Source organism: Streptomyces lasiicapitis (genome assembly GCF_014646335.1).
Classification (GTDB): domain Bacteria; phylum Actinomycetota; class Actinomycetes; order Streptomycetales; family Streptomycetaceae; genus Streptomyces; species Streptomyces lasiicapitis.
Map to the genome: position 1 here is coordinate 1 of NZ_BMNG01000022.1, position 112,982 is coordinate 112,982.

A 112,982-nucleotide genomic window follows, 5' to 3' on the forward strand; every position below is an offset into this window, starting at 1 on the left:
CGGGCTCGCGCTCGCGGCCGTCGCGGCGGCGGACGCGGGCCAGAGCGAGCACGCGGCCGCCCTGGCCCAGCGCGCCGCCCCGCACCTGACCGACCCGGCGCTTCTCGCGCGCCTCGCCCGCGTCCGCGCGAGCGTGGCGCGCGAGCGGGACGAGTTCGACGCGGCCCACAAGGTCCTCGTGGACACGGCGTCGGCGATCGCGGAGCGGGCCCCGGACCGCGCGGCGCTGCTGCTGTACGAGGCGATGACGGCGGCGTGGGTGGCGGGCCACCACCCGTCCATCGCGGACGTGACGGGCCGCGTCGCGGCGCTGGGCCTCGGGACGCCGCCCGGCTCACCCCCGTATCTGCCGGCCGTCGACGGCCTCGCCCGGCTCGCGGCGGGCGACCCGGGCAGGGCGCTGCCGCCGCTGCGGGAGCTGTTCACCTATCTGCGTACCGAGGACCATCGTCTCGGCCTGCGCGAACGCGCGTCCATCGCGGCGTGGTTCGCGCCCCTTGCCGACCTGGAGAACGGCGTGGCGCTCGCCGCCGAGCTGGAGCGCGAGTGCCGTGAGCAGGGCGCGATCGGGCCGCTGCCGCTGGTCCTGCTGCTGCGCGCCCGCGCCCGGATCCTGCTCGGCCGGCACGGCTGCGCGCTGGCGGGGGCGGCCGACGGCGTACGCATCGCCGAGGACAGCGGGCAGCGCCACTACGCGGCCCAGCTGAGCGGCGTCCTCGCGTATCTGGCGGCGCTGACGGGCGACGAGACCCGCGTCAAGGAGCTGGCGGGCACGATCGGCCCCGGGCAGGCCCCGCCCGGCCGGGTGTGGAGCGCGGCGGCCCAGCCCCTGCTCGACCTGACCCTCGGCCGCCACGAGGCGGCGCTGCGCGGCTACCAGGACCTGGCGGCGGGCCCGGCCGCCCACACGACCGTCGCCCTGTACTGCGTCCCCGACCACGTCGAGGCCGCCGTCCGCACCGGAAACGCCGACGGGGTACGGGAGTTGGCCGATCGGTACGCCGACTGGGCCGGGCACACGGGCGCCCCCTGGGCCCGCGCGATCGCGGCCCGCTGCCGCGCGCTGCTCGCGGAGGCGGGGACCGGCGACGACGCCGTGCACGCCGCGTACGAGGAGGCTCTGCGGCTGCACACCGACGACGGGCGGCCCTTCGAACGGGCTCGTACCCGGCTGCTGTTCGGGCAGTGGCTGCGGAGGGCGGGCCGCAGGAGCGAGGCCCGTGCCCCGCTGCGGGCGGCCCTGGAGGCGTTCGAGACGCTGGAGGCGCCGCCGTGGGCGGAGCGGGCCCGCGCCGAGCTGCGGGCGACCGGCGAGAGCCGCACCCGGCAGAGCTCGGGGCAGCTCGCGCTCGACCGGCTCACCCCGCAGGAGCGGCAGGTGGTGCGCCTCGCCGCGGCGGGCCTGACCAACCGGGACATCGGCGCCCAACTGTTCCTGTCGCCGCGGACGGTCGGCTATCACCTGTACAACGCGTACCCGAAGCTGGGTGTGTCCTCCCGCGGCGACCTGGCCCGCCACGGCCTCCAGGCCGAGCAGACCGAGGTGGAGCACGCGACCGGCTGACGGGGAGTCACCCGTGGGCGGGGAGGAGCGGGCGACTCCCGTCAGGGACCTGCCAAAAGCGTCACGCAAGGAAAAGAAGGCAAGGAAGTGAAGGGGGTGGCCCCTGCCCCGGAAAGGGCGGGGGCGGTGAGAACCGCCGTGCGACGGACGCCACAGGCCGAGGCGAGGGGCGCCCGCGCCCGGTCAGTGACTGCCGAAGAGCGAGCGGCGCAACCTGCGCAGCGGCGCGAACAGCGAGACCCGGCGGACCCGGGCACGCCTGCCGCTACCGCGGTCGTGCGCGGCGTCACGCGAGGTGAGCTCGCGCATCAGCAGCGTCGCCTCGGCCGCCTCGCGCTGCGGGACGGCGGGGCCGCCCAGCACCGAGAGATGACGGTCGAGACGCGAACTGCTCGCGCCGCTCCCACAAGTGATCGCAGGGACCCTCGCCCTGCTGCGCACTGTTATCTGTTCCATGTCACTCCCCACCCGTACGAGGGCACCCGGCCCAGGGCAGGTTAACCCTATCGCCCCACCATGACACTCGTGTATCCCGGTCGCAGGATTCACCTTCTCCGCAAGGAGGTTGACGATTACTCTCCGAATCCAACTGATTCCAGGGTGAGTTGGACAATCGGGGAGGTGGTGGGCCGCTCCGAGCCGCCCTCGGGTTCGACGGTGACAGCGAGTGATTTCGCACGTGCGCTGAGATCGTCCGCGACGACCGGCGTTTCCCCGTCGAGAAGGCCGAGCGAGCGGGGCGCCGCCCCGGCGCGCATCACCCAGAGCTGGTGCGCCCTCCCGTCGGGCGGCCCGCCGAGGCCGCTGGGCGTCACCACGGCCTGTTGCCGGGAGCGTGAGGCGACGACGCCGAGGCCGCGCCCGCGGGCGTCCCGCGCGTCGGCCGAGCGGGCGTCCGGCGCGGCCAGGACGTGGGCGATCTCACGTGCGGCGGCCTGCTCCTCGTCGAGGCGGTCATCGGTACGGACCAGGGCGAACGCGAGGATTCCGGCAGCGATGAGGGCGAGCACGGCGGCGGACGCGGCGAGCGCGACGGGCACGGCGGGCACACCGAGAAGGCGACCGCGGCGTGCCGGGGCGGTCCGGCGCTCCCGCGCCCCCGGGTCCGCCACGGGCTCAGGCGCCTCCTGTTCGGTGGCGCGTACGGCGGTCAGGATCCGCTCCCGCAGATCCGGGGGCGCCGGTACGGAGGCGGCGCGCGCCAGGCGCAGAGTGTCGGCGGCGAGCGCCCGCACTTCGTCGGTGCAGCGCGCGCAGGTCTCCAGGTGCCGCTCGAAGCGCCGGGTCTCGTGCGGGTCGAGGGCGTCGAGTGCGTACGGCACGGCGAGCGAGTGCGGGGGGCGGCCGACGCGCAGGCCGAGGCGCAGTTCGAGGGCGGCCTGCCGGATGCGGCCGAGCAGGCCGGTGCCCGTGTCTCTCATGCGGCGGCGCCCAGACAGTCGCGCAGCCGGAGGAGGCCGTCCCGCATGCGGGTCTTGACGGTGCCGAGCGGCAGGGACAGGCGCCGGGCGACCTCGCGGTAGGTGTAGCCGTCGTAGTAGGCGAGCGTCACGGCCTGGTGCTGGAGGTCGGTGAGGCGCTCCAGGCAGCGGCGCACCCACTCGCGCTCCAGGGTGCCCTCGACCTCCTCGGCGACCTGGTCGAACGGGGGTGGTTCGGCGCGCTCGGCGGCGCGCCGCTCGCGTTCGCCGGCGGCGCGGGCGCTGCGTACGCGGTCGACGGCCCTGCGGTGGGCGAGCGTGAGGACCCAGGACAGGGCGGAGCCGCGCGCCGGGTCGTAGCGGGCGGCGGTGCGCCACAGTTCGAGGAGTACCTCCTGGGCGACCTCCTCCGACTGGGCACTGTCGCGCAGGACTCTGCGGACCAGTCCGTACACCGGCCCGGACACCAGTCCGTACAGTTCCTCGAACGCCTTCTGGTCCCCGCGGGCCACCAGCGGCAACAGCTCGTCCGCGTCCACCGTGTCCCCCTCTCCCGCTCCCCCGGGCGCCCAATTCTGGCCGCGCCGGGGATCCGGTGCGAGACCCCGGACCGGATTGGTGCCGAAGCACGGGGCCGTCGGCCCGCCCGGGGGCCGCGCCGGATCCGCTCCGAATTCGCTTCGCATCCGCGCCAATCCGCTCCGGGCCCGGCGCCGAATGGCGTGCGTCAGGCGGACCGCGCGGACGTGCGCGCGGCCGCACCACGACAGTGAGGACGGACGCGATGACCGCAGTCGCAAGGACCCGCGCGAGGCGACGCAACGCCCGTATCGCCGGGCTCGTGTGCGGCGCGCTGGCCGCCGGGGGGCTCGCAGCCGCCGGGACCGGCACGCTTCGACCGGAGGCGGCGCACGCCTCCAGCCACCGGGAGGCCCCGCTGATCTCGGGGCAGCCGCAGTACGACAACACGGACGTGTACGCGTTCGTCAGCCCCGACAGGACCGACACGACGACGATCGTCGCGAACTGGCTGCCGTTCGAGGAGCCGGCGGGCGGCCCGAACTTCTACACGTTCGCGGAGGACGCCAGGTACGACGTGCACATAGACAGCGACGGCGACGCGCAGGGCGACCTGCTGTACCGCTGGACCTTCGACACGCGTACGAAGAACGGCGACACCTTCCTCTACAACACGGGCCCCGTGACGGGCCTCGACGACCCCGACCTCAACGTGACGCAGACGTACGACATCGATCTGCTGCGCCTGAAGGACCAGAAGACCGTGTCGACGACGAAGGTCGCCGACGATCTGCCGGTCGCGCCGTCGCACGTCGGCAAGGCGTCCATGCCGAACTACGGCAAGCTGCGCGACCAGGCCGTGCGCAAGCTGCCGGGCGGCACCACCGCGTTCGCCGGGCAGGCGGACGACCCGTTCTTCCTGGATCTGCGGGTCTTCGACCTGCTGTACGGGGGTGACCTCTCGGAGGTCGGACGGGACACGCTCGCCGGGTACAACGTCAACTCCGTCGCCCTGCAGGTGCCGTCCGCCACGATCCGGCAGTCGGAGAAGCAGCCGACCGTCGGCGTCTGGTCGACGACGCAGCGCAGGAACGCCGCGGGGAAGTGGACGCAGGTCTCCCGGCTCGGGGCACCGCTGGTGAACGAGGTCGTCGTCCCGATGAAGGACAAGGACAAGTTCAACGCCTCGTCGCCGTGGAACGACAAGGACTTCCTGCCGTACGTCACCAAGCCGGAGCTGCCGCGGCTCATCGAGTCGATCTACAAGATCAAGGCGCCGAAGGAGCCCCGCAACGACCTGGCGTCGGTGTTCCTGACCGGTGTGAAGGACCTCAACCAGCCGCCGAACGTGCGGCCCGCGGAGGCGCTGCGCCTCAACACGTCCGTCAAGCCCACCGCGTCGCCGAAACGGCTCGGTGTCCTGGACGGTGACAACGCGGGCTATCCCAACGGCAGGCGGCTCGGCGACGACGTCCTGGACATCTCCCTCCAGGTCGTCCAGGGCGAACTCGTGGGCCAGAAGAACGACTTGGGCGACGCGGTGAACGCCAACGACCGAGAGTTCGGCAAGTCCTTCCCGTACGTGGCGCTGCCCACGTCGGGGTCGCGGGGGCCGCTCGCGGAGAAGGGCGGCGGCTCCGGCAGCGGCTCACGTGACGCGCTCGGCGGCGCGATGCCTGGCAGCACTTCGCAGGGCTCGGGCGACTCCGAGGACACCGTTCTCGTGGCGTCCGCCGCAGCCGGGGGTGCCGGGCTGCTGCTCGTGGCGCTCGGGCTGCTGTGGTGGCGCACGCGGGCCGGGGGCGCGGGGCCGCGCGGGCGTGGTTCCGGGCCGGTGGGGGGCTGACATGGCTCGGCTCTCCGGGCGGCTGCTCGCCGCCGTCGCCCTCGCGGTCGCGCTGACCGCGGGCGCGGTGGTCGCGGGCGGGCTGCGGGAGGAGGGGCGGCCGTCGACGGCGGCCGCCCCGCCCGGCCGGTATCCGGCGCCGCCGGACGCGCTGCGGGCGGGTGACATCGACCGCGGTGTGGTCACGCTGCGGGAGCGGGTGCGGGTACGGCCGCGGGACTTCGCGTCCTGGGCCGCGCTCGGTTCGGCGTACGTCGAGCAGGCGCGCACGCACGCCGACCCGACGCGGTACGCCGAGGCCGAGCGGGCCCTGGACCGGGCGCTCGCGCTGCGGCCCGGCCACGACGGGGCGCTCGCGGGCAAGGGCGCCCTCGCGGCCGCGCGGCACGACTTCCGGGGCGCGCTGCGGTACGCCGACCGCGCCCTGGCCGTGAACCCCTACAGCGAGCGAGCGCTCGCCACGCGGGTCGACGCGCTCGTCGAACTCGGCGCGTACGAAAGGGCGTTGAAGGCCGTCCGCACCGCCGACTCGCGACGGCCCGGCATTCCCGTCTTCACGCGCTACGCCTATGTACGGGAGCTGCGCGGGGACGTCGCCGGGGCGCGGCGGGCCCTTGAGCGCGCGCTGGCCTCCGCCCGTGCGCCCGGGGATGTCGCGTACGTCGCCACGGCGCTCGCCCAACTCGCCTGGCGGCAGGGGGATTACGCGCAGGCGGCCCGGCGGTGCGCCGTCGCGCTGCGGGCCGACCCGGGGTACGTTCCCGCGCTGGAGACGCGGGGGCGGGTGCGGGCCGCTCGGGGCGAGACGGCGGGGGCCATCGCCGATCTGCGGGGTGTCTTCGCGCGGCAGCCGTTGCCCGGGGCGCTGGTGGCGCTCGGTGAACTGTACGAAGTACGCGGGGAGTTGGGGCGGGCCGGTGAGCAGTACCGCCTTGTCGACGCCTGGACCCGGCTCGCCCGCGCCAACGGGGTGAACCCCGACCTGGACACCGCGCTCGCCGCGGCGGACCACGGGGACCGGAAGGCGGCGCTCGCCGCGGCGCGGGCCGAGTGGGAGCGGCGTCGTACCGTGCACACGGCCGACGCCCTTGCCTGGGCCCTGCATGCCGTCGGCCGTGACGAGGAGGCGCTGCCGTTCGCCCGGCGGGCCACGGCCACGGGGTTCCGTGAGGCCGCCTTCTTCCACCACCGCGGGGTGATCGAGCTCCGCGCGGGTTCCGACGCGGGGGCGCGCCGATGGCTCGGCGCCGCTCTCCGGCTCAACCCCGGCTTCTCCCCTACGGGGGCGCGGGATGCGGAGCGGCTGTTGGAGGGGTTGCGATGAGGGTTCTGGTGCGGGTTCTTTCGTGTGTTTCTGCCGGCCGGTGGGTGGGCCGGCGCCGCGGCCCCCGGTCCTGCGTTCGGCGAGGGCTTGTCCTCGGGGGGATCGCGTTGGGTGCCGTTCTCGTGCTGCCCGCCGCTCCCGCCTCCGCCCACCCCCTCGGCAACTTCACCGTGAATCAGCACGACGCGCTCACCCTGGCCCCAGGCCAACTCCGGGTCGACCACGTCGAGGATCTCGCCGAGATTCCGGCCTCGCAGGCCGAGTCGGACATCAAGCGTGCGGGGAAGGAGAGTTGGGCCAGGGAGCGGTGTCGAACGGCCGCCGTGGGTGCGCGGGTCGATGTGGGTGGGCGTGCGGCGCCGCTTAGGGTCCGTGCCGGTCGGGCCGTTGTGCGGCAAGGCCAGGCGGGGCTGCCCACCATCCGCGTGGAGTGTCGGTTCGACGCCCGGGTTCCGGAGCAGGAAGACCTCGCGGTCGGCTATCGCGCCGCCCCGCAGGCCGCGCCCGGCTGGCGTGAGGTCACGGCGCGCGGGGACCGTATGACCCTCACCTCGACCGATGTTCCCGCGACCTCGCCGTCCAAGGCCCTCACCCGCTACCCGAAGGACCTCACCTCCTCCCCGCCCGACACCACGACGGCCTCCCTGCGCGCCGAACCCGGCGGCCCCGCCCTCGCCGAGGACCCGGCACCGCCCGCCTCCGCCCTGCCCCGCGCCGCCACCGACGCCCTCACCGGACTGGTGGCCCGGCACGACCTCACCTGGACGTTCGCCCTCCTTGCCGTCGCCACCGCCGTACTCCTGGGCGCCCTGCACGCCCTCGCCCCCGGTCACGGCAAGACCCTGATGGCCGCCACCGCCGCCGCGCGCGGCAGCGCGACCCTGCGCGACGTGCTGCCGCTCGCCGCGTCCGTGACGGTCACGCACACGCTGGGCGTGGTCGCGCTGGGGCTGCTCGTCGCGGGCGGCTCGGCCGCGGCGCCGTCCGTCGTGGCGTGGCTCGGTGTCGCCAGTGGCCTCCTCGTCACCGGCGCGGGGGCGCTGCTGCTGCGCAGGGCCTGGCGCCGCCGAACCGCGCACGGCCACCACGGCCACGTACACACGGGCGATCACGAACACACGCACGGACACGGACACACCCACGGGCACGCGCACACCCACGAACACCCGCACGGACACAAGCACCCGCACAGCCACACCCACCACCACCCACCGCCCACCCTCCGCGGCACCCTCCTCCTCGGGTTCGCCGGCGGTCTCGTGCCCAGTCCCTCCGCCGTCGTCGTGCTCGTGGGCGCCGCCGCGCTCGGTGAGGCGTGGTTCGGACTGCTGCTCGTGCTGGCTTACGGGGCGGGGCTCGCGCTGACGCTGACAGCGGCCGGGTTCCTCGTCGTGCGGCTCGGGGGCCGGGTCACGGCGGCGGCCGGGCGGCGGCTGCGGGGGCGGCGCCGACTGGCCGGACTCACGCACCGGTTCGCGCCGCTCGGCTCCGCGTGCGTGGTGTTCGCCCTCGGGTGTGGATTGGTGTTCAAGGGGGCTGCAACAGCGCTCGGTTGAGCTACTTTTGTGGAGAATCGCACGCCTGCGAATGGGGGGCTCGTGACCGACGAAGCACGAGTGATCGCGGGGCGCTACCGCCTCCTTGCACCGCTCGGCGAGGGTGGCATGGGCACCGTCTGGCGGGCCCGTGACGACGTCCTGGGCCGCGAGGTCGCCGTGAAGGAGGTCCGCGCGCCCGCGGGCCTCCCGGCGAGCGAGGTCGACCGGCTCTACGCCCGCCTGGAGCGCGAGGCGTGGGCCGCCGCCCGCATCCCGCACCGCAATGTCGTGACGGTGTACGACGTCGCCACGGAGGAGGGCCGCCCCTGGATCGTGATGGAGCTGGTGCGCGGCCTCGCCCTGTCCGACGTCCTGGAGAACGAGGGACCGATGACGCCGCAGCGCGCCGCGCACATCGGCGCCGAGGTCCTGGGCGCCCTGCGCGCCGCCCACGACGCGGGCGTGCTGCACCGCGACGTGAAGCCGGGCAACGTACTCCTGTCGAACGACGGCCGGGTGGTGCTCACCGACTTCGGGATCGCGATGGTGGAGGGCAGTTCGGCGCTCACCATGACCGGCGAGGTCGTCGGATCGCCCGAATTCCTCGCCCCGGAGCGGGCGTTGGGGCGCAGGCCGGGTCCTGAGTCGGATCTGTGGTCCCTCGGCGTGCTGCTGTACGCGGCCGTGGAGGGCGTGTCGCCGTTCCGTCTCGACACCCCGCTGAGCACGCTGCGGGCCGTGGTCGACGAGGAGTTGCCGCCGCCGCACCGCGCGGGTCCGCTGGCCCCGGTCATCGCGGGGCTGCTCCGCAAGGATCCCGCGGAGCGCTCGCTCGCCGCGGACGCGGAGCGCGACCTGCGCCTTGTCGCGGAGGGCCGGACGGCGCGTACGGAGTCGTCGTTCCTGAACCAGCCGACCATGACCGCCCACTCGCAGCCCGCCACCACGCCGCCACCTCCGCCCCCGCCCGCGGGCTTCGCTGCGGGCGCGCCGACCGGCGGCACACCCCAGCCCGGCACGCCCTTCCCCGGCACCACCACGACCGTCGCGTCCCCGGCCCGCTCGCGCCGCGCGACCGCCGTCCTCGTCGCGGGCCTGGCCGCCATGGCCCTGGCCATCGGCGGCGTGACGTACGCCCTGGTGAACGACTCGGGCGACGGAGGCGGCAACGGCGGCAGCACCGGGGACGACAACGCGGGCTCGGGCGGCGACAGCGGCGGGAGCGGCAACGGCGGCTCCACCGGGGGCGGCGGGACCGACGGCGGCACCGGCGACAGCGGGGGCACGAACGGCGGGAGCGACACGGGCGGCGGCAACGGCGGTGGCAACAAGGGCGGTTCGACCAGCGGCGGCGGGACCGGCGGGGGCACCACCACCCCGGTGCAGTCCGTGCGCGTGTCCGTCACCGCCCACCGCGACGCGTACACCGGCCCGTGCCCGGTACCGGCGGCCGAGGCGCCGTCGTTCACGGCGACGTTCACCGTGGGGCGCGTGCCGGTGGACGTGCGCTACCGCTGGGTCACCGCCGAGGGCTCGTCCAGCGACCCGGCCTGGAAGACGCTCTCGTTCCCGTCAGGGGGCGGGAAGACCAAGCAGGTCAATCACGTCGAGGTGCCGTCCTGGACGGACCCCGGCACGCACCGCAACAGCATCCACGTCGAGGTCCGCTCCCCCGCCAACATCACGTCACACGCGGTCGGTTACTCCGTGACGTGCGAGGAGGAGCCCCCGACGACCGGCGGCGCCGACACCGGAGGCGGTGACACGGGCGGCGGCGACACCGGCGGCGGCGAGAGCCCCTCCTCGACCTACGAACCCTGATACTCCGTCAGAACTGTTCCCACGGAAGACACGGAAGACACGGAAGGCTCAGGAGGCCGCCCCGCGGAAGACGGGCAGGTAGCCACCGGACTGTCCCGCGGCGGTCGGGTGGTACGACTCGCCGATGTTGCCCCAGTTCACACTGTGCAGCCACGCGTCGCCGGAGCAGATCTCGTGCCCGGAGAACGTGGACGTGACGTCGCCGAAGGTGAAGCCGTGGTCGGCCGCACGCTTGGCGGTCGCGGTGTTGAGGTGGTCGGCCGCGCCGTTGATCGCGCGCCGCTCGCCCTCGGTCAGACCGGCCAGGCAGCTGCCGCCCAGCTTGTAGAAGCGCGGGTAGCCGAGGACGACCACGCGCGCGGACGGCGCCTTGCCCTTGATCGCGGAGTACACCTTGTCGAGCTGGCCGGGCAGCGTCGAATCCACGTACCCCTTGGCCTGGTTGACGCGCGAGACACAGTTCGACTCGGACTGCAGGACGCAGGTCATCATGACGTCGGAGAAGCCCGCGTCGTTGCCGCCGACGGATACGGACACCAGGCCGGTGCCGGAGTTCAGCGGCCCCAACTGGTTCGCGACGACGTCACCGGTGCGGGCGCCGGAACACGCCGTGAAGCTGAAGCTGGAGGGCGAGTTGGCGGCCGCCCACAGCGCCGGGAAGGCGCGGGTGCTGCGCTTGCAGTTGCCGCTCCCGCCGTCGTAGCTGCCGGCGCCGACGCCGGAGGAGTAGGAGTCGCCGAGGGCCACGTAAGCGGGGGCCGCGGCCCGGTCGTTGCCGGAATCCGCATGCGCCGCCGTGACCCCGGTGAGGGTGCAGGCGGCGGCGAGGAGGAGCGAGGAAGCGTATGCCGTGAATCGGGACAATCTCATGGAACCTCCCTTAGCAGGATTTCTGCCTCGACAGTGGTAGCACGCACCACCCGTCGTCGATAGTGTCCATGTCAATCAATTCTTCAGTAATTCCCTTTCCCGCCCGGAGAGTTCATCGATCGGACCACGGTCCTACAACGAACATCTGCACAGACCCTCCGCATCTTGACGATTGCCGCAGACTGGGCCACATTGAAGCCCGGCATCCGGCGCTTCGGGGGGCAAGTCGCCCATGCAGAGCATCAGCACCAAGTCGGCGTCATCCGGGTCGGGACGGCCCGAGCAGGACCCTGACAGAGCCCCGCGCGCGTTCGCGCCCGCGGACCTGACACCGCTGCTCGCGGGCGTGGGCGTGGCCGCCGGATGCGTGGGGGCGGCCTTCGCGCTCCTTGACCTCACCTCGCCGCTGCGTGCCCCCTTCGTGTTGTTCTTCCTCCTCGCCGCTCCAGGCTTCGCCCTCTCCCACTGGCTGCGAGGTCTCGACGGGTGGAGTCGGGCCGTGGCCTGCGCCAGCGGGGCCCTCGTGCTCGATCTGCTCGTCGCCCAGGCCATGCTGGCCCTGCACGTGTGGTCGATCCGCGGCGGTGTCGCCGCGATCGCCGGGGTCAGCGCGCTCGTCTTCCTGTCGGCACTGGCGCGGCGACTGCGTCACCGCGCCCCGAGTAGACGGACTTGATGACGTGGAGATCACCGTGCACCGCCCCGGCGAACTCACCGCCGCCGACCGGGTGGCGTGGACCGCCATGCAGTCCAAGGCACATCTGAACGGCTCGCCCGACCTCTCCAACCCCTTCCTCGCACCGGAGTTCACGCTCGCCATGGCGCGGGTCCGCAAGAACGTGCGGGTGGCCGTCGCCCGCGAGAAGGGCGAGCCCGCCGCGTACTTCGCGTTCCAGAGATCCAGATCCGGCGTCGGCCGGGCCGTCGGCCTCGGCATCTCCGACTGCCAGGGGGTGGTGCACCGCCCCGGCTTCTCCTGGGACGCGCGCCGGTTCCTGCGCGACTGCGGGCTCGCGATGTGGGAGTTCGACCACCTCGCGGCCGGCCAGGCTCCCTTCGAGAGCGGTGCGTCCGGCTTCTTCCCGTCCCCGGTCATGGATCTCGATCAGGGGTACGAGGCCTACCTCGGTCAACTGCGCGACCGTTCCCCCAAGTTCGTACGCTCCACCTTCGCCAAGGGCCGCCGCCTCGCCCGCGACCACGGCGACATCCGCTACGTGCACGACGAGCGCGACCCCGAGGCGCTGCGCACGCTGATGGGCTGGAAGTCCGCGCAGTACCGCAGGACCGGCCGCAGCGACCGCTTCGCGCACGACTGGATCACCCGGCTCGTGGACCAGCTCTTCCACACCCGCGGCGACAGCTTCGCGGGCGTGCTCTCCGTGCTCTACGCCGGGGGCGCGCCGGTGGCCGCGCACTTCGGTCTGCGCAGCGAGCGCGTGCTCGTGAGCTGGTTCCCGGCGTACGCCCCGGAATTCGCACGCTACTCGCCGGGGCTGCTCCTTCATCTGCGCATGGCCGAGGCGGGCGCCGCCGACGGCATCGCGCATCTCGACCTCGGGCGCGGCCAGAAAAGATACAAGGACTCCCTGAAGACACGGGAACTCACCGTGTCCGAGGGGTGGGTGGCGTTGCGCCACCCGATGGCTCTCGGCCATCGCATGCACCGGGCGCCGGTCCGGGCGCTGCGCAACACCGTCGTAAGCCGACCGGAATTGTTCGGTCCTGCAGATCGCCTGCTCAAACGCCTGGGAAAGATCCGTTCCGAGCACCGGAAAGAGTAGGAAGTGCGCAGGAAACGGCAGGGAACGGCGCTCGGGAGAACGCCGAAGGAACGGCAAGGAACGGCCAGGAGCACCGGCGAACAGCGTAATCGGACACGTTCACCGCGTCCGATGAGAACGGTCAAATATCCGAAAACGTGAGACCCCGTTCCAGGTCTTGCCATACGGTCGCAAGCATCAATACCGTCGTACATCCACCCGCATCGGTCCATCGGCAGTCGGCCTAGGGGAGGGCTCAAGGCCGCGATGGTTCGGGGCGGGGCGCGGTAGGGGGGTGCCCGTGTCCGGTGATCGAATTTCTGCCGGAACACGTGCCGCGCAGTTATGCCAGCTCACTCGGCATGCCCGGAGATCCATTCCGCCATGACCGCAGTGAGAATCCCCCCTTTCGAACCGGACCCACAGCCGGACCGCCCGGGGGCGGGCGGTCCACCGGACGAGAGGGACCAGACTCGTGAGTTCAGTAGTGCGCCAGGTGGGATTGCCCGCCATTCCCAGCCAGCATGAATACCGGCCGGTTTCTTCGCATCTGGCGATTGCGCCACCGGTGAGCGTCGTGATTCCTGCCATGAACGAGGCGGAGAATCTTCCGTACGTGTTCAAGACACTGCCGGAATGGATCCATGAAGTCGTCCTGGTGGACGGAAACTCCACCGACGACACGGTCGCCGTGGCCCGTGAACTGTGGCCGGACGTGAAGGTCGTGCGCCAGCTCGGCAAGGGCAAGGGCGACGCGCTCATCACCGGCTTCGAGGCCTGCACCGGCGACATCATCGTCATGGTCGACGCGGACGGCTCCGCGGACGGCCACGAGATCGTCAGCTATGTCTCCGCCCTTGTCTCCGGCGCGGACTTCGCCAAGGGCTCCCGCTTCGCCAACGGCGGCGGCACCGACGACATGACCTTCATCCGCAAGCTCGGCAACCACGTCCTGTGCTCCGTCGTCAACGCCAAGTTCGGGGCCCGCTACACGGACCTGTGCTACGGCTACAACGCGTTCTGGCGGCACTGCCTGGACAAGATCGAGCTCGACTGCACCGGCTTCGAGGTCGAGACCCTGATGAACATCCGGGTCGTCAAGGCCGGACTCAAGGTCCAGGAGATCCCGAGCCACGAGTACCTGCGCATCCACGGCGTGAGCAACCTCAGCGCCGTGCGCGACGGCCTCCGCGTGCTCAAGGTGATCCTCACCGAGCGCTCCAACAAGCGCAGGAAGCAGCAGGGTTCACGTACGCCGTCGCTGCCGCAGCACCGGGGAGAGGCTTCTTGATCTCCATTTCGGTGGTCGTCTGCGTGTACACCGAGGACCGCTGGGAGGACATCCTCGCGGCGGTCGCCTCGGTGCGCGCGCAGTCCCACGCGGCCCACGAGACCCTGCTCGTGGTCGACCACAACACACCGCTCCTGGACCGCCTGGCCGAGGAGTACAAACAGACGCCGGGCGTGCGGGTGCTCGCCAACGCGGGCCCCCGCGGCCTGTCCGCGGGCCGCAACACCGGCATCGCCGAGTCCGGCGGCGAGATCATCGCCTTCCTCGACGACGACGCCGTCGCCGAGCGGGACTGGCTGCGCCGCTTCGCCGAGGGGTACGAGGACCCGCTGGTCTTCGCCGTCGGCGGCCGCACGCTGCCCGCGTGGGCCTCCGGGCGCAGACCCGCCTGGTTCCCCGAGGAGTTCGACTGGGTCGTCGGCTGCATGTACCTGGGCCATCCCACGGGCCGGGTGCGGGTGCGCAACGTCCTGGGCGGCAACGCCTCCTTCCGGCGCACCGCCTTCGAGATCGCGGGCGGCTTCGCGAACGGCATCGGGCGCGACGGCGACAAGCTCCCGCTGGGCGGCGAGGAGACCGAGCTGTGCATCCGGCTCACCCGCGCCCGCCCGGACGCGGTGCTGCTCATCGACGACCGCGCGATCATCCACCACCGCGTGCCGACCGCCCGGGAGCGCTTCGGCTACTTCCGCACGCGCGCGTACGCGGAGGGCGTGTCGAAGGCCCTGGTTTCCCGAAGTGTGGGCGCGCAGAAGGGACTTGAGTCCGAACGCCGTTACACCACCCGGGTGCTGCCCGCCGGCGTCGGGCTCGGCCTGCGGGACGCCCTGCTCGGAGGTCCCGGTGGCGCAGGCCGCGCCGGGGCGATCGTGGCGGGCGTGGCGGCGGCCGCGGGAGGGTACGTCGTCGGGAGCGTGCGCGCGCGCCGCTCGGGCGCGACGTTCGCGGTCGTGGACGTGACCGGCGCCGCGTCCGGGGCGAGGGCCGCCGACGACGCCGGGGGCGCCGACGGCACGGGGGGCAAGGAGGCCGCCGCATGAGCACCGGAGGCATACCGATTCTGATGTACCACTCGGTCGCGCGGCTGCCGAATGAGGCCACGCACGAGTTGTCCGTCTCGCCCGAGGCGTTCGCGGAACAGATGGAGGTGGTGCGCGCGCTCGGCTGCACACCGCTCACCACCGCCCAACTGGCCTGGCACTGGCGCCATCCCGGCCGCCCGCTGCCGACCAGACCCGTCCTGATCACCTTCGACGACGGCTACGAGGGCGTGCACCGGCACGCCCTGCCCTCCCTCGCCAAGCACGGCTTCGCCTCGACGCTGTTCGTCGCGACGGGCTGGCTGACGGGGAAGTACGACACCGGCGGCGGCCTCGACACCATGCTCGGCTGGAACCAGGTGCGCGAACTGGCCGCGTCCGGCACGGAGATCGGCGGACACAGCCACACCCATCCCCAACTCGACCAGCTCACCGACGACGCGCTCTGGTTCGAGCTCGTGCGGTGCAAGGAGATCCTCGCCGACGAACTGGGCACCGCGCCGGTATCGTTCGCCTACCCCTACGGTTACTCCAGCCGCCGGGTGCGGTGCGCGGTGCGGACCGCCGGGTTCGCACAGTCGCTCGCGGTGGGCAACAGCCTGGCGCAGCGCCGCCAGGGGCCCTACGCGCTGCGGCGGGTGACGGTGCGGCGCTGCACTGGGCTCGGCGAGTTCGAACGGCTGCTCCTGGGCCGCTCGATCGGCCGGTCCTACGCCAGGGACCGGGTGCTCAGCAAGGGATACGCCATAGTTCGCAGAGCCCGACAGGCCCGCCGGAAGGCAGCTCGCGCCCGTGTCTGACACGACCACCGCACAGGCAGAGGTCACTGGGACCGCCACAGGGACCGGCGGCACGCCGTCGTCGGGCAAGACCGGCAGGCCGCGAAGAATGAGTCTTTCCAGGGCGGGCGGGGGCGGCGGCAACCCGCTGTTCCGCAACGCCTACGCGCTCATGCTCAACACCGGCATATCCGGTCTCCTCGGCCTCGGTTTCTGGCTGGCCGCCGCCCGGTACTACTCGGAGTCGGCGGTCGGCCAGGGCTCGGCGGCCATCGCGGCGATGAAGCTCCTCGCGGGCATCACCGCCGTCACGCTCATGGGTGCGCTCGCCCGCTTCATCCCGGTGGCGGGCCGCCACACGGGCAAGCTCATCTTCCGTACGTACGCGGGGAGTTCGGTCGTCGTCGCCTGTGCGGCGCTGATCTTCCTGTTCACGCTCGACCTGTGGGGGCCCTCGTACCGCTTCCTGCACGGGCCGCTTGCCGGGGTCGGCTTCGTCGCGGCGGTCGTGGCCTGGTCGCTCCTGACGCTCCAGGACGGCGTGCTCACCGGGCTTCGCAACGCGCTGTGGGTGCCGGTGGGCAACACGGTGTTCTCCGTGGTCAAGCTGGGGCTGCTGATCGTGGTCGCGGCGGCGATTCCCACGGCCGGGGTGTTCGTGTCGTGGGTGGCGGCCATCGCCTTCTCGGTGGTGCCGCTCGGCTGGCTGGTGTTCCGGCGCCTGGTGCCGCGCCATGTGCGGGCCACGGAGGGCAGGGCACGGCCGCCGTCGCTGCGCGAGCTGGGCCGCTTCCTCGCCGGTGACTACACCGGCTCGCTGTGTTCGCTCGCCGTGGTGTACCTCGTTCCGGTGATGGTGGCCGCGCAGGTCAGCTCCGAGGACAACGCGTACTTCTACATCGCGACCACCATCGGCGGCACCACGAACCTGCTCGCCATCAACATGGGCGCGTCGCTGACCGTCGAGGGCGCGCACGACCCGGCGCGGCTCGCCGCCAACACCCGCGCGGCGCTGCGCCGGATGACCCGGATCATGCTCCCGGTGTGCGGCTTCCTCTTCCTGGGCGCTCCGTACATCCTGCACGTGTTCGGCCAGGGCTACTCGGAGGCGGCGACCCCGCTGCTGCGCTGGTTCGCGGTGGGCGCGGCCCTTCGGGTGGTCATGGAGACGTACTTCGCGGTCCTTCGCGCGCAGAGCCGCACCTCCGGTCTCGCCTGGCTGCAGGGCCTGCTGTGCGTGCTCGTGCTCGGCCTGACGCTGATCCTGCTGCCGCGGATGGGGCTGACCGGGGCGGGGGTCGCCGAGGTCTGCAGCCTCGCGGTGATCGTGGCGATCGCGGCGCCCAAGCTGTACGCCATCACACGCGCCGGGGCGACGACGCCCGCCGACCGCGCGGCACCGGACGGCGATCTCGCGGACCTGGGCGCCAAGGAGGTGCCCGCGTCCCGCACCCCCGCCGCGGCCGCGCTACCGCCGCACGCGACGGGCGAGGAGCGCCGCGGCCCGGCCTGGGCGCTGCGCGAGTCCCTCGACTCCGACACACTGCAACTGGCGGTCCAGATCGACCTGGACCATCAGGAACGCCGCCCGGACGTGCGTTTCGGGCCGGTGGCACGGGGGCCCGCGGGGGCGGGCGAGGGGGATGACATGGAGGGTCACCGTCCGACGTGGGCGGTTTCCGGCGGGGCGCCTGTCGCTGATCCGCCGGAGGCGGGCGGAGTGGACGAGGCGGCGGGGTCCGCCTCGGAAGCGGTGCCCTGCGCGGAAGGCGCCCAGGCCGGTGGCCGGGTCGACGAAGACGCACCGGAGGCCGGGGAAGACCGGGCCCCGAAGGAGCCCTGGCCGACCGTGGTGAGCCAGGGTCCGGCTGCCGCCGTGCCGGGCATGGGCGTGAAGTCGCCCGCCCCGGAAGCCGGTTCGGCCGGTGCGACGCCGCCCGCGGCCGGTGCGACACCGCCCACGGCCGGTGCGCCCGCCACCGCTCCCCCGGCCCCGGTGGCCACGGCGACCCCCACGGCCGCCGCGCCCCCACGCACGTACAGGAAACCCCGCAAGACCCTCGTCCTCACCGCCCTGCTCCTCGCCGCCCTCGGCCTGTACTGGGTGCCGGTGTTCGGGCTCGGCGAGAGCGACCTGGACCGGATGGGCGGGCTCGGGCTCATCTCCGTGCTGCCGCTGCCCACCCTCGCCGGGGCCGTGCTGCTCGTGGGCGTGTTCGCGTCGCTGCTGTGGCTGGAGCGGCCGAACCGATGGCTGCTCCTGCTGACCCTCGTCGCCACCGTGGTGTCCCTGCACGCGCTGCCGGCCGTCATCGAGACCGAGCCGCGGTTCGCGACGGCCTGGCAGCACCTGGGCTTCCTGGAGTACATCGACCGGACCGGCACGGCGGTGCCCGACCTGGACGCGCGCTGGAGCTGGCCCGGCTTCTTCGCCGCGGCCGCGTTCGTCGCGAAGGCCTGCGGCGTCTCGGACATGACCGAGGTCATCCGCTGGTGGCCGACGGCGATCCAACTGCTCTACCTGGCCCCGATGCTGCTGCTCACCCGCTCCCTGCGGGCGAGCTGGCGGGCCAAGTGGGCGGGCCTGTGGATCTTCGTCCTCGGCGGCTGGGTCGGCCAGGACTACTTCTCGCCGCAGGGCTTCACGTATCTGCTGTACATCGCGTTCGTGGCGATCCTGCTCGTGTGGTTCCGCGCGCCGCGCGTGATCTGGACCAAGCGGCGCCCTGGCGAGGCCGAGGTCGAGCCCGCGAACCGCCGTCAGCAGGCGGTGCTTCTGCTCGTCCTCATGGGCCTGTTCGCGGGCACGGTGCCCGCGCACCAGCTCACGCCGTTCGTGATGCTCGGCGTCCTGACGGCCCTGGTCGTGCTGCGCCGCTGCGAACTGCGCGGCCTTCCGCTGCTGTGCGGGGTCCTGGTCGCCGTGTGGCTGGGCTTCTTCGCGGAGCCCTACTGGTCGGGGCACTTCGACGAGCTGTTCGGCGGGGTGGGCGGGGTCGGCGGCAATGTGTCGTCGTCGGTCTCCGGCCGGATCGAGGGCGGCAGTTCGACGCACAAGCTCGTGCTGTACGTGCGCGTGGCCCTGGCCGGTTCGGTGATGGCGCTCGCCTGCTGGGGCTGGCTGCGCCGGCGCGGGCACAAGTACCGCGAGGTGTCGCTGCTCGTCCTGACCTTCGTGCCGTTCCTGGGCTTCGGCATGCAGAGCTACGGCGGTGAGATGGCACTGCGGGTCTTCATGTTCGCGCTGCCGGGCGCCGCCCTGCTCGCCGGGCTCGCGCTGTTCCCGCGCACCGGCGTCACCGCGAAGGAGCGCGACCGCGACCGGGTGAGCCTCGCGCCGCTGGCCGCGCTGCTGGCGGGCCTGGTCCTGATGGGCGGCTTCCTGATCGCGCGCTGGGGCAACGAGCCCTTCGAGCGGGTCAGGACCGGCGAGGTCGCCGCCATGGAGTACGTGTACGCGCACGACGACCCGACGGCGCGGCTGCTGTGGATGAGCAACGACACCGTCACCAACGTGACGCCCGCGATCCCCTGGGGCAAGCAGGACGCCGAGAAGGTCGAGTACGTGCCCACGCTCGCGCCGCCCGACCCGGTCCTGGTGTCCGGCCTGGTGAAGGCGCTCAAGGACGCGGGCCCCAACTCGTACCTGATGATCAACCGCAGCCAGACCGTCTACCTCCAGATGGACACCGGGTATCCCGAGAACTGGGACACCCGCCTCACCCACAACCTCGACCGGCGCTCCGAGCTGAAGAAGGTCTACTCCAACGCCGACGCGACGCTGTACGCCCTGCGCGCGCAGCCCGAAGGACCGGTCGCGAAGGCGGCCCCGGGGCCCGCGGGACCGAAGGTGACGTGGACGCCGTGGACGGTGGTGGGCGCCTTCGCGGTGCTCGCGCTGATCGTGCTCCTCGCGGTGCGCGAGGTCGTGCGGGTGGCGGCGGCGCCGAGCGTGTGGCAGCAGCGCTGGCTGCAGAGCAGCTTCTGGTTCTCGCTGCCGCTGCTCGCGGTGTTCGTGGCGTCGCTGATCCAGCGGTTCCTGACGATGGCGTAGGCCGGACGACCGGGGCGTCGCCCGCGTGGCTCAGGTGAAGTGGCTCAGCGCGTAAGCCACTTCACCTCGTACCCCGCCATGTCGAACCGCTTGCCGTCGACCTGCGCGCTGATCTGCCGGTCGAGGGTGTTCACGACGAGGACGGCCTTGTCGTCGGCGAGGACGCGTACGTTCGGTACGTCGTCGTCGGCGACGGACACCTTCTCGTACCGGGTGCCGGGCGGGAAGGCGTCGGCGAAGCGGGCGAGCAGGCGCAGCATGGGCCGTTCGCGGCCGCCGCCGGCGGTCTGCGTCGGGCTCCACAGGCAGCCCGCGCACTTCTCGCCCTTCTCGCCGCGCTTCTGCGGGTTCCAGTAGAACCCGCTGGTCGCGCCGCCGCGGGCCATCGCCATCAGGCCGGAGGCGTGCACGGCGACGCGGTGCGCCTCGGACCAGTCGTCGCGGTTGTCCTGGCTGTCGCCCGGCTCCACGTAGTACTCGGCCCACCACAGCGGCAGGCCGCCGGTCCGCTCGCGCAGCCAGCGGCCGACGGCGGTGAACTTGTCGGTGGCGCGGAACTCGTCGGGCAGCAGCTCGTCGTCCTCGGTGTAGCTGGCGCCGTCGACGACCACGAAGTCGGCGCCGTCCTTGTTCTTGTTCCAGTAGTCGAAGGCGTCGAGGGGGCGCTGGTCCAGGCGGCCCCAGGGGCCGCTGAGGGTCTTCGAGGCGTTCTCGGTCTGGCGCGGGTCGAGGCTGTCCATGACGAGGTAGGGCCCGCCGACCTGGATTTTCTCGTCGACCTTCTTCAGGGCCTTGTACACGAGGTTGTAGAGCCGGGTGTAGCCCTCGTAGTCCCAGCGGCGCTCGGTGGTGTTCCAGAAGCCCTTGAACTCGTTCCAGACGATGAAGTGCCGTACGTCCGGGTAGCGCTTGGCGACCGTCGCGGCCAGGGCGGCGTAGTCGTCGAAGTGCTCGGGGCGGGGCGCGGTCTCCAGGGAGGCCTGGCTCCAGTTGGTGTTGTCGGAGCCGGACTTGCCGCCCTTCATCCAGTCCGGGGCGCAGCACAGGGTGACGACCGGGGTGCCCTTGGTGGCGCGGATCAGGTCCATGCGCCCGTCCATCGCCCCGAAGTCGTAGCGCCCCTTGACCGGCTCGGGGTTGCCCGCGCCCCAGCCCATGATGTGCTGTATCTGCGGCAGCGGGCGCGGCTGGTCCCTCAGGAGGCTTTCGGCGCGCTCGACGGCCGCCGGCTCACCCGCGTCGGCGCTGTACTGCGTGTGGGTGAAGCCCCAGCCGACGCGCGGGTCCGGGGCGCCGGGCGGGCGCGCGGGGGTGCCGTGCACCTTGTCGCCGTCCGGGGTCGTGCCCGCGGTGCTGCCGCCGTCCTTGCCGGGCAGGGTGAGGACGGTGACGACCAGGGCCAGGGCGGTCAGGCCCACGCCGATGAGGGCGGTGAGACGCCACCGCCGTGTCTCCGCGCTCCACCCATGACGTCCCATCACCGGCAAGCGTATCCGCGTGCCACGGCGGTCGGAGGGGTTCCGCAGGACCGTCCGGTATCGGCGGGTGGGGTGGCGCGGCGCGGCGCACTGGGGAAACCGCGTGCACGAGGGCGTATGCGTGTCGGATCATGGCGGCATGTCTGCGAACCCTCAGGACGCCCTGCCGATCCGGCTCAACGTCGACGACAGCGACTCCCCGTCCGACGTCGTGGACGCGCTGTTCCTCGGCCGCTTCGCCACCGGCGAGCAGCCGTTCTCGCACAGCGCCAACATCGACCGCGTCAAGCCCGGCTCCGCGCTGCTCCCGCCGGACGCGACGGTGCTCCGTGCCGCCCGCGACGACGACCGCAGCGCCACGCTCGCCGAGGGCGAGGGGTGGACGCTGCTCGTCTCCCGCTGGAACCGCGGGGCGGACGTCACGGTCACCGCCACCACCGCGGAGCTCGCCGAGGAGGTCCTGAAACAGGCCACCGACGGGGCGCAGGACGAGCCCGAGCCGCAGCCGGAGAACGTCACGATGGGGTTCTGGTACGTCTCGCCGCGGCGCGGGCCGCACCGTACGACGCGGCAGATCTCCGCGGGTACGTGGGACGAGGTGCGGGAGAACTACACCGCGCCGGTGGCCGACGCGATGGACACGCTGATGAAGACCACCCCGGAGGACATCTCCGGGCGCCTTCTCCTGCTGCACGGGCCGCCGGGCACCGGCAAGACCTCGGCTCTGCGGACGCTCGCGCGGTCGTGGCGGGACTGGTGTCAGGTGGACTGCGTCCTCGACCCGGAGCGGTTGTTCACCGACGTCGGCTATCTGATGGACATCGCCATCGGGGAGGACGACGGCACGGCGAAGGGCCGCTGGCGGCTGCTGCTCCTGGAGGACTGCGACGAGTTGATCCGCGGCGAGGCCAAGCACACTGCGGGCCAGGCCCTCTCGCGGCTTCTCAACCTCACGGACGGGTTGCTCGGGCAGGGCCGCAACGTCCTCGTCGGTGTCACCACCAACGAGGACCTGGAGCGGCTCCACCCCGCCGTGGTGCGTCCCGGCCGCTGCCTGGCCCGCATCGAGGTCGGGCCCCTCACCGTCACGGAGTCCGTCAACTGGCTCGGCACGCCCGAGGGCGTCCCGCGCGAGGGCGCGACCCTTGCGGAGCTGTACGCGTTGCGCCGGGGTTCCACCCCGACGTCCCTGCCGTCGGCCCGGGACGGCGCCGACGCGGGCCTGTACCTCTAGTCCGCCGACGGGAAACGCCGGGGAGGCCTGCCCTCAGCCCGCCGCCCCGTACGCCGCGCGCAGCGCGTCCCGGACCGCCGCCGTCGCGGCCTCCTCCGAGAGGCCGAGGCGGCGGACGCGCTCGGCGTAGGCCTGCGCCGCCCCCGCCGCGCCCCGCGTGGCCGCGTCCCCCGCCGCGGCCACGAACGTCCCGTTCCGCCCCCGCGTCTCGATCACCCCGTCCTCCTCGAGCGCCCGGTACGCCTTGGCGACGGTGTTCGCGGCGAGCCCCAGCCCCTCGGCGAGCCCCCGCACGGTGGGCAGCTTGTACCCGACCGGCAGCCCCCCGCCCCGCGCCTGCTCGGCGATCTGCGCCCGCACCTGCTCGTAGGGCGCGGGCACGGCCCGGCCCTCCGCACCCTCATCGATCACGATCTTCAACGTCACGCGGCGATTGTCCCGCACCCCGCCGGGGAAAAAGGAGAGGCGACCCGCCGCGCACGACGCGTACCGTCCGCACCATGACGGAAGTGCTGGTCCGCGCCCTGCGCCCCACCGACCCTGCGGACACCACGGCGTTCGCCGCGGTCCGCCGCGCCTGCCTGCCCGCGATGCTGTCCACGTCCGCCTCCGTGGCGTTCGACGCGGCGCACGCCCATCCCGACGCGCACTACCTCCAGTTGGTCGCGGAGAGCGGCGGCGAGGTGATCGGCACGGCGCAGACGAGCATCGCGTACGACAGCCCGGAGCCCGGCCAGGGCTCCGCCAACATCTACGTCCACCCGGGCCGCCGCGGCCTCGGCGCGGGCTCGCTGCTGCTGCGCACGGCGGAGGAGTATCTGGCGGGCAAGGGCGCGACGACCCTGTACTCGTGGGTCCTCGACACCCCGGAGAACCGCGCGTTCGCCGCCCGCCGGGGCTTTCGCGCGAGCCGCTCCGCGCACTTCCTCCGCCTGGACCTGGCGAACGGCGAGCTGCCGCCCCGCCCGCCGCTGCCGGCCGGTGTCGAGCTGCGCACCGGCGCCGACTTCGCCGCCGATCCCCGTCCGTTCTTCGACCTGGACGCGGAGACGGTCGCGGACGAACCGAGCGACGTGGCCGCCGAGTTCACCGACTACGAGCACTGGCTCGCGGAGACCTGGCACCACCCCCTGATGAACCAGGAGCTGACGACCGTCGCCGTGGTGGACGGCCGTCCCGCCGCGTTCAGCATGGCCCGCACCGACGACGCGTCGCGCTACTCCAGCGGCATGACGGGGACGGCCCGCGCCCACCGCGGGCGCGGTCTCGCCAAGCTCGCCAAGAACGACTCGCTGCACCGGGCGCGCGCCGCCGGCTTCACGGAGGCGTTCACCGGCAACGACGCGGGGAACGGCCCGATGCTCGCGATCAACAAATACTTCGGCTACGAAATCTGTGACACGGAGGTACGTCATGTCCGCACCCTCGGTTGAGGCGTCCGGCGCGGTCGGGGCGCCCGACGTGGAGGTCGTCCTCCGCAAGGCGGGCCGCACGAAGATCCGCTACCCGGCGCGTCTCCTCGCGGACGACGGCACCCGCGTCACGGTCCGCGCGCCCTGGGCGGGCGCGGGCGTACGGGACTTCGGCTTCGTACGCTTCGAGCCGGGCGACGTGTTCGTCGAGCACTTCTGGCGGGACCGCTGGTACGCCGTCAAGGAGGTCTACGCCGCCGGCGGCACCCTCAAGGGCTGGTACTGCGACGTCACCCGCCCCGCCACCGTCGAATCCACCGTCCTCACCATCGAGGACCTGGACCTCGACCTGTGGTGCTCCGCCGACCGCACCACCATCCTCCGCCTCGACGAGGACGAGTTCACTGAGAGCACGCTGCCGACAGCAGACCCTGCCGCAGCAGCCGCGGCCCTCCAGGCCCTGGACGACCTGGAAGCCCTGGCGAAGGCAGGCGACTCCTTCCCCCGAACCGGCCTCTGACGACAGCCTCATCGGCCTCCGGCCTCGTCCTCGATCGCCGGACGGGCTTTCCCCCACCCACCCGCCCTGACAACTGAAGTGGGTGGGGAAGACAGCTCCTCCGGTGCTTGAGGAGCGGTTCCTGAAGGCCGGCCCCCAGGAACCCCGTCCCCTGTGGGCGTCAGCCCTCGGCCGCCTTCACCGCGACCACCGCGTACCGCTCGTCCTCCACCGCCCTCCCCCACAGCCGCGCGTCCCCCGACAGCCGCTCCGCGTGGGTGTGCGGGACCAAGGGGGTCAGTGCCCGTACGAGGTCGGTGGCCGGGATGCCCACGGGGCTCACCGTGCCCCAGACGCCCTCTATGAGGATCAGGCGGCCGCCGGGGCGCAGGAGTGCGTGCCAGTGGCGCAGGGTCGCCTCCGGGTCCGGGAGCATCCACAGGACGTGGCGGGACAGGATCGCGTCGAAGCGGGAGTCGCCCACGGGTGGGCGGGCCGCGTCGCCCACCAGGATCCGGGCGTCGTGCCCCGCGAGCTTCGCGCGTGCCCGCGCCGCCATCTCCGTGGAGAGGTCGACCGCCGTCACGCGGTGCCCCCGCTCGGACGCGAGCAGTGACAGGCTGCCCGTGCCGCAGCCCACGTCCAGGACGTCGCCCGGCTCGGGCGGGAGCCAGTCGGTGAGGCGGGTCGCCCAGGCCGCGCGCACCTGGGGGTCCCGCAGGCCGTGGTCCGGCTCCTCGTCGAAATCCGCGGCCTGCGCGTCCCAGTCGATGGCCGAGCCGTCGTCGCCCTCACAAGTCCCCACGTCAAACGTCATGCGCCGATCGTGACACCCGCCACTGACAATCGGCCCGCGATGAGAAACGCTCCCCGGACTGGTCTACCGCCGTGTCACCGAGCTGTTAGGTGGGTACGGCAGGACGGGTAGGCAGGGAGGCCGTCATGCGCCGAGTGACCGTGCACAAGACCGTCGTGAAGTCCACAACCCGCCGGGCGCGGGAGAACCGCGAGGCCCTCGAGGGCCCCGAGGGCGCCGACCGCCGGGCCCGGGAGCGGCCCGAGGTCCGCAGAGACGTCCAGCGCGTCTGGTGGCCCACCGAGTAGCCCCAGGGCGGCCGCGCCCGCGTCAGCCCGTGAGCCGCTTGCGGTAGTGGAAGCGGTCGTAGATCCCCTCTACGCGCCGCTCCACGAATTCGTATCCGTACCGGGGATAGATCTTCTGGTTCTCCCACATCATCGCGTTGGTGTAGAGCCGGATCTCGGGCAGCGCCAGGGCGCGCGCGTGCGCGTCGACGAAGGCCAGCAGGCGGCCGCCTAGGCCCTTGCCGGCCGCGTCGGGGTGGACGGCGATGTTGTCCAGGTAGAGGTGGTCGTCGTTGGCGTACACCACCACCAGGCCGACGACCGCGCCCTCCGCGTCCCCGGCGACGTACACCCGCCCCATCGCCACGTTCTGCGCGTGGTTGGACTCCATGGGGGCGGGGACGCGGCCTATGCGGGCGATGTAGTGGTGGTACGCCGCGTCGGTGACCGCCTTCACGGCGGGCACGTCGGCGGCTTCGGCCGGGCGGATCACATTGCCGGGTGTGCTTTCGGCGATCTTGTGGGTCATTTCTCCACGCTACGGCGCGACTTCAGCACCCCGCGCCCCAGTTTCCGCAGCAGCGGCCACAGCACGATCAGCGCGACCACGGCGTACACGGACACCGAGAACGGCGTGTCCACCAGGCCGCTGACGCTGCCGTCGCTGATCTGCAGGGCGCGGCGCAGCTGTTGCTCGGCGTTGGGGCCGAGGATGACCCCGATGACGGCGGGCAGCACGGGCAGTCCATAGCGCCGCATGCCGAACCCGATCAGGCCGATGACCAGCAGGATGACCAGGTCGAGTGCCTCGCCGCCGACCGCGTACGCGCCGACGGCCGCGAAGAAGAGGATGCCCGCGTAGAGGTAGGGGCGCGGGATGCGCAGGAGTTTCGCCCAGACGGGGGCGAGGGGCAGGTTGAGGGCCAGGAGAAGCACCATGCCCACGAACAGGGACGCGATCAGGCCCCACACCAGCTCCGATTCGCGCTCGAAGAGAAGTGGGCCGGGCTGGATGCCGTACTGCTGGAAGGCGGCCAGCATGACGGCGGCGACGGCGGTCGTGGGCAGGCCGAGGGTGAGCATCGAGACGAGGGTTCCCGCCGCCGACGCGGAGGAGGCGGACTCGGGGCCCGCGACGCCCTCGATGGCTCCCTTGCCCCACTCCTCCTTGTGCTTGGAAAGGCGCTTCTCGGCGACGTACGAGAGGAAGGTCGGAATCTCCGCGCCGCCCGCGGGGATCGCGCCGAACGGGAAGCCGATGAGCGGGCCGCGCAGCCAGGACTTCCAGGTGCGCCTGACGTCCTTCTTGCCGAGCCAGGGGCGGCCGACGGGGATCGCCTGCCCGCTGGTGCGCCGCAGATGGGCGGCCACCCACAGGGCCTCGCCGATCGCGAAGAGTCCCACGGCGACGATCACCACGTCGATGCCGTCGGCGAGTTGGAGCGAGCCGAAGGTGAGGCGCTGCTGGCCGGTCATCTGGTCCAGGCCGACCAGGCCGAGGGTGAGGCCGATCAACAGGGACGCCAACCCCCGTATACGAGAGGAGCCGAGGACCGAGGTCACCGCGATGAAGGCGAGGACCATGATGGCGAAGTAGTCGGGGGCACCGATGTCCACGGCCAGGTCGGCGACCTTCGGGGCGAGCGCCACGAGCAGGATCGTGCCGATCATGCCGCCCGCGAAGTGGCCGATGGCCGCGGCCGCGAGGGCTTGCGCGCCGCGCCCCGACTTGGCCATCGGGTTGCCCTCCATGGCGGCCACGACCGCGGCGCTCTCGCCGGGTGTGTTGAGGAGGATCGAGGTCGTGGAGCCGCCGAACATCGCGCCGTAGTAGATGCCCGCGAACATGATGAACGCGCCGGTGGGTTCGAGCCCGTACGTCACCGGCAGCAGCAGCGCGACGGCCATCGCGGGGCCGATGCCGGGCAGCACGCCGATCGCCGTGCCGAGGAGGACGCCGACGGCGGCCCAGAGGAGATTGATGGGCGTGAGGGCCGTACCGAACCCGTCCATCAGGGAGCTGAAGGCGTTCATGTCACAGCACTCCCATCAGGGGGCCGCCGGGCAGCGGCACTCCGAGCAGATTGTTGAAGACGGCGTACGTGACCAGGGAGAGCCCGGCCGCGATGAGCGGGTCGCGGTGGATCGCGCGGCTGCCGAGGGCGTAGGCGGCGCCCCAGAAGAGCAGGGCGCCCGCGACGGGGAAGCCGACCGGTTCGATGAGGACCGCGGTGGCGAGGAAGACGCCGGCGAGCAGCAGCACGGTGCGCCAGTCGGCGGGTTCGGACAGGTCGATGTCCTCGCCGCCCTCGGCCTCGCCGCGGCCGCCGCGCAGCACGTCGACGGCGAGCAGGACGGAGACGGCGAGCAGGCCGATGCCGACGGCGATCGGGACGGTCTTCGGCCCGATCGGTCCGCGCTGGGCGATCGCGACGTCCATGGTGAGGGCGTCGGTGAGCACGACGACGCCGAGGGCGAGCAGCATGACGCAGACGCCGAGTTCGGAGTGCTCGCGCAGCCAGGTCCGCCGGTCGCGGGGCCCTGGGGCTTCTTCGGTACGTCCGGTGGGGTCACTGGGCTCGGCGGGCCCGATGGGCTCGGTGGTCGTCACAGCCCCAGCTCCTTCAGTACGGATACGACGCGTTTGTCCTGGGCGTCCAGGAAGTCGCCGAACTTGCCGCCGGTGAGGAAGGCGTCGTCCCAGCCGTTCTTCTTCAGGGACTCGCGCCACTCGGGCGAGGCGTGGAGCTTGCGGATCAGGCTGGTGAGCTTGTCGCGTTCGGCGTCGGAGAGTCCGGGGGGCGCGACGATGCCGCGCCAGTTGGTGAAGTTCACGTCGTAGCCGGACTCCTTGAGCGTCGGGCCTTCGAGGCCCTTGACCCGCTTGGGTCCGGTGACGGCGAGCAGCCGCAGTTCGCCGGACTTGATCTGGTCCAGGTACTCGCCGACGCCCGAGACGCCGAAGGCGACCTTGCTGCCGAGGATGGAGGCGAGGAGTTCGCCGCCGCCGTCGAAGGGGATGTAGTTGACGTCCTTGGGCGGGATGCCCGCGGCGCGGGCCATCAGCATGGGGGCGATGTGGTCGGGCCCGCCGGGCGAGGAGCCGCCGCCGACGGGCATCTTGCCGGGCTTCTCCTTCCAGGCGTCGATGAGCTGCCCGATGGTCTTGTACGGGGAGTCCTTCGACACCACGACGACGTCCTGCTCCTCGGTGAGGCGGGCGATCGGGGTGGTGTCGGCGAGGGTCTTGGGGGCGTCGTTGGAGCGGGCGGCGCCCACTACGCCGAGGCCCATGGACATCGCGAGCTTGCCGTTGCCGTGCTCGCCCACGAGGCGGCTGAGGCCGACGGTGCCGCCGGCGCCGGGCAGGTTGAACACCTCGATGTTGTGGGTGAGTCCGGCGTCCTCGGCGTTCTTGGCGGCGGTGCGGGCGGTGATGTCGTAGCCGCCGCCGGGGGTGTTGGGGACCATGAGGCGCAGGCCGGGGATCTTCGTGCCGGTGTCGTCGCCGCTGCCCGTGGTGAGCAGCGGCGGGCCCACAAGGACGAGCAGCGCGGACCCGAGCAGGGCGAGGGGGACGCGTAGTCGCCTGGGGGTACGGAGTCGCACGGGGTGCCACCACCTGTCTGACCGGATACATGTGTGAGGTGGCCCACATGTTGCCCACGCGTTAAGAAGCTGTCTCTCTTCCGGAATCAACGGACGTTGTGGTCCTTGTGGTCGCGCTCGTAACCTGCGGCGACGACGAGGGCCGAGGGGGCCGCGCGATGACGAGGGTGCTGGTCGTCGACGACGACTTCATGGTGGCCAAGCTGCACGGCCGTTACGTGGCCTCGGTGGCCGGATGCACGGTGGCGGGCGTGGCGCACAGCGGGGGTGAGGCGCTGCGCGCGGCGGAGCGGCTGCGGCCCGACCTGGTGCTGCTCGACGTGTACCTGCCGGACATGGACGGCATCGCGGTGCTGCGGGAGCTGAGGGCGGCGGAGGAGCGGGACCCCGGCCGGGCGCCGGTGGACGTCCTGTTCATCACGGCCGCGCGGGACGCGGAGGTGATCCGTGCCGCGCTGCGCGCCGGTGCCCTGCACTACCTCATCAAGCCCTTCAACCAGGCGGCCCTGCAGGAGCAGTTGCGGCACGTCGCGGCCCTGCGCGCCCGCCTCGACGGCCTCGCCGAGGCCCGCCAGGAGGACGTCGACCAGATCTTCGGCCCCCGCCCGCCCGGCTCCCGCGAACTCCCCAAGGGCCTGGCCCCCCACACCGCCGACCTCGTCGAACACACCCTCCGCGCCCACCCCACCGGCCTCTCCGCCACCGAATGCGCCCAGGAAGGCAACCTCTCCCGCGTCAGCGCCCGCCGCTACCTGGAGTACTTCGCGGACACGGGCCGGGCGCAGGTGACGCTGCGGTACGGCGGGGCGGGACGGCCCGAGCGGCGGTACCGGTGGGTGGGGTGAGCTGACCTGAGGGCAGGCTGAGGGGGTCCTTAACGCGAGCATAAGGATCGCCGTCGGCCGTTCCCAGCAGGGGATTTCGGGGTGCGCAGGGGCTAGCTTGCTGATCGCCGCGGGGCTCGGGTCCCGCTTGCCCCCACCTGAACACCGCCCTAGGAGAGATCCCCCCATGACTGCTGCTCGCAAGGTCGCCGCCATCGCCACCGCGGGTGTCGTGCCGCTCGCCCTGACCGTGTTCGCCGCGGTGCCCGCCGCCGCGCACGGGTCGATGACGGACCCGGTGAGCCGGGTGTCCGCCTGCTTCCAGGAGGGGCCCGAGGCGCCGAAGTCGGCCGCGTGCAAGGCACTTGTGGCGGCCGGCGGGACGCAGGCCCTGTACGACTGGAACGGCGTCAACATCGCCAACGCCGCGGGCAAGTCGAAGGAGATCATCCCGGACGGGAAGCTGTGCAGCGCCGGGAACGACAAGTACAAGGGGCTCGACCTGCCGCGCGCCGACTGGCCCTCCTCCAAGCTCGCCGCCGGTGACCACACCTTCAAGTACCGGGCCACCGCCCCGCACCGGGGCTCCTTCGAGCTGTACGTCACCAAGGACTCGTACGACCCGACGAAGCCCCTGAAGTGGTCGGACCTGGAGGCGCGGCCCTTCGCGAAGGTCACCGACCCGAAGCTGGAGAACGGCAGTTACGTCTTCCAGGGCAAGGTGCCCGCCAAGTCCGGCCGCCACCTGGTCTACTCGATCTGGCAGCGCTCCGACTCCCCCGAGGCCTTCTACACCTGCTCCGACGTGGTGTTCGGCGGCAAGGGCAGCGGCGGTTCGGGCGCCGGGGCCGCCGCGCCCGCCGCCTCCGCGCCCTCCGAGAAGGACATAGCCGACGGCGCGGACAAGTCGTCCGTGGAGCACCGCGGCCACGGCGACAGCGACGCGAAGACCGGGCCGAAGGTCACGGAGGCCGAGCCCGCCAAGGGCGCCGCGGACACCGGGGACTCCGGGGACGACGCGGCGGCCGCGCCCGGCGGGTCCGGGAACAAGCCCGAGGTGAAGGGCGCCGCGGGCAAGCCCGTCGCCGCCGACGAGAACCTCGCCGAGACCGGCGGCGACAGCAACACCGCGTACATCGCGATCGGTGGCGCGGCGACGCTCGCGGTCGGCGCGGCCGCGATGTTCGCGACGGCCCGCCGCCGCGCGAACACCGGCGGCCGCTGAGGGCGGTTGAGCGCCGTCGCCTCCCCCGGGGGTTCGGGGAGGCGGCGGCCTGCCCGCCGTCCGCCACGTGTGCGACGCCTACGACAGACAAGTGCTCGGCGTCGCGTGTGCCGGGTCCAGCGCGTTGGCCACCTCGTGGTGGGCGACGCGGTCCAGGGTGCCGATGGCGACGTGCTCGGCGAGGTTCACCGGGCAGAGGTCCTGCACGACGACATTGCGTACGTTCGGGCCGTTCAGGAATTGCGAGCGGTACGGGGTGACGACCTGGTCGTACTTGGTGGAGATGACGGTGTAGCGCACGCCGGGCACGGTGTCGCCGCCCGCGTTCAGCCTGGTCAGGAACGGGGAGCCGGCGATCTGGTCGGCCAGGGCGGGGGTCGCCGTGGTGAGCAGGTCCTCGATGCCGGGGAAGAACGGCAGCAGCTTGGTCAGGCCGAGCAGCGTCGTGCCGTGGTTGTCGGGGGCGAGACCCACGAGGGCGTTCACCTTGTCGGCGCCGCCGAGGAACTTCAGGTAGTGACGGGGCATCAGGCCGCCCTGCGAGTGCCCGACGAGGTCGACCTCCTTGGCGCCGGTCGCGTTCAGCACCTTGTCGACGTAACCGTCCAACTGCTCGGCCGACTTGTCGATCGGGCCGATGCCGTGGAAGAAGGGCACGTGCGGCAGTTGGCCGTAGTCGAGGGAGAAGACGCAGTAGCCCCGCTTGACCAAGTAGGGCCCGAGGACGAGCCAGTTGTCGACGGAGTTGCCGAAGGTTCCGTGCACGAGGACGACGGGGCGGGGGTGGGCTGCGGACGGCTTGCAGCCGTAGTCGTTCCAGCCACTCGAAGAAGGCGCTGCAGGCGCCTCGGACGTGGTGGCGATACGGGGTTCGGCGGCCGTGGCGGTGGGGGTGAGCGTGGCGGCGCCCGCGACGATCAGGGCGGCGGTGAGCGCGCGCAGCGCTCGTCTCCAGGGCAGCATCGGGTGATCTCCTTGCGGCTCAAGGGAGTTGCGATGGCTGGGGCGGCACGAGGTCGACGCTGCCGCCCTGTGACCCGGATCACGGAGTTGACACGTTCACGCTAAATTACGCGCCAGTAGTAGAAGTGTGAAGTTACGTGTGAGTAAAACTTCCAGTGATCACTGGCAGCGTCGCCCGCACGTCGGACATGTCATCCCTCCCGCTACCTCATCCCTCCCGCACCTTCAGCCCGACGACGCCCGCCAACGCCGGTGCCAGCTCAAGGAGTTGGAGGGGGCTGATCGTCACCCCGCGCATCGCTTCCAGGCCGGAGGCGATGCCGAGGGCCGCCGCCTCGCTCAGGTCGGCGCGGTCGGCCTTGACGTCGTCGAAGCGGACCCGGTCGAGGGTCGAGCCGGGAAAGGAGACCTGGGTGAGCGCCGCCCCGCCGAAGTCCACGTCCCGCAGCAGGCAGTCCACGAAGGCGACGTCCCGCAGCGCGGCCACGCGCAGGTTGACCGAGTCGAACTTGCAGTGGTGGAACGTCACGCGGCGCAGTTGCGCGCTGAAGAGTTCCACGCCGGCGAGCAGCCCGGCGCCGGACTCGCAGTCCGTCCAGCGGCTCTCGGCGAGGTCGGCGCCGACCCAGCGGACCTGGTGCGTCCAGACGTCGTCGAAGCGGGCGCGGCGGTAGCGCCCGCCGTTGAACGTCACCGAGGAGAACGCCGACTCGGCGAACGCCGCGCTGCCGCCGTCCAGTTCCGCGAAGTCGCACCCGTCGAAGTGCACGGCTTCGTAGTCCCCCTCCCGCTCCAGCTCCCCCTCGAAGGGTTCGAGCCGGTGGGCGTAGGGGAGGTCGGCGAGGTCACGCGGGGTGCGGGGGTGCTGCGCGGGCATGGCGGAGGTCTTTCGTTCAGAGGGCGGCCGGAGGGCGGGAAGGGCTGGTGCTGTTTGTACCGTGCGGGCCGGGAGCGGGCCCGGCCGGGTCGGGAGCGGGCCCGGCCGGGTCGGGAGCGGGCCCGGCCGCACGACGACGATCGAGCCGGGGGCGGGATGAGGATCGCGGCCCCGGCCCGCCCGCCAGTGCCCCCGGCACGATCGCCCCCGGGCCGAACTTCTCCCGGGCCCGGTCGGCCACCGCCTCGATGCGGCGGGCCTTCTCGTCGGCGGGGTCGAAGGTCAGCTGGCGGGCGGCGAGCGCGGCGGGGGCGAGGCCTTCGGCGCGCAGGGCGAGGGCGCGCACCCGGGCGCGCTGGAGGCCGAGGGCCTCGTACATCCGGTAGGCGGCGGCCGTCAGCGCGGCGGCGTGCGCGGTCGGCTCGGGCAGCGCCCGGGTGCGGGTGGTGACGGAGCGGTCGGCGTAGCGCACGGTGAGCGTCAGGGAGCGGCACACCTGGGCGTCGCCGCGCAGCCGTACGCCCAGCTCCTCGGCGCCGGAGAGCAGGGCGCGCCGGTGCCGGTGCGGGTCCAACTCGTCGCGCGGGAAGGGTCGTTCGACGGCGAGGGAGCGGGTGACCGCGTTCGGGGCGACCCGGGTCCGGTCGACGCCGTGCGCCCTGTCGTACAGCTCGCGCCCGGCCCGTGCGCCGACGAGCCGCTGCAGCGTGGACAGCGGCGCGGCGGCGACCCTGCCGACGGTGTCGAGCCCGTACTCGCACAGGGTGCGGGCGCCCGCGCGGCCGACGCCGGGCAGCTCGGCGACCGGCCTGCCGTCGAGGAACTCCGCGACCGCGTCCGGGGATCCGGGCACCACTCGGGTCACCCCGGGCGCGGCGTCCCGCGCGGCCATCCGTGCCAGCATCGGCCCGGGCCCGGCCCCGATCACACAGTCGACTCCGTACAGAGCGAGCGCCCGCACCCGGATCAGGGCGGCGATCCCGGTGGCGTCCCGGCCGAAGTAGCGCCGCGCCCCGCTCACGTCGGCGAACGCGGCGTCGGGCGGCACCGCTTCGACGACGGGCGTGAACTCGCCGACGACGGTGAGGAGTTGGGGCAACATGGCCTCCCCCGAGGCTCCCCCGACCCCCGAAGCTCCCTCGGGCCTCTCGGCCCCCGGGGTCAGGAAACGTACGTACAACGTGCTCATCCCGCGCTCCCCGGACTCTGGTGCCACAACTTCCGCCCCGTGGCGGCCCGTTCACCGGGCGGCTGGAGATCGGCCCACGGATGCATCTCGCATCCGGTCTCCATCCGGATGCGCCGCCCGTTCACGGGGGCGGCCCCGGCGGGGGCCTCCCCCGGCTCGGCCAAGCGCGGCGCCACCGCGTCGAGCCCGCCCTCGCGCCGCAGCTCCACCAGCTCCGCGAGGTTCCAGGCCGCCGAGCCGACGACGCTGACGCTGCGTGGCCCGCGCCGCTGCACCACGCCGCGTACGAGCAGCAGCCAGGAGTGGAAGACGGTGTGCGCGCAGGCGTCGTGGCTGTCGTCGAAGAAGGCCAGGTCGACCAGGCCGGTGCCGTCGTCGAGGGTGCTGAAGATGACGCGCTTGCCGGAGCGGATCGGCGGGGTCTGGGTGGCCGCCTTGGCGCCCGCGACCAGGACCGTGTCACCGTGCCGCGCCGCGCGCAGGCGGCGCGCGGAGATGACGCCCAGCTCGCCGAGGAAGGCGTGGTGGTCGTCCATCAGGTTCCGGGAGGCGTCCATGGAGAGCACGCCGAGCTCGGCGCTGAGCCGCTCCGCGTCGTCGAGGTCGGGCAGCCCGGCGGAGGCGGTCTGCCGGCCGCCGGAGAGCGGGAGTTGGGGGCCGCGCCCGCCCCGGGCACCCCGCTGAAGCTCCGTCAGGTGCAGTTGCAGGTCACGGCGGTTGGCGCCGAACGCGTCGAGTGCGCCGACCTGTGCGAGCCGGGAGGCGAGCGGACGGCTCGGCCGGGCCCGCTCCCAGAAGTCGAGGAGCGAGGCGTACGGCTGCCCGGCCGCGACCCGCGCGGCCTCCGCCTCGCTGATGCCGTGCACGTCGGACAGCGCGAGCCGCACGCCCCACTCCCCCGATTCGGACTCCAGTTCGATGCGATGGGCGACCGCGGACCGGTTCACGTCGAGGGGCAGCACGGGCACCCCGCGCCGCCGCGCGTCCGCGAGCAGCAGCCGCTTGGGGTACATGCCGGGGTCGTGCGTGAGCAGCCCGGCGTAGAAGGCCGCCGGGTGGTGGGCCTTCAGCCACGCGGACTGGTACGTCGGCACGGCGAAGGCCACGGCGTGCGCCTTGCAGAAGCCGTACGAACCGAAGGCCTCGACGATCTCCCAGGTGCGCGCGATCGTCTCCGCCGAGTACCCCTTCGCGGCCGCCGCCTGCGCGAACCAGACGCGGATGCGCCCCTGCGACTCGGGGTCGGAGAGCCCGCGCCGCACCCGGTCGGCCTCGTCGCGCCCGCAGCCGGTCATGAGGTGCACGATGTCGATGATCTGCTCGTGGAAGACGACGACTCCGTAGGTCTCCTTCAGCGGCTCCGCCAGGTCGGGGTGCGGGTAGCGGATGGGCGCGCGGCCGTGCCGGGCCTCGATGAACGGCCGCACCATGTCGGCGGCGACGGGCCCGGGACGGAACAGCGAGATGTCCACGACCAGGTCGTGGAAGGTCCCGGGCTGCAGCCGGCCCACCAGGTCGCGCTGTCCCGGCGATTCGATCTGGAAGCAGCCGAGCGTCTCGGTGGAGCGGATCAGTCGATACGTCGACGAGTCGCCCTGTGGGATCGCGTCCAGGTCGAGCGGGGTGCCCGTGGCCCGCTCGACCTCCGCGGCCGCGTGCGCCATCGCCGACTGCATCCGCACGCCGAGGACGTCGAGCTTGAGCAGGCCGAGGTCCTCGACGTCCTCCTTGTCGAACTGGGACATCGGCAGGCCCTCGCCGCTGGTGGGCATGACGGGGGTGCGCCGCAGCAGCGAGGCGTCGGAGAGCAGCACGCCGCAGGGGTGCATGGCGACGCCGCGGGGCAGCGCGTCGAGCCCTTCGACGAGCTCCCAGAGCCTGCCGTGCTTCTCCGCGTCGACCGCGACCTCGCGCAGTTCGGGCAGTTCTTCCATGGCCGCCCGCGCGTCGCGGGCCCGGATGTGCGGGAAGGCCTTGGCGATCCGGTCGATGTCGGCGGGGTCCATGGACAGGGCGGCGCCGACGTCGCGGATCGCGTGCCGCACGCGGTACGTCTCCGGCATGGCGACCGTCGCCACCCGCTCCTCGCCGAACCGGCCGATGATCGCGCGGTAGACCTCCAGGCGGCGCGCGGACTCCACGTCGATGTCGATGTCGGGGAGCACGGGCCGCCGCGTGGACAGGAACCGCTCCATGAGCAGTCCGTGCTCGACCGGGTCGGCGTGCGCGATGCCGAGAAGGTGGTTGACCAGGGACCCGGCGCCGGAGCCGCGCGCCGCGACCCGGATGCCCAAGTCTCGTACGTCGTCCACGACTTGAGCGACCGTCAGGAAGTAGGAGGCGTATCCGTGGTGGGCGATGATGTCCAGCTCGTGGTGGACCCGCTCCCAGTACGCGCGGGCGTCCGGGCCGCGGTCGTAGCCGCGCAGGACCATGCCGGCCGCGGCCCGCGAGGCGAGGACGCGCTGCGCGGTGCGGCGGCCGGCGCCGACAAGGCCCGGCTCGGGGAAGCGCACGGAGCCGATGCCGATGTCGTCCCGGGGGTCGACCAGGCACTCGGCGGCGGTGGCCCGCGTCTGTTCGAGCAGGCGGTACGCGGTGTCACGGCGGAAGCCCGCGGCCTCCACGACGCGCTCGGCGGCGCTCAGCATGGCGGCCTCGTCCTTCAGCCAGCGCTCGCCGCTGTCGAGCCGCCGCGACGGGTCGATGGGCACGAGGCGGCGGGCGGCGTCGAGGACGTCGGCGACGGGGCCCTGGCCGGGGTCGGCGTAGCGGACGGCGTTGGTGAGGACGGGGCGCAGGCGCTGCTCGGCGGCGAAGCCGACGGTGCGGGCGGCCAGGCGCAGGGAGCCGGGTCCGGTGCCGGTGCGGCCGTGCCAGACGGCTTCGAGGCGCAACGCGTCGCCGTACCGCTCGCGCCAGGGGGCCAGGAGGCGGGCGGCGCGGTCGGGGCGCCCTGCGACGAGCGCGCGGCCGACGTCGGAGGCGGGGCCGAGCAGCACGGTCAGGCCGTCGCCGCGGCAGTCCTCCCAGGGCAGCACGGGCGGGCCGTCACCGCTGCGGTGCGCGGCGCTGACCAGGCGGCACAGCTCGGCCCAGGCGGTGGCGCCGTCCCGGGCGAGGAAGGTCACGCGCGGGGTCGACTCGTCGATGAAGGCACCGCCGCGCACCGGGGCCCGGCGCCGCGCACTCCGCTCACCCTGTCCGTCGCGGTCCGGGGCCACCGGCGGGTCGACCGCGAGCTCCGCCCCGAACAGCGGCCGCACCCCCTCCTTCTCGCAGGCCTTGGCGAACCGGACCGTGCCCGCGAGGGTGTCCCTGTCGGTGAGCGCGAGCGCGTCCATGCCCCGCTCCGAGGCGCGCTCGGCAAGCCGCTCCGGATGCGAGGCCCCGTACCGCAGGGAGAACCCGGAGACGGTGTGCAGATGCGTGAACCCGGGCACACGCACCTCCTGAACCTTCCGCTAGCTCGTCCCCTCCTCCACCATAGACCAAGTTTCGAACCAACGTTCGATACCTGCGCGTGACGCCACTCCCTCCCCCGACTCCCCTCACACACCACCCCTCCCTCCCCGTCATCCATTCGGCCCCGCCCCGCCTGCGTGACCCCCGCCCGCCTCGGAGCGTGGGGGCATGACCTTCGCCGACGAGTTCAAGAGCGCCGTCACCCCGCGAGCAGCCCTGCTCGTCATCGGCGTGCTTGCCCTGCAGCTGCTGTTCATCGCCTCCTACGTGGGAGCGCTGCACAACCCGAAGCCGAAGGACGTGGCCTTCGGAGTCGTCGCTCCCGGCGAGGCCGCCGTACAGACCAAGGACCAGCTGGCGAAGCTGCCCGGTGATCCGCTCGACCCGCGTGTGGTCAAGAACGAGGTCGAGGCGCGCCGCCAGATCATGGACCGGAAGATCGACGGCGCCCTGATCGTCGACCCGCGCGGGACCAACGACACGCTCCTGGTCGCCTCCGGCGGCGGCAAGGCCCTCGCCAACGCCCTGGAGATGATCACCACCCGGGCCGAGGGCGCCCAGAAGCGCACGGTGCGGACCGTCGACGTGGCCGCCGCCTCGTCCCAGGACTTCAACGGGCTCTCGTCGTTCTACCTGGTCGTCGGCTGGTGCGTGGGCGGCTACCTGTGCGCCTCGATCATGTCGATCAGCGCGGGCTCGAAACCCGCCAACCCACAGCGCGCGGCGATCCGGCTCGGCTCCATGGCGCTGCTCTCCCTGGCGGGCGGCCTGGGCGGCGCGGTCATCATCGGCCCGATCCTGGGCGCACTGCCCGGCTCGATCATGGCCCTGTGGGGCCTGGGTGCCCTGGTCACCTTCGCGGTCGGCGCGTTCACCCTCGCCCTGGAATCCCTCACCGGCGTGGTCGGCATCGGCCTGGCCGTACTGGTCATCGTGGTCGCGGGCAACCCCAGCGCGGGCGGCGCCTTCCCGCTGCCGATGCTGCCCCCGTTCTGGGAGGCGATCGGCCCGGCGCTGCCCCCCGGCGCGGGCACCTGGGTGGCCCGCTCCATCGCGTACTTCAAGGGCAACGCGGTAACGGGCCCACTCCTGGTGCTTTCGGCGTGGGCGGTGGCGGGAACGGCGGTGACCATGCTGGTGGCGATGCGCAGGACTCGCGGGCGCGCGGCCACCGGCCTCTCCGGCGAGGCGGGGTAATTCAGCCCGTCCGGCGTTTGAGGACGAGGCGCGAAGCGCCGACAAGGGGGGCCAGGGGCGCAGCCCCGTGAGTGTCAGACCCACCTGCAACCCTGAAGAACATGATCCGCACACTCGCCGTCGAAAACTACCGCTCCCTGCGCAAGCTGACCGTCCCCCTGGACCGCCTGAACGTCATCACAGGCGCCAACGGCACAGGAAAGTCCAGCCTGTACCGGGCCCTACGCCTGCTGGCGGACTCCGCGAGGGGAGGCGCGGTGGCCGCCCTGGCCCGCGAGGGCGGCCTGCAATCCGCGCTGTGGGCCGGCAAGGCCAAGGCAGAAGCGACAAGCATGCGCCTCGGCTTCGCGGGCGACGAGTTCGGATACGCGGTCGACTTCGGGCACCCCATGCCCACGCCGGGAGAGGGCGCGGCCCCGTCGATGTTCAACCTGGACCCGGAGATCAAGCGGGAGTGCACCTGGGCGGGCCCGGTGCTCCGCCCCGCCGCACTGCTCTGCGACCGCGCGGGCCCCGCGGTGCGCACGCGGACGGCGGACGGCGGCTGGCACCGTACGCAGGGCATCAGGCCGTACGACAGCATGCTGAGCGAGCTGGCCGACCCGCAGCTCGCGCCGGACCTGCTCAGACTGCGCGAGCTGATCAGGTCCTGGAGGTTCTACGACCACGTCCGCACGGACGCCGAGGCCCCCGCCCGCGCGGCCCGCATCGGCACCCGCACCCCGGTACTCGGCCACGACGGCGCCGACCTGGCGGCGGCCCTGCAGACCATCCGCGAGATCGGCGACACCGCGGCCCTGGACGCGGCCGTGGACGACGCGTTCCCGGGCACACGCGTGCGGGTCGAGGACAACGGCGGGCGGTTCGAGGTGCGGCTGCACCAGCAGGGACTGACCCGCCCCCTCGGCGCCGCCGAGCTGTCCGACGGCACGCTGCGCTATCTGCTGTGGGCGGCCGCGCTGCTCACGCCCCGGCCGCCCTCGCTCCTGGTCCTGAACGAACCGGAGACCAGCCTCCACCCGGACCTGCTGCGCCCCCTCGCGGACCTGATCCTGCACGCGACCAAGGACACCCAGATCGTCCTCGTCACCCACGCCGACCCACTGGCGGAGGCGGTGGCGAAGGGCGCCCGCCGCCACCGAGTGGACGTCAACTCCATAGAACTGGTCAAGGAGTCGGGCGAAACAACGGTGGCAGGCCGAGAGAGTCTCCTCGACGAGCCCTTGTGGTACTGGCCCAAGCGGTGAGGCACCGCTCGGACCCGCAGTCTTTCGCCTGCGGGTCCGACGGGGGCTGGTCGCGCAGTTCCCCGCGCCCCTTACGGGGCCCCGTAATACGCCGACCTCATCAACCCCTCCAGTTCGGAGAGCATCGGCGTACGCGGATTGGCAGGCGCACACTGATCCGCGTACGCATTCAACGCCTGCTGAGGCAGCGCCTCGATGAAGGCGGCCTCATCGACCCCCGCCCCCTGGAAGGAGGCAGGAATCCCGCACCGGGCGCGCAGGTCCTCCACGGCGCGGGCGTAGGACTCGACACCCTCCTCCGGGGTGGCCGCCGCGAGCCCCAACACGCGGGCGATCTCCTGGAACCGCTCCGGCGCCCGGTACACCTCGGCCTTCGGCCAGGGCGTCGCCTTGCCGGACACGGTGCCGTTGTGCCGAATGACGTGCGGCAGCAGCAGCGCGTTGGTGCGGCCGTGCGGGACGTGGAACGTGTTGCCGAGGGTGTGCGCCATGGCGTGCACCAGGCCGAGGAAGGCGTTGGCGAAGGCCATGCCCGCGACGGTCGAGGCGTTGTGCATCTTCTCGCGCGCCTCGGGATCGTCCGCCCCGTTCACCACGCACCGCTCCAGGTTCTCGAAGATCAGCTTGATGGCCTGGAGGCAGAGGCCGTCGGTGTAGTCGTTGGCGTACACGGAGACGTACGCCTCGGTCGCGTGGGTCAGGGCGTCGAAGCCGGAGTCGGCGGTGACGGCCGGGGGCAGCCGCAGCGGCAGGACCGGGTCGACGATGGCGACGCTCGGGGTGAGGGCGTAGTCGGCGAGCGGGTACTTCTGCGCGGCCTCGGGGTCGGAGATGACGGCGAAGGGGGTGACTTCCGAGCCCGTGCCCGAGGTCGTCGGGATGGCGATCATGCGCGCCTTCTCCCCCAGGCCCGGGAAGCGGAAAGCCCGCTTCCTGATGTCGAAGAACTTCTCCTTGGTGTCGGCGAATTCAACTTCCGGGTGCTCGTACATCAGCCACATGATCTTGGCCGCGTCCATCGGCGAGCCGCCGCCGAGCCCGATGATCGTGTCCGGCCGGAAGTCCCGCATCCGGGCGGCGCCCGCGCGCACGGTGGCGAGTTCCGGGTTGGGCTCGACGTCGTCGATGATCTGCACGGTGACCGGCTCCGCGCGGGCGGCAAGGATGTCGGTGACCTTCCGTACGAAGCCGAGGTCGGACATCGTCCGGTCGGTGACGAGGGAGACGCGCTCGATGCCCTCCATCTCGCCCAGGTAGCGCAGCGAGTTGCGCTCGAAGTAGATCTTCGGTGGGACCTTGAACCACTGCATGTTGGTGTTGCGCCGTCCGATCCGCTTGACGTTGACGAGGTTGACCGCGGAGACGTTGTTCGACACCGAGTTGTGTCCGTACGAACCGCAGCCGAGGGTGAGTGAGGGCAGGAAGGCGTTGTAGACGTCGCCGATGCCGCCGAAGGTCGAGGGCGCGTTGACGATGACGCGGACCGCCTTGACACGCCGGCCGAACTCCTCCGCGAGCTCCTCGTCCTCGGTGTGGATGGCGGCGCTGTGCCCGAGGCCGTGGAACTCGACCATCCGGGCGGCGAGTTGGAGCCCCTGCTCCGTCGACTCCGCCTCCAGCGCGGCCAGTACGGGCGAGAGCTTCTCGCGGGTCAGCGGCTCGCCCTCGCCGACCTCCGCGCACTCGGCGAGCAGGATCTGGGTGTTCTCGGGCACCTCGAACCCGGCCTGCTCGGCGATCCACCGCGCGGACTTGCCGACGACGGCCGCGTTCAGCTTCGCGCCCGCGCAGTTCGCGGCGAACGCCGTCGTGCCGAAGACGAACTCCTCCAGCTTGGTCTTCTCCGCCGCCGACACCACGTACGCGCCGAGCCGCCGGAATTCGGCGATCCCCTCGTCGTACACCTCACGGTCGAGAATGACCGCCTGCTCCGAGGCGCAGATCATGCCGTTGTCGAAGGCCTTGGAGAGCACCACGTCGTGCACGGCGCGGTTCAGCTTGGCGCTGCGGGCGATGTACGCGGGTACGTTGCCGGCGCCGACGCCGAGCGCGGGCTTGCCGCAGGAGTAGGCGGCCCTGACCATCGCGTTGCCGCCGGTCGCCAGGATGGTGGAGACGCCCTCGTGGTTCATGAGGAAGCCGGTGGCCACCATCGAAGGCTCCTCGATCCACTGCACGCAGTCCTCGGGCGCCCCGGCCGCGACCGCCGCGTCGCGCACGACGCGGGCGGCCTCGGCCGAGCACTTCTGGGCGCTGGGGTGGAAGGCGAAGACGATCGGGTTGCGGGTCTTCAGGGCGATGAGGGCCTTGAAGACGGTGGTGGACGTGGGGTTGGTGACCGGGGTCATCGCGCAGACGACACCGACCGGTTCGGCGATCTCGGTGATGCCGTTCAGCTCGTCGCGGGAGATGACGCCCGTGGTCCTCAGTCCGCGCATCGCGTTCACGACGTGCTCGCACGCGAAGAGGTTCTTGACGGCCTTGTCCTCGAAGAGACCGCGGCCGGTCTCCTCGACCGCCTGCCGGGCCAGTTCCCCGTGCGCGCTCAGCGCCGCGAGGGAGGCCTTCATGACGATGTGGTCGACCTGCTCCTGCTCGTAGGACTCGAACCGGCGGAGCGCGCCGAGCGCCCTGCGGACCAGCCCGTCCACCATCTCCTCGGCCTGGACCTCTGCGGCCTGGATCTCCTCGGCCTGTGTCTCCTCGGTCTCCATGGCAGGCACTCCTTCTCGCGACCTCTGTGGTGACGTCTCCATTCGACCTCCGGAGCACCACACGGAGCTTCCGAAAAAGCCCTGACCCGGGAGGGAGAAGGTTGTCGTTGGACACGAGAACGTCAGTGGTCTGGACACGCGGGTGTCAGTGCCTCGGTGGCGACTTCACGCTCAAGCGCTCTCGTGCCTCTAACCCTCTGAAGGCCCGATCGTCGGGTTGAGAGGAGGGCACCGTGGACCCCGTAACGTCGCTTTGGCTGGGGTTGGCCGTCATGACCGTAGGTCGAGTGCTGCGGTGGGTGGACTGTTTGACGACCTGCTGGGTTGCGCTGCTTCAGGAACGGGAGCGTCGGGCTACCGCTGTGGCGATATTGACCACTGCCCGTCAGGACGAGACGGTGTCCCTGCGCTCCGACTCCATGGAGTTGCTGAAAGCGTCGTGTCGCCAAAGCGGGACTTCCTGAGGCGGGCGGGAGTGAGGATTTGTCTAATCCAGTGTCCGTCCCGCAGGACTTTGCGGTGTTCTACAAGGCTGAACATCGCAGGCTGCTGTTGTTCCTGCGTAAGGCCCGCAGCGCGACGTGGGAGGACGCGGCCGATGCCATGCAGGAATCCTTCATCGCCGCACTCAAGTGCTGGCCGACGATTCGCGAGCCTTCGACATGGATCCGTACGACAGCCCTGCGTCAGCTGGACGCTCTACGGGCCCGCCCCAAAGAGGACGTGAGGCGGGCCTTGCGTGGCCATTGGGCTGGCCGCCCCGACTTCGAAGAAGAACTCGACGCCAAGGAGGAGGCCGAGCGTGTCTACTCCGCGTTGGCTTCGCTGCCAGCCCGACAGCAAGAGGTGATGGCCTGGACGTATGACGGCTTCACTCCCATCGAGATCGCATCAATTCTGAGCAACTCTCGGCAACCCGGTGAGGCTGTCACCGCAGAGGCAGTTCGTGCGAGCCTGGTTCTGGCCCGCAGGAAACTCAAGCAGATGCTCCTGATAGATGGGAGGCAAGCATGACCAGCGATGATGAGCTCGATGTTCTCCTGCGCCGTGCAGACAATGCCATGGACGACGCTCTCGGCCAGATCATCGATGCGGATCGAGCCTTGGCCCATGTGGAGGGGGCGGTGAATCGGTCTTCCGAGCTGCTGGGCTCTGTACTGCCCGTCTACCTTGTTTGTGACACATCTGCGTCGATGGCTGGCGAGCCGATTGCGGCCCTCAACGACGCGATCGCCCAGGTCTATCGCCTTGCCGACCACGATCCGCTCCTTGGCGAATTCATCAGAGTGGCCGTGATCAGCTTCAACAGCACAGCCGCGCTTGTCCAACCGCTCGAGGACCTGCGTCGGGAGGTGCCGACACTTACGGCGCAGGGGATGTCGAACTACGCAGGTGCATTCACCTTGTTGCACGATGCCATCGCAAGGGACCTCCCGCTGTTCAAGGCAGAAGGAGTCCGGGTCTTCCGTCCAACTGTGTTCTTCCTGACTGACGGGGCGCCAACGGACCGTGCTGCGGACTGGGACTCAGCCTACGAACGCATGATGCAACTAGTTGCACGTCCCAACATTGTTGCCTTCGGGTTCGCGGACGCGGACGCGGAGGTGTTGAGCCGCATCGCGACGACTGCCGCCTTCATCGCGGAAGACCGCACGGTCCCTCTGCAGGCGATCAGTTCCTACACCGGATCACTGACACAGTCGATCGCCAGTTCCGCCCGCTCGACTGATTCCGCGCAAGCACTGCTGGTGAACTCGAACATCCCCGGCTACGTCAGCCTGCCGTTGTGAGCTGGGCGGGGACGTGGGAGCTGCGCAGCTCCTTGAGGTCGGGGATGTGGTTGTAGAGGGTGCCGACGGAGACGCCGAGAATCTTCGCGATCGACTCCACGCTGTTCTCCGGGTTGGGCAGCATGTCCTTGGCCTTGCGGACCAGGTCGTCGTTGACCACGGTGGGTCGGCCGCCGACGCGGCCGCGGGCTCGCGCGGCGGCAAGGCCCTCGTTCGTGCCCTGCACGATCAGCTCCCGGATGAACTCCGCCAGCGCGGCGAAGACATGGAAGATCAGGCGACCGCCGGGGGTGGTGGTGTCGAGGCGTTCGTGCAGTGAGGTGAAGCCGATCTGGCGCTCGCGGAGCGCGGCGACCATGTTCACCAGGTCCTGGAGGGAGCGACCGTAGCGGTCCAGGCTCGGGACGACGAGGGTGTCCCCGCTCTGGAGGAAGGCGTGGCACGCCTTAAGTTCGGGTCGCTGGTCGGTCTTGCCGGACTTCTTGTCGGCGAAGATGCGCCGGCACCCGGGGGCCGTGTTGAGGGCGTCGAGCTGCCGGTCGAGCTTCTGCCCGCCGGTGGACACCCGGGCGTACCCGATGCGGATCTCGGTCTGGTGGAGCGGGAAGGCGACGAGGAGGTCGCCGTCGGCGCCGTGCGCGTCGGTCAGGGTCGTCACGACACCACTGTGCCCTCAACAAACCTTCGTTTTCTGAGGATCGGCCGAGGATCACCGAAAGAGGTCCCAGGGCCCTCAACAACTCCCTCAAAAACCCCGGCTCCTCAAGAACCCCTCGACACCCATTGATGAGGGAAATCGGCCTGAGAGCTAGCGGACTGGCGGCTCACTCGGCGGTGATTCGACATCGGTTCATCCGGTCGTGTGGATACGCCCGGACGTTCGGCTGATCGTTGGACACCTCAGTGACACTTCGGACATGGGGAGGGTGACAGAGGAAGCACGGATGGCGGCGGTGACCCGGCTCGCGCAGCTGCGCGACGACGGCGATCTGACCGCCGAGCACGTCCAGTTGGTCGCCTCCGGTCTGGACATCACCGCGCGCACGGTCTGGCGGTGGCTCGCGGCCGGCACCGACAAGCCCGCCGAACGCCAAGCCAGGCCGAGCTACACCCTGACCGACACCGACCGGGAGGCGTACGCGTTCTACCGGGGCAACGTCTCCGCCGTGCACCGGGCCCGCGCGGCTGTCCTTGACGGTGACGGCACCACGGCCGGGGCACCGGTACCCGCCTTCCTGGCCACGGGCTGGGCCGGGGCACGGACGGTCGACCGCCGCACTCTGGCGCGGGCCTTCAACACGGAGATGACCCCGGCCGAGCGCGCCGCGTGGAAAGTCGGCGAGGCCGGACGCCGGAGCAAGTCGGTGTACCTGCGCCGTCCGGACGAGATCCGCGGCCGCGTCTGGGAGATGGACCACAAGCAGCTGCCGATCCTGGTCCGCCGACCGAAAGGCAAACCGGTCTGCCCGTGGATCACCACGATCGTCGACGACGGCACCCGCGCCCTGCTGGGCTGGTCACTGGCCATCTACCCGCACACCGGCACCGTCCTGACCGCGATGCGCATGGCCCTGGTCCACGAGCCGGACGTCTCGCCGTTCGGGGCGGTGCCCAACCGCGTACGGATCGACCGTGGCCTGGAGTTCGCCGCCGGGCCGATCCGCGACGTGCTCGCGGCGCTGTCCGTCGTTTCGCACCGGCTCCCCGCTTTCCAGCCCCACCGGAAGGGGAAAGTGGAGCGGGTCAACTTGACCATCGAGCAGACCCTGATCTCCCACCTGCCCGGCTTCACCGGCGGCCCCCGCGATGCCGCCGGGCGCCTGTACGGGCCCATCGACGACAGCCCGGCCGCCCTGCGGATCGCCGAGCACACCGGGACCGGGCCGATGCGCATCGAGGACTTCGTGAAGCGCCTGGCGCTCTGGGTGCGCTGGTACAACACCGAGCGCCCGCACCGGATGCTGGACAACCGCACGCCGCTGATGGCGTGGGAGGAAGACGAGGCGCCGCTCACCCGGGTCAGCGCGGACAAGCTGCGGCACCTGCTGCTGGCCAGCACCGAACGCATCATCGGCAAGGACGGCATCCGCTTCCAGGGCCACAACTACGTCGCCCCCGAGATCCAGGGCCGCGGCGGCCAGGTGGTCGAGATCCGCTACATGCCGCACGACGACCGGCAGATCGAGGTCTACCTCACGGGCAAACACCTGTGCACCGCAACCCCGACCGGCCAGCTCACCCCCGAACAGACCGAAGCCTTCCGCCAGCAGCAACGCGACGAAACCGAGCGCCTGGGCCGCGAACGCCGCCGCGCCTCGCGCCGCGCGCGGCGCGAACTCACCCCGATGACCGGCGATAGTCCAGCGGCCACCGAATCCCGGCTCGTGAGCGAGAAGACCGGCCGCAACGCCTCCCGCCAGGCCCTGGACGCCGCCCTGCGGGCCCGCTCCTCCACCTCCCTGCTCGGCATCACCCCACTCACCACTACCGACAAGAAGGAGAGCTGAATGCCCCGGCACTTCGCCGACCTCACCGGCGCTGCCACGCTGCCGACCGGCACCTTCCAGCTCGCCCACCGCGTCGTCGACGACCTCGTGAAGAACAACGCCACCGGCGTGATCCACGGCCCGGCCGGCACCGGCAAGACGTACGCGGTCGAGTCCGCCCTGGAGGAACAGGCCGCCCGCGGCGGACCCGCCGTGTGCACCCTGTCCTTCACCGCCCGGCCCACCATGCGCCTGGTCGCCGACCAGCTCCTGGCCGCCCTGACCGGCACCACCAACAGCCGCAACCGGTTCCACATCACCACCAAACTCCTGGACCTGCTCGCCCACCCCCGCCGCCTGCTCGTCGTCGACGAAGCCCAGCGCCTCAACAGCGACTGCATCGAGCTGCTGCGCCACCTCCACGACGAGCCGAAGACGAAATTCGCCCTCCTCTACGTCGGCGGCGACGGCTGCTGGGAGGTCCTCTCCCGCGAGCCGATGCTCCGCTCCCGGGTCTTTCGCCGTCTGCCCTTCCGCCCGCTGGCCGCCGACGAAGTCCCCGACCTGATGCGCGGCTACCACCCGATCTACCAGGACGCCGACGCCGCACTGCTGCGGCAGATCGACGAACTGTACGGACAGGGCACCATGCGCGACTGGGCCGCCTTCACCCACACCGCCGCCGGCCTCTGCCAGGACGCCGGACGCTCCCGCATCGACACCGAGGTCATCGACAACGCCCTCACCCTCCTCGGCGGCGGAGTCCATGCCTGATGCCACCGCCGAGCCCGCGGCACTCAACCGCGACCGGCGCCCCGGACCCCGGCTCGTCATGGTCCACAACGCGGACGACGACCACCGCATCGTGCGCCGCCTGGCCGCCGTCGAAGGCCCCGGCCGCCTCGTCGTACGCCCCACCCCCGGCGGCCGCACCAGCGACCTCGTCCTCGACATCCTCACCGCCACCGGCCGCAGCCCCTCCACCCTCCTCGCCGACCGCGCCCCCGCCGACGACGCCTGGCTCCAGGCCGCCGCCCAGCTGTCCGCCGACCAGACCCGCCACCTCGTCATCGACCGCGCCCACCGCCTGCCCGGCGAAGCCCTGGAACTCCTCGCCCAGCTCGGCCGCCGCGCCCTGTGCACCGTCTGGCTGATCTGGCCGACCACCGAGGACAACGCGTACGTCCCCGCCCCGCTGCGGGCCTTCCGCGACGCCGGATACCGCCTCGACGCGATCGACTTCCCCGCATTCATGCGCGAGCTCCCGCCGCCCTCCCGCGTCCTCACAGGCGGACTACAGAGCGACGCGAAGATCCCGTGGGCCGAAGGCACCGGCCCCGCCCTGCCCATGCAGGACTTCCCCGTCTTCCTCGCCCACTGCCGCGCGAAGCTGCCCGGCAACACCTTCACCGCCGTACGCGCCGTCTACGACCACGAGGTCCACCTCGCCGACCAGTGGCTCACCCGCCGCGGCCTGGCCGGCCACCACAACACCCCCGGCAGCGAACGGCACACCCGCGCCCTCGCCGCCCGCCTCACCTTCTACCTCCGCGACCACCGCATCGGCCCCGCTCCCGACCAGGCCCACGCTCTCACCCGGCTCCGCGGCATCCAGACCGCCCTTTTCTTCCGCGGCTACCTGCTGCGCTGGCAGTACGAAACCCTCGGCGCAGGCCCTACCACCCGCCTCCTCAGCCAGCTCACCGCCCGCGTCTGTGACAAGCTCCGGACCGCCGCCACCATCGAGGACGCCGCCGCCACCGCCCTGTCCGTCCACCTCTCCCACGGACCCACTGGCCTCGGCCTGATCACCTGCGGCAACACCGCCCCTGACGGAAGCACCCTCCACCTCCCGCCCACCGGCAGCCCGCACACCACCGAGGAGACCCGCTACCTGCGCGTCCCCTGGCGGTGGAGGACCCACCGCCACGCCAGCATCGAACTCAACGCGCTCCAGGTCCTCCATCTCGAATCCGAAGACCCCGTCACCCTGCCCGAGCACGCCGCCCCGCTCATCGCCGCACACCTCGCCTACCGCCGCCACCAAGGCGCTGCCGATACCGACCCGCTGTTCATCCACCCCGACAGCCCCGGCAGCAAGAGCCCCGAGCCCGGTCTGCGCGAAGCAGTCATGCGGACCTGCTACCGCATCCACTTCAACCCGGCCTGGCTCCACCGCTCCCACTGCCGCCACGGCGACGAGGACGACCACGACGCCCGGCAGGCCGGATGGATGCACCACCGCGGACTCGACCTCACCGCCCTCAGCGACGACATCCGCAGCCGCCTGTGACCGGCAACAGAACCAGCTTCGACGCCCGCCCTGGCCGCCAAGGTCCCTACGCCCGCCGCAAGTACGCCACCGTCCTGAAGTCCCACGTCCTCAAGCGGCGCTTGCTCGCCGCCGGCATGACTGCCTGGCAGCTCGCCGATCTCCTCGGCGTCCACGAGCACCAGCTCGACCTCGAAGAACTTCCCGACCTGCCCGTCCGCGTCCTGCTCGACCTCGCCCGCCGCCTGGACGTCCACCCGGGCGACCTGCTCGCCGGAGCGGACGAACTCTTCGAGCTTCCCCGCCAGCGCGAAGTCCTCAACCGCCGACGGCCCGGCGCCGCCCGGGACACGCTGACCCTGATCACCGCGCTCGCGCACGCCGAGCACCCGCTGACGGCCGACGAGATTGCCCTCGCCCTGTCCTGGTCGGGGCCCCGCCTCGACCTCGCACTCGACCACGCGCGCACCCACCCTGACACCGGCGGTGTACTCGTTCTGCGGCACGTCTCGCCTGACGGGTACACGGCCGCCCCGCGCCTCGACGTCCTGCGCCCCGATCAGGTGGAAGCCATCGCCGGGAGGAAGAACCCCCGCCCGGACATTCGCGGCCCCATCCAGCCCGTGGAGGCCGAGGTCCTCCTGCGCGTCTGGGTCGACGGCGGCATCGACACCGCCGACGCCGCCCAGCGGCAAGCCCTCGAAAACCTCGCCGCCGCCGACATGGTCACCTGCGGCGACATCGTCGACGTCCTTCCCGACAACGTCGCGTACAGCCTGCGGATGCTCTCCGAGCCGTCACCGGCCGCCGACACGGACTCCGCGCCGCCACGTTCCTAGTGACATCCCTCGTGTCCAGCTCAGTGACATTGGCTGTCCAATCCCACTGACATCTCCGTGTCCGACGACAAAGGTCCTGCCGACAGCGCGAACATCCACGGAAAACGATCTCTCACCTGCGCGAACGCCGGAGGACCAAAGACCCTTGCGAGCTTGTGAATGCATTCACAAAATCTTTTCCACGCTCCGGTTCCGGCCATTCCCGCCCCCGCCGAAAGGCTCGACCGGAGTGACCCACCCCACTTTCCCGGGCCTTCGCACCACATTCCGCCCATCCGGGAACTTCCCCGCGATTCCCCCCTTCCCGCCGGTCACGCGTGGTGCACCACATCTCAACCGACCGTGAGGGACCCTTGCTTCACGCCACTACACACAGTTTTCAACCAACGACTGAAAGTCAGCGACCGATGTGCTTTCGGCGTCGCCCTGAGCAAGACTCCGGTCGTTCCGTTCGTTATCTGTAACGACAAGCAAGGGAGTGTTCGAAATGCGGTACATCTCTGGGGGGATCGCGCTGGGTGCGGCTCTGGCGCTCGGCGGTCTGGCCACCGCGGCCACCGCCGCGCCCGCGCCCGTGGCCGTCAAGCCCGCGGCCCCGGCCGCGAGCGGCTACGCGCCCTCCGAGCTGGTGCTCACCATCGGCTACGGCGACAAGGCCGCCACCGCCTCCATCCAGCGGGCCGTGACCCTCGGCTGTTCCTCCACCGGCGTCGGCAGTCACCCCGACGCGCCCGGCGCCTGCGACCAACTGCGCGCGGTGGGCGGCAAGTTCGACAAGGTGACCAAGGCGCCGTCGAACGCCGTCTGCACCAAGGAGTGGAACCCGATCGTCGTCACGGCGCAGGGCGTGTGGGAAGGCCGACGCGTCAACTACGAGCACACCTTCGCCAACCCGTGCGCGATGACGGTGGGCCAGGGCCAGGTCTTCAACTTCTGACCCCCGCGAGCCACGACACACGGGTTGCCCCGGTACGGCGCCCCGCCCCCTCCGCGGGGCGCCGGACCGGGTGGCTCACACCGTCGCCGCGAGCAACTCGCGGGTGTACGCGGCGCTCGGGCGGTCGAAGACCTCGTCCCGGTCGCCGGTCTCGACGATCTCGCCGTGCCGCATCACCGCGACGCGGTCGCAGAAGTGCCGTACGACGGCCAGATCGTGCGAGACGAAGAGCAGCGAGAGGCCCAGCTCGTCGCGGAGGTCCATCAGGAGGTTGAGGACCTGGGCCTGCACGGACACGTCGAGTGCGGACACCGGCTCGTCGGCGATGATCAGCCGGGGGCGCAGCGCGAGCGCGCGGGCGATGCCCACGCGCTGGCGCTGGCCGCCGGAGAACTCATGCGGGTAGCGCTCCAAGTGATCGGCGGACAGGCCGACTTGCTCCAGGAGTTCCACGGCCCGCTCGCGGCGCTCGGCCGCGTCCGCCCGGGTGTGCACGCGCAGCGGCGTGGTGACGATCTGCTCGACGGTACGGCGCGGATTCAGTGAGGCGTACGGATCCTGGAAGACGAGCTGCGCATGGCGGCTGAGCTCGCGGCGCAGCGCCGCGTCCCCCGCCGCACCGGAGATGTCACGCCCCTCGAACCGGACTTCGCCCGAGGTGGGCCGCTGGAGCCCGGCCAGCACCCGGGCGGTGGTGGACTTGCCCGAGCCGGACTCGCCGACGAGGCCCAGGGTCTCGCCCTCGCGCACGGACAGGCTGATGCCGCGGACGGCGCGGGTCGGCTCGCGGCGCCGCCCGCTCCAGGTGCGGCCGCCGCCGAACTCGACGTACAGATCAGTGACTTCGGCAAGCGGACGGGCGTCCGCGACGACCGCGCGCGCCGCCGTGCGCGGCTTGGGCTCCGGCTCGTCGACCGTCGCGAGGCGGGTGCCCGGGACGGTGTTCAGCGTGGGCGCCGCGCCGATCAGGGCGCGGGTGTAGGGGTGTTCGGGGGCGGTGAGAACTCTCTCGGTCGACGCCAGCTCCAGTTGCATGCTGTCGCGCATGACCAGGACCCGGTCGGTGGCGTGTGCCACCACGCCCACGTCGTGGGTGACCAGGACGACGGCGGTGCCGTGTTCGCGGCGCAGTTCGTCGAGCAGGTCGAGCACCTGGCGCTGCACGCGGGCGTCGAGCGCGGTGGTGGGCTCGTCCGCGATGAGCACGTCCGGGCTGTTGATCAGCGCCATCGCGATCATCACGCGCTGGCGCATGCCGCCGGAGAACTGGTGCGGGTAGTCCCGGGCACGGGCGGCGGTGATCCCCACCCGCTCCAGCATGTCGACCGCCCGGTCCCTGGCCTCCGCGCGCGGCGCGCCCCTGTGGTGGACGCGGTAGGCCTCGGCGAGCTGCGCGCCCACCGAGTGGAAGGGGGACAGGGCGGCGAGCGCGTCCTGGAACACCATCGCCACCCGGGAGCCGCGCAGCGCGCGCAACTCCGCGTCCAAGGCGCCGACGACCTGGGTGCCGCCCACCTCCAGGCTGCCGGTGATCCGGGTGCGCGCGGGGTCGTGCAGGCCCATCGCGGCGAGGCCCACGGTGGACTTGCCGGAGCCCGACTCCCCCACCAGGCCGAGGACTTCGCCACGTGCCAGGTCGAAGGTGATCCCCTCGGCGGCGGTGACGGCGCCGCGCGGGCCGGTGAACGTCACGCTCAGATCGCGCACACGCAGCGCGGGAGCAGCCACCACAGCAGAAGCGGCCGTCGGAGCAGCAGCGGAAGCGGTCATGCGAGCCTCACCCTCGGGTCGAGCCAGGCGACGACGAGGTCGGCCAGGGCGACGAACACCACCACGAAGAACGCGGCGAGCAGCACCGTGCCGACGACGGTGGGCAGGTCGTTCTGCACCACCGCGTCCACGGCGAGCTTGCCGACGCCGCTGAGCCCGAAGACGGTCTCGGTGATGAACGCGCCGCCGAGCAGCGCGCCCACCTCCAGGCCGAGGAGCTGCACCAGCGGCGCGGCGGCCCCGCGCGAGGTGTACTTCAGATGGGTGCGCAGCGGGCTAAGGCCCTTGCCGCGCGCCGTGCGCACGTACCCCTCGTGCATGACCTCGAGGAGCTGGGCGCGGGAGAGCCGGGCGAACATCGCCGCGTTGACGAAGCCGAGCACCAGGCACGGCAGGAGCAGCCCCGCCGCCCAGGCGCCGAGGTCCTCGCCCGGCGGGGTGTAGCCGGGCAGCGCGAACCACCCGGTCCGGTACACGAGCAGGTACTGCAGCGCGTAGCCGAGGAAGTAGATCTGCACGCTGGCGCCGAGCAGGGTGAGCCCGGAGAGCACCCGGTCGGTGGGCCGGCCGCGGCGCAGCGCGGACACGAAGCCCGCGCCGATCCCGGCCACGACGATCACCGCGAGCGCGCCGCCCGCGAGCGAGAGCGTGACCGGGAAGCGGCTGGTGATGGCGGCCCGCACCGGCTCGTGCAGCGCATAGGAGTAGCCGAGGCAGGGCGCGTCGCAGGCGATGGGCGTGCCGTCGACGTCGCTGATGGTGCGGCCCGCGACGAAGCCGCGTACGTAGTCGGCGTACTGCGCGAGGATCGGCTCGTCCAGGCCCATGGACTCGCGCACCGCCGCGATCTGGGTGGCGTCGCACTTGGGGCCGCAGGCGATGACGGCCGGGTCGGAGGGGGCGGCGTAGAAGAGCGCGAAGGCGGTCGCGGAGATCGCGAGGAGCACCACCGCCGCCTGCAGCGCCCGCCGGATCAGATAGCTGAGCATGGGTCAGGACTTCTTCAGGTACAGCCAGGCGGGGCTGATGGTGCCGTAGATCGGGTGGATGAAGGCGCCGCCGACGTTGCCGCCGCGCACCTGCTGGACGCGCTGGTGCAGGAACGGCACCAGCGGCACGTCCTTCATGATCGTGTCCTTCTCCAGGGCGATGAGTTCCTTGGCCTTCTTCGTGGCGTCGCCGGTCCTGGCGATGCGGTCGAGCGCCTTGTCGACGGCCGGGTTCCGGTAGCGCGGGTCGTTGTCGAGGGAGTCGCGGCGGCTGTCGAAGCGGTAGGGGACGCCGGTGGCCGGGGTCGGCCAGTCCACGGACGACGTGGACATCCACAGGTCGTACTTCGGGTCGGTGCCGCGAAGCACCTCGTTGGTGTACGCGGGCAGCGGCAGCGGCTTGGTGACGAGTTCGATGCCGGCCTTGGCGAAGGCGTCGACGAGGACCTGGGCCATGCGGTCGTTGACTGCGGTGGCCTCGTACGCGTAACTGAGGCTCTTGACCGGCTTCTTGGCCTTGGCCAGGTGCTCCTTGGCCTTCTTGACGTCGCCGGTCGGGGCCACCGGGTTGGTGTCGTACTTCTGCCAGCCGACGATGGCGGGCGAGGAGTACGTGGTGGCGATGTCGCCGACGCGCGGGCCGCCGAGGGCCTGGCGGGCCTGCTGGCGCGGGAAGAGGTAGTGGATCGCCTTGCGGACCTCGAGGTCGGCGACCCGGTCGTTCCTGATCACCAGGTGGGAGGAGAACGCGCCGCGCCGCCCGTCGACGATCAGGTCCTTCTTCTTGGCGTCGCGGTTCGCCTCGCCGATCAGCTCGGGCGGGAACTCGTTCTTGGTGGTGACGGTGTCCGCGCCGGCGCCGCGCCCGTTGAGGATCTCCTGGGCGGTGTTGAGCTCCTTCTTCTCGAAGGTGAACTCGAACTTGTCGGCGTACTGGTGGCGGATCGGGTCGGTGTCCGCCTTCCAGTGCGGGTTCTTCGCCAGGGTCAGGGACTGGTTCTGGCGGTGGACGGTGATCCGGTAGGGGCCGGTGGCGAACGGCTTGAGGTCGTAGGCGGCGCCGGTGTCCTTGTCGGGGCGCACCGGCGACGAGGAGGACTGCGCGGCCATGAACGGCACGTCGGACTGCGTCTTGTGGAAGCGGAAGACGACGGTCTTGTCGTCCGGCGTCTCGATGCGGTCGAAGTCGCCGTCCTTCTTGGGGCCGCCGTAGACCTCCCGGGCCGCCGCGAGGTCGGACTTGCCGGTCAGCCACTGCGGCCAGTAGGACGGGCCGACCTCGAAGCCGGGCGCGAAGGTGCGCTCGATGCCGTACTTGATGTGCTTCGAGGTGATCGGCTTCCCGTCCTCCCAGGCGATGCCGTCCTTGAGCCTGTACGTCCAGGTGCGGCCGCCGTCGGAGGGCTTGCCGGTGTCGGTGGCGAGGTCGCCGACGAGCTTCGGCTTGCCGTCCACGACCTGGTACTGCGTGAGCTGGCGGCCCCACAGGAGCGAGGTGTTGTACGTCTCCCCCGCGTAGATCTTCTGCGGGTCCAGATGGGAGAAGTCGCGCAGGTTGGCGACGCGGACGGTGCCGCCCTTCCGGGCGCCGGCGACGGCCGGGGCCGGGCCCGCGCTGTCCTTGGCGCTGCCGACCCCGGCGACCAGGTCGGCTTCTGTCCTGGTCGCGGCCTCGTCGCTCTTGGAGCCCGCCCCGGCCGAGCAGGAGCACAGCACGAGCATGGCGGAGGCGGCGGCGACGAGCGGGACCGCGGTGCGCGAACTGATCCTGGGCATGGCGAACTCCATTGATGGTGGTGCGAGTTGGCGGTGATGCGAGTGGTGGTGGTACGTGAAGAGGTGCTGCCGGACTCAGCGGCGCGTGCGGGGATCGAGCGCGTCGCGCACGCTGTCGCCGAGCAGGTTGAAGGCGAGGACGAAGAGCAGGATCGTCACGCCGGGGAAGATCATGTACGTCGGGTCGTCGTAGAAGACCTCGGAGCCGCGGGCGATCATCCGCCCCCAGTCGGGGATGGGCTCGCTGATGCCGACGCCGAGGAAAGACAGCGCGGCCTCGGCGGTGACGATGCCGGGCAGGGCGATCGTGATGTGCACGAGCACGGGCGCCCAGACGTTGGGGAGCAGTTCGCGCAGCACGATGTGCCGGCGCGAGGCGCCCACGGCCCGCGCGGCCTCGACGAACTCCCGCTCCCGCAGCGAGCGGACGGTGGTGCGCAGCACCATCGCGAGCGGCACCCAGCCGAACGCCGCGAAGACCAGCACCAGGACGGTGAACTGCATCCAGGCGGGCTCGTTCTCGCCGGGGTCCACGAAGCGGGTCTGCACGATCGGGCTGAGCGCGAGGAAGAGCAGCAGCGTGGGGAAGGCGAGCAGCACGTTGCAGACGAAGGTGAAGGCCCGGTCCGCGAGCCCGCCGAGATAGCCGACGGTCACGCCCAGGGCGACGCCGAGGACCGCGATCACGGCGACGGCGGCGGTGGCGACGAGCAGGGAGGTGCGGATGCCGTACAGGAGCTGGGTGAACACGTCGCGGCCGAGGCCCGGTTCGATGCCGAACCAGAAGTCGCCGGACATGCCGCCGTTGGGCAGCACCGGCAGCCCCTCCGGGCTGAGCAGCCCCGCCTCGTTCTGGCCGTAGTGCTCGGTGGGGTTCTTGCCGTACAGCGCGGCGATGAGCGGCGCGGCGAGGGCGAGCAGCACGAAGAAGGCGACCACGCACAGCGCGACGAGACCGGTCCGATCCCGGCGGAAGACATCCAGCATGCGCAACATTAGAGCCAGCGCCGAGGCGCCTTTGCAAATCCCTCACGGAAAGCATTTCCAGAATGTTGCGGAGATTTACAGGGGCGCAATATTCCAGGCACCCATAAGGGTGCGAAACGGGCGCATCACACCCATTGAGACGTGCGCCACACGCAAGGCGACAGAGGTCAACAACCTTGCTTAGCAAGGTCATCTATGTACCCCACCTGCATATCAGGCACTAATCTACGCGCGTCACCTCTAGGGAATTCAGGGAAGCGATATTCCGCAACATGCTTTCTTAAAGCAATAGAAGGGCCCCGGAAACCAGAGGTTTCCGGGGCCCTCCCGCTACAAACCAGGCGTCAGCCGATTTCCGCCCCGAAGGCCTCCAGGGCCTCCGGCACCGGCTGGAAGAACGTCTCGCCGCCGCCGGAGCAGTCACCGCTGCCGCCGGAGGTCAGGCCGAGGGCGGTGTCGCCCGCGAACATCGCGCCGCCGCTGTCGCCGGGCTCGGCGCAGACGTCGGTCTGGATGAGCCCGTTCACGATGTCGCCGTTGCCGTAGTTCACGGTGGCGTCCAGGCCCGTGACCTTGCCGTCGTGCAGCTGCGTGGTCGAGCCGCTGCGCTGCACCTCCTGGCCCACGGTCGCGGCACCGGCCTTGGTGATCTTCTGGGTGCTGCCGTTGTAGAGGTTCACCTCGCTGGGGTGGGCGGTGTCGCCGGAGTACTTGACGATGCCGTAGTCGTTGTCGGGGAAGCTGGAGCCCGCGTTCTCGCCGATGGCCGGGCCGCCCTGCTTCTCGGACCAGCTCGTGACGGCCTCGGTGCAGTGGCCCGCCGTCAGGAAGTGCGGCGCGCCGTCCTTGACCACGTTGAAGCCGAGCGAGCAGCGGCTGCTGCCGCCGAAGATGGCGTCGCCACCGGCGACAAAGGGCTTGAACTCTCCCTTGGAGTGCTTCAGTTCGGCCTTCTCGCCGAGGCCCTCGACGACCGAGGTCAGCTTCTTCAGCTCGGCGCCCTTGACGGTGCGGTCCGCGGTGACGACGACCTTGTTGGTGGCCGGGTCGGTGGCCCAGGACGTGCCGGGGATCGAGGCCTTGTCGGTGAGCGCCGTGTGCGCGCCCTTGAGCTCGGCGAGGGAGTTCTCCACCAGTCTGGCCTTGGCCCCGGCCGACTCGACGGCGTCCTTGGCGTTGTCGTCGAGCACGTTCACGACGAGGTTCTTGGCCTGCGCGTCGTAGTACGTGCCCGCGGCGTCGGCGCCCAGCTCCTTGTCGAGCGAGGAGGCGAGCTTTCCGGCCTTCGCGACGGAGAGCGTCTCCGCCTTCGGGGTGGGGGTGTCCTCACTCGCGTTCGCAGTCTGGAAGGTGACGGCCGCGCCGATGAGGGCGACGACGCCCGCGCCTGCCATGGCGGCGCGGCGCTTGGGTATCCGGCGGTGCTTCAACTGACGTCCTCCTGTGGGGGGTCCGGTCCGCTCCGGTGTGGGGACCTCGGCGGCCGAGAGGCGTACGCGCATGGGGAAGCGGCGCTGGATAAGCCGCGTCCATGCCAATCAGGACGCGGCCCACTATTCCCAGCGCACGAGGTCGCACACAAGGTCGACTTCAGGACGCCCGCCCGACAATGACCTTTCGGCCAGGTCCCGTTGACCGTCCGTGGTCTCACCACGTCGGTTCCCGATGCAAACACCGCGTGCAAGGGGCGGTCGGCAGCGGGTGAGGACTAGTCCTGTCCGGTTCTCGACGTTCCGGGGCAGCGAAGAGCCCCCGCCCGGGAGTTGGGCGGGGGCTCCGGTTCCGTTTTCGGCGGCGATGTCGGTGCCGCGTGCGGCGTACGAGGATCAGTGCACGCCGCCGTGTACGCCGATCAGTACACGCTCACGTTGTACGCCCGCAGCGCCTCGGTGACCGGCTGGAAGAACGTCGTACCGCCGGAGGAGCAGTTGCCGCTGCCGCCGGAGGTCAGACCGAGCGCCGTGGAACCGGCGTAGAGCGGGCCGCCGCTGTCGCCGGGCTCGGCGCAGACGGTGGTCCGGATCATGCCGTACACGATGTCGCCGTTGCCGTAGTTCACCGTCGCGTTCAGACCGGTGACCCGGCCGGAGTGCGTGCCGGTGGTGGAACCGCGGCGCGTGACGGACTGGTTGACCGTCGGGTCGGCGGCGCGGGTGATGTCCTGGCTTCCCACGGTGCCGGACTTGGTGATGGAGCCGTTGGTGTAGCGCACGATGCCGTAGTCGTTCGTCGGGAAGCTGGAGCCGTGCGTGGTGCCGAGCACGGTCGTCTTCGCCGAGTTGGCCCACCACGTGCCCGCGCCGTCGGTGCAGTGGCCCGCGGTCAGGAAGTAGTAGGTGCTTCCGTTGCGGACGTTGAAGCCGAGCGAGCAGCGCCAGCTGCTGGCGTAGGTGGCGTCGCCGCCGGAGATGTACTTCTGGAACTTGCCCGGCGTGCGCTCGATCTTCAGGGCGCCGGCCTTGTCGCCCGCCGCCTGCTTGAGCGCGGCGATCTCGGCCTTGGAGACCGTGCTGTCGGCGGTGACGACGACCTGCTTGGTCTTCGCGTCGACGTTCCAGGCGGTGCCCGCGACGTCCGCCCGCAGGACGGCGTCGCTGGCCGCCGTGAGGTCGGACGCACTGTAGGTGCGGGCCTCGTCCGCGCTGGCGGCGGGTACGGCGAGTGCGGCGGCGGCCACGAGCCCGGTCGCGACGGCGACCATGCGGGTGTGTCTCGCTATACCGCTGCGGGGGGTGGTGCGCTTGATCCTCACTGCTGGTTCCTCCCGAGGGAAGTCAGGGGGCCCATGTGGGTTGGGGGCCCGTGAGGCGCAGCCAAAGGGCAGGGTGGATTCCGGATACGCCGTGCCCCTGACAAGCGCTGCTCGGGAGTATTGGGGCCGCCCCCACCCCGCACAAGGGGTGCCTTTCGGCCTGACCGGCGGATACACGCCAGCCGGCCCCGGCGGTCGTCGCACCTGCGCACGCCACCGGGGCTCTGGGTCATCGGCTCCCCGTCAGACGGCCCGGGGCGCCGAAAGGTTCCGCTCCCCGGCGGCGATCTCGGCGGCGAGGGTGTTCCCGGGCGGCGGGAAGGGGCAGATGAAGTGGTCGGCGAAGGCGCACGGCGGCAGCAGCGACCGGTTGAAGTCGACTGTCGTACGGCCCTGTTCGTCGGGTGCGGCGGGCCGCAGGAAGCGGAAACGGTAGCTGGAGACTCCGCTGGTCGCGTCCGCGAACACCGCCCACAGCGAGCCGTCGCCCTCGACGCTCACCTGCAGCGTGTGCTCCTGCCCGGCGAGCGTGAAGGCCAGTTCCCCGCCGAGCCCGAGCCCGCGCTCCACGCCGTCCGCGTTGCCGACACGCACGGTGCGGTCCTCTTCGTACGCGGTGAAGCGGCCCTCGGCCACGAGGCGCGGGTCGTGCCCGGTCACGTCGATGCCGGTGAAGGCGCGCCGCGCCGGGGCGTCCGGGTCGAAGTCGCGCACCGCCCACAGCCCTTCGCGGCGCAGCACGACCAGGCGCCGCTCGCCGAGCCCGAGCCGGGCCGCGGTGACGGGTCCGGGGTCGGGCGCCAGGCGGACCGTACCGGCGAAGGGCTGTCCGTCGAGGGCGAGTCCGTCGTCCGCCGCGGCCGTCAGGACCAGCTCGTCGCCGTCCTCGGCCCAGTGTCCGGGCAGGCCTGGCAGGGCGCCTTCGGGGTGGTCGGCGAGCCAGTGCGTGCCGGTGAGGGACAGCGGGCCGTAGGGCGCGGAGACGGTGGCCGTGCGCTGCTCGTGCCACTGCTCGAAGTCCCGCAGCGTCTCTTCGGTCGTGCTCATGGTGTTCAACCCTTCTCAACCCTTCCGGACGGGCTCGGGCAGCCCGAGGTGTGAGCGCAGCGTCGCGCCCTCGTATTCCGTGCGGAACGCGCCGCGCTCCTGCAGCAGCGGCACCACCCGTTCGACGAACTCGTCGAGCCCGCCCGGCGTCAGGTGCGGCACGAGGATGAAGCCGTCGGCGGCGTCGGTGCGCACGAACTCGTCGAGCTGGTCGGCGACGGCGGCGGGGGTGCCGATGAAGGACTGCCGGGAGGTCGTCTCGATGACGGTCTGGTGGATCGACAGGCCCTTGGCCCGGGACAGGGCACGCCACTTCTCGGCGACAGCGAAGGGATCGCCGACCTTCACCCGGCCCTGTACGAGCGTCGATTCCGGGTCCGGGTCGATGTCGGGCAGCGGCCCGTCGGGGTCGTACGCGGACAGGTCGACGCCCCACACCTGCTCCAGGGCGAGGATCGCGTTCTGCGGGGAGACCTGCTGGCGGCGGATCTCGATGGCGCGTTCCTGGGCCTCGGCGGCGGTGTCCCCGAGCACGAAGGTGACACCGGGCATGATCTTCAGGTCGTCCGGCGCGCGGCCGTACGCGGCGAGGCGGCCCTTCACGTCGGCGTAGAAGTCGCGGCCCGCCTCCAGGGTGCCGTGCCGGGTGAAGACGACGTCGGCGGAGGAGGCGGCGAACTCGCGGCCCTCGGGCGAGTCACCGGCCTGGATCACCACGGGATGGCCCTGCGGCGGGCGCGGCACGCCGAACTCCCCGGCGATGTCGAAGTGCTGCCCGCGGTGCGCGAAGGGCCGCGGCTCACCCACAGCGCCGTCCAGACCATCCTGGCCGTCGGGCGTCCAGGAGTCCCACAACTCCCGTGCCGTGGCGACGAATTCGGCGGCGCGGGTGTACCGGTCGGCGCGGTCCAGGAAGCCGCCGCGGCGGAAGTTCTCGCCGGTGAACGCGTCCGAGGAGGTGACGACGTTCCAGGCGGCGCGCCCGCCGCTCAGATGGTCGAGGGAGGCGAGCCTGCGGGCCAGTTCGTACGGCTCGTTGAAGGTCGCGTTGACGGTGGCGGCGAGGCCGAGGCGGTCGGTGACGGCAGCGAGCGCGCTCAGGACGGTGAGGGACTCGGGGCGCCCGACCACGTCCAGGTCGTGGATGCGGCCCTTGTGCTCGCGCAGCCGCAACCCCTCGGCCAGGAAGAAGAAGTCGAAGAGCCCGCGTTCGGCGGTGCGGGCCAGGTGCTCGAAGGAGGAGAAGTCGACCTGGGAGCGCGAGCGGGGATCCGCCCACACGGTGGTGTTGTTGACGCCGGGGAAGTGGGCGGCGAGGTGGATCTGCTTCGTACGGTGGATCTGCTTCGTACGCGGTCGGCCTGTCATGTCGGGTCCCCCGCGAGTGCGGCGTAACGGTTGGCGGGCCGGGTCAGGCCGAGGTGCTCCCGGAGCGTGGCGCCGGGGTAGAAGGTGCGGAAGAGGCCGCGGTGCTGGAGCAGTGCCACGGTGCCGTTGACCAGGCGTTCCAGGTCGCGGCGCGGTTCGACGGGGATGAGGTGGAAGCCGTCGACGGCGCCCGCCGCGTGCCAGGCGGCGATGAGGTCGGCGAGGTCCACGGGGCCGCCTCGGTAGAGGGGGCCTTCGGCGGTGGGCAGCGGGCCGCCGCCGTGGCCGGGCTGGGCGGCCTGTTCGCCGCCGCCGAGGTCGACGACCAGGGCGGCCAGCACCCGCAACTGGCCCGGGTCCCGGCCGAGTTCGGCGGCGCGGCGGTGCAGTGCGGCGCGTGCGGCGCCCGCCTGGGCGGGGCTGGCGGCTCGGACGAGGGCGACGTCCGCGTGCCGGACGGCCATGTCGCGGGCGTGGCCGCCGGTCGCGTCGACGACGACCACCGGGTTGCCCTGCGGGGGCCGCGGCACGATGGAGGGGCCCTTCACGGCGAAGGTCCGGCCCTCGAAGTCGACGTAGTGCAGCTTGTCCCTGTCGACGAAGCGGCCCGTCGCCACGTCCCGTATCTCCGCGTCGTCCTCCCAGCTGTCCCACAACCGCCGTGCCGCGTCGGCGACTTCGCCCGCCTCCTGCCACAGCGCCTCGCGCGGCGCGGCCCGCCGCCGCCCGAACAGCCTCGCCTCGGCCTCGGTCGCCGACACGTCCACCGCCCAGCCGGCCCGGCCGTGGCTCACCCAGTCCAGGGTGGCCACGGCGGCCTGCACGTGGAACGGCTCGGTGTGCGTGGTCGTGACGGTCGGCACCAGGCCGACGCGCCCGGTGGCCGGCGCGATCCGCGCGAGCACGGCGAGCGCGTCGGGCCCCTGCCGTGCGAAGGAGTCGCCGAGCGTGACGAAGTCGAGCGCCCCACGCTCGCCGAGCCGCGCGAGCTCGATGTGCGGGGCGGCGTCGTAGGCGCCGGGCTGGTCGATGGCGGCGGCGAGGTGCAGAGGCCCGCGGCCGGTGGCTGCTGGTGGGGTCATGAGGGGGTGAACCTCTCTCGACAGGGGCTCGACAGGAGCTGGGGCAAGGGCAGTTGGGGCGGTGGACGCTTGCGCGCGGTGACGGTCGGGGTCGTGGCGCCGGGGCCGAGGCCGGGAGAAAGCCGCTTGGCGCCGCAGCCGCGAGGAACCCTCATGGCGCCGCCTCCGCGAAAAACGCTAGTACCGCTCGCGCCGTCGCGTCGTTCTGCCGGAACGACGGGCTGTTGGTACGCGGCCGCGTGAACGCCCCGGCGCCGCGCGCATCCGTATGCGGGCCGAGGGCGAAGCGGCGGGGGTGCGGGGTGCCGGAGCGGTCGCGAACGCGGCCGTCGGCGGGGTCGACGGACAGCAGGCCGTCGGGGGTCTCGGCGACGCCCTCCGCGTGCAGCGCGCGCAGGAGCGGATCGCGGGTGCGTGCGAGCGTCGGCTGCGGCAGCCGCGCCTCGACCAGCGCGCGGGCCTCGACACTCGCCCCGGGCACGGTCGCACCGCGCGCCCGGAACACTCCCCCGCCCGTCTCCACGGTCATCCCGGCGCCGAGGAACCGCACCACCCCGGCCCGCGACAGCGCGAGCAGTTGCCGCAGCCTCGGCCCCGGCGGCCCCGACGCCAGATAGCTGAAGTAGCCGTGCCACCACGGCCCGATGTCGCCGAGCCGCACCAACTGCCCGTACACGGACAGCAGTCCGAGGAAAACGGCCAGGTCGGCGCTGTGCGCGGGGTCGTGGCGGCGGGCGAGATCGGCGGTGATGTAGGCGCGCAGGCCCTCCTGGAGTCCTTCGTACGAGGTGTGGCGGACGCCGTCCAGGGGGTGGTCGAGGGCCGTGAGGTCGAGTCGGTCGGCGGGGTCGGGCACGGCGGAGGAGACGAGGACGGCCAGCTCGGGGCTGCCGGGCGGGCAGGCCGCGTACTTCTCGTCGAAGTCCCGCCAGGCCGTGGCCGTGCGCTCGGGATGCGCGGCGAACAGGCGATGGTAGTGGGCGAAGCCCAGCTCCTTCTCGATGAGCGGCCACACGTCGCGGGCGAAGTCGTAGCCGTCGGGCCGCGCGAGGAGTTCGTCGATCTGCGCGGGCCCCAAGTAGCGCGGCAGCGGCGGCCGTTCACCGCCGTCCCAGATGTAGCCGATCTTGGAGTGGTACGGCACACCGCGCCGCGACCCGACGTACAGAACGGGTTCGCGCCCCGACGGCACATACGTGTCCCCCTCGTACCGGCCGCCGCGCCCCTCGGTCAGGAGCACCATCAGGTCGACGAAGGCGAGCCCGAAGCCGCGCACGAGGACGGGCTCGCCGCCTTCGAGGGCGCTCAGGTCGGTGTCGGCGGTGAAGTCGGGCGGCAGATGGACGAGGCCGTGGCGCCGGGCGTAGCGCCTCAAGTGCCGTTGTTCGTCGTCGAGTTCGGCGTCCAGGTGGCCCTGGGCGAGGATGACGAGATCGGCGCTCAGGGGGTGGTCGACGCCTTCGAGCCACACCTCCTGGGGGGCGCCCGGGGGGCCGGTCAGGCGCAGGGCGCGGCGGGGGTGGTGGTGGACGGCGATGCCGGGCGGCAGGGCGGCCACGGACTTCTCGTACACCCAGCTCAGATAGGCGCCCTGCCGCCGCCGTCCGGCGAAGGCCTCGCCGTCGACGCCCGCCCATTCGTGCAGCGCGGGTCCGGGCCGCACGGGCCCGGCGACCTCGACGGTGTCGTCGGTGAACATGGTGACGTCACGCGCGTGCGAGTTCATCCACAGCAGCGGCGACTGCTCTTCGCGCCAGATCCGGCCGGGGCCCGGCGGGTAGGGGTCGACGAGGTGGATGTCGAGCCGCGAACTGCCGTACAGGGAGGGCGCGTTGGCGGCGATGCGCTCGATGAGCCCGGTGGCGCGGGGTCCCGCGCCGACGATCACCAGAGCGGGGGTCATCGCACCTGCTCCGACCCGCGCGCGTAGTACCGCTCCACGTAGTACTGCCCGACGCTCAGCAGCGAGGTGACGACGACGTACCAGAGGGTGGCGACCAGCAGCAGCGGGATGACCTGGTAGGTGCGGTGGTAGACGAGCTGCACGGAGTAGAGCAGGTCCTGTACGGCGATGACGCTGACGATCGAGGTGCCCTTGAGGGTGCCGATCAGCATGTTCCCGGCCGGCGGCACGATGGAGCGCATGGCCTGCGGCAGCACGATCCGCCAAAGCCGGCGCCACGGCCCGAGTCCGAGCGACTGCGCGGCCTCGATCTGGCCGCGGTCCACGGAGAGGATGCCGCCGCGCACGACTTCGGCGGCGTACGCGGCCTCGTGCAGGGTCAGACCGATGACGGCGATGGTGACGGGCCCGAGCAGGTCCACGGTCTTGACGCCGAACAGCGTCGGGTAGAGGGCTCCGATGTTGAACCAGAACAGCAGCTGCACCAGGATCGGCATCGACCTGAAGAACCAGACGTAGCCCCAACTCACCGATCTCAGCACGGGGTTGGAGGAGAGCCGGCCGAGCGCGAGCAGGGTGCCGAGCGCGAACCCGAGCGCCATCACCGCACCGGTCAGCCAGAGCGTGAGCCACAGGCCGCGGAGGACGGACGCGGAGGTGAAGTAGTCGCCGACGACGTCCCACTGGAACGCGCCGTTGCGGGCGACGGAGTTCGCGGCGAGCGCGAGGGCCACCAGGACGACCGTCGCCGCGACCCACTGGCCGATGCGGCGCCGCCCCACGACGAGCAGGTCGGCGAGGTCGCCCTCAGGAGGGCCCAGAGGGTGCGGTCCTGCCGGGGGGAGGGTGTCTTGGGCGAGGGCATCGGACGACATGGGAAGGCTCCGTCAGTACGGGTGATGCCTTCACATGGGCCGCGCGGACCGAGCCCCTCAGCACGGGTCCGCGTCTTGAGACTACGGGGCACTTTGCACGTGTTGTCAAGGCTGTCCAGGAGCAGCCCGGGGTGATGTCCAGAATATGAGCCGTCAGTCTCAGGGCAGTTGACGAAGAAACGGATGCCTGTTCCACTTGGGTCCATGCATCCACAGCAGTGGCTGGTCACGCGCTCCCACATCGACTTCGGTCGCGTGTGGTCGGCGTCGTGTCGATGCACTTCTTCGTGCTGACGCACCTCTGAGCCGACCCGTCACCGCCTGCGCATCCGGGCTTTCGCCCTGCGCATCCCATCATGCGGACGGCCGTCTCATCTCCTCCGAACTCTCGTGCGCCCATGCGCCGTTGCCCCGCCTTCACATGCGTACGTGTACGCGACCCCCTCCCCTCGCACGACCGGTCGACCCCTGCCCCGAGCCCGGAGAACCCCACGCCATGCGCACACCCCTGCCCGCACGCCGCCACACCACGGTCTTCGCAGTCCTCACCGCCGCCGCGCTCACGCTCACCGCGTGCGGCTCCGGCGACTCCACGACCGCCGCGGGCCGCGCCGCGCCCGCGGGCAAGAGCGGCGGGCTCCCGACCACGGACGTGGTGTCGTCGGTGAAGAAGAACGACAAGGCGGCCCGGCTGCTCCCGGCGGACGTCCGCGACCGCGGCACCCTCAGGATCGCCACGAGTGTCGGCGGCACTCCGCCGGGCTCGGCCTATCTGCCGGACGGCAGGACCGTCGTGGGTCAGGACATCGACTTCGCGAACGCCGTCGCCAAGGTCCTCGGCCTGCGCCTGAAGCGCGAGACCGCGAGCTTCGAGGCGATCCTGCCGTCCCTGGACAGCGGCAAGTACGACCTGGGCACCGGCAACTTCGGCGTCACGGACGAACGCCGCAGGACCATCGACTTCGTCACCTACATCAACGACGGCCAGGGCTTCGCCGTGCGCGCCGACAGCAAGTTGAAGAAGGTCACGGACTTCGCCCAGTTGTGCGGCCTGAACGTGGCGACCGGCGCGGGCACCACCTTCGAGGTCACCCTGGAGGACAACAAGCACGTCTGCGCCGACGCGGGCAAGAAGCCGTACAGCGTGAAGACCTACACCGAGCCCGGCGCGATCTGGCCCTCGCTCCAGCAGGGCCGCAGCGATGTCGTGATGTCGACGATCAACGGCCTGCGGTACGCGGTGGAGCAGCAGGAGGGCCTGAGGTTCCTGGGCGAGTTCCACCGCCTGGACGTGGGCTTCGCCTTCAAGAAGGGCACGAAGCTGGCGCCCGCGTTCCAGGCGGCGGTGAACCGGCTCATCGAGGACGGGACGTACGACCGCATCCTGAAGAAGTGGGGCACGCGGGCGTCGGCGATCGACGGGTCCCGGATCTCACCCCCGGAGATCAAGGACTGACGGCACGTCACCGGCGGGCGGCCTCCGTCACAGCCTCAGTCGCAGCACGAGCAGCAGTCACAGCAGTCGCAGTCACAGTCCCGGCAGGCGCCCTCGCGCTTCTTCCGGGACCACGGGCCCTCGTACTCCTTCGCGCAGCACAACTGGCAGGTGCAGCACAGCCCGATCGCGACGGCGCACCCGGCCCAGAACCCGCGCCGCGGCTTCGGCGGCTCGCCCCCGGACCAGCTGCCGCTCCCGCCGTAGTCGCCGCCGCCGTAGTCCCCGCCGCCGTACGAATCGCCCCGGTGGTTCCCGGCCCCGTACGACGACCCGTCCCCGTAGGACCCCGAGCCGCCGGACCCGTACGACCCCGATCCGTACGACCCGTCGCGGGCCGTCACCTCGTGCGGCGCGTGCCCGCACGCGGTGGTCCCGAACGCCCGGTCCACCGAGCGCTCCAGCTCGTGCACGAGCAGGAAGTGGGCGAGCTTGGCGTCGGTGAATCGCACCTCGGCGAGGGCGAGCCGGATGCCGTGCAGCGCGTCGTCGGCGAGCCGCCGCGCCTCGGCGCGGGACGTGCCGAGCGCCGTGATCGGGTTCCAGGCACCGGCCTCGGCGTCCGCGACCCGGTCCTCCACGGCGTCGAGGAGATGCGCGAGCCTGCCGAAGAGCCGTCCGGCCTCGGCCAGCGGCTCCGCGTTGCCGGGCCGCCCGGCGAGGACGGCGGTGTGCGCGAAGGCGGCGGCGGTCGCGGTCTCGGTCGGCTCGGTGACGGTGAGCAGGGAGGTGCCGGGGCCCGCCAAGGCCTCGATGCCTTCCTGCCGTTCGACGGCGTCCACCAGGACCGCCGTGTCGAAGCCCACGCCCGCGCCGGTGCTCGCGCCCGCCCTGCCCCACTTCCCGGCGACGCGGCGCGCGGCGGCGGCCACCGGCCTGCGCGCCAACAGGCCGTCGCCGTCGACGACGTGGTCGCGCACCTTCGCGGAGGCGAGCACGAGCGAGACGGCCGCGGCCAGCCGCGCGCCCTCACCCTGGGCGACGGAGGCGGTGCGCATGCCGCGCAGCGGACAGGGGCCCGCGGTGCGCCGCCGGCCGGTGGCGCGCTCGGCCTGAGCCTCCGTCAGAACCGAGATGATGAGCCCGTCGTAGTTGGTCACGACGCGTGCGAACTGCCCGTGGTCACCGCGCAGCGCGAGACAGAGCCCGCACAGATGCGCCATCCACTGGGTCTTGAGACCTTCGCCGAGGCGATGGGTGCAGGGCCTGACGATTCCGAACAAGACGACTCCCCCGTGAGCCCATGAGTCCGATGGATCGATCCGCTGGTGCGAACCCCGGCATCGTATCGATCCGTCAGTTCACCCGTACGCACCGCCCGTCACCCATACGCCGCGAAGAATCATATTTCACTCTCTGTCAGCAGCCGTACACGGCAAGACCCTTGAAGAATCGCGCGCGTCGCCGTATTGACTGTGTGCCAGTACCGTCACGAAAACCCCGCGCGGCGACTATCCCCTTGGCGCACCATCAGCATCATGGACGACCATAGGGATGCGGAACGCAAGCAGACCGCTGCGAGAGGAGGCGTCCATGGGATCGGTGCGCAAGGCGAGTGCCTGGCTTGGCCTCGTCGACGACAACAACGACGAGCGTTACTACGACGGATACGAAGACGACGCGGCCGACGGCCCCGAGGCGGCCGAGGCCTGGGTCACGGACCCGCGCGTGAAGGTCGCGGCGGACGTGGCGCAGGACAAGGGCCGCATCGGCACCATCACGCCGGACAGCTTCCGTGACGCCCGCGCCATCGGTGAGCTGTTCCGGGACGGCGTGCCGGTCATCATGAACCTCACGTCGATGGAGCCCGGCGACGCCAAGCGCGTCGTCGACTTCGCGGCCGGGCTCATCTTCGGCCTGCGCGGCTCCATCGACCGGGTGGCCCACCGCGTGTTCCTGCTCACCCCCGCCAACACGGAGATCGTCAACGGGGAAGCGACGCCGCACCGCGCGGACGGCTTCTTCAACCAGAGCTGAGGCAGGGCCGCTCGCCGAGCCCGCGCCGCCGCGCAGCGCCCCGCGCGCTCAGCGGAATCGCGCGTTCAGCGAAAGGCGCTGAGTCCGGTGAGCGCCTTGCCGAGGACGAGCTGATGCATCTCGACGGTGCCCTCGTAGGTGAGCACCGATTCGAGGTTCGTCGCATGCCGCATCACGGGGTACTCGAGCGAGATCCCGTTCGCGCCCAGGATGGTCCGGGACGTGCGGCAGATCTCGATCGCTTCTCGTACGTTGTTGAGCTTGCCGAAGCTGACCTGCTCGGGACGCAGGCGGCCGGCGTCCATGCGCCGCCCCAAGTGGTGCGCGAGCAGGACGCCCTTGTGGAGTTCGACCGCCATGTCGGCCAGCTTGGCCTGGGTGAGCTGGAAGCCGCCGATGGGCCGGCCGAACTGCTCGCGGGTCTTGGCGTACTCCACCGCCGCGTCGAAGCTGGCGCGGGCGGCGCCCATCGCGCCCCAGACGATGCCGTAGCGCGCGTGCGACAGACAGCTCAACGGGCCCTTCAGCCCCGTGACCTCGGGCAGGACCGCGTCGGCGGGCAGCCGCACCTCGTCCAGGACCAGCTCGCTGGTGACGCTGGCGCGCAGGGACCACTTGTGCTTGATCTCCGGCGCGGAGAAGCCGGGGCTGTCCGTGGGCACGACGAACCCCCGGATCCCGTCGTCGGTCTGCGCCCAGACCACAGCGACCCCCGCGACCGAACCATTCGTGATCCACATCTTCCGCCCGGTCAGGACCCAGTCGGTCCCGTCCCTCTTCGCGTGCGTCCGCATCGACGCCGGGTCGGAGCCGTGGTCGGGCTCGGTAAGCCCGAAGCAGCCGATGATCTCGCCCGCCGCCATGCCCGGCAGCCACCGCTGCTTCTGCTCCTCCGAGCCGAACTTCCAGATCGCGTACATCGCGAGCGAGCCCTGCACGGACACCAGCGACCTGATCCCCGAGTCCGCCGCCTCCAGCTCCAGGCAGGCGAGCCCGTACTGGACGGCGCTCGCGCCCGCGCAGCCGTAGCCGGTCAGCGACATGCCGAGGGCGCCGATCGCCCCCAACTCCCGCGCCAGCTCGCGCACGCCCGGCAGTTCGCCGCTCTCGTACCACTCCGCGATGTGCGGCATGACGCGGTCCGCCGCCCAGGCGCGGACGGTGTCGCGCACGGCCAGGTCCTCCGGCTCGAGGAGGTCGTCGAGGCCCAGCGGATCGGCGGGGTCGAAGGGGGGCAGGCTGCGGCTGCTTGCGGACGACATACGGGGGCCTCCGGCGAACTTAACTAGCGCTGATAGTCAGGTACGACTCGGCTCGACGCTACGACGCGCCCACCGGAACGTCCAGGGTGACGCCCTGCCGGGGGCTCCCACCTCAGCGCACCGACTCCACAGCAACCCCCGCCCGCTCCCGCCCAGCGCCACCCGTCTCGCCCGCCGCAGGCGCAGGCCCCCCACAGTCCATCACCCGAGGCAACCGCAGCGCAGCCAACGCCCCGAGCAGCAGCAACCCCGCACTGACCAGCAGCGTCACGTGCAACCCATGCACAAAGGAGTCCCGAGCGGCGGCCCGAAGGGCTTCGCCCTGCCCACCCCCAAGGCGGGAGGCGACTTCATAGGCCTCGCCCAGCGAGTGACTGGCGGCGGCACTGTCGGCGGCAGGAACACCCCGCACGGAGGACAGCCCAGGCGCGTACGCGGCATTCATGACGCTGCCGAGCAGCGCGATACCGATACCGGCACCGAGCTGGTACGACGTCTCGCCGATCGCGGCGGCCCCACCGGCCTGAGTCTGCGGCGCCTCGCTGAGCATGGACTCGTACGCACCGAAGAGCGTGGTCTCGAGCCCGAAGCCGAGCAGCACGAAACCGGCGAGCATCAGCGGAGCGTTGTCCTCGCCGCCCATGGCGGTGAGCGCGGCGACGGCGAGCGCGGTGAGGGCGAACCCGGTGGCGACCATGGCGCGCGGCCCGAAGCGCTGGAGCATCCGGGACCCGGCGAGCCCGGCGGCCATCGCGGCGATGGTGAGGGGAAGGAGTCGCAGGCCGGTCTCCAGGGGGGACAGACCGAGCACGAGCTGGAGGTACTGCGCGGCGATCAGTTCCAGGCCGACGAGGGCGAGCATCGCGAGCACGATGCACCCGACGGAGGTGCTGAAGGCGGGCCGCGTGAACATGGCGAGGTCGACCAGCGGGTACCGCCGACGCCGCTGCCGCCGCACGAAGGCGATGAGCAGCCCGGCGCCGACCGCGACGGAGACGAGTGTGGTGGCGCCGAGCGGCGACTCCCCGCTGCCGAGGCGCTTCACGCCGAGCACGAGGGCGAAAAGGCCGCCGGCGGCCATGAGCGCGCCGACCACGTCCCACGGCCCGTTGCGCTCGCCCGTCGACTCGGGCAGCAGCCAGCGCCCGACGGGCAGGCTGACCAGCATCAGCGGGATGTTGATGAGGAAGACCGAGCCCCACCAGAAGTGTTCGAGGAGGAAGCCGCCGAGGAGGGGGCCGCAGGCGGCGCCCACGGCGGCGACGGCGCTCCAGATGCCGATCGCGAGGGCGCGCTCGCGCCGGTCGGGGAAGACCTGGCGCAGGATCGAGAGCGTCGCGGGCATGATCATCGCGCCGCCGACGCCGAGCAGCGCGCGGGCCGCGATCAGCACGTGCGCGGTGTCGGCGAGCGCGGCGACGGCCGAGGCCACGCCGAACAGGCCGTATCCGAGGAGCAGGACGCGTCTGCGGCCGATCCGGTCGCCGAGGGTGCCGAACAGGATGAGCAGCGAGGCGCAGACCAGCGGGTAGATGTCGACGATCCACAGGAGCTCGATCGCGCCGGGCCTGAGGTCCTCGGTGACGGCGGGCACGGCCACGTGCAGGACGGTGGCGTCGACGGCGACGAGCAGCAGGCTGACGCAGAGGACGACGAGCACCACCCAGCGGTTCGCGCCCTCACCGGGAAGCCGACGGCCGAATGGAGCGGCGGCCGTGGTCGTCCCGGACATGTGCGTACCTCCCAGTGATTCCTCGCGAGTGCGGCCAGGTGGGGGGCCGGAGGGACCCAACGGGATCCGGTCGTCCGGCTGTGGCGGCTGTGAACGGCGAGTGGCCGTCAGCGTACGCGAGTCCGCGGGCGGCTCGCGTGGCGGACCTCTCATGGTTGCCGCGCACAGGTGTGGCGTGCGCCACGTTCGCTCGTGCCGGTGAAGTTCGCGTGGGCACGACCAGTCGGCTGGAGAGCCGATAATCGAGCCCGTGACCGATCTTGATCAGCGCCCCGCGACGGGGCACCGGACCGGCGGCGCGCTGCGCCGTGCGGCGCCCGCGCTCTTCGTGTACGCGGGAGTGCGCGCGCTGGGGCTCGCGGTGCTCGCCGTGTGGGGCGCCGCGGCGGGCAAGAGTCCGCACACCTTGCTCACCGCCCGCTGGGACTCGCTCTGGTACACCCGCGTCGCCGACTTCGGCTACGGCTGGGAGGTGAAGCTGCCCGACGGCAGTGTGCACTCGAACCTGGCGTTCTTCCCGCTCCTGCCGTGGCTGGAGCGGGCCGTGTCGGCGGTGAGTCCGCTGTCGTACGCGGACGCGGGCCTGGTGGTGAGCTCGGTCGCGTCGCTGTGCGCGGCGGGCGGGATCTTCGCGGTCGCGGATCACTTGTACGGGAAGCAGGCCGGGGTCTGCGCGGTGGCGCTGTGGGCCGTGCTGCCGGTCGGCATCGTGCAGTCGATGGCGTACAGCGAGTCGCTGTTCACCGCGCTCGCGGCCTGGTCGCTGTACGCGGTCATGACCGGGCGCTGGGTGACGGCGGGGCTGCTGGCCTCGCTGGCCGGTCTGACCCGGCCGGTGGGCGCGGCGGTCGTCGCCGCGGTATGGGTGACGGCGGCGCTCGCGGCGTACCGCGGGAAGCGGGCGGGTGAGCGGCCGGTGGTGGTGCGGCGCGACTGGCGCGTGCTGCTGGGCGTGGTGCTCGCGCCGCTCGGCGCTGCGGGCTATGTGCTGTGGGTCGGGCACCGGACGGGCGACGGCCTGTTCGGCTATCTCGACGTCCAGAAGCAGTGGGGCAACGGCTTCGACGGCGGCTACGCCTTCGCGACGTTCGTCGGCGAGAAGTTCACGTCCGTGCCGGGGGCGCTCGCGGGGCTCGGCCTGATCCTCGGCGTGGCGGGGGTGATCTGGCTGTACGTCGTGGGGGTGCGGCAGGGGCAGCCGCCCGCGCTGCTCGTCTACTGCGGGATCGTCGTCGCGCTCGCGCTGTGCGCGTCCGGCTACTTCGGCTCCAAGCCGCGCCTGCTGATGCCCGCCTTCCCCCTCCTGCTGCCCCTCGCGGTGGCGCTGGCGCGGCTGCGTACGAGCAGGTCGGCGCTGATCCTGGGCGGTGTGGCGGTGGCCGGCGCGGTGTACGGGGCGTTCTGGCTGCACGGCTCCGGGCCCCCCTGATCCGGCCAAGGTCATCCCTGCAAGATCATTTCAAGGGGGCGCACGGTGAGCGGGCGGTGAGCACCGGGAGAATTCCGCGCCAGGCCCCGGTGAACGAATTCATAAGCCGCCTAAAACCCCGCGCGTAATGATCAACGCATTGGGTAAAGCGGACATCATTGAATAGGGATTCCGGCCGGAATAAACCGGGGCCTGAGATCAATGCCACATCACATCGTCATCACAAAGCCTTCGATTCGACCTGGTCGGGCACTCACTCGCTGTAACGTCGATTGGGTGCGTACCGAACGAAACCTGACCCGTCTGGACCGGCTCTTCGCCCGGCTAGACCGTGAGCCGGAACGGCCGGCCCACCTCGACGTGCCGAGGATGAGCCAGCACCGGGTCGTGCTCTTCGGCGCGACGCTGGCCTTCTATCTGGCCATCGTCGTCGCGGTCCTGGCCACGTCGTGGCTCGTCCGGTTCGACTGGCAGGTCATGTTCTTCCGGCCCTACCAGCAGTGGCCCGAGATCCACGGCTTCCTCGACTACTGGGTGGTGCTCGGCCAGCGCGGCCCGACCGCCGTGATGGTCGCGGCCTGGCTGGGCTGGCGCTCCTGGCGGCAGCACACGCTGCGGCCGCTGCTCATGTTCGGCGCGGCCCTGCTGCTGCTCAACGCCACGGTCGGCGCCGCCAAGATCGGCATGGGCCGCCTCGGCCCGCACTACGCCACCGTGATCGGCTCCAACGAGATGTGGCAGGGCGGCGATATATTTCCTTCGGGCCACACCGCCAACGCCGTCGTGACCTGGGGAATCCTCGCCTATCTGGCCTCGACCCCGCGCACCCGCCGCTATCTGTCGGCGCTCTCCGCCGTGGTCTCGCTGAGCGTGGGCCTCACCACCGTGTATCTCGGTACGCACTGGCTGAGCGATGTCGTCCTCGGCTGGGCCGCGGGCCTGCTCATCCTGCTCGCGCTGCCGTGGGTCGAGCCGCTGCTCACCCGCGTCGAGGCCTGGATCCTCGGCATCCGGAACGCCTGGGGCGCCCGCCGCACCGGCGCGCCGGCCCCGGTGCCCGCCCCGGCCCTGGTCCCGCAGCGCGGCCCCGGCGGTCCCGGCGCCCCCGGCGAGGAGCAGCCCGTGCGCGAGCCGGTCGCCACCGCCCGCACCCGCGCCCCCGCCTACCTCGCCCCGGGCCCGCACACGGCCCGCTGCGAGCGCACGCCGGTCACCCCGCAGGGCCCCCGCCGCCCGCCGCACCCGGAGCGGGTGCGCGGCACCTCGGCCCGCCCGCTCGCCGGCGGCTGAGCCGCCCCACAGACCGCGGGAACGGTACGCACAGACTGACTCCCGCACGACGAAGGCCCCGGACACCGCTGAGGTGTCCGGGGCCTTCGTGCGTGGCTCGCGCGGCCGGGAGTGCGGCCGCCGGTGCTCAGCCCTTCCAGCAGCGCTTCACCGCGCCGTCCGCGACCTCGAAGTTCAGCCGCCCCGCGAGGTACTCCATCGTGATGAACGCGCCCGGCGGCAGCGACCTGACGGTGGACCAGCCGCGTTCGCGGGCCCGGCGCTCGGCGTCCTCGGCGGCGAGGCCGACGTAGGAGTCCGGGCTGTCCTGGGGCTCGGCGGCGGGTGTCGGTATGGGTGCCATGCGGCCACGTTAGGCGGCCGGTGTCCGCCGGGGAAGCCCGGAGCCCCGCACCATGCGTCACCGGTCCCCCTCCGGTCACGCTTGTGTCACAGGATCACGACGCTGGTTTCACCCCGACTTCGTCACACGTACGAGCGGTTCAGTGCTTGTCGGCGGTGAATTCAAGGGGAACTCCGGCCCACTCGTCGCACCCTGGAGCGAGGGCCGGAAAACGAACTCGGCCCCGCTCCCAGCGACCGGTCCGGCCGCGCGCGAATGCCTCCCGAAACCCTTTACCGATCCTCCGCATTTCCGATTACCGGGCGCTTCGCAGGATGTGACAGGTCATAGGGAATTCATGGCTCCGGCACCGAAGAGGGCGTCCGGGCGGGGCCGCGCCGCCGCCGGACGCCCTCTGTCGGAGCGGGGTCGGCGCGAGCATCATGTCCTGTGCTTCGGGCAAGCCCAGGACGCGACAGCGAAGGGGCAAGCGATGGGGACGCAGACGGCACCGGCGGCCGCGCGGCCGCCGCGCGAGCGGACGCCCGGCCGGATCATCGTCGACTGGCTGACCACCACCGACCACAAGAAGATCGGTCACCTGTACCTGATCACGTCGTTCGCGTTCTTCCTGATCGCCGGACTCATGGCCCTGATGATGCGGGCCGAACTGGCCCGCCCGGGGCTGCAGTTGATGTCCAACGAAGAGTTCAACCAGATGTTCACCATGCACGGCACGATCATGCTGCTGCTCTTCGCGACGCCGACGTTCGCGGGCTTCGCCAACGAGATCATGCCGCTGCAGATCGGCTCGCCCGACGTGGCCTTCCCGCGCCTGAACATGCTCTCGTACTGGCTGTTCCTCTTCGGCGGCCTGATGGTGCTCGGCTCGCTGCTCGTGCCGAGCGGGCCCGCGGACTTCGGCTGGTTCGCGTACGCGCCGCTCAACAGCCTGGAGCGGTCCCCCGGCATCGGCGCCGACCTGTGGATCATGGGGCTCGCGCTCTCCGGCTTCGGCACGATCCTCGGCTCGGTGAACTTCCTGACCACCATCATCGGCATGCGCGCGCCCGGGATGACGATGTTCCGCATGCCCATCTTCACCTGGAACGTCCTGTTCACGTCCATCCTGGTGCTGCTCGCGTTCCCGGTGCTCGCCGCCGCCCTGCTGGTCCTGGAGGCCGACCGGCGCTTCCACTCGGTGGTCTTCGACGCGCAGTTCGGGGGTGCGCTGCTGTGGCAGCACCTCTTCTGGTTCTTCGGGCATCCGGAGGTCTACATCATCGCGCTGCCGTTCTTCGGCATCATCTCGGAGATCATCCCGGTGTTCAGCCGGAAGCCGATCTTCGGCTATGTGCCGCTGGTGGGCGCGACGATGGCGATCACCGGTCTGTCGGTGGTCGTGTGGGCGCACCACATGTTCGCGACGGGCGCGGTGCTGCTGCCGTTCTTCTCGTTCATGTCGTTCCTGATCGCGGTGCCGACCGGGGTGAAGTTCTTCAACTGGACGGGGACGATGCTCAAGGGGTCCCTGTCGTTCGAGACGCCGATGCTGTGGTCGGTCGGCTTCCTGGTGTCGTTCCTGTTCGGCGGCCTGACGGGGGTGATCCTGGCCTCGCCGCCGCTGGACTTCCACGTCACCGACTCGTACTTCGTCGTCGCGCACTTCCACTACGTCGTCTTCGGCACCGTCGTGTTCGCGACCTTCGCCGGCTTCTACTTCTGGTGGCCGAAGCTCACCGGCAAGATGCTCGACGAGCGGCTCGGGAAGATCCACTTCTGGACGCTGTTCGTGGGCTTCCACACGACGTTCCTCGTGCAGCACTGGCTGGGCGCGGAGGGCATGCCGCGGCGGTACGCGGACTATCTCGCGGCGGACGGCTTCACGGTGCTCAACACCATCTCGTCCATCGGCGCCTTCCTGCTCGGCCTGTCCACGCTGCCGTTCCTCTACAACCTCTGGAAGACCGCCAAGTACGGCGAGAAGGTCGAGGTCGACGACCCCTGGGGGTTCGGCCGCTCCCTGGAGTGGGCGACGTCCTGCCCGCCGCCGCGGCACAACTTCCTCACGCTGCCCCGGATCCGCTCGGAGTCCCCGGCGTTCGATCTGCACCATCCGGAGTACGCGGCGCTGCGGGCGCCGGACGACCAGGCCGATCACCCCGGTCCAGGGCCCGGGTCAGGCGGTCCCTGATCGCCCGCATGTGCTCGTCGAGTCCCTCGGCGTCGAGCACCTCGAACTCCAGGCCCAGGAACATCAGGTGGAAGACCATGAAGTCCAGGCTGCCCGCACCCGTGCGCAGCAGACAGGTGCCGTCGGTCTCGGCCTCCAGGGTGCCGTCCGTCGGCGTCACCCGCTGGGCCGCCTCCTCCAGCGGGTGATGGAGGCGGACGGTGGCCCGCTCCGCGTACGCGCGCGTGGAGACGCCGCGCGAGACGAACGCCGCCAGGTCCTCGGCGGGCGGCGTACGGGGCTCGCAGCGCGGACCGTGCGGGGGCCTCGGCGTGACACGGTCCACGCGGAACGTACGCCAGTCGGCGCGGTCCAGGTCCCAGGCGACGAGGTACCAGCGGCGCTCGGTGCACACAAGCCGGTGCGGCTCCACGACGCGGCGGCTCTCGCTGCCGCCGTGGTCCCGGTAGTCGAAGCGCAGCCGCTCCGAGTCCCGGCAGACGGCGGCGAGTTCGGTCAGCACGGAGGGGTCGACGGCGGTCTGGCCGCGCGCGGTGTGCAGCATCGGCACGGTGAACGCGTTCAGCGCGCCGACACGGCGGCGCAGCCTGCCGGGCAGCACCTGTTCGAGCTTGCCGAGAGCCCGCACCGAACTCTCCCCGATGCCCTCGATGCCCTGCCCGGCGGCGGTCCTGAGCCCCACCGCCACGGCCACCGCCTCGTCGTCGTCAAGCAGCAACGGCGGCAGCTCGGCCCCCGCCCCCAGCTGATAGCCCCCGCCCGTGCCCGGACTGGCGTTCACGGGATACCCGAGCTCGCGAAGCCGATCGACGTCCCGCCGCACCGTACGCGGCGTGACCCCGAGCCGCTCCGCGAGATCACCACCGGACCACTCCCGATGGGCCTGCAACAGGGACAGCAACTTGAGCAGCCGAGCGGAGGTCTCCAACATGCCCCCGATTCTCCCCCGGCTCGCGGACAGCAACGGTCCGCAATGCCCGCACGCGAATGCCCGCACGCGCCCGCCGGGGGGGAATCAGCCCGTCCGGCGTTTGAGGACGAGGCCCGAAGGGCCGAAAAGGGGGGAGAGGGGGCGCAGCCCCCATAGGAAACCGCGCGCCCCCGGAGGGCTTACGCCCCGACCCGGACCGACAGGTCGTTGTCGACGGTGTAGTACGGCCCCACCTCGACGGAGTCGACCCGCGTCACCGGATACGTGAAGATCGGCTTCTTGTCGGCGACATCGTCGAGAAGCCGGGCGAGCCGAATCCGCGGGCCCTCCTCCCCGGCGGGCCGCAGCCACAGATCCCAGACCCCGTCCTCGGGCCCGAGCTCGGCGTACGGCAGGGAGAAGGCGAACCCGGAGTCCGAGGACCCGGCCACCCCCGGGCCCTCGGGCGCGAGCCCGGCCCGACGCACCCGCCCGGGCTCCCCCCGAAGCACCGCCTCGACATACCCGGCCCCGCCGAGCGAGGTCCCGTACACACGCCCCTGCGCGGTGAGCCCGCCGTCCGCGATGGACAGCTCACCGACCTCCGCGTGCGGCGCCCGCAACCAGCTCCGCACGGACAGATTGCCCTGCTTGGTGGCGTACGGAATGCGCACGGCGACATGCCCGCGGCTGCCGCTGGGCGCCCGGTCGACGAGCGAGCGCAGGTCGTTCACGCCGGGCATGAGCCGGCGCGGCTCCCCGCCCTCGACCTGGGCGTAGGCGTTCCAGCGCCCCTCGGGCAGTTCGACGCTGGAGGGCAGCGCGGCACGGAGCCGGCCGTCGGCGGCCGGGGTCAGCGGAAGGCGTACCTCGACGGCGGGGTCGGAGTCCCGCAGCCGCAGCAGCAGATGCGCGGCGCCTGCCTCGCCGGGGTCGGTGACGTCGAAGGTCAGCCCGCCCGCGGAGTCCGCGATGCAGTCGGCGCGCGGCGCGGGCGCCGACACCTCGGCGCCCGCGCCCTCCTTCGAGCCGTCCAGCGTGCCCCGTGTGAACACGGCCGTCATGCCAAGCGCCCCTTCGTCGGTACGGTCCGGCGGGCGTCCCGGACGGCGTACGCGCCGCCGAGCAGGGCCCCTCTCGCGCGGTGCATCGAGCCGCGCACCCGGCCGCCCACCGAACCGCTCCGCGTGAGCATGCCGTTGAACATGTCCTCGTAGCGCTCGGCGATCCGGGCCGGGTCGAAGCGCTCGGAGTCCTCGAGCGCGGCGCCCGCCATGCGCTGCCGCAGCGCGTCGTCGTTGATGAGTTCGAGCAGTCCGCCCGCGATCGCGTCGGCGTTGCCGACCTCGACGAGCCGGCCGTCGACGCCGTTGTCGATGATCTCGCCGGGCCCGTGCGGGCAGTCCGTGGCGACCACGGGAAGCCCGCAGCGCATCGCCTCCACGATGGTCATGCCGAACGATTCGAGGCTGGAGGTGACGGCCGCGATGGACCCCTTGGCCCACTCGGGCTCGATGGGGTGCGCGGGGCCCATGAGGAACACGTGGTTGTACAGGCCGAGGTCGTCGATCAGCTTGCGCAGCTTGTCCTTCTGCTTGCCGCCGCCGTAGATCCGCAGGCGCCAGTCGGGCCGCTCGCGCCGCACCTTGTCGAAGGCGCGGATCAGCAGATCGTAGCGCTTGACGGGGGCGAGCCTGCCGGCCGCGACGACCCACTTGTGGGAGCCGTCGGCGGGCTCGATGCCGGGCGCGGGCACCGGGTTCGGCACCGCCTGCACATGCACGCCGGGCAGCCGCATTCCCCTGCGGTACGCCTCCGCGTCGGCCTCGGTCGTCGTGGTCAGGACGTCCAGGCGCGGGTACACGCTGCGCAGTTGCAGGCGCAGTTCCTTGGTGTGGCTGTCGAGCGTGAGGTGCTCCTGGCCGACGCGGAGCACGCCGCGCCGGGCCTGGCGGGCGATGTGCACGTTCAGGCCGGGCCGGGTGCCGATGACGACGTCGGACCGCAGGGCGCCCAGGTGGGCCTCGATGCGCTGGTCGGTGAGGGCGTTGTACTGGCCGTAGCGGCCCTCGGCGCTGGGGAAGACCTTGGCCGGGGTCCGGTAGGCCTCGCTCTCGCCTTCGTATCCCGGGCTGTCCTTCCGTATGTCGACGAGGTGGCTCAGCCTGATCCGCGCGTCGGGGGTGAAGACCGGCTCGTCGCGGTGGCGCAGCACCGACACGATTTCGACGTCATGGTGCTCGGCGAGCGTGTTCGCCAGGTTGTACGTCGTCCGGATCGTCCCTCCGATCCCGTACGCGTTGTGAATCAGGAAAGAGATATGCATACGTCCCCGTATTCCGCGCTTCCCTGCGGACAGTCCGTCTCGTCCGCCTACCGAAGGGTTAGACGGGAATCTCAGGCCAAGGGTTGGGTCGAAAATCCGTCTTGTTCCGAAACGGACACCTGAACGTGAGCCGGAACCGGGAACTCCGTGACTGGTACACCCATCAGGGCTGGTAGGAGAGCTGTGGTACGTCGAAGCAGGTGCGGTTCATGTCGCCTTGTGTGACCCAGCCCTCATCGTCCTTCCAGCGGGCCACGGACACGCAGGTCTCGCGCTTCTGCGGCGGCTCGGACCGCCGTTCGTACGTCACGGGCAGCAGCAGGCCGTCCGCGTCGTACGGTTCGCCGCGGCTCATGAAGCGGTCGACGCAGGTCCGCGTGACCTCGCCCGCGGACGCCAGGCAGGACTTCGCCGCGTCCGTGAACCACATCGCGGCTGCCCAGCCCTCCAGTTGCCACTGGGAATGCGTCTTCTCCCCCTTGGTGGCGTCGCGGAACGCGCGCACGGCGGGATGGCCCGTGTCCTCGTAGTTGCGGCTCGATCCGGTGGCCCACAGGGCGTTGCGGCAGCGTGGCGCGTTCTCGTAGTCCTCGGCGACGGTGGATGACCAATTCTGGACGTTGGTGACCTTCGCGGTGACGTCCGCGCCGACGTCGTCCATCGCTTTGCAGAGCTGCGCGTTGCCGTGGGTGTCCATCGCGTCGAAGACGAGGTCGGCGTCCCGGTCCTTGAGGTCGGCGGCCACGGCCCGGAAGTTCGGCAGCGCGAAGTCGACCTGCTCGCTGACGACCTTGTAGCCCTCGGCCTCCAGGCCGCGCTTGACGAGCCGGGCGTACGCGGCCGACGCGGCCTGGTTGTAGGAGACGACGGCGGCGGTGCGGGCGCCGTGCTCGCGCTTGAAGTAGCGGTAGACCTCCGTGCCGCCGTACAGCTTGCCGTCCCAGCCCGGCTCGCCGTCGCGCGGGGCGAGGCTGCCGTAGATGCCGTACAGGTGCGGATAGGTGTCGTAGGCGGAGCCGATGGGCTGGCCGCCGATGTCGGGGACACCCGCCTTCGACACGCGCGGGGCGCCCGCGTAGTCGAGGGCGGTGGTGGCGACGAGGGCGACGACCTTCTTCTCGTCGAGCAGCTTGTGCACGCACTCGTTGTTGCCGACGCCGCTGCCGCCGTCGTCGCAGGTGTGCACCTCGACCTTCCGACCGCCGATACCGCCGCGGTCGTTGAGGCGCTCGAAGTAGGCCTTGGCGCCGTCGCGCGGCCCCGTGAACGCGGAGCCGCCGACCGGGCTGGTGGCGCTGGCGATCACGCCGACGCGCAGGGGCTCCCCCTGAGGTGTGCCGCGCGGCGCGCTCGGCCGCTCCTCGAAGTCGCTCTCCGGCAGCCGGCTCCCGCAGGCCGCGGCACCCAGGAGCGCGGCGGCCGTGAGGACGGCGAGCACCGCGCGCCGGGCGCGGCGGCCCCGGACATCGGCAGCCGGAGCCGGGCGCTCAGCAGCCGGGGCCGGGCGACGCATTGCCGCTCAGCTTCACCAGCGCGCACAGCGTCTTGACGGACACCTTCCAGGTGTCGTTCTGGTTCACGGACGTGCCGCTGGCGGTGGGCAGCGCCGTCGCGCCCTTCAGCGTCAGCGCGTACGTCACCTCGGCCTCGGTCGCGGAGGTGAACTCGACCTTGCCGACCTTCGCGCCGACCTGCTTGCCGCGCTCGTCCCCGCTGAAGCCCTGCAGGACCTGGCGCATCTTCGGGCCGTTCTCCAGGACGGCCTCCTTGTCCCGCAGGGACGTGGCCGGGTCGAAGAACTTCTCGAAGTTCTTCCGGATCTCCTTCTCGGCGGCCGCGGGGTCGGCGGGTTCGTTCCCGTCGGGCGCCGCGCTCGACGACGGCGACTCCGCGGGGCTCTTGTCCGTCTTCTCCACCGAGGGCTTCGGCGGTGCGTTGTCGTCTCCGCCGCCGCTGTCGTCACCGCAGGCCGCGGCGGCCGGGGCGATCAGCAGGACCGCGGCTGCCGCCAGGGCCGCGCTCCGTGGCCGTCCCCGCCGGGGATCGCTCCCCCGCCTGGGGCTTGTCCCGAGAACCATCTGGCTCACCACCGGGTGTCGGTCCGGGCGAAGAGCGCCCGGTGCTTTCAGGGTCAGCTTCCAGAAGGCATAGTGCAAGCCATCGGCTGACATGAACAGACCTGCCAGTAACAGACCTGTCTGACTTACGACGTCTCCCAAGGGGCCTCGATGCGGGCGGCACGAACGGATCGGCGATCTCCCACGGCGTCCTCGGCCGCCTCCCGCGCGGCCCGGCTGCGGGCGGTGCACCCGATGCTGTGGGCGGCGTTCGCGGCTCTCGCGACCGGGGCGGTGCTCTGCGTGATCGGCTGGTACGGCATCTCCGGCGAGCGCTTCGCCGAGCGACAGCTGCCCTACCTCGCGTCGTGCACGGTGCCCGGCGCCGCGCTGATCGTCGCGGGCGCTGTGCTCCTCGCGCACGGTCGCGGGGCGCTCGCGGCGGCGCGGGTCGAGGAGCTGTACGGGCTGCTCGTGACCGTCGAGGGCCCGGATCCGGCGGGCGCCCGCGCCGAGCGGGCCGCGGCGCCGGTCGCCACCAGCGACGACCTCCTGATCGTGCCCGGCGGCAAGCTCCTGCACCGCGCGGACTGCCCCCTGGTGTCCGGCAAGCCGGACGCGGTGCCGCCCAACGCGAGCGTCCTGCGGGCCGGCGACGCGGCCCCCTGCCCGATCTGCGCTCCCCCGCACACCCCCGTGGACTCGACCACCCCTGAGGCCTGACCCGGTGGCCTCCCTGAGCTACGACCTCACCCTGGCCGGGCTCTCCGTCGGCAGCGCCGCCGCCCTCACCGGCATCGGCCTGATCGTCACCTACCGCGCGACGGGCGTGCTCAACTTCGCGCACGGCGCCATCGCCATGCTGTGCGCCTATCTGCTGCGCCAGTTCACCGTCGAGTGGGACTGGCCGCTCTGGCTCGCCGCGGCCGTCACGCTCTTCGTCGTGGCGCCCGCGATCGGCCTCGTCCTCGAACGCGCCGTCTTCCGGCCGCTCGCCGTCCTCGGCGGCGACCCGGCGCAGACGCTGGTCGCGTCGATCGGCGTGTTCGTGCTCCTTGTCGGCGGGGCCGCGCTGATCTGGGGGCAGGGCGCCCGCGCCGACGTGCCCACGCTCGTCTCGGCGGACCCCTGGGGGCAGTTGGCGGCCGCCGTGGTGCTCGCGCTCGCCGTGTGGGCCGTCACGCGCTTCACCCGCTTCGGCGGCGAGCTGCGCGCCGTCGTCGACGACCGCCGCCTCGCGGTGCTCGCCGGGATCGACGCGGACCGGGTGGCGGCGGCGGGCTGGGCGTTCGGCTCGTTCACGGCAGGACTGACCGGCGTGCTGCTCGCTCCGTACGTACGTCTCGATCCGTACGGCATGCCGCTCCTGGTCATGGAGGTGGTGGCCGTCGCCGTGGCGGCGCGGATGCGGAACCTGCCGGTGGCCGTCGTCGTGGCGCTCGGCATCGGCGTGGCCCAGAGCCAGCTGACCCGGCTGCATCCGGCCGGCTGGCGCGAGCCTCTCCTCCAGGCCGTCGGCGCGAACCTGTTCGTGGTGGCGCTGCTGATCGCGGCGCTCGTGCTGCCGGGTGTGGGCCGGGGGGCCAAGGGGGACGCGCTGCCGCGCACCGCGACGGCCCGCATCCCCACGCCGCCGGGGGCGTGGATAGTGGCCGTCGTCCTCTTCCTCCTCCCCCTCGGCTTCGCGGGCTCGGACCTCACCACGTCCGTGCAGGTGCCCGCGCTCGGCGTCATCCTGCTCTCGCTGGTCGTGGTCACCGGCAGGGGCGGGCAGATCTCCCTGGGCCAGGCGGCGTACGCGGGCCTCGGCGCGCTCTTCACCGCGCTGCTCACCAACGGCCGCTTCCCCGGCCTGCCCGAACTGCCCGCGCTGCCCGCCCTCGCGGTGGCCGTGCTGCTCGTCGCCCCGCTCGGGCTGCTCACCGGCTGGCCCGCGATCAGCAGGCACGGCCTCGCCCTCGCCCTCGCGACGTTCGCCGTCGGGGTCGGCGTCAGCCGCTTCGTCTTCGCGCAGCCGTACGCCACGTCGGGCCTGAACCTCGGCCGCCCCGCGGGCTTCGGCGGCGACCGCGCGTACTACCTGCTCGAACTCCTCCTCCTCGGGGGCGCCCTGCTGCTCGTGGCCGCGCTGCGGCGGGGGCGTACGGGGCGGGCCCTCGCCGCGATGCGGGACCACGAGGCGGGGGCCGAGGCGGCCGGGGTGCCGGTGCGCACCCTGAAACTCGCCGCGTTCGTCATCGGCGCGGCCCTCGCCGCCCTCGGCGGCGGCATGCTCGGCATGGGCCTGCGCGCCTTCGACCCCACGGCGTTCGACCCCGTACGCGGCCTCCTGTGGTTCGCCGCCATCGTCGTCCTGGGCGCCGACAGCCTCCTGGGCGCGCTGCTCGCGGGAGCGCTCCTGGTCGGCCTCGACGCGGGCACCCGAGGCGGCGTAGCGGCAGCGGTCATCGGAATCCTCGCCATACTGATCGGCCGCTTCCCCGGCGGCCCGTACGAGGCCCTGCGCACGACGACACACCGCCTCCGCCGACGCCCCCGCCTCACCCCAGCCGGGGTGCGGGTCCGGGTCGCCCTGGCGGGAGCCGACCTGCCGAGCACCGCCCGCACCGAAGCGGCTGCCGCCGCCCCGCCCACCGCCTCCGCCGACACGGCCGCCGCCCCCGCTCCCGCTGTGGGCAGTCGTGCCGCAGGGCGGCACAAGTGGGCACAGCCCCCGGCGGACGGTGGCTTCGACGGCAGCGGTCAGCGAGCGGGGGCAGAGGCAGCGGGCGGCCGGACCCCCTCGCGCCCGGGGCGAGGGCCGGGGCAAGAAGCCGACCCTCCCCCGCCCCGGGCCCCCGTACTCGAGGCCCACGGCCTCTGGCTCGCGTACGACGGGTTCACCGCCCTGCGCGACGTCTCCCTCCTGGTGCCGCCCGGCCGGGTCACCGCCGTGGTCGGGCCCAACGGGGCCGGGAAGAGCAGCCTGTTCCACTGTCTGGCCGGGACGGTGCGGCCGGGACGGGGGCGGGTCACGTTCGCGGGGCGGGACATCACGCGGCTCCCCGCGCACGCGCGGACACGGGTGGGCGTGGCCCGCACGTTCCAGGAACTCGCCGTGTTCCCGACATTGAGCGTCGCCGAGAACGTACGCGTGGGCGCGGAACAGGGCCGGGTGCGCGACCCCGCCGCCCTGGACCGCGCGCTGCGCCTGTTCGAGCTGACCCCCGTGCGCGACCACCCCGCCGCGGACCTGCCCACCGGCACCCTGCGCCGCGTCGAACTGGCCCGCGCCCTGGCGGGCGACCCGCACGTCCTGCTCCTGGACGAGCCCGCAGCGGGCCTGGACACGGCCGAAGTGGCCACGCTCTCCCGGACCCTGCGCGCCCTCGCGGCGGACGGCACGGCCCTGCTGGTGGTGGAGCACGACCTGGACCTGGTGGCGGGCCTCGCCGACTCCGTGTACGTGATGACGGCGGGCCGCGTCGTCGCCTCGGGCCCGGCCGACCAGGTCCTGGAGGGTGCGTACACCGAGAGCGGGACGTACAGAGGGGGCGAAGCCCCATGAGCCTGCTGGAACTGCGCGCGGCCCGCGTGCGCTACGGCCCCCTGGAGGCCCTGCACGGCGTGACCCTCGCCGCCCCCGCCCCCGGCCTGACCGTCCTCCTCGGCCGCAACGGCTCCGGCCGCACCACCGCGCTGCGCGCCCTGGCAGGCGCCGTCCGGCTGTCCGGGGGCGCCGTCGTCTGGGACGGCGCCGACGTCACCCGGCTGCCCGCGCACGAACGCGCCCGCCGCGGCCTGTGCTTCGTGCCGGACCGCAGAGCCGTCTTCGGCTCGCTCACGGTCCGCGAGAACCTGGAACTGGCGCACGCGGGCGGCGACTTCTCCCCCGCCCTGGACGCGTACCCCGAACTGCGCCCCCTGCTCGCCCGCCGCGCGGGCACCCTGTCCGGCGGCGAGCAGCGCATGCTGGCCCTCTCCCGCGCCCTCCTGTCACACGCGCGCGTGGTCCTGGTCGACGAACCCGCCCAGGGCATGTCCCCGACGGTGGCGTCCCGTACGTACGACCTCCTGCGGGACCTGCACGCGTGCGTGGTCGTCGCCGAACAGCGGCTGCCGCCCGGCCTGCGCGAGCGCGGCGACCGGACGGCGGTGGTGTACGAACTGCGCCGCGGCGAGATCGTCTTCGCCGGGGAGGCGGCGGAACTGCCGACGGAAGGTCAGACTGCCTCACCGGAGTGAGAGGGTGTCACCTCGCTTCACTTCACTTCACCTCACCGGGATGACAAGCACCGTCCCGGGCGCGAGCCGGTTCGGAAGCGGGCCAACCACCTTCCGGTTGGCCTGATACAGCGCCTGCCAGCCGCCCTCGACCTGGTGGCGCCGCGCGATGGAGCTGAGCGTCTCGCCGCGCCGGACGACGTGCGTGATCCGCACCGGCAGCAGCGCGTCCCCGTCGAGGCCCGCCGCCAGGACCTTCTTGGAGCAGACGGGCCAGGCCTTCCAGCCCTGCTTGCGCAGCACCTTCTGGGCCACCAGGATCTGCTGCTCGCGGGTGGCGAGGTCCGCGCGCGGGGCGTGGGCGAGGCCGCCGAACTCCACCCAGGTGGGGTGGTAGAACTGCAGCCCGCCGTAGAAGTTGTTCCCGGTGTTGCTGTCCCAGCGGCCGTTGCTCTCGCAGTGCGCGAGGCACGTCCAGGGCCCGTCGGCACGGGAGCAGTCGTACGTGTATTTCGTGACCTCGGCGCCCGGCAGCGGCGGCGGCGCCGACGACGCGGCGGCCGAGGGCGCGAGGAGCGAGAGGGCCGCCGTGGCGAGCAGCGCCACGGACGGAGACCCAGGACGAAGGCGAACAGGACGAAGGCGAAGACGCGTGTTCGACATCGGGTCACGCTAGGCACCACCCCGGCGGCCCGGACCCCTGCCGCGCCGCCGCCGAGGCGGCCCCACCCGGTCGGACGACGAGGTGGGGCCGCCACAGGCCGTGGCAGAGACCCGTCAGAGCGAGAGCCGCTGCCCGGGCACGATCACGTCCGGGTCACCGCCGATGACCGCACGGTTGGCCGCGAAGATCTGCTGCCAGCTGGTGCCGTGCGCCGCCGCGATGCGGCTGAGCGTGTCACCGGACCGGACGGTGTAGCCGCCCGAACCCGTCTCGCCGCGCGTGCCCCGGTCGCTCCGGGCGGGCGCGCGGTACTGCGGAGCGGGCTGCTCCGGGGCCGCCTTCGGCGCGGCGGGCCGTGGCGCCGCCTGCCTCGGGGCGGCGGGCCGCTCGGGAGCGGCCGCGCCGGGAGCGGCACCCTGCGCGCCGGCCCGTGCCGAGCAGGACGGCCACGCGCCCCAGCCCTGGGCGCGCTGCACCTTCGCCGCGACGGCGATCTGCTGTGCCTTGGACGCCTGCGCGGCCGTCGGCGCATAGGCCGTGCCGCCGTACGCCCGCCAGGTCCCGGCGGAGAACTGGAGTCCTCCGGAGTAGCCGTTACCCGTGTTGATCTGCCAGTTCCCGCCGCTCTCGCAGCGGGCGATCCGGTCCCACACTCCGCTGTCCGCGGCGGCCTGGCCGCTCGCGGCAAGCAGTGCAAGGGGCGCGAGGAGCGCGGCCGAACCGAGCACTGCCGTCCTGCGAATGTACTGGGGACGAACGGACATGAATTTCCCTCTCCAAGGACCCGGGCTCCCCCTGACTCCCGCGGGCCCCACGCGCTTCCGACGCCGGGGTCCCGCCGAGCCCCGCCCGCCGAAGAGCAGCGGACGTACCCGAGCGGTGCTCGCTGCACACGGCGGTGGAATCTACGAGCGTGCTCGCCCGCTTTCAACCGAGTCCTTGTCATTCCAGGCCAGTTGCCTGTTACCGAGGGTATCGTCGAGTTTCGGACACCCGCTTAATTCTCCGATTTCCGCATTTACGGCCCCATCGCCGAATCGATCTGTGACTCACCTCACCGGCCCAACTTCCGTGCAGCCAGCACCCGTTGGCGCGGAGTGACAGATTCCGCCCCACAACTCACGCTCCGCTTCGGATAGTTCAATTCCGTTCCCCCGCATGCGTGACTTGCACCACTGATCGCCCGTTGTCTCCTTTATGAGCCGGGCACCACCCGGACACCCCACGCATCGATTCCGAGGAGCCACCCGTGCCGCGCATGCTCGACCTCAGCGACGAGGTACGCGCCGAGATCGGCGATGAAGAAGCAGACCGCCTGCTCGCCGGAGAGAACGCCCCGGGCGCCTACGACTGCACCTCCTGTCGCACCCCGGGCGACTCGGAGCGCGAGCGCACCAGCACGGTCCTGTTCATCGGCGACGAAACCGCCGTGCTCGCCTTCGCCCACGCCGCCTGCCTGCCCTCCCAGATCGTCGAGGTCGCCGAGGAGCAGCTCCAGGGCGCCGTCCGCGCGATCACCGGCTCCGCCGACGAGGGCGCCCAGGGCCCCGGCGGCTCCCGGGGCGCGCCCGAGCAGGCCGTGCTCGGCGTCACCAGCGGCCTCGTCCTCATCGAGGGCGAGCTGCGGCCCGCGCTCGTCGTCGAGCCGACCGGGCCGATCGCCCGCCCCGGCGCCGCGCCCGGCGGCGGCGGCGACGAGTTCTTGCAGCTCCTGATCGAGCAGAACTTCCATCCCGTGACCTCGCTGGACGGCGTGCCGCCGACGGTGCACGGCTGGTCGGTGCTGCTCGCCATGGGCCAGCTGCACGCCATCCTGCAGCCCGGCACCGGCGGCGGCCCCCAGGTCGCCTGGTGGCAGGCGCACCAGCCGCTGCAGGTCACCGAGGGCTGGCGGGCCGCGGCCAACAAGCTGCAGTCGGTGCTCCTGTTCGCGGCGCCCGCGGGCTCCATCGGCCGCCAGCCCCGCGAGGACCTGCTGCGCGACGCCCTGGACCGGGCGGCGGCGCGCGGTCAACTGGTCGCCTGCGGCATGCCGTTGGCCGGTACGTGAGCGCGGTCCGCGCGCCGGGTGCGCGAACGCCATCCGGCGCGCGGACGGCCACGCGGCGGCAACTGCCGCCTACCAGGCGAATGGGGCGGTTTTCCCCGCATCCGTCCGGCTCCGGGGTCGTTGGCCCAGACGTGCACGCATACGACCCCTCAGCCCACCGGCCGTACCAGAGCCCCATCCCGTCCATGCGCATGGCGCAGGACACCTCGGGGACCCAGTCGGCCACGCCGATCTACGACGCGCTGTACTCGGAGTATCTGCGGGCGTTCCGCGCCCTGCCCGGCGACCGGACCGGCGAGGAGGAACTGCGGTTCAACGCCTTCGGCACCAGGCCGTACGGCATGCACCACAGCACCGGCCAGCACGACGCGCGGTACGACGCGCGCCACCTGCCCCGGCACGACCACCGTCACGACCCGCGCCACGACCCGCGCCTCGACCCCCGGCACGATCCCCGGCACGACCCGCGGCACAACCCCTTCCACGTCGCCCGCTACGGCCAGCCCACCCAGGCCGACCACACCGGCTACGGCCAGCTCTTCCCGGCCGCGCTCCCGCCGGGCCCGCGCCGCGAGCGCTGACCGCGCGCACCGCGGCGCTCCCCCACAAAGCCGATGCCCGGCCTTCCCCGTGGAAGGCCGGGCATCGTCGCGTACGCGCTCTCGGGCGCGGGCCGCTACTTCTTCTTCTGGGTCTTCTGGCCGCGCTTCTCGCGCACCCGCACCGAGATGTGGATCGGCGTGCCCTCGAAACCGAACTCCTCGCGGAGCCTGCGCTCCACGAAGCGGCGGTAGCCGTGCTCGATGAAGCCCGACGCGAAGAGCACGAACCGCGGCGGCTTCGTGCCCGCCTGGGTGCCGAACAGGATGCGCGGCTGCTTGCCGCCGCGGACCGGGTGCGGGTGGGCGGCGACGAGCTCGCCGAGGAAGGCGTTCAGGCGGCCGGTCGGCACGCGCGTCTCCCAGCCCGCAAGCGCCGTCTCGATGCCCGGGACCAGCTTCTCCATGTGCCGGCCGGTGCGCGCCGAGACGTTCACCCGCGGCGCCCAGGCGACCTGCGCGAGCTCCGTCTCGATCTCGCGCTCCAGGTAGTAGCGGCGCTCCTCGTCGAGGGTGTCCCACTTGTTGTACGCGAGGACGATCGCGCGGCCCGCCTCCACCGCCATCGTGACGATGCGCTGGTCCTGCACGCTGATCGACTCGCTGGCGTCGATCAGGATGACGGCGACCTCCGCCTTCTCGACGGCGGCGGCGGTGCGCAGCGAGGCGTAGTAGTCGGCGCCCTGCTGGAGGTGGACGCGCTTGCGGATGCCCGCCGTGTCGACGAACTTCCAGGTGACGCCGCCGAGTTCGATCAGCTCGTCGACCGGGTCGCGGGTCGTGCCCGCCAGTTCGTTGACGACGACGCGCTCTTCGTTCGCCACCTTGTTGAGCAGGGACGACTTGCCGACGTTCGGGCGGCCGATGAGGGCGATGCGGCGGGGGCCGCCGACGGCCGTGCCGAAGGACTGCGCGGGCGCCTCGGGCAGGGCCTCCAGGACGGCGTCCAGCATGTCGCCGGTGCCGCGGCCGTGCAGCGCGGAGACCGGGTGCGGCTCGCCGAGGCCGAGGGACCACAGCATCGCCGCGTCCGCCTCGACGGAGGGGCCGTCGACCTTGTTGGCGCACAGCACGACGGGCTTGCCCGCCTTGCGCAGGAGGCGCACGACGGCCTCGTCGGTGTCCGTCGCGCCGACGGTGGCGTCCACGACGAAGACGACGGCGTCGGCCGCCTCGATCGCGTACTCCGCCTGGGCGGCCACGGACGCGTCGATGCCGAGGACGTCCTGCTCCCAGCCGCCGGTGTCGACGACCTTGAAGCGGCGGCCCGCCCACTCGGCCTCATAGGTGACGCGGTCGCGGGTGACGCCCGGCTTGTCCTCGACGACGGCCTCGCGGCGGCCGATGACGCGGTTCACGAGCGTCGACTTGCCGACATTGGGGCGGCCGACGATCGCGAGCACCGGCAGCGGGCCGTGCCCGGCCTCCTCGATGGCGCCCTCGACGTCCTCGGCGTCGAAGCCCTCCACGGCGGCGAGCTCCATGAACTCCGCGTACTCGGCGTCGCCAAGCGCACCGTGGTCGTGCTCGACGTGCTCGGCCGAGCCCTCGCCCTCGGGCTGGATGTGGTCGTTCATGAAGTCCGTACCTCGTTGCTCATCGTGGTGATCGGTGGTCGGGCACGCGCCCGGCCACTACTGGAAGTCTTACTCAGCGCCCGGTCAGGCGCCTGGCGTTCTCCAGGTGGGCGGTGAGCCGCTCCTGGATGCGCACGGTGGCCTCGTCGAGCGCCTTGCGGGTGCGCCGCCCGCTGCTGTCGCCCGCCTCGAAGGGGTCTCCGAAGACCACGTCGACGCGGCTGCGCAGCGGCGGCAGGTGCCGTATCAGGCGCCCGTCGCGCTCCGTGCTGCCCAGTACGGCCACGGGGACGATCGGCGCCCCGGAGCGCACCGCGAAGTACGCGAGGCCCGCGCGCAGCGAGGCGAAGTCGCCGTCGCCCCGGGTGCCCTCGGGGAAGATCCCGAGGACGCCGCCCTCGCGCAGCACGGCGAGCGCGTCCGTGATCGCCGTGCGGTCGACCGTCGAGCGGTCGACCTGGAGCTGGCCGATGCCCCGCAGGAACGGGCCGAGCGGCCCGACGAACGCTTCCTTCTTGATCAGGAAGTGCGTCGGCCGGGGCGCCACGCCCATGACCATGGGACCGTCGACGTTGTGCGAGTGGTTCACGGCGAGGATCACCGGGCCGGCCGCGGGGACCCGCCAGGCGCCCAGGACGCGCGGCTTCCACAGGCCGTACATGAGGCCCACGCCGATGCGTCGGCCGACGTCGGCGCCGCGTACGGAGGGAGCTGCACGCTCGGCGGAGGCCGCGTGCGCGGAGGCGGCTCCGCGCTCGCCGGGAACCTTGCTCACTTTCCGGCCCGCTTCTCCTCGACGAGCGTGACGACGCACTCGATGACCTGCTGCAGTGTGAGCTCGGTCGTGTCCACCTCGACCGCGTCGCCGGCCTTGGCCAGCGGGGAGGTCTTGCGGCTCGAGTCGGCGGCGTCCCGCTTGATGAGGGCCTCGCGGGTGGCGGAGACGTCGGCGCCCTTCAGCTCGCCGGAGCGGCGGGCGGCGCGGGCCTCCGGGGACGCCGTCAGGAAGATCTTGAGGTCGGCGTCGGGCAGCACCGTGGTGCCGATGTCACGGCCCTCGACGACGATGCCGTCCTGCGCGGCCGCGGCGATGGAGCGCTGCAGCTCGGTGATCCGCGTACGCACCTCGGGGACCGCGCTGACCGCGCTCACCTTGGACGTGACCTCGCCCGTGCGGATCGGGGCCGCGACGTCCGTGCCGTCGACGGTGATCGTCGGGGCGGCCGGGTCCGTGCCCGAGACGATCTCCGGCTTGCCCGCCGCGGCGGCGATGGCGGACGGGTCCGTGAGGTCGATGCCGTTGTGCACCATCCACCACGTGATCGCGCGGTACTGGGCGCCGGTGTCCAGGTAGCTCAGGCCGAGCTGGGCCGCGACGGCCTTGGACGTGCTGGACTTCCCCGTGCCGGAGGGCCCGTCGATGGCGACGATCACGGGAGCCGGGCCTGCGGCGGAGGTGTTTTCCACGGATTCCACGGGGAGCGGACACCTTTCTCGGTGCGGGGGACGGGGTGGGCGCCGATTCGGCGCCCCGCACAAGGTTACTGGCTCCCGGGCTTCCCTCTTGCGGCCCCTCGACAGGGCCGCTCTCCGCTCCGTTCCCGGCCCCGCCCCCGCACGGCCTCACTGCCGCAGGGACCACCCGCGCTCGCGCAGCGCCGCCGCGAGCCCGGTCGCGGCCTGCGGCTCGACCATGAGCTGGACGAGGCCCGCCTGCTGGCCGGTGGCGTGCTCGATGCGGACGTCCTCCACGTTGACCCCGGCGCGCTCGGCGTCGGCGAAGATGCGGGCGAGCTGGCCGGGCTGGTCGTCGATGAGAACCGCCACGATCTCGTACGCGGTGGGGGCGGTGCCGTGCTTGCCGGGGACGCGGGCCTGCCCGGCGTTGCCCCGCCGCAGCACGCCCTCGACGCCCGCGGCGCCGTCCTGCCGCTTGGACTCGTCGGCCGACTGCAGGCCGCGCAGCGCGGTGACCGCCTCGTCCAGGTCGGCGGCGACCTCCGCGAGCAGGTCGGCGACCGGTCCTGGGTTGGCGGAGAGGATGTCGATCCACATCCGCGGGTCGGACGCCGCGATCCGGGTGACGTCACGGATGCCCTGGCCACACAGGCGTACCGCCGTCTCCTCGGCGTTCTCCAGGCGGGCCGCGACCATGCTGGCGACGAGGTGCGGCATGTGGGAGACGAGCGCGACCGCCCGGTCGTGGGCGTCCGCGTCCATGACGACGGGCACGGCCCGGCACAGCGCGACCAGTTCGAGCGCGAGGTTCAGGACCTCGGTGTCGGTGTCCCGCGTCGGGGTGAGCACCCAGGGCCGCCCCTCGAAGAGGTCCGCCGAGGCGGCCAGGGGTCCGCTGCGCTCGCGGCCGGACATCGGGTGCGTACCGATGTACGCCGTCAGGTCGAGCCCGAGGGACTCCAGGTCGCGGCGTGGTCCGCCCTTGACGCTGGCCACGTCGAGGTAGCCGCGCGCGACCCCGCGCCGCATGGCGTCGGCGAGCGTGGCGGCGACGTGCGCCGGGGGCACCGCGACCAGGCACAGGTCGACGGGCCCGTCCGGGGCCTCGCTCGTGCCGGCACCGAGCGCGGCTGCGGTGCGCGCCTGCTCGGGGTCGTGGTCGGCGAGGTGGACGGTGACACCGCGGCGCGCCAGGGCCTGCGCGGCCGAGGTGCCGATGAGGCCGGTGCCGATGACGAGGGCGGTTCTCACTGGGCGATGTCCTTGCGAAGGGCGGCGGCCGCGCCGACGTAGACGTGGGAGATCTCGGACCGGGAGCGGCCCGACTCGATGTGGGCGAGCAGCCGCACGACGCGCGGCATGGCGCCTTCGATGTCCAGCTCCTGCGCACAGATCAGCGGTACGTCGGCGAGACCGAGGCCGCGCGCCGCGGCTGCCGGGAAGTCGCTGTGCAGGTCGGGGGTCGCCGTGAACCAGATGGAGATCAGGTCGTCGGCGGTGAGGCCGTTGCGTTCGAGGACGGTCGTGAGGAGCTCACGGACCCGCTCGCTCATGTGGTCGGCCGTGTCCCGGTCCAGTTGGACGGCGCCCCGCACCGCTCGTACCGCCACCGTGCTGCTCCTCGCTCGCGTGCGCTCTTCTTTCTGTACGGCAAGGGTAGTCAGGCCCCCGGACACGCGTGCACGGCGCCCGTCTGCCGAGACGGCCGCCGCGCACCTCGCGTCCGGCTCAGAGTTGCTGCTGGCGGATGATGTCCTCCAGGGACCCGGACGGCACCGCGCCGATGGGCGTCAGCTTGTCGACGGTCTCGGGCAGGACCTGGGCGATCTGGTCCGCGGCCTGTTCGGGCGAGATGCCCGCCTGCTCGGCCGCCTGCTGGAGCGCGTCGTCGGGCACCGCCTGCCGGACCTGCTCGCCGGTCACCGGCTGGTTGTCGCCACTGCCCACCCACGACTGGGCCTGGTCGGTGAGCCCGGCCTTGGTCAGTCCGTCCAGGAGCCCGCCGAGCGGGTTGTTGCCGCCGCCGTTCTTGCTCATCAGTGCGCCGAGCAGCGCGCCGAGGATGTTGGCGCCGCCTCCGGACGCGGCCCCGCCCTGCTGGCCGCCCCCGCCGAGGAGGCCGCCCAGAAGACCGCCCAGATCGTTACCCGCCATGGTCGTACTGCCTTTCGGTTCAGTGGCCGGGCCCCGCCCGCGGGGGCAGGGGCCCCGGACCCTGCCAATGTCACCCGCAGCGACGCGCCCCGCCACTTGGAGCAACCGGCGCGAGACCCACCCGCACCACGGGCGCACAGCCTCCGTGCGCCCCTGGACGCCGGGGTGCGGGTCGGCTTGCATGGAGAGGCAGTCCACGCGCCTCGGGGGGCACGTATGAAGCGCTCAGGACCCTTGTTCACGCTGCTCGCGGGGCTCGTGTTGGCCCTGTTCATGCTGTCGGTCAACGCGACGACGGGGACGGGCAGTTCGTCGTACTCGGACGCCCCGTCCGGCACGTCCGAACCGACCGCGTCACCCACCACCGGCGCCCCGGGCGACCGTCCGAAGCCCGGCCGCACCGCCACCCCCACGCCTTCTCCCACACCCACGAAGAAGCCCCCGGCCGACGGCCGGTACACGGGCCGGACGGACGACGACTCGGCCTCGGTCGCCATCACGCTCCGTGACGGCGAGGCGGTGGCGTATTTCTGCGACGGCCGCGCCACGGAGTCCTGGCTGAAGGGCGACGTCGAGGACGACGGGTCGATGCGCCTGACCGGCAAGCACGGCGCGAAGCTCGACGGCCGGCTCACCGGCGACGGCGCCAGGATCGGCGGCACCGTCGAGATCCGCGGGAAGTCGTGGAAGTTCACCGCCCCGAGGGCCAAGAAGCCGTCCGGTCTCTACCGCGCGACGAGCGAGGTGCGCGGCGAGAAGGTCGACGGCGGCTGGATCGTCCAGCCCGACGGCAGCCAGGTCGGCATCCTCACCCGCGACGGCGAGCCCGCGAAGGCCCCCCGGCTCGACCCGGACACCGGCACCGTCGTCCTGGACGACGGCGGCCGCCTCACCGCCCGCCCCGTCGTGCCCTGAGCACCCCGGCCGCCGCACCCCGCACCCCACACGCCCCGGCCCGCATCCGCCCGCCCCCGACCCGGGAGGCCCCATGAGCGTCGACCCGAACGCCCCCACCCAGGGCGGTTTCCCCGTGCCGCCGCACGCGGGCGGCCCGCCCCGCCCGCACCCGGCCCGCTATCTGGTGCCCGCGCTCGTCGCGGCCGCCGTCGCGGTCGGCCTCGGGGCGTACGGAAAAGTCCACGACCCCGAGGGCACCGCCTTCAACCTGGCGGGCTTCAGCAGCACCAGCGCCGTCAAGTCCTGGCTCGGCACGACCGCGCTCGGCTTCGCGCTGCTCCAGGTCGTCTCGGCCCTCATGGTGTACGGCAGGCTGCCGGGCCCGTCCTGGTCGGCGGGGCTGCACCGCTGGTCGGGCCGGATCGCGTTCCTGGTGGCGGTGCCGGTCGCGGTGCACTGCCTCTACGCCCTCGGCTACCAGACGTACTCCACGCGCGTGCTGTGGCACTCGCTCCTCGGCTGCTTCTTCTTCGGCGCGTTCAGCGCCAAGATGCTGCTGCTCCGCTCGGAGAAGCTGCCCGGCTGGCTGCTGCCGGTGGTGGGCGGGCTTGTCTTCGCGGTGCTCACGGTGGTGTGGCTGACGTCGGCGCTGTGGTTCTTCCGTACGTTCGGAGTGACGACGTGAGCGGCGGGCGGCGGGCGCCGGGGCGCCCCACACGGCGTACGGCGCTCGCGGCCGGTGCGCTGGCCGCCGCAGCGGCGACCGGGTGCGCGAAGTACGGCGACGAGGGCGCGGCGGACCCGGAGCCGCCGCCCGGCGCCCCGGACGCCGCCGAGTCCTCGCCCGCCTCGCCGGGTGCGAGCGGGAAGAAGCCGCCCGCCGGTCCCGAGCTGGCGAGGACCGCCGACATCCCGGTCGGCGGCGGCAAGGTCTTCGGCGCCGAGAAGGTCGTCGTGACGCAGCCCGCCGAGGGCGAGTTCAAGGCCTTCTCGTCGGTGTGCACGCACCAGGGCTGCACGGTGCGCGAGGTCGACGGCGGCACCATCAACTGCCCGTGCCACGGCAGCAGGTTCCGGGTCGCGGACGGGGCGGTCGCGGGCGGCCCTGCGCCGCGCCCGCTGCCGCCGCGGGACATCGCCGTACGCGGAAATTCGATCCGTCTCACCTGACGAACGCCGTACGCTCCCGGGCATGAACACACCGCCGGGCCCGCAGGACACCCTCGACCCCCAGGGCGCGCCGCGCCCGCACGACCTGGTGCGCGATCACACGATCTACGCCTGTGTCATGGGTTCGCGGGCCTTCGGCCTGGCCACCGACGACAGCGACACCGACCGCCGCGGCGTCTTCCTCGCGCCGACCCCGCTGTTCTGGCGCTTCGAGAAGCCGCCGACGCACGTGGACGGGCCGGCCGACGAACAGTTCAGCTGGGAGCTGGAACGCTTCTGCGAGCTCGCCCTGCGCGCCAACCCGAACATCCTGGAGTGCCTGCACTCCCCGCTCGTCGAGCACGCCACCGACACCGGCCGCGAACTGCTCGCGCTGCGCGCCGCGTTCCTGTCCCGCCAGGCCCACGAGACCTTCGCGGGCTACTCCTTCAGCCAGCGCAAGAAGCTCGACCAGGACGTACGCGCCTACGGCGTCCCGCGCTGGAAGCACGCCATGCACCTGCTGCGGCTGCTCACGTCGTGCCGCGACCTGCTGCGCACCGGCGAGCTGACGATCGACGTCGGCGACCAACGCGAGCCGCTGCTCGCGGTCAAGCGGGGCGAGGTGCCCTGGGCCGAGGTGGAGTCCTGGATGGCCCGGCTCGCGGCGGAAGCCGAAACGGCGGCGGCCCGGTCTCCGCTACCGCCGGAGCCGGACCGCCGCCGTGTCGAGGACTTCCTGTTCCGGGTGCGACGGGATTCGGCGCTCCAGAACTGAGAGCCTGCCTTTGAACCCCCGCCGCACCCGTGCGTCCTACAGGTCGACTTCCTTCATCAGCATGCCGACCTCGGTGTTGGACAGGCGGCGCAGCCAGCCCGACTTCTGGTCGCCGAGGGTGATCGGGCCGAAGGCGACGCGCACCAGCTTGTCGACGGGGAACCCGGCCTCGGCGAGCATGCGGCGCACGATGTGCTTGCGGCCCTCGTGCAGGGTCACCTCGACCAGGTAGTTCTTGCCGGTCTGCTCGACGACGCGGAAGTGGTCCGCCTTCGCGTACCCGTCCTCCAGCTGGATGCCGTCCTTGAGCTGCTTGCCCAGGTCGCGCGGGATCGGGCCGACGATGTGCGCGAGGTAGACCTTCTTCACGCCGTACTTCGGGTGGGTCAGGCGGTGGGCCAGCTCACCGTGGTTGGTGAGCAGGATGACGCCCTCGGTCTCGGTGTCGAGCCGGCCGACGTGGAACAGGCGCGTCTCACGGTTGTTCGTGTAGTCGCCGAGGCACTGGCGCCCTTCGTTGTCCTCCATGGTGGAGACGACACCGGCGGGCTTGTTCAGCGCGAAGAACTGGTACGACTGCGTGGCCACGGTCAGGCCGTCGACCTTGATCTCGTCCTTCTCCGGGTCGACGCGCAGGCCCTGCTCCATGACGATCTCGCCGTTGACCTCGACGCGGGCCTCGTCGACCAGCTCCTCGCAGGCACGCCGCGAGCCGTAGCCCGCGCGGGCGAGGATCTTCTGCAGCCGCTCGCCCTCCTGCTCGGCGCCGGGGAAGGTCTTGGGCGGGCTGACCTTCGGCTTGCCCGCGTACCGCTCGCGGTTACGCTCCTCGGCCCGCGTCTCGTACTCGCGCGAGTACGCCGGGGCCGGGCGGCCGCGACCGGCGCCGCGCTGCTCCTGGCCGCGCTTGGGGCCGCCCTTGGCCCCGCCGCGCGCCGAGGCGCCGCGGCCCGACTTCGGGCCTTCGTGGGTGCCGCCGGGGCCCACGTCGTAGCGACGCTCCTCGGGGCGGGGCTTGCTGGGGCGGCCGCTGCCCTGCTTGTCGTCGCGGTCGTTGCCGGCGCCGCGGAAGTTCCCACGGGCGCCGCCGCCACCGCTGTCGCCGCGGCCACCGCCCGTGGGACGACCGCCGCTGTTACTGCGGCCGCCACCGCCACCGCCACCGCTGGGGCGACCGCCGCTGTTGCCGCGACCGCCACCGCTGGGGCGGCCGCCACTGTTGCCGCGGCCGCCGCTGTTGCCACCACGGCTCCCGCCGTTGTTTCCGCTGCTGTTCCTGCCGCTGCTGCTTCGCATCAAATGTCCGTCTTAGTCGTCTGCGTCCTCGTAACCCGGCGCATCGGGTGCGTCCGGGTCGAACGACGGGACACCCTCCAGGGTCTCCCCCTCGATCGCGTCCGCCTCGGGGAGGAAGGGCGCGAGCTCGGGGAGCTCGTCCAGGCCGCGCAGGCCCATCCGCTCCAGGAAGTAGTTCGTCGTCCTGTACAGGATCGCACCTGTTTCGGGTTCCGCGCCCGCCTCCTCCACCAGACCCCGCTGGAGGAGGGTCCGCATGACCCCGTCACAGTTCACTCCGCGCACCGCGGAGACCCGCGAGCGGCTGACCGGCTGGCGGTAGGCGACGACGGCGAGCGTCTCCAGGGCCGCCTGGGTGAGCCGGGCGTGCTGCCCGTCCAGGACGAAGCCCTCGACCGCCGGCGCGTACGCGGGGCGCGTGTAGTACCGCCAGCCGCCCGCGACCAGGCGCAGCTCGAAGCCGCGGCCCTGCACGGTGTACTCGTCGGCGAGCTCCCGCAGCGCGTCGGCGACGGCCCGCCGCGGCCGCTGCAGGATCTTGGCCAGGTGCTCCTCGGTCGCGGGCTCGTCCACGACCATGAGGACGGCCTCCAGGGCGGGCTTGAGGTCGAGCCCGGCGACTGCGGACCCGAGGTCGCCCACGGGGCTCCCGGAACTGTCCTCCGCACTGTTCTGGGTGGACACAGCACTCACGGCTTCTTCTCCTCCTCCGGCTCGGGTGCCCGGTCGAACTCGTCCGTCACGGTCGGCTCCGCCTCGCCGTCCCCGCCCGTCCAGCGGACCATGAGGTCGCCGAGGGCCTCCTCCTGCTCCAGGGCGACGGCTTTCTCCCGGTACAGCTCCAGGAGGGCCAGGAAGCGGGCCACGACGGTGAGGGTGTCGTCCGGGCCCAGTTCCTCGATCAGGACCCGGAAGCTGGCCTCGCCGTGCTCCTTGAGCCGCGCCACGACCACGCCCGCCTGCTCGCGCACGCTCACCAGCGGCGCGTGGATGTGGTCGACGTACACCTGTGGCTTGGGCTTGGGCAGCATCGCCTTCACGGCGAGCCTGGCGAACCCCTCGGGGCCGATGCTGATGACGACTTCCGGGAGCAGCTCGGCGTGGTGCGGCTCCAGGCCCACGGTCCGGGGATAGCGCCGCGCCTCCTCGTCGAGCCGCGCGGTGAAGATGTCGGCGATCTGCTTGTACGCGCGGTACTGGAGCAGCCGCGCGAACAGCAGGTCGCGGGCTTCGAGCAGGGCGAGGTCGGCCTCGTCCTCGACCTCGGCGGTGGGCAGCAGCCGCGCCGCCTTCAGGTCGAGCAGGGTGGCGGCGACCACGAGGAACTCGGTCGTCTGGTCCAGGTCCCAGTCCGGCCCCATCGCCCGGATGTGCGCCATGAACTCGTCGGTCACCTTGGAGAGCGCGACCTCGGTGACGTCCAGCTTGTGCTTGGAGATGAGCTGGAGCAGCAGGTCGAAGGGGCCCTCGAAGTTCGCGAGCCGAACCTTGAACCGCCCGTCGTCGGGCTCGGGATCAGGCTGCGCCTCAGCCGCCGCTTCCGGTACGTGAGGCTCTTCCTGTACGTGAGGTTCCTCGGGTACAGGTACGCCCTCGGGCTCCGGTTCCACCGGAGCCGACCCGGGACCGCGCCCCAGCGCTCGTCGGCGTGCGGGGGGCGGTGCGGATCCGTCGTTCGCGGAGTTCACAGAATTCGCGGCGGTCGTGGACATTACGCGGAAAGGTACCGCTACCGCCCACGCAGCCGTCGTACGAGAATGCTCGCGTCCCCGCGCGATTCGAGGTCGGCGAGCACGACGGCCACCGCCTCCCGCACGATGCGCCCGCGGTCCACCGCGAGCCCGTGCTCACCGCGCAGCACGAGGCGCGCGTGCTCGAGGTCCATGAGTTCCTCGGCGGAGACGTACACGGTGATCTTCTCGTCGTGCCGCTCGCGGCCGCTGGGCCGCCGGTTGGCGGCGCGGGCCCGGCGCCGCGCCTGCGCGGGCGTGTCGCCGGAGGCGTTGGCGGACTTGCCGCCCGGCGCGGAGCCGGCAGAACCTTCCTGCGCCGACCGCCGCCCCGAGCCCTTCCCGGCGTCCGTGCCGGACGCCGAGCGGCTGCGCGACGGAGCGCCGGACTCCGCGTCCGCCGCGGTGTGTTCGGCGTTGACGGCGTTGTCGGAGGAATCCTCGTCCCCTCGCGAGGCGGAGGACTCCTCGGCGGCCGCTTCGTCGCTCTCGCCCGCCGGTGCGGGCACCCTCGCCTCGCCGTTCGCCTGGCGCCGCGGCGACGACGCCTGCAGCGCCATCCCCCCGGTCGTGCGGAACAGTTCGTCGGCCCCCGGCAGACTCACTCGGCGTGACACCGGGCGAGCACCTCCCTGGCGAGCTGGCGATAGGCTGCCGCGCCCACCGAGTTGGAGGCGTACGTCGTGATCGGCTCACCGGCGACCGTGGTCTCCGGGAAGCGCACGGTGCGCCCGATGACCGTGTGGTAGACGTGATCGTCGAACGCCTCGACCACGCGCGCGAGGACCTCGCGGCTGTGCACCGTGCGCGAGTCGTACATCGTCGCGAGGATGCCGTCGAGCTCCAGGTCGGGGTTGAGCCGCTCCTGGACCTTCTCGATCGTCTCGGTGAGCAGCGCGACACCGCGCAGCGCGAAGAACTCGCACTCCAGGGGCACGATCACCTTGTGGGCCGCCGTGAGCGCGTTGACCGTGAGCAGGCCGAGCGAGGGCTGACAGTCGATCACGATGTAGTCGTAGTCGGCCATCAGCGGCTTGAGCGCGCGCTGGAGCGTGGACTCGCGCGCGACCTCGCTGACCAACTGCACTTCGGCGGCCGAGAGATCGATGTTGCTCGGCAGCAGGTCCATGTTGGGGACCGCGGTCTTGAGCAGCACCTCGTCCGCCGACATGCCCCGCTCCATGAGCAGGTTGTAGACGGTGAGGTCGAGCTCCATCGGGTTCACACCCAGACCCACCGAGAGCGCGCCCTGCGGGTCGAAGTCGACGAGCAGCACCCGGCGCCCGTACTCCGCAAGCGCCGCGCCCAGGTTGATGGTCGACGTGGTCTTGCCGACGCCGCCCTTCTGGTTGCACATCGCGATGATCTTCGCGGGCCCGTGGTCGGTCAACGGCCCCGGAATCGGGAAGTACGGCAGCGGCCGTCCCGTGGGACCGATGCGCTCACGGCGCTGACGGGCAGCGTCCGGGGCGAGCGTGGCCGCGTACTCGGGATCGGGCTCGTACTCCGCGTCGGGGTCGTAGAAGTGACCCTGGGGCAGTTCCTCGTAGTCGGCGAGAGGGGTGGGGGTGGTGTTCTCGCCACTCCGGTCGCCGGCCATGGCGTTCACGTGATGGCCATCCATGCTCTGGGGTGCAGACGGTGTCGGCTTCGGACTCTGGCGGGCTTCGAAGGTGCGGACAGCGACGGAGCCGACAGCCTGGAGCCCGACGGGGCCTTGGCCTCGTCCAGCCATTCCTGGTTGACCACCCCCGGGAGCAAATGTCGACTCATTCACAAGTCGTCTTACCTCCTTGGTGACCAGGAAATTTCTAGATAGGTCAGCGTGGCACCATGCCGACGGTTGGCGACTCTATGGCGTGTCACCACTCCGCAGCAACACAATCCGCCGGACCCGGCCCGATGTGTCGGCAATGGAACATCCCGATGTCAAGGGTGCACTGCATCGCATCGCCGCGTTTGCCTGGTGGACGAATCGCCCAAATGTTTACGTTCAAGGCGAGTTGAGCGAGTGTACGCCCAACCGCCCACGGCCGGACCCCTCACAAGGTCCGGCCGCGGGCGTGAGATTGACGACTCCGGTTGACCGGCGTCAGCCGAGGAGCGACTCGATCTCGACGTGCTCGAGGCCGTGGGCCTCGGCGACCTCCTTGTAAACGACCTTGCCGTCATGGGTGTTGAGACCCAGGGCGAGCGCCGGGTCGCGGCGCAGGGCCTCGACCCAGCCGCGGTTCGCCAGCTCGACGATGTACGGCATCGTCGCGTTGGTCAGGGCGTACGTCGAGGTGTTGGGCACCGCGCCGGGCATGTTGGCGACGCAGTAGAAGACCGAGTTGTGGACCGGGAAGGTCGGCTCGGCGTGCGTGGTGGGACGCGAGTCCTCGAAGCAGCCGCCCTGGTCGATCGCGATGTCGACAAGAACACTTCCCGGCTTCATGCGCGAGACGAGCTCGTTGGTGACCAGCTTCGGGGCCTTGGCACCCGGGATGAGCACGGCGCCGATGACGAGGTCGGCCTCCAGGCAGGCCTTCTCCAGCTCGAAGGAGTTGGAGACGACCGTCTGGATCTTCGTGCCGAAGATCTTGTCGGCTTCCTTGAGCTTGTTGATGTCGCGGTCGAGCAGGGTCACGTGGAAGCCCATGCCGATGGCGATCTGCGCGGCGTTCCAGCCGGAGACGCCGCCGCCGATGACGACGGCCTTGCCCGCGGCCACGCCCGGGACACCGCCGGGCAGGACGCCGCGGCCGCCGTTGGCGCGCATCAGGTGGTAGGCGCCGACCTGCGGGGCGAGGCGGCCCGCGACCTCGGACATCGGGGCGAGCAGCGGCAGGGCGCGGCTGGACAGCTCCACCGTCTCGTAGGCGATGGCGGTGGTGCCGGACTCCAGGAGGGCGTCCGTGCACTCCTTGGAGGCGGCCAGGTGCAGGTAGGTGAAGAGCGTCTGGTCCTTGCGGAGGCGGTGGTACTCCTCGGCGATCGGCTCCTTGACCTTCAGGAGCAGGTCGGCCGTGGCCCACACCTCGTCGGCGGTCTCCAGGATCTGGGCGCCTGCGGCGACGTACTCGTCGTCCGTGATCGAGGAGCCGACACCGGCGTTCCGCTCGATGACGACCTGGTGGCCGTGGCGCACCAGCTCGTGCACACCGGCGGGGGTGATGGCCACCCGGAACTCGTTGTTCTTGACCTCGCGGGGGATGCCGACCTTCACGTCGATCACGGTCCTTGGCTCTGAGGGGGGTTCGGACAAGGGGGTACAAACCGGTACGCAAACGAGCGCATCGGAAGACACCACGAAAGCACGCGGCGGAGCCAGTCTAATGAAGGATTTCCCGCTGTCCAGCCTTTCAAAGCTTCAATCTTGGCCGGATGCACTACGGATTTCGTAGGCGGAGGCCGGTGCTCCATCTTGTTTGTGATGTTCTTCCCGATGCTTCGGCGCAGCCCCTGCGACCTCGGGGAACTCACCTCCCAGCATGCGCTCGGCGGCCGCCCGGTGCAGCCCGGCGGCGGTCGGGTCCCCCAGCCTTTCCAAGGTGTCGGCGAGCCGTACCTGAAGCGCCGCCTGGAGCCGTACGTCCGCCGCCTCGCGCGCCCACTCGGCCGCTTCCCGGCAGGTGCGCAGCGACTCCTCGGGGCGCCCCGCGTACTCCTGGACGCGGGCCATCTCGCTCAGCGCCCGCGCCCGGCCCGCCACGTCGCCGCTCTTGCGCAGGCCCGCGACGGCCGAGCGCCAGTTGCGCAGGGCCTCGCCGTAGCGGCCCGCGTAGGTGTGGGTGGTGGCGATGCGGCCGTGCAGCCGGGCGGCGTCGGCGCGCTCGTCGCGGGCCAGGCGCTGGGCAAGCGCCCTGCCGTACCAGTCGGCCGCCCGCGCCCAGTCCCCCAGCTCCTGGTAGGCGCCACCTACGGATTCCATCGCGCGGCCGGTCGCGTACGGGTCGCCGGCGGCCCTTCCGCAGTCGAGCGCGGCGCGGTAGCGAGCCAGCGCCTCGTGCGTACGTCCCGTCTGCGCGTCCAGGTCGGCGAGGTTGAGCAGCGCCGCCGCCTTCTCGCGGGGCAGGTCGCGGCGCTCGGCCACGCCGAGGACGAGCTGGTGGATGCCGTACAGCTCGGGCGCCGCGTCCTGGGTGCCGCGGTGTGCGACCAGGGCGCGGGCCAGGGCCGCCATCAGGCGCCGGGCGAGGGTGTCCAGGTCGCCGTCCGCGACCGCGAGGCGGGCCGAGGCGAGCAGCGCGGGCTGCCGGATCCGCAGCCACTCGGCAGCGGCGCGCGGGTTCGGGAAGCGCAGGGCGCGGGGCAGTCCGGCGAGCTTCTTGCGCGCCGCCGAGCCGTCGGGCTCGGTGACGGCCCGGCAGGACTGGAGCAGCCGCACGGTCCGCTCCAGCATCCGGGCCCGCGCCAACTGCACCTCCCCCGGCCGGTCCTGCGTCTGCGTCAGCTCCCGCAGGAACGGCACCAGACAGCCCGGCACCTCGTACTGCGGCAGCTCCGAGTCCACCGGCCGCAGCAGTCCGAGCGCGACGAAGTCGTCGAGCGCCGTGCGCGCCCCGGACACCGAGCAGCCCGCGAGCGCGGACGCGGTGTGCGGGTCGACGTGTCCCGCGGGGGCGAGGGCGAGCAGGCGCAGTATCCGCGCGGCGGTCGAGGGCAGCGCGGCGTAGGTGTGCTGGAAGACCCGGGCGAGGCCGGAGTCGGCCGCGCCCTCCTCGGGGCAGTCGCGGACCTGCTTGGCCAGATCGGCGACGGCGGCCTTGGGCCGGGCCGCGAGCCAGCCCCCGGCGATGGCGAGCGCCGCGGGGTTGCCGCCGCACGCCTCGACCAGGCTCTCCGCGGAGCGCGGGTCGACGGTGATGCGCACCGAGCCCGCGCTGCGGGCGAGCAGGTCGAGCGCGGCCTTGGTGTCCAGGCCGCCCAGGGTGCACGGGCGGACGTCGGGGATGCCGGTGAGCGGGCCCGCGGACACGGCCACGACCAGGCAGTCGGGGGTGTCCGGGAGCAGCGGGTCGACCTGCTCGGCGGTGGCCGCGTCGTCCAGGAGCAGCAGGGCGCGGCGGTCGTCGAGGGCGGCGCGCAGGGCCGCGGACAGGTCGTCCTCGTCGGCTCCGGCGGGCGCGGACTCGCCGAGCGCGCCGAGGAGTTCGCGGGCGGTGCGCTCGGTGGGCACGGGGGCGCCGTCGGGGTCGGTGAGGCGGGCGCGCAGCACGCCGCCGGGGTAGGGCTCGGCGAGCTGCCGGGCGAGTTCCTCGGCGAGGGCGGTGCGGCCGGAGCCGGGGCGTCCTGCGATGAGCAGGACGCGGGCGCGGGGGGCCTTGCGGCCGGAGAGGGTGTCGAGTCCGGCGCGGTCGATGTCGGCGCGGAGTTCCTTCAACTCCCGGTGGCGGCCCACGAATCGGCCGCCGTCCGGGGGAGCCGCCGCGCCGGTGACGGCCGCGCTGGTGGGCGACGGCGCACCAGTCGCCGAACCGTCCGTGTCGACCGCCTGATCCGTCACGGGTAACGCTCCCGTCCGCCTGCGCACGAACCCGCCGGGACTCCGGTCGGGACGCTTTCAGAGCCTAGTTCAGGCGTCAGGGCGTTCCGGGCCGCACGGGGCCCACAAGTCGCCCGATCGGATCAGGCGATGGTCGGACCGCGTGCGGCCGAATGGGGGGTTCGGAGGCTTAAGCCGCTCAGGCCTCGAACGGCCGTGCGGGCCACGGCGCGTCGGCCGGGCGCAGCGCGTCCACGCCGTCGCCCTGGAGCGCCGCGGTGAGCGACATGGCGCCCACGACGAGGGAGTTGTTGCTCAGCTCGCCGGCGAGCACGCCGCGTACCAGGTCCGCGAGGGGCACCCGGGCGAGCTCCATGTCGGACTCCTCCTCGGAGACCTCGAAGCGCTCGCCCTCGGCCTCGGAGAGACCACGGGCGAGGAACACGCGCACGGCCTCGTCGCAGCCGCCGGGCGTGGTGTACACGTCGGTGAGCACACGCCAGTCCTCGGCCTTGACGTGGGCCTCTTCGTACAGCTCGCGCTGGGCGGCGTGCAGCGGGTTCTCACCGGGGACGTCGAGCAGCCCCGCGGGGATCTCCCAGAGCTTGTGGCGCACCGGGTGGCGGTACTGACGGATCACAAGGACGCGGTTCTCGTCGTCGAGGGCGAGCACGGCCACCGAACCGGGGTGGACCTGGTAGTCGCGGCGGACGACTGTCCCGTCCGGCATGACGACGTCGTCGGTGCGCACCGAGGTCTTGTTGCCGACGAACGGGGTGTCGCTCGCCGTGACCTGCCACTCCTCGGCGGTGTCCTTGATCGTCATGTCGCGCTGTCCTCCCACGTGCATACAAAACAGAAACCGGGGTGCGCGCCCGCAAGGCGCGCACCCCGGCAACCGTATCCCGCCGCTACTTGCCCGCGGCCTGCTGGCGCTGGACGGCGGCCTTGACCAGGCCCGCGAAGAGCGGGTGCGGCCGGGTCGGGCGCGAGCGCAGCTCCGGGTGGGCCTGGGTCGCGACCAGGTAGGGGTGCACCTCGCGCGGGTACTCGACGTACTCGACGAGCTTGCCGTCGGGAGAGGTGCCGGAGAAGAGGATGCCGGCCTTCTTCTCCAGCTCCGCGCGGTAGCCGTTGTTCACCTCGTAGCGGTGACGGTGGCGCTCCTCGACGTACTCCTTGCCGTCGTACACCTCGCGCACGATGGAGCCCTCGGCGAGCTTGGCGGGGTACATGCCGAGCCGCATGGTGCCGCCCATGTCGCCCTCGCCCGCGACGATGTCGAGCTGCTCGGCCATGGTGGAGATGACCGGGTGGGAGGTGGCGGAGTCGAACTCGGTGGAGTTGGCGTCCGGGATGTCCGCGAGGTTGCGGGCCGCCTCGATCACGATGCACTGCAGGCCGAGGCAGAGGCCGAGCAGCGGGATCTTGTTCTCGCGGGCGTACTGGATCGCGCCGACCTTGCCGGACACGCCGCGGTCGCCGAAGCCGCCGGGGATGCAGATCGCGTCGACGTCGCCGAGCTGCTTGGCGGCGCCCGCCGGGGTCTTGCAGTCGTCGGAGGTGACCCACTTGATCTTGACGCGGGCCTTGTTGGCGAAGCCGCCGGCGCGCAGCGCCTCGGTCACCGACAGATAGGCGTCGGGCAGGTCGATGTACTTGCCGACCAGCGCCATCGTGACCTCGTGGTCGGGGTTGTGGACCCGGTCGAGCAGGTCCTCCCACTGGGTCCAGTTCACGTCGCGGAACGGCAGGTCCAGCTTGCGGACGACGTAGGCGTCCAGGCCCTCGGTGTGCAGGACCTTCGGGATGTCGTAGATCGACTTGGCGTCGATGGCGGCCACGACCGCGGCCTCGTCGACGTCGCACATCAGCGAGATCTTGCGCTTGATGGCGGTCGGCACGTCGCGGTCGGCGCGCAGCACGATCGCGTCCGGCTGGATACCGATGTTGCGCAGGGCGGCGACCGAGTGCTGGGTCGGCTTGGTCTTCAGCTCGCCGGAGGGGCCGATGTAGGGCAGCAGCGAGATGTGCACCACGAAGACGTTGTCGCGGCCGACCTCGTGGCGGACCTGGCGGACGGTCTCCAGGAACGGCAGCGACTCGATGTCGCCGACGGTGCCGCCGACCTCGGTGATGACGACGTCGACGTCGTCGGTCGCCATCCGCCGGATGCGGTGCTTGATCTCGTTGGTGATGTGCGGGATGACCTGCACGGTGTCGCCCAGGTACTCCCCGCGCCGCTCCTTGGCGATGACCTGGGAGTAGACCTGGCCTGTAGTGACATTGGCGGAGCCGTCCAAGTCGACGTCGAGGAACCGCTCGTAGTGTCCGATGTCGAGGTCCGTCTCGGCGCCGTCGTTGGTGACGAACACCTCGCCGTGCTGGAAGGGGTTCATCGTGCCGGGGTCGACGTTCAGATACGGGTCGAGCTTCTGCATCGTGACGCGAAGGCCCCGGGCCTTGAGGAGCGCACCCAGGCTGGAGGCCGTCAGGCCCTTGCCGAGGGAGGAGGCGACACCCCCGGTGACGAAGATGTGCTTGGTCGTCGATGTTTTGGGCGGCATGGCCAAGAGGGGGCTCCCGTGCGTCGCGGTCTGAAGGTGCGTAGCGGCGCCCGCTCCGGGGTCGGAGGGAAGTGCCGTCGCTGCGGTTCGGGGGTTCTATGACCACCGGCTCACGGGCTACCAGGGTATCAGCGACGAGAGGGGGCTGCTTCCGGCCACGTCTTGACACGCGCTTTCACGTCGCGTACACGATCTTCACCGCGCAGACACCGTACGGGCACCGGCTCACCCCGAACTCATTCGGCGTAGCCAGTTCGCCGGGACGAGCGGGCGATTTCCCGGGGCGGAGATGTATGTTGCTCGGACACTTGCTGCCGAGCCGTGCGCACGGGCGGAACCACCCCCGTCGGCACTTCTGGAGACCACCGGAAACGTTCGGGCCCGGCAGTTCGTTTTGCAGCGAACCCTTGACCGTAGTACGAGCGCCCCTTGAGCGGGCGAACGTGGCCGTTTGAATGGGGATGCACGTGGCCGGGCGCATCGAGGATTACGCACTGATCGGGGACATGCAGACCGCAGCGCTGGTCTGCCGGGACGGCACGGTCGACTGGCTGTGTCTGCCCCGCTTCGATTCCCACGCCGTCTTCGCCGGCCTGCTCGGCACCGAGGAGCACGGCTTCTGGCGCCTGGGCCCCGCCCACGGTCCGGGCGCGCGGCCCGCGGCGGCGACACGGCGCACCTACCGCGGGGACTCCCTGATCCTGGAGTCCGAGTGGGACACCCCGCGCGGCACCGTCCGGGTCACGGACTTCATGCCGCCGCGCGACTCCGACGCCCCGCAGCTGGTGCGGATCGTGGAGGGCGTCAGCGGCCGGGTGCCGATGCGCTCGGCGCTGCGGATGCGCTTCAGCTACGGCCGCGTGACGCCCTGGGTGCACAAGGTCGAGGGCCGCACGGTGGCCGTCGCCGGACCCGACTCGGTGTGGCTGGACACCACCGCGGCGACGTTCGGCAAGGACCTGACGACGTACTCGGACTTCACCGTCGCCCCCGGCGAGCGCATCGCCTTCACGATCTCCTGGCAGCCCTCGCACAAGGGCCAGCCCGCCCACCCCGAGCCGGAGAACGCGCTCGCGGCGACGGAGGAGTTCTGGCACGAGTGGGTCGAGCAGTGCACGTACCACGGGCCCTACCGCGAGGCCGTGGTCCGCTCACTGATCACCCTGAAGGCACTGACGTACGCCCCCACGGGCGGCATCGTCGCCGCGCCCACCACCTCCCTGCCGGAGGACATCGGCGGCTCCCGCAACTGGGACTACCGCTTCACCTGGCTGCGCGACGCCGCGATCACGCTCTCCTCCCTGCTGCGCACCGGCTATCGCGAGGAGGCCCGCGCCTGGCGCGAGTGGCTGCTCCGCGCGGTCGCGGGCGACCCGGAGAACCTCCAGATCATGTACGGCATCGCGGGCGAGCGCGAGCTCGGCGAGGCGGAGCTGGACTGGCTTCCGGGATACGAGAACTCGGCCCCGGTCCGCGCGGGCAACGGCGCGGCCCACCAGCTCCAGCTCGACGTGTACGGCGAGGTGACCGAGGCCCTGCACCTGGCGCACATGACGGGCCTTGCGCGCAACGACTACGCCTCGCTGCTCCAGCTCAAGCTGATCCGCTATCTGGAGACGCACTGGGACCAGCCCGACGAGGGCATCTGGGAGGTGCGCGGCCCGCGCCGCCACTTCGTGCACTCCAAGGTGATGGCCTGGGTCGCCGTCGACCGCACCATCAAGCTCATCGAGTCCGGTGACGCGGACGGCCCGCTGGACAAGTGGCGCGAGCTGCGCGACGACATCCACCGCGACGTCTGCGAGCGGGGCTACGACAAGGAGCGCAACACCTTCACCCAGTCGTACGGCTCCAAGGAGCTGGACGCTTCCCTGCTGCTCATCCCGCAGGTCGGCTTCCTGCCGCCCGACGACAAGCGGGTCATCGGCACCATCGAGGCCATCCAGCGCGAGCTGTCGACCTCGGACGGCTTCATCCTGCGCTATCCGACCTCCGGCGGCGACGCGGGCGTGGACGGCCTGGAGGGCGACGAGGGCGCGTTCCTCGCCTGCTCGTTCTGGATGGCCGACGACCTGGCGATGATCGGCCGCGTGGACGAGGCCCGCAAGCTCTTCGAGCGCCTCCTGGCCCTGCGCAACGACCTCGGCCTGCTCGCCGAGGAGTGGGACCCGCGCCTGCAGCGCCAAGTCGGCAACTTCCCCCAGGCGTTCAGCCACGTGCCGCTGATCGACACGGCGCTGCGGCTCACGGCCTCTGGGGCGTACGGAGGCTGATCCCGGCGGCGTACGAGGGGCGGCGCGGGATCGTGCTGCCCCTCAGGGACTCGTTGCCCTCGGGGACGCGTCGCCCCGGGGGCGCATCGCCTCTCAAGTCCCGGCGGCCAGGACACGCCGCGGCGCCCGGCCTCCCGCCCTCCGCCATGGCGACCGGCACTCCCGCCCTGGTCAGGTAGCGTCCGCCCCATGGACAGTCAGGACACTCAGGGCGGCATCACCGTACAGCGGGCGCTGGAACTCCCCGGCCTGCGCGGCGGGCTCCCGGAGGTCGTCACGGGCGCCGACCGGCTCCAGCGGACCGTGCGCTGGGTGCACGCCGGCGAGGTGCCCAACATCGCCTCGCTGCTCAAGGGCGGCGAGCTCCTGCTGACCACGGGCCTCGGCCTCGGCACCCGCCCCGCCGAACAGCGCGCCTTCGTCCGCGACCTCGCCGAACGCGGCATCGCGGCCCTGGTCGTCGAGCTCGGCCCGCGCTTCAGCCGCCTCCCGGCCGCCCTGGTGGACACCGCGCGCGCGGCCGGCCTGCCGCTGGTGCAGCTGCACCGCGAGGTGCCCTTCGTGACGGTCACCGAAGAGGTGCACACGGAGATCGTGAACGGCCACTACGCGCTCCTGCGCCGCGCCGAGGAGGTGCACCGGCGCTGCACGGACGCCCTGCTCTCCGGCGGCGGCGTACCGCAAGTCCTCTCCGTCCTCGCCGAGTTCAGCGGCAACGCGGTGTTCCTGGAGACGGCCGACGGCCAGCTTCTGTACGCGGCCGGGGCGACCAGCGCGTGCGCGGACCCGCTCCAGGTGTGGGAGGGCCTGCGCGGCCGCCCCGAGGACCGGGCCGAGCCGCCGGCCGGGACGGTCCTCGTGGACGTACCGGGCGGCGGACCAGGGGCCGGATCGGTGCGCGCCCGCCTGGTCCTGCTCGCCGTGGAGTCCGCGCTCCTGCCCGTCCACCGGATCGCCGCCGAGCGGGCCGCGAGCAGCCTCGCGGTGGTCCTGATGCAGGCGAGGCAGGAGGAGGAGCTGGCGGCGCGCGGCCGCGGCGACTTCCTCACCGACCTCGCCGAGGGCCGGATCACCGCCGACGACGCGCCCGCACAGGCACGCGTACTCGGCTTCAAGCCGGGCGCGAGCCCGCTGCTCCCCATGGTGATGCGGATCCCCGACGGGCTGCCGACCGGCGGCGGCTGGGCGGTCCTCGCGCGGGCCGTCTCGGAGGAGCTGGCGTCGGTGGGGGTGCCGGTGCTGCTCGGCGTACGTCCCGTGGAGGGCCGGGTTCCGCTCCTGCTCGGGCTGCGCGCCGAGGCGGAGCGGGCGGCGGTCGCGGACCGGGTCGCGGCGGCGCTGCGGGCCGGGGTCGAGCGGGCGGGGATGCGGCGGGCCGGGGCGCCGCCGCCGGTCGTGGTGGTCGGC

The 112,982-nt window shown here is 72.1% G+C and carries 94 protein-coding genes and 2 pseudogenes; 42 read left to right on the forward strand and 54 right to left on the reverse strand.

The window, feature by feature from the left end:
• Positions 1 to 1,564 (forward strand): helix-turn-helix domain-containing protein (locus IEY91_RS37035; RefSeq protein WP_229697479.1); only part of this gene is annotated, 1,564 nt, incomplete at its 5' end.
• A 183-nt stretch (positions 1,565 to 1,747) separates the two neighbouring features.
• Here the strand turns inward: IEY91_RS37035 and IEY91_RS37040 are convergent.
• The 3 genes from IEY91_RS37040 to sigK all read right to left on the reverse strand — a co-directional run bounded on the left by IEY91_RS37040 (position 1,748) and on the right by sigK (position 3,524).
• Complete coding sequence (locus IEY91_RS37040; RefSeq protein ID WP_164326207.1) at positions 1,748 to 2,020, reverse strand: hypothetical protein; 273 nt, start codon at positions 2,018 to 2,020, stop codon at positions 1,748 to 1,750.
• A gap of 116 nt (positions 2,021 to 2,136) precedes the next feature.
• Positions 2,137 to 2,985 (reverse strand): anti-sigma factor, encoded by an 849-nt coding sequence (locus IEY91_RS37045; protein ID WP_164326206.1) that lies wholly within the window; start codon positions 2,983 to 2,985, stop codon positions 2,137 to 2,139.
• Complete coding sequence (sigK, locus tag IEY91_RS37050; protein ID WP_164326205.1) at positions 2,982 to 3,524, reverse strand: ECF RNA polymerase sigma factor SigK; 543 nt, start codon at positions 3,522 to 3,524, stop codon at positions 2,982 to 2,984. The genes IEY91_RS37045 and sigK overlap by 4 nt, the downstream gene beginning before the upstream one ends.
• A gap of 245 nt (positions 3,525 to 3,769) precedes the next feature.
• Here sigK and IEY91_RS37055 point away from each other — a divergent pair, with 245 nt between their 5' ends.
• From IEY91_RS37055 to IEY91_RS37070, 4 genes are read left to right on the forward strand one after another with little or no spacing between them, the layout of a single operon-like run.
• Positions 3,770 to 5,350, forward strand: coding sequence for a DUF4331 domain-containing protein (locus tag IEY91_RS37055; protein ID WP_189177287.1), 1,581 nt, complete (start codon positions 3,770 to 3,772; stop codon positions 5,348 to 5,350).
• A 1-nt stretch (position 5,351) separates the two neighbouring features.
• Positions 5,352 to 6,674 carry a tetratricopeptide repeat protein gene (locus IEY91_RS37060; RefSeq protein WP_189177288.1) on the forward strand — a complete coding sequence of 441 codons (1,323 nt, stop codon included), beginning with the start codon at positions 5,352 to 5,354 and terminating at the stop codon, positions 6,672 to 6,674.
• Positions 6,671 to 8,230, forward strand: coding sequence for a nickel transporter (locus tag IEY91_RS37065; protein ID WP_189177289.1), 1,560 nt, complete (start codon positions 6,671 to 6,673; stop codon positions 8,228 to 8,230). Before IEY91_RS37060 ends, IEY91_RS37065 begins: the two co-directional genes overlap by 4 nt.
• A gap of 42 nt (positions 8,231 to 8,272) precedes the next feature.
• Complete coding sequence (locus IEY91_RS37070; protein ID WP_229697480.1) at positions 8,273 to 10,033, forward strand: serine/threonine-protein kinase; 1,761 nt, start codon at positions 8,273 to 8,275, stop codon at positions 10,031 to 10,033.
• 48 nt (positions 10,034 to 10,081) lie between these two features.
• Here IEY91_RS37070 and IEY91_RS37075 read toward each other — a convergent pair whose 3' ends face one another.
• Positions 10,082 to 10,903, reverse strand: a complete 822-nt coding sequence (locus tag IEY91_RS37075; RefSeq protein WP_164326200.1) for an SGNH/GDSL hydrolase family protein — start codon at positions 10,901 to 10,903, stop codon at positions 10,082 to 10,084.
• 232 nt (positions 10,904 to 11,135) lie between these two features.
• Between IEY91_RS37075 and IEY91_RS37080 the strand changes: the two genes are divergently transcribed.
• The 6 genes from IEY91_RS37080 to IEY91_RS37105 all read left to right on the forward strand — a co-directional run bounded on the left by IEY91_RS37080 (position 11,136) and on the right by IEY91_RS37105 (position 19,830).
• Positions 11,136 to 11,579, forward strand: coding sequence for a hypothetical protein (locus tag IEY91_RS37080; RefSeq protein WP_164326199.1), 444 nt, complete (start codon positions 11,136 to 11,138; stop codon positions 11,577 to 11,579).
• Positions 11,580 to 11,583: 4 nt separating this feature from the next.
• Positions 11,584 to 12,687 (forward strand): GNAT family N-acetyltransferase, encoded by a 1,104-nt coding sequence (locus IEY91_RS37085; RefSeq protein WP_189177290.1) that lies wholly within the window; start codon positions 11,584 to 11,586, stop codon positions 12,685 to 12,687.
• 454 nt (positions 12,688 to 13,141) lie between these two features.
• Positions 13,142 to 13,957, forward strand: a complete 816-nt coding sequence (locus tag IEY91_RS37090; RefSeq protein ID WP_164326197.1) for a glycosyltransferase family 2 protein — start codon at positions 13,142 to 13,144, stop codon at positions 13,955 to 13,957.
• Positions 13,954 to 14,997 (forward strand): glycosyltransferase family 2 protein, encoded by a 1,044-nt coding sequence (locus IEY91_RS37095; protein WP_229697482.1) that lies wholly within the window; start codon positions 13,954 to 13,956, stop codon positions 14,995 to 14,997. Before IEY91_RS37090 ends, IEY91_RS37095 begins: the two co-directional genes overlap by 4 nt.
• Complete coding sequence (locus tag IEY91_RS37100; protein WP_189177291.1) at positions 14,994 to 15,797, forward strand: polysaccharide deacetylase family protein; 804 nt, start codon at positions 14,994 to 14,996, stop codon at positions 15,795 to 15,797. The genes IEY91_RS37095 and IEY91_RS37100 overlap by 4 nt, the downstream gene beginning before the upstream one ends.
• The gene (locus IEY91_RS37105; protein WP_373288107.1) at positions 15,790 to 19,830 is read left to right on the forward strand and encodes a lipopolysaccharide biosynthesis protein; all 4,041 of its coding nucleotides are present in this window, start codon (positions 15,790 to 15,792) and stop codon (positions 19,828 to 19,830) included. The genes IEY91_RS37100 and IEY91_RS37105 overlap by 8 nt, the downstream gene beginning before the upstream one ends.
• Before the next feature lie 44 nt (positions 19,831 to 19,874).
• Here the strand turns inward: IEY91_RS37105 and IEY91_RS37110 are convergent, their stop codons facing one another.
• The gene (locus tag IEY91_RS37110) at positions 19,875 to 21,308 is read right to left on the reverse strand and encodes a GH39 family glycosyl hydrolase (protein ID WP_189177293.1); all 1,434 of its coding nucleotides are present in this window, start codon (positions 21,306 to 21,308) and stop codon (positions 19,875 to 19,877) included.
• A gap of 139 nt (positions 21,309 to 21,447) precedes the next feature.
• Between IEY91_RS37110 and IEY91_RS37115 the strand changes: the two genes are divergently transcribed.
• A complete protein-coding gene (locus IEY91_RS37115; protein WP_164326194.1) occupies positions 21,448 to 22,542 on the forward strand; it encodes a DUF5925 domain-containing protein in 1,095 nt (364 codons plus the stop codon).
• A 33-nt stretch (positions 22,543 to 22,575) separates the two neighbouring features.
• Here the strand turns inward: IEY91_RS37115 and IEY91_RS37120 are convergent, their stop codons facing one another.
• Complete coding sequence (locus tag IEY91_RS37120; protein ID WP_189177294.1) at positions 22,576 to 22,968, reverse strand: GntR family transcriptional regulator; 393 nt, start codon at positions 22,966 to 22,968, stop codon at positions 22,576 to 22,578.
• Positions 22,969 to 23,042: 74 nt separating this feature from the next.
• On the opposite strand from IEY91_RS37120, the gene IEY91_RS37125 reads away from it, so the two are divergent.
• Together IEY91_RS37125 and IEY91_RS37130 are read left to right on the forward strand one after the other, a co-directional pair.
• The gene (locus IEY91_RS37125; RefSeq protein ID WP_189177295.1) at positions 23,043 to 23,975 is read left to right on the forward strand and encodes a GNAT family N-acetyltransferase; all 933 of its coding nucleotides are present in this window, start codon (positions 23,043 to 23,045) and stop codon (positions 23,973 to 23,975) included.
• The gene (locus IEY91_RS37130; RefSeq protein WP_189177296.1) at positions 23,956 to 24,474 is read left to right on the forward strand and encodes a ribonuclease FAU-1 family protein; all 519 of its coding nucleotides are present in this window, start codon (positions 23,956 to 23,958) and stop codon (positions 24,472 to 24,474) included. The genes IEY91_RS37125 and IEY91_RS37130 overlap by 20 nt, the downstream gene beginning before the upstream one ends.
• A gap of 160 nt (positions 24,475 to 24,634) precedes the next feature.
• On the opposite strand, the gene IEY91_RS37135 is transcribed toward IEY91_RS37130, so the two are convergent.
• Positions 24,635 to 25,270: a class I SAM-dependent methyltransferase gene (locus IEY91_RS37135; protein WP_189177297.1), complete on the reverse strand. Its 636-nt coding sequence runs from the start codon at positions 25,268 to 25,270 to the stop codon at positions 24,635 to 24,637.
• 125 nt (positions 25,271 to 25,395) lie between these two features.
• Between IEY91_RS37135 and IEY91_RS37140 the strand changes: the two genes are divergently transcribed.
• Positions 25,396 to 25,557, forward strand: coding sequence for a hypothetical protein (locus IEY91_RS37140; RefSeq protein WP_189177298.1), 162 nt, complete (start codon positions 25,396 to 25,398; stop codon positions 25,555 to 25,557).
• 22 nt (positions 25,558 to 25,579) lie between these two features.
• On the opposite strand, the gene IEY91_RS37145 is transcribed toward IEY91_RS37140, so the two are convergent.
• From IEY91_RS37145 to IEY91_RS37160, 4 genes are read right to left on the reverse strand one after another with little or no spacing between them, the layout of a single operon-like run.
• Positions 25,580 to 26,065, reverse strand: coding sequence for a GNAT family N-acetyltransferase (locus tag IEY91_RS37145; RefSeq protein WP_189177299.1), 486 nt, complete (start codon positions 26,063 to 26,065; stop codon positions 25,580 to 25,582).
• Entirely contained in the window at positions 26,062 to 27,570 is a 1,509-nt protein-coding gene (locus IEY91_RS37150) for a tripartite tricarboxylate transporter permease (protein WP_189177300.1), read from the reverse strand. The genes IEY91_RS37145 and IEY91_RS37150 overlap by 4 nt, the downstream gene beginning before the upstream one ends.
• A gap of 1 nt (position 27,571) precedes the next feature.
• A complete protein-coding gene (locus IEY91_RS37155) occupies positions 27,572 to 28,129 on the reverse strand; it encodes a tripartite tricarboxylate transporter TctB family protein (RefSeq protein ID WP_164328665.1) in 558 nt (185 codons plus the stop codon).
• 14 nt (positions 28,130 to 28,143) lie between these two features.
• Positions 28,144 to 29,145 (reverse strand): Bug family tripartite tricarboxylate transporter substrate binding protein, encoded by a 1,002-nt coding sequence (locus IEY91_RS37160; RefSeq protein WP_189177301.1) that lies wholly within the window; start codon positions 29,143 to 29,145, stop codon positions 28,144 to 28,146.
• Between the two features lie 158 nt (positions 29,146 to 29,303).
• On the opposite strand from IEY91_RS37160, the gene IEY91_RS37165 reads away from it, so the two are divergent.
• Complete coding sequence (locus IEY91_RS37165; RefSeq protein ID WP_189177302.1) at positions 29,304 to 29,990, forward strand: response regulator; 687 nt, start codon at positions 29,304 to 29,306, stop codon at positions 29,988 to 29,990.
• A 166-nt stretch (positions 29,991 to 30,156) separates the two neighbouring features.
• Positions 30,157 to 31,194 carry a lytic polysaccharide monooxygenase auxiliary activity family 9 protein gene (locus IEY91_RS37170; RefSeq protein WP_189177303.1) on the forward strand — a complete coding sequence of 346 codons (1,038 nt, stop codon included), beginning with the start codon at positions 30,157 to 30,159 and terminating at the stop codon, positions 31,192 to 31,194.
• Between the two features lie 78 nt (positions 31,195 to 31,272).
• On the opposite strand, the gene IEY91_RS37175 is transcribed toward IEY91_RS37170, so the two are convergent.
• The 4 genes from IEY91_RS37175 to IEY91_RS37190 form a co-directional block, all read right to left on the reverse strand.
• A complete protein-coding gene (locus tag IEY91_RS37175; RefSeq protein WP_189177304.1) occupies positions 31,273 to 32,157 on the reverse strand; it encodes an esterase/lipase family protein in 885 nt (294 codons plus the stop codon).
• Between the two features lie 208 nt (positions 32,158 to 32,365).
• Positions 32,366 to 33,034, reverse strand: a complete 669-nt coding sequence (locus IEY91_RS37180; protein WP_189177305.1) for a pentapeptide repeat-containing protein — start codon at positions 33,032 to 33,034, stop codon at positions 32,366 to 32,368.
• 16 nt (positions 33,035 to 33,050) lie between these two features.
• Positions 33,051 to 34,223, reverse strand: a complete 1,173-nt coding sequence (locus tag IEY91_RS37185; RefSeq protein WP_189177306.1) for a DNA polymerase Y family protein — start codon at positions 34,221 to 34,223, stop codon at positions 33,051 to 33,053.
• Positions 34,220 to 37,666 (reverse strand): DNA polymerase III subunit alpha, encoded by a 3,447-nt coding sequence (locus IEY91_RS37190; RefSeq protein ID WP_189177307.1) that lies wholly within the window; start codon positions 37,664 to 37,666, stop codon positions 34,220 to 34,222. The genes IEY91_RS37185 and IEY91_RS37190 overlap by 4 nt, the downstream gene beginning before the upstream one ends.
• A 190-nt stretch (positions 37,667 to 37,856) precedes the next feature.
• Here IEY91_RS37190 and IEY91_RS37195 point away from each other — a divergent pair, with 190 nt between their 5' ends.
• Together IEY91_RS37195 and IEY91_RS37200 are read left to right on the forward strand one after the other, a co-directional pair.
• Positions 37,857 to 38,885: a DUF3533 domain-containing protein gene (locus IEY91_RS37195; protein WP_164326181.1), complete on the forward strand. Its 1,029-nt coding sequence runs from the start codon at positions 37,857 to 37,859 to the stop codon at positions 38,883 to 38,885.
• Positions 38,886 to 38,986: 101 nt separating this feature from the next.
• Positions 38,987 to 40,132, forward strand: a complete 1,146-nt coding sequence (locus IEY91_RS37200; RefSeq protein WP_164326180.1) for an AAA family ATPase — start codon at positions 38,987 to 38,989, stop codon at positions 40,130 to 40,132.
• A 71-nt stretch (positions 40,133 to 40,203) separates the two neighbouring features.
• Here IEY91_RS37200 and adhE read toward each other — a convergent pair whose 3' ends face one another.
• Positions 40,204 to 42,786, reverse strand: a complete 2,583-nt coding sequence (adhE, locus tag IEY91_RS37205) for a bifunctional acetaldehyde-CoA/alcohol dehydrogenase (RefSeq protein ID WP_373288110.1) — start codon at positions 42,784 to 42,786, stop codon at positions 40,204 to 40,206.
• Positions 42,787 to 43,341: 555 nt separating this feature from the next.
• Here adhE and IEY91_RS37210 point away from each other — a divergent pair.
• Together IEY91_RS37210 and IEY91_RS37215 are read left to right on the forward strand one after the other, a co-directional pair.
• Positions 43,342 to 43,860, forward strand: coding sequence for an RNA polymerase sigma factor (locus IEY91_RS37210; protein WP_189177309.1), 519 nt, complete (start codon positions 43,342 to 43,344; stop codon positions 43,858 to 43,860).
• Positions 43,857 to 44,636, forward strand: coding sequence for a vWA domain-containing protein (locus tag IEY91_RS37215; RefSeq protein WP_189177310.1), 780 nt, complete (start codon positions 43,857 to 43,859; stop codon positions 44,634 to 44,636). The genes IEY91_RS37210 and IEY91_RS37215 overlap by 4 nt, the downstream gene beginning before the upstream one ends.
• On the opposite strand, the gene IEY91_RS37220 is transcribed toward IEY91_RS37215, so the two are convergent.
• Complete coding sequence (locus IEY91_RS37220; RefSeq protein WP_229697483.1) at positions 44,620 to 45,294, reverse strand: recombinase family protein; 675 nt, start codon at positions 45,292 to 45,294, stop codon at positions 44,620 to 44,622. The two genes, IEY91_RS37215 and IEY91_RS37220, sit on opposite strands and share 17 nt — an antisense overlap.
• A 259-nt stretch (positions 45,295 to 45,553) precedes the next feature.
• Between IEY91_RS37220 and IEY91_RS37225 the strand changes: the two genes are divergently transcribed.
• From IEY91_RS37225 to IEY91_RS37245, 5 genes are all read left to right on the forward strand, one after another.
• On the forward strand, positions 45,554 to 47,143 hold the full coding sequence (locus IEY91_RS37225) for a Mu transposase C-terminal domain-containing protein (protein ID WP_189177311.1): 1,590 nt from the start codon (positions 45,554 to 45,556) through the stop codon (positions 47,141 to 47,143).
• Entirely contained in the window at positions 47,144 to 47,896 is a 753-nt protein-coding gene (locus tag IEY91_RS37230; protein WP_189177312.1) for an AAA family ATPase, read from the forward strand. It begins immediately after the preceding gene.
• Positions 47,889 to 49,415, forward strand: coding sequence for an ATP-binding protein (locus IEY91_RS37235; RefSeq protein WP_189177313.1), 1,527 nt, complete (start codon positions 47,889 to 47,891; stop codon positions 49,413 to 49,415). The genes IEY91_RS37230 and IEY91_RS37235 overlap by 8 nt, the downstream gene beginning before the upstream one ends.
• The gene (locus IEY91_RS37240) at positions 49,412 to 50,233 is read left to right on the forward strand and encodes a helix-turn-helix domain-containing protein (protein ID WP_189177314.1); all 822 of its coding nucleotides are present in this window, start codon (positions 49,412 to 49,414) and stop codon (positions 50,231 to 50,233) included. The genes IEY91_RS37235 and IEY91_RS37240 overlap by 4 nt, the downstream gene beginning before the upstream one ends.
• A 487-nt stretch (positions 50,234 to 50,720) precedes the next feature.
• Positions 50,721 to 51,170: a subtilase-type protease inhibitor gene (locus IEY91_RS37245; protein WP_164326178.1), complete on the forward strand. Its 450-nt coding sequence runs from the start codon at positions 50,721 to 50,723 to the stop codon at positions 51,168 to 51,170.
• 75 nt (positions 51,171 to 51,245) lie between these two features.
• On the opposite strand, the gene IEY91_RS37250 is transcribed toward IEY91_RS37245, so the two are convergent.
• The 11 genes from IEY91_RS37250 to IEY91_RS37300 all read right to left on the reverse strand — a co-directional run bounded on the left by IEY91_RS37250 (position 51,246) and on the right by IEY91_RS37300 (position 65,719).
• Positions 51,246 to 52,940, reverse strand: a complete 1,695-nt coding sequence (locus IEY91_RS37250) for a dipeptide ABC transporter ATP-binding protein (RefSeq protein WP_229697484.1) — start codon at positions 52,938 to 52,940, stop codon at positions 51,246 to 51,248.
• Positions 52,937 to 53,929 (reverse strand): ABC transporter permease, encoded by a 993-nt coding sequence (locus IEY91_RS37255; RefSeq protein WP_189177315.1) that lies wholly within the window; start codon positions 53,927 to 53,929, stop codon positions 52,937 to 52,939. The genes IEY91_RS37250 and IEY91_RS37255 overlap by 4 nt, the downstream gene beginning before the upstream one ends.
• 3 nt (positions 53,930 to 53,932) lie before the next feature.
• Positions 53,933 to 55,705 carry an ABC transporter substrate-binding protein gene (locus tag IEY91_RS37260; protein ID WP_189177316.1) on the reverse strand — a complete coding sequence of 591 codons (1,773 nt, stop codon included), beginning with the start codon at positions 55,703 to 55,705 and terminating at the stop codon, positions 53,933 to 53,935.
• Positions 55,706 to 55,780: 75 nt separating this feature from the next.
• Positions 55,781 to 56,692 (reverse strand): ABC transporter permease, encoded by a 912-nt coding sequence (locus IEY91_RS37265; protein WP_229697485.1) that lies wholly within the window; start codon positions 56,690 to 56,692, stop codon positions 55,781 to 55,783.
• A gap of 344 nt (positions 56,693 to 57,036) precedes the next feature.
• Positions 57,037 to 58,122, reverse strand: a complete 1,086-nt coding sequence (locus IEY91_RS37270; RefSeq protein ID WP_189177317.1) for a S1 family peptidase — start codon at positions 58,120 to 58,122, stop codon at positions 57,037 to 57,039.
• Between the two features lie 422 nt (positions 58,123 to 58,544).
• Positions 58,545 to 59,444 (reverse strand): S1 family peptidase, encoded by a 900-nt coding sequence (locus IEY91_RS37275; RefSeq protein ID WP_164326174.1) that lies wholly within the window; start codon positions 59,442 to 59,444, stop codon positions 58,545 to 58,547.
• Between the two features lie 243 nt (positions 59,445 to 59,687).
• Positions 59,688 to 60,491 (reverse strand): DUF1684 domain-containing protein, encoded by an 804-nt coding sequence (locus tag IEY91_RS37280; RefSeq protein WP_189177318.1) that lies wholly within the window; start codon positions 60,489 to 60,491, stop codon positions 59,688 to 59,690.
• 15 nt (positions 60,492 to 60,506) lie between these two features.
• Complete coding sequence (locus tag IEY91_RS37285) at positions 60,507 to 61,859, reverse strand: NtaA/DmoA family FMN-dependent monooxygenase (protein WP_189177319.1); 1,353 nt, start codon at positions 61,857 to 61,859, stop codon at positions 60,507 to 60,509.
• Positions 61,856 to 62,941 carry an LLM class flavin-dependent oxidoreductase gene (locus IEY91_RS37290; protein ID WP_189177320.1) on the reverse strand — a complete coding sequence of 362 codons (1,086 nt, stop codon included), beginning with the start codon at positions 62,939 to 62,941 and terminating at the stop codon, positions 61,856 to 61,858. The genes IEY91_RS37285 and IEY91_RS37290 overlap by 4 nt, the downstream gene beginning before the upstream one ends.
• A gap of 151 nt (positions 62,942 to 63,092) precedes the next feature.
• Complete coding sequence (locus IEY91_RS37295) at positions 63,093 to 64,844, reverse strand: FAD/NAD(P)-binding protein (RefSeq protein ID WP_189177321.1); 1,752 nt, start codon at positions 64,842 to 64,844, stop codon at positions 63,093 to 63,095.
• The gene (locus tag IEY91_RS37300; RefSeq protein ID WP_189177322.1) at positions 64,841 to 65,719 is read right to left on the reverse strand and encodes an amino acid ABC transporter permease; all 879 of its coding nucleotides are present in this window, start codon (positions 65,717 to 65,719) and stop codon (positions 64,841 to 64,843) included. Before IEY91_RS37300 ends, IEY91_RS37295 begins: the two co-directional genes overlap by 4 nt.
• A 496-nt stretch (positions 65,720 to 66,215) precedes the next feature.
• Here IEY91_RS37300 and IEY91_RS37305 point away from each other — a divergent pair, with 496 nt between their 5' ends.
• A complete protein-coding gene (locus tag IEY91_RS37305) occupies positions 66,216 to 67,175 on the forward strand; it encodes an ABC transporter substrate-binding protein (protein WP_189177323.1) in 960 nt (319 codons plus the stop codon).
• A 35-nt stretch (positions 67,176 to 67,210) separates the two neighbouring features.
• Here IEY91_RS37305 and IEY91_RS37310 read toward each other — a convergent pair whose 3' ends face one another.
• The gene (locus IEY91_RS37310; RefSeq protein WP_189177324.1) at positions 67,211 to 68,437 is read right to left on the reverse strand and encodes a DUF5685 family protein; all 1,227 of its coding nucleotides are present in this window, start codon (positions 68,435 to 68,437) and stop codon (positions 67,211 to 67,213) included.
• Positions 68,438 to 68,747: 310 nt separating this feature from the next.
• Between IEY91_RS37310 and IEY91_RS37315 the strand changes: the two genes are divergently transcribed.
• Positions 68,748 to 69,191 (forward strand): cell division protein SepF, encoded by a 444-nt coding sequence (locus IEY91_RS37315; protein WP_164326167.1) that lies wholly within the window; start codon positions 68,748 to 68,750, stop codon positions 69,189 to 69,191.
• Positions 69,192 to 69,256: 65 nt separating this feature from the next.
• Here the strand turns inward: IEY91_RS37315 and IEY91_RS37320 are convergent, their stop codons facing one another.
• Both IEY91_RS37320 and IEY91_RS37325 read right to left on the reverse strand, forming a co-directional pair.
• Entirely contained in the window at positions 69,257 to 70,453 is a 1,197-nt protein-coding gene (locus IEY91_RS37320; protein ID WP_189177325.1) for an acyl-CoA dehydrogenase family protein, read from the reverse strand.
• A gap of 112 nt (positions 70,454 to 70,565) precedes the next feature.
• A complete protein-coding gene (locus IEY91_RS37325; RefSeq protein WP_229697486.1) occupies positions 70,566 to 72,185 on the reverse strand; it encodes an MFS transporter in 1,620 nt (539 codons plus the stop codon).
• A gap of 250 nt (positions 72,186 to 72,435) precedes the next feature.
• Here IEY91_RS37325 and IEY91_RS37330 point away from each other — a divergent pair, with 250 nt between their 5' ends.
• Together IEY91_RS37330 and IEY91_RS37335 are read left to right on the forward strand one after the other, a co-directional pair.
• Complete coding sequence (locus IEY91_RS37330; protein ID WP_189177326.1) at positions 72,436 to 73,614, forward strand: putative hexosyltransferase; 1,179 nt, start codon at positions 72,436 to 72,438, stop codon at positions 73,612 to 73,614.
• A 276-nt stretch (positions 73,615 to 73,890) separates the two neighbouring features.
• The gene (locus tag IEY91_RS37335) at positions 73,891 to 74,904 is read left to right on the forward strand and encodes a phosphatase PAP2 family protein (protein WP_189177327.1); all 1,014 of its coding nucleotides are present in this window, start codon (positions 73,891 to 73,893) and stop codon (positions 74,902 to 74,904) included.
• Between the two features lie 127 nt (positions 74,905 to 75,031).
• Here the strand turns inward: IEY91_RS37335 and IEY91_RS37340 are convergent, their stop codons facing one another.
• Positions 75,032 to 75,247, reverse strand: a complete 216-nt coding sequence (locus IEY91_RS37340; protein ID WP_189177328.1) for an I78 family peptidase inhibitor — start codon at positions 75,245 to 75,247, stop codon at positions 75,032 to 75,034.
• 472 nt (positions 75,248 to 75,719) lie between these two features.
• Here IEY91_RS37340 and ctaD point away from each other — a divergent pair.
• A pseudogene (ctaD, locus tag IEY91_RS37345) lies at positions 75,720 to 77,402 on the forward strand (aa3-type cytochrome oxidase subunit I); the annotation flags it as partial.
• On the opposite strand, the gene IEY91_RS37350 reads toward ctaD, so the two are convergent.
• The 5 genes and pseudogenes from IEY91_RS37350 to IEY91_RS37370 all read right to left on the reverse strand — a co-directional run bounded on the left by IEY91_RS37350 (position 77,293) and on the right by IEY91_RS37370 (position 82,734).
• A complete protein-coding gene (locus tag IEY91_RS37350; protein WP_189177329.1) occupies positions 77,293 to 78,351 on the reverse strand; it encodes a helix-turn-helix transcriptional regulator in 1,059 nt (352 codons plus the stop codon). The pseudogene ctaD and the gene IEY91_RS37350 overlap by 110 nt on opposite strands.
• Before the next feature lie 179 nt (positions 78,352 to 78,530).
• Positions 78,531 to 79,394 carry a hypothetical protein gene (locus IEY91_RS37355; protein ID WP_229697487.1) on the reverse strand — a complete coding sequence of 288 codons (864 nt, stop codon included), beginning with the start codon at positions 79,392 to 79,394 and terminating at the stop codon, positions 78,531 to 78,533.
• A gap of 209 nt (positions 79,395 to 79,603) precedes the next feature.
• A pseudogene (locus IEY91_RS37360) lies at positions 79,604 to 80,656 on the reverse strand (glycosyltransferase family 4 protein); the annotation flags it as partial.
• A gap of 163 nt (positions 80,657 to 80,819) precedes the next feature.
• The gene (locus IEY91_RS37365; protein WP_229697488.1) at positions 80,820 to 82,169 is read right to left on the reverse strand and encodes an ABC transporter substrate-binding protein; all 1,350 of its coding nucleotides are present in this window, start codon (positions 82,167 to 82,169) and stop codon (positions 80,820 to 80,822) included.
• The gene (locus tag IEY91_RS37370) at positions 82,144 to 82,734 is read right to left on the reverse strand and encodes an MTB12 C-terminal domain-containing protein (protein ID WP_189177330.1); all 591 of its coding nucleotides are present in this window, start codon (positions 82,732 to 82,734) and stop codon (positions 82,144 to 82,146) included. Before IEY91_RS37370 ends, IEY91_RS37365 begins: the two co-directional genes overlap by 26 nt.
• Before the next feature lie 150 nt (positions 82,735 to 82,884).
• Between IEY91_RS37370 and IEY91_RS37375 the strand changes: the two genes are divergently transcribed.
• The 3 genes from IEY91_RS37375 to IEY91_RS37385 are packed head-to-tail and all read left to right on the forward strand — an operon-like array spanning position 82,885 to position 86,937.
• A complete protein-coding gene (locus tag IEY91_RS37375; RefSeq protein WP_229697489.1) occupies positions 82,885 to 83,436 on the forward strand; it encodes a hypothetical protein in 552 nt (183 codons plus the stop codon).
• A gap of 4 nt (positions 83,437 to 83,440) precedes the next feature.
• The gene (locus IEY91_RS37380) at positions 83,441 to 86,260 is read left to right on the forward strand and encodes an ABC transporter permease subunit (protein ID WP_189177331.1); all 2,820 of its coding nucleotides are present in this window, start codon (positions 83,441 to 83,443) and stop codon (positions 86,258 to 86,260) included.
• Positions 86,257 to 86,937, forward strand: a complete 681-nt coding sequence (locus IEY91_RS37385) for an ABC transporter ATP-binding protein (RefSeq protein WP_189177332.1) — start codon at positions 86,257 to 86,259, stop codon at positions 86,935 to 86,937. The genes IEY91_RS37380 and IEY91_RS37385 overlap by 4 nt, the downstream gene beginning before the upstream one ends.
• A 27-nt stretch (positions 86,938 to 86,964) precedes the next feature.
• On the opposite strand, the gene IEY91_RS37390 is transcribed toward IEY91_RS37385, so the two are convergent.
• The gene (locus IEY91_RS37390) at positions 86,965 to 87,522 is read right to left on the reverse strand and encodes a LysM peptidoglycan-binding domain-containing protein (protein WP_229697490.1); all 558 of its coding nucleotides are present in this window, start codon (positions 87,520 to 87,522) and stop codon (positions 86,965 to 86,967) included.
• Between the two features lie 171 nt (positions 87,523 to 87,693).
• Positions 87,694 to 88,344: a LysM peptidoglycan-binding domain-containing protein gene (locus tag IEY91_RS37395; protein WP_189177334.1), complete on the reverse strand. Its 651-nt coding sequence runs from the start codon at positions 88,342 to 88,344 to the stop codon at positions 87,694 to 87,696.
• Positions 88,345 to 88,829: 485 nt separating this feature from the next.
• Here IEY91_RS37395 and IEY91_RS37400 point away from each other — a divergent pair, with 485 nt between their 5' ends.
• Both IEY91_RS37400 and IEY91_RS42155 read left to right on the forward strand, forming a co-directional pair.
• Entirely contained in the window at positions 88,830 to 89,630 is an 801-nt protein-coding gene (locus IEY91_RS37400) for a DUF8842 C-terminal domain-containing protein (protein WP_189177335.1), read from the forward strand.
• Between the two features lie 185 nt (positions 89,631 to 89,815).
• The gene (locus IEY91_RS42155) at positions 89,816 to 90,211 is read left to right on the forward strand and encodes a hypothetical protein (RefSeq protein WP_373288108.1); all 396 of its coding nucleotides are present in this window, start codon (positions 89,816 to 89,818) and stop codon (positions 90,209 to 90,211) included.
• A gap of 95 nt (positions 90,212 to 90,306) precedes the next feature.
• Here IEY91_RS42155 and der read toward each other — a convergent pair whose 3' ends face one another.
• The 6 genes from der to IEY91_RS37435 form a co-directional block, all read right to left on the reverse strand.
• Positions 90,307 to 91,806 (reverse strand): ribosome biogenesis GTPase Der, encoded by a 1,500-nt coding sequence (gene der / locus IEY91_RS37410; RefSeq protein ID WP_164326155.1) that lies wholly within the window; start codon positions 91,804 to 91,806, stop codon positions 90,307 to 90,309.
• Positions 91,807 to 91,879: 73 nt separating this feature from the next.
• Positions 91,880 to 92,620 (reverse strand): lysophospholipid acyltransferase family protein, encoded by a 741-nt coding sequence (locus IEY91_RS37415; protein WP_229697492.1) that lies wholly within the window; start codon positions 92,618 to 92,620, stop codon positions 91,880 to 91,882.
• A complete protein-coding gene (cmk, locus tag IEY91_RS37420) occupies positions 92,578 to 93,240 on the reverse strand; it encodes a (d)CMP kinase (RefSeq protein ID WP_164328655.1) in 663 nt (220 codons plus the stop codon). Before cmk ends, IEY91_RS37415 begins: the two co-directional genes overlap by 43 nt.
• Before the next feature lie 189 nt (positions 93,241 to 93,429).
• Positions 93,430 to 94,515: a prephenate dehydrogenase gene (locus tag IEY91_RS37425; RefSeq protein ID WP_164326153.1), complete on the reverse strand. Its 1,086-nt coding sequence runs from the start codon at positions 94,513 to 94,515 to the stop codon at positions 93,430 to 93,432.
• On the reverse strand, positions 94,512 to 94,874 hold the full coding sequence (aroH, locus tag IEY91_RS37430) for a chorismate mutase (RefSeq protein WP_189177337.1): 363 nt from the start codon (positions 94,872 to 94,874) through the stop codon (positions 94,512 to 94,514). Before aroH ends, IEY91_RS37425 begins: the two co-directional genes overlap by 4 nt.
• Positions 94,875 to 94,992: 118 nt before the next feature.
• On the reverse strand, positions 94,993 to 95,487 hold the full coding sequence (locus IEY91_RS37435; RefSeq protein WP_373288111.1) for a YidB family protein: 495 nt from the start codon (positions 95,485 to 95,487) through the stop codon (positions 94,993 to 94,995).
• Positions 95,488 to 95,634: 147 nt separating this feature from the next.
• On the opposite strand from IEY91_RS37435, the gene IEY91_RS37440 reads away from it, so the two are divergent.
• The 4 genes from IEY91_RS37440 to IEY91_RS37455 all read left to right on the forward strand — a co-directional run bounded on the left by IEY91_RS37440 (position 95,635) and on the right by IEY91_RS37455 (position 98,242).
• Positions 95,635 to 96,333: a hypothetical protein gene (locus IEY91_RS37440; protein WP_189177339.1), complete on the forward strand. Its 699-nt coding sequence runs from the start codon at positions 95,635 to 95,637 to the stop codon at positions 96,331 to 96,333.
• A 73-nt stretch (positions 96,334 to 96,406) separates the two neighbouring features.
• Positions 96,407 to 97,000 carry a DUF6529 family protein gene (locus IEY91_RS37445; protein WP_189177340.1) on the forward strand — a complete coding sequence of 198 codons (594 nt, stop codon included), beginning with the start codon at positions 96,407 to 96,409 and terminating at the stop codon, positions 96,998 to 97,000.
• Positions 96,997 to 97,485, forward strand: coding sequence for a Rieske (2Fe-2S) protein (locus IEY91_RS37450; protein WP_189177341.1), 489 nt, complete (start codon positions 96,997 to 96,999; stop codon positions 97,483 to 97,485). The genes IEY91_RS37445 and IEY91_RS37450 overlap by 4 nt, the downstream gene beginning before the upstream one ends.
• Positions 97,486 to 97,507: 22 nt before the next feature.
• Entirely contained in the window at positions 97,508 to 98,242 is a 735-nt protein-coding gene (locus IEY91_RS37455) for a nucleotidyltransferase domain-containing protein (RefSeq protein WP_189177342.1), read from the forward strand.
• A gap of 36 nt (positions 98,243 to 98,278) precedes the next feature.
• On the opposite strand, the gene IEY91_RS37460 is transcribed toward IEY91_RS37455, so the two are convergent.
• The 9 genes from IEY91_RS37460 to pyrG form a co-directional block, all read right to left on the reverse strand.
• Complete coding sequence (locus IEY91_RS37460; RefSeq protein WP_189177343.1) at positions 98,279 to 99,538, reverse strand: pseudouridine synthase; 1,260 nt, start codon at positions 99,536 to 99,538, stop codon at positions 98,279 to 98,281.
• A 12-nt stretch (positions 99,539 to 99,550) separates the two neighbouring features.
• Positions 99,551 to 100,180 carry an SMC-Scp complex subunit ScpB gene (scpB, locus tag IEY91_RS37465; RefSeq protein ID WP_164328654.1) on the reverse strand — a complete coding sequence of 210 codons (630 nt, stop codon included), beginning with the start codon at positions 100,178 to 100,180 and terminating at the stop codon, positions 99,551 to 99,553.
• A gap of 47 nt (positions 100,181 to 100,227) precedes the next feature.
• Positions 100,228 to 101,250, reverse strand: a complete 1,023-nt coding sequence (locus tag IEY91_RS37470; protein ID WP_229697493.1) for a segregation/condensation protein A — start codon at positions 101,248 to 101,250, stop codon at positions 100,228 to 100,230.
• A gap of 17 nt (positions 101,251 to 101,267) precedes the next feature.
• Positions 101,268 to 101,885, reverse strand: a complete 618-nt coding sequence (locus IEY91_RS37475) for a hypothetical protein (RefSeq protein ID WP_164326144.1) — start codon at positions 101,883 to 101,885, stop codon at positions 101,268 to 101,270.
• Positions 101,870 to 103,003, reverse strand: coding sequence for a ParA family protein (locus tag IEY91_RS37480; RefSeq protein ID WP_164326143.1), 1,134 nt, complete (start codon positions 103,001 to 103,003; stop codon positions 101,870 to 101,872). Before IEY91_RS37480 ends, IEY91_RS37475 begins: the two co-directional genes overlap by 16 nt.
• A 357-nt stretch (positions 103,004 to 103,360) precedes the next feature.
• Complete coding sequence (ald, locus tag IEY91_RS37485) at positions 103,361 to 104,485, reverse strand: alanine dehydrogenase (RefSeq protein ID WP_189177344.1); 1,125 nt, start codon at positions 104,483 to 104,485, stop codon at positions 103,361 to 103,363.
• Positions 104,486 to 104,620: 135 nt separating this feature from the next.
• Positions 104,621 to 106,756 (reverse strand): tetratricopeptide repeat protein, encoded by a 2,136-nt coding sequence (locus IEY91_RS37490; RefSeq protein WP_373288109.1) that lies wholly within the window; start codon positions 106,754 to 106,756, stop codon positions 104,621 to 104,623.
• Positions 106,757 to 106,934: 178 nt separating this feature from the next.
• Positions 106,935 to 107,561, reverse strand: coding sequence for an NUDIX domain-containing protein (locus IEY91_RS37495; protein ID WP_164326141.1), 627 nt, complete (start codon positions 107,559 to 107,561; stop codon positions 106,935 to 106,937).
• 85 nt (positions 107,562 to 107,646) lie between these two features.
• The gene (gene pyrG, locus IEY91_RS37500) at positions 107,647 to 109,302 is read right to left on the reverse strand and encodes a CTP synthase (RefSeq protein WP_164326140.1); all 1,656 of its coding nucleotides are present in this window, start codon (positions 109,300 to 109,302) and stop codon (positions 107,647 to 107,649) included.
• A gap of 461 nt (positions 109,303 to 109,763) precedes the next feature.
• Here pyrG and IEY91_RS37505 point away from each other — a divergent pair, with 461 nt between their 5' ends.
• Both IEY91_RS37505 and IEY91_RS37510 read left to right on the forward strand, forming a co-directional pair.
• Positions 109,764 to 111,575 (forward strand): glycoside hydrolase family 15 protein, encoded by a 1,812-nt coding sequence (locus IEY91_RS37505; RefSeq protein WP_164328652.1) that lies wholly within the window; start codon positions 109,764 to 109,766, stop codon positions 111,573 to 111,575.
• A 189-nt stretch (positions 111,576 to 111,764) separates the two neighbouring features.
• Positions 111,765 to 112,982 (forward strand): PucR family transcriptional regulator ligand-binding domain-containing protein (locus IEY91_RS37510; RefSeq protein ID WP_189177345.1); only part of this gene is annotated, 1,218 nt, incomplete at its 3' end.

What these genes read in the sequence shown, in the direction of transcription:
- IEY91_RS37040 (WP_164326207.1), bottom strand. Translation starts at nt 2,020, where the DNA reads ATGGAACAGATAACAGTGCGCAGCAGGGCGAGGGTCCCTGCGATCACT.
- IEY91_RS37045 (WP_164326206.1), bottom strand. Translation starts at nt 2,985, where the DNA reads ATGAGAGACACGGGCACCGGCCTGCTCGGCCGCATCCGGCAGGCCGCC.
- IEY91_RS37055 (WP_189177287.1), top strand. Translation starts at nt 3,770, where the DNA reads ATGACCGCAGTCGCAAGGACCCGCGCGAGGCGACGCAACGCCCGTATC.
- IEY91_RS37060 (WP_189177288.1), top strand. Translation starts at nt 5,352, where the DNA reads ATGGCTCGGCTCTCCGGGCGGCTGCTCGCCGCCGTCGCCCTCGCGGTC.
- IEY91_RS37065 (WP_189177289.1), top strand. Translation starts at nt 6,671, where the DNA reads ATGAGGGTTCTGGTGCGGGTTCTTTCGTGTGTTTCTGCCGGCCGGTGG.
- IEY91_RS37075 (WP_164326200.1), bottom strand. Translation starts at nt 10,903, where the DNA reads ATGAGATTGTCCCGATTCACGGCATACGCTTCCTCGCTCCTCCTCGCC.
- IEY91_RS37080 (WP_164326199.1), top strand. Translation starts at nt 11,136, where the DNA reads ATGCAGAGCATCAGCACCAAGTCGGCGTCATCCGGGTCGGGACGGCCC.
- IEY91_RS37100 (WP_189177291.1), top strand. Translation starts at nt 14,994, where the DNA reads ATGAGCACCGGAGGCATACCGATTCTGATGTACCACTCGGTCGCGCGG.
- IEY91_RS37110 (WP_189177293.1), bottom strand. Translation starts at nt 21,308, where the DNA reads ATGGGACGTCATGGGTGGAGCGCGGAGACACGGCGGTGGCGTCTCACC.
- IEY91_RS37115 (WP_164326194.1), top strand. Translation starts at nt 21,448, where the DNA reads ATGTCTGCGAACCCTCAGGACGCCCTGCCGATCCGGCTCAACGTCGAC.
- IEY91_RS37125 (WP_189177295.1), top strand. Translation starts at nt 23,043, where the DNA reads ATGACGGAAGTGCTGGTCCGCGCCCTGCGCCCCACCGACCCTGCGGAC.
- IEY91_RS37130 (WP_189177296.1), top strand. Translation starts at nt 23,956, where the DNA reads ATGTCCGCACCCTCGGTTGAGGCGTCCGGCGCGGTCGGGGCGCCCGAC.
- IEY91_RS37135 (WP_189177297.1), bottom strand. Translation starts at nt 25,270, where the DNA reads ATGACGTTTGACGTGGGGACTTGTGAGGGCGACGACGGCTCGGCCATC.
- IEY91_RS37140 (WP_189177298.1), top strand. Translation starts at nt 25,396, where the DNA reads ATGCGCCGAGTGACCGTGCACAAGACCGTCGTGAAGTCCACAACCCGC.
- IEY91_RS37145 (WP_189177299.1), bottom strand. Translation starts at nt 26,065, where the DNA reads ATGACCCACAAGATCGCCGAAAGCACACCCGGCAATGTGATCCGCCCG.
- IEY91_RS37150 (WP_189177300.1), bottom strand. Translation starts at nt 27,570, where the DNA reads ATGAACGCCTTCAGCTCCCTGATGGACGGGTTCGGTACGGCCCTCACG.
- IEY91_RS37165 (WP_189177302.1), top strand. Translation starts at nt 29,304, where the DNA reads ATGACGAGGGTGCTGGTCGTCGACGACGACTTCATGGTGGCCAAGCTG.
- IEY91_RS37170 (WP_189177303.1), top strand. Translation starts at nt 30,157, where the DNA reads ATGACTGCTGCTCGCAAGGTCGCCGCCATCGCCACCGCGGGTGTCGTG.
- IEY91_RS37175 (WP_189177304.1), bottom strand. Translation starts at nt 32,157, where the DNA reads ATGCTGCCCTGGAGACGAGCGCTGCGCGCGCTCACCGCCGCCCTGATC.
- IEY91_RS37180 (WP_189177305.1), bottom strand. Translation starts at nt 33,034, where the DNA reads ATGCCCGCGCAGCACCCCCGCACCCCGCGTGACCTCGCCGACCTCCCC.
- IEY91_RS37185 (WP_189177306.1), bottom strand. Translation starts at nt 34,223, where the DNA reads ATGAGCACGTTGTACGTACGTTTCCTGACCCCGGGGGCCGAGAGGCCC.
- IEY91_RS37195 (WP_164326181.1), top strand. Translation starts at nt 37,857, where the DNA reads ATGACCTTCGCCGACGAGTTCAAGAGCGCCGTCACCCCGCGAGCAGCC.
- IEY91_RS37200 (WP_164326180.1), top strand. Translation starts at nt 38,987, where the DNA reads ATGATCCGCACACTCGCCGTCGAAAACTACCGCTCCCTGCGCAAGCTG.
- adhE (WP_373288110.1), bottom strand. Translation starts at nt 42,786, where the DNA reads ATGGTGGACGGGCTGGTCCGCAGGGCGCTCGGCGCGCTCCGCCGGTTC.
- IEY91_RS37215 (WP_189177310.1), top strand. Translation starts at nt 43,857, where the DNA reads ATGACCAGCGATGATGAGCTCGATGTTCTCCTGCGCCGTGCAGACAAT.
- IEY91_RS37225 (WP_189177311.1), top strand. Translation starts at nt 45,554, where the DNA reads ATGGGGAGGGTGACAGAGGAAGCACGGATGGCGGCGGTGACCCGGCTC.
- IEY91_RS37230 (WP_189177312.1), top strand. Translation starts at nt 47,144, where the DNA reads ATGCCCCGGCACTTCGCCGACCTCACCGGCGCTGCCACGCTGCCGACC.
- IEY91_RS37235 (WP_189177313.1), top strand. Translation starts at nt 47,889, where the DNA reads ATGCCTGATGCCACCGCCGAGCCCGCGGCACTCAACCGCGACCGGCGC.
- IEY91_RS37245 (WP_164326178.1), top strand. Translation starts at nt 50,721, where the DNA reads ATGCGGTACATCTCTGGGGGGATCGCGCTGGGTGCGGCTCTGGCGCTC.
- IEY91_RS37250 (WP_229697484.1), bottom strand. Translation starts at nt 52,940, where the DNA reads ATGACCGCTTCCGCTGCTGCTCCGACGGCCGCTTCTGCTGTGGTGGCT.
- IEY91_RS37255 (WP_189177315.1), bottom strand. Translation starts at nt 53,929, where the DNA reads ATGCTCAGCTATCTGATCCGGCGGGCGCTGCAGGCGGCGGTGGTGCTC.
- IEY91_RS37260 (WP_189177316.1), bottom strand. Translation starts at nt 55,705, where the DNA reads ATGCCCAGGATCAGTTCGCGCACCGCGGTCCCGCTCGTCGCCGCCGCC.
- IEY91_RS37265 (WP_229697485.1), bottom strand. Translation starts at nt 56,692, where the DNA reads ATGCTGGATGTCTTCCGCCGGGATCGGACCGGTCTCGTCGCGCTGTGC.
- IEY91_RS37280 (WP_189177318.1), bottom strand. Translation starts at nt 60,491, where the DNA reads ATGAGCACGACCGAAGAGACGCTGCGGGACTTCGAGCAGTGGCACGAG.
- IEY91_RS37285 (WP_189177319.1), bottom strand. Translation starts at nt 61,859, where the DNA reads ATGACAGGCCGACCGCGTACGAAGCAGATCCACCGTACGAAGCAGATC.
- IEY91_RS37290 (WP_189177320.1), bottom strand. Translation starts at nt 62,941, where the DNA reads ATGACCCCACCAGCAGCCACCGGCCGCGGGCCTCTGCACCTCGCCGCC.
- IEY91_RS37295 (WP_189177321.1), bottom strand. Translation starts at nt 64,844, where the DNA reads ATGACCCCCGCTCTGGTGATCGTCGGCGCGGGACCCCGCGCCACCGGG.
- IEY91_RS37300 (WP_189177322.1), bottom strand. Translation starts at nt 65,719, where the DNA reads ATGTCGTCCGATGCCCTCGCCCAAGACACCCTCCCCCCGGCAGGACCG.
- IEY91_RS37305 (WP_189177323.1), top strand. Translation starts at nt 66,216, where the DNA reads ATGCGCACACCCCTGCCCGCACGCCGCCACACCACGGTCTTCGCAGTC.
- IEY91_RS37315 (WP_164326167.1), top strand. Translation starts at nt 68,748, where the DNA reads ATGGGATCGGTGCGCAAGGCGAGTGCCTGGCTTGGCCTCGTCGACGAC.
- IEY91_RS37320 (WP_189177325.1), bottom strand. Translation starts at nt 70,453, where the DNA reads ATGTCGTCCGCAAGCAGCCGCAGCCTGCCCCCCTTCGACCCCGCCGAT.
- IEY91_RS37325 (WP_229697486.1), bottom strand. Translation starts at nt 72,185, where the DNA reads ATGTCCGGGACGACCACGGCCGCCGCTCCATTCGGCCGTCGGCTTCCC.
- IEY91_RS37340 (WP_189177328.1), bottom strand. Translation starts at nt 75,247, where the DNA reads ATGGCACCCATACCGACACCCGCCGCCGAGCCCCAGGACAGCCCGGAC.
- IEY91_RS37350 (WP_189177329.1), bottom strand. Translation starts at nt 78,351, where the DNA reads ATGTTGGAGACCTCCGCTCGGCTGCTCAAGTTGCTGTCCCTGTTGCAG.
- IEY91_RS37355 (WP_229697487.1), bottom strand. Translation starts at nt 79,394, where the DNA reads ATGACGGCCGTGTTCACACGGGGCACGCTGGACGGCTCGAAGGAGGGC.
- IEY91_RS37365 (WP_229697488.1), bottom strand. Translation starts at nt 82,169, where the DNA reads ATGCGTCGCCCGGCCCCGGCTGCTGAGCGCCCGGCTCCGGCTGCCGAT.
- IEY91_RS37370 (WP_189177330.1), bottom strand. Translation starts at nt 82,734, where the DNA reads ATGGTTCTCGGGACAAGCCCCAGGCGGGGGAGCGATCCCCGGCGGGGA.
- IEY91_RS37375 (WP_229697489.1), top strand. Translation starts at nt 82,885, where the DNA reads ATGCGGGCGGCACGAACGGATCGGCGATCTCCCACGGCGTCCTCGGCC.
- IEY91_RS37385 (WP_189177332.1), top strand. Translation starts at nt 86,257, where the DNA reads ATGAGCCTGCTGGAACTGCGCGCGGCCCGCGTGCGCTACGGCCCCCTG.
- IEY91_RS37395 (WP_189177334.1), bottom strand. Translation starts at nt 88,344, where the DNA reads ATGTCCGTTCGTCCCCAGTACATTCGCAGGACGGCAGTGCTCGGTTCG.
- IEY91_RS42155 (WP_373288108.1), top strand. Translation starts at nt 89,816, where the DNA reads ATGCGCATGGCGCAGGACACCTCGGGGACCCAGTCGGCCACGCCGATC.
- der (WP_164326155.1), bottom strand. Translation starts at nt 91,806, where the DNA reads ATGAACGACCACATCCAGCCCGAGGGCGAGGGCTCGGCCGAGCACGTC.
- IEY91_RS37440 (WP_189177339.1), top strand. Translation starts at nt 95,635, where the DNA reads ATGAAGCGCTCAGGACCCTTGTTCACGCTGCTCGCGGGGCTCGTGTTG.
- IEY91_RS37445 (WP_189177340.1), top strand. Translation starts at nt 96,407, where the DNA reads ATGAGCGTCGACCCGAACGCCCCCACCCAGGGCGGTTTCCCCGTGCCG.
- IEY91_RS37455 (WP_189177342.1), top strand. Translation starts at nt 97,508, where the DNA reads ATGAACACACCGCCGGGCCCGCAGGACACCCTCGACCCCCAGGGCGCG.
- IEY91_RS37460 (WP_189177343.1), bottom strand. Translation starts at nt 99,538, where the DNA reads ATGCGAAGCAGCAGCGGCAGGAACAGCAGCGGAAACAACGGCGGGAGC.
- IEY91_RS37470 (WP_229697493.1), bottom strand. Translation starts at nt 101,250, where the DNA reads ATGTCCACGACCGCCGCGAATTCTGTGAACTCCGCGAACGACGGATCC.
- IEY91_RS37480 (WP_164326143.1), bottom strand. Translation starts at nt 103,003, where the DNA reads ATGGCTGGACGAGGCCAAGGCCCCGTCGGGCTCCAGGCTGTCGGCTCC.
- IEY91_RS37495 (WP_164326141.1), bottom strand. Translation starts at nt 107,561, where the DNA reads ATGACGATCAAGGACACCGCCGAGGAGTGGCAGGTCACGGCGAGCGAC.
- pyrG (WP_164326140.1), bottom strand. Translation starts at nt 109,302, where the DNA reads ATGCCGCCCAAAACATCGACGACCAAGCACATCTTCGTCACCGGGGGT.
- IEY91_RS37505 (WP_164328652.1), top strand. Translation starts at nt 109,764, where the DNA reads ATGCACGTGGCCGGGCGCATCGAGGATTACGCACTGATCGGGGACATG.